Below are 100,678 nucleotides of genomic sequence, written 5' to 3' on the forward strand. Positions count from 1 at the left end.
GCTGCTCTAAAGCTGAATCTTCAAATGCTTTATAATTGAAGTGCTGCTCTTCTTGTTGATCTGACATAATTCCTATGTTTAAAGTTATTAATTTTCTTTTTGACACAGTTTATTGAACAGACCCTCCTCGTTGGTTAAATGATGCTCCTCGTTGGTTAAATGATGCTCCTCGTTGGTTAAATGATGCTCCTCGTTGGTTAAATGATGCTCCTCGTTAGTTAAATGATGCTCCTCGTTGGTTAAATGATGCTCCTCGTTGGTTAAATGATGCTCCTCGTTAGTTAAATGATGCTCCTCGTTGGTTAAATGATGCTCCTCGTTAGTTAAATGATGCTCCTCGTTGGTTAAATGATACTCCTCGTTGGGTAAATGATGCTCCTCGTCGGTTAAATGATGCTCCTCGTTTGTTAAATGATGCTCCTCGTTGGATAAATGATGCTCCTCGTTGGCTAAATGATGCTCCTCGTTGGCTAAATGATGCTCCTCGTTGGGTAAATGATGCTCCTCGTCGGTTAAATGATGCTCCTCGTTGGTTAAATGATGCTCCTCGTTGGTTTATATACTTCGCTCACGAAATGTTAAACGCGACAAGCTTTACCTAAATTTTCTAATTTTCGTTTAATTAAATCTATAGCTTTTTCATCCGTTAGGTTACCATCTGCATTAAACTTATTTTGTGCCTGTGCCACCAAAACTTCGGGTTGTAAAACAGGGTTCATATTTAAAAAAGTAAACACTGGTAAAAAGGCGGTTTGCATTCTAACTGTTCCCCACATACCCTGTGTTGCACCCATTAAGGCAACAGGTTTGTGCATCAGCGGAGAATCTTTACCACGACTAGCCCAATCTATAGCATTTTTTAAGCCGCCCGGAATTGAGTAATTATATTCAGGAGAAACAATAACAAAACATTCTGCTTTAGCCAGGGCATCCCTAAATTTAGTAACGCTTGCTGGGCGCTCACTAACTTCTGGTAAATCATTATCGGCATTGTACATCGGTAAATCCTCGAAAGATACAATCTCCATTTCCATACCCTTCGGTATTAAGCCTGCTACAGCATTTAATAACATTGCATTGTAAGAACCTTTTCTTAAGCTACCACAAAGCCCAACTATTTTTTTGTTTTCCATAACAATTAAACTTCAACAGGTTAATAAAAGTTTTATAAACAATTTAATTTCTATAGGATTATACTTTCATTATTCTAAACCAAATTCAAAATCTTACCTATAAACAAGGCCCCCTTAAAAAGTATTTAGGGTAACGAAGTAGATATTTAGCACTTTAATTTTAAGCGAACTAATAGATAATTTATAACTTTGGCTTTAACCTCGTTTTTATGATTGATACCTCATCCCCAAAAAGTTTAGTCGAGAAAACCGTTTTTCCTATCCTTTTTGCTTTAAGCTTTTCTCATTTATTAAATGATACCATCCAATCTTTAATACCTGCTATTTATCCAGTTATTAAAACCAATTACCACTTAAATTTTTCTCAAATTGGGCTTATTACCCTAACGTTTCAGCTGGCGGCATCTTTACTGCAGCCATTTGTAGGTTTGTATACCGATAAAAAACCTCAACCATATTCTTTAGCAATAGGTATGGGGTTTACGCTGGTAGGTTTGGTAACTCTATCTATGTCGCAACATTTTTATACCATGCTTATTTCTGTTTGCTTTATTGGTATAGGCTCATCTATTTTCCATCCAGAAGCATCCAGAATGGCACATGCCGCATCAGGCGGAAAACGTGGCCTTGCACAATCCGTGTTTCAGTTAGGAGGTAATGCTGGTAGCTCTTTAGGGCCACTATTGGCGGCTTGGATTATTGTACCATACGGACAGTTTAGTGTAATTTGGTTCTCTATAATTGCCCTTTTAGCCATAATGATATTAAGTTATGTAGGCAATTGGTATAAAGGATTTGTTTTGGCCAGAAGCAAAAGCAAAACTAATATTCAAACCGTAGTAAATCAATTTTCTAAAGGGAAAGTAATTTTTGCCGTAAGTATTTTGTTGCTGCTTATATTTTCTAAGTATTTTTACATGGCTAGTTTAACCAATTACTTTACTTTTTACCTGATTGATAAATTCCATATTTCAGTTCAAACCTCACAAATTTATCTTTTTGTATTTCTGTTTTCAGTTGCAGCAGGTACTTTGTTAGGTGGGCCAATAGGCGATAAAATAGGGCGTAAGTATGTAATATGGGCATCTATATTGGGTACAGCACCTTTTGCTTTATTACTGCCACATGCAAATTTATTTTGGATAGGCGTTTTAATTGTCCCTATAGGGATGATTTTAGCATCGGCATTTTCTGCAATCCTGGTTTATGCACAAGAGTTAATTCCTGGAAAGGTAGGTTTGGTAGCAGGCTTATTTTTCGGCTTCGCTTTCGGGATGGGCGGTATAGGATCTGCACTCCTCGGAAAGCTAGCCGATGCAACAAGCATAGAATATGTATTTAATATTTGTGCCTTTTTACCTTTAATAGGTTTGTTAACAGGCTTTTTGCCAAATATTGAAGCTAAAAAGAAATAATTATTTAGTCTGATTGGCATCGATCAGGATAGCAAGCTGAATGCATGGCTCTTCTGATCGGTTGCTCCAGGCATGGTTTGTGCCTCTTTGCACTACAATATCTCCCGCTTTTAAAAGGGTTTCATCATTATCCAATATCAAATAAATTTCTCCCGAAAGGATAATAATATAATCAAGCGTATCCGTTTGATGCATTAATGGATGGGGTTTTCCATTCTCTATTGCTAAAATACCCAGTTCACGATCAGATGGAATACTTACATATCTAAAATAAGTGCCATTTTTAGGTGTATTAGGGAATGGCGTATTGGGTATGGCTATGGTTTTATCTAGATTTACAGGCATGGTATCCGTCGTCCAAACATCGGAAATTACCAGCCCTGGTATATCTTCAGAAACATTGGATACTATTGCATCTTCTATAATAACGGATTGACCATTCTTAATACCAGTTACAATTCTTCTAGGGATTTTCGCTATTTTATTCATCGTATTTCGATTTTATCTTCTGTTAATTTTTTAAAACTATTAATAAGAAAATAATTTCTAACCACAGAAAGGTAATATTCAAAACAAGAAAATTAAATGGCCATAACTGCGTACAGCCTTTTAATTTATTAATGCTACTTACCAGAATTTGCCTGTTGTATAAGGTAGTAAAGTTCGGTATAAGAAGGGAAGAGGGTACTGCCTGTACTTCCGTTTATAGATTTTATTTTACCGTTAAGCTCTGGAAAGATGCTTTGATAATATTCTACCTCCGCATTGCCCATTGATTTTATTTTACCGTTAAGCTCCGGAAAGATGCTTTGATAATATTCAATTTTAACATCGCCAATGGATTTAATCTTGCCATTGGTTTCTGGAAAAATAGTTTGGTAATATTCAATAGTTGCATTGCCAATAGATTTGAGCTTTCCGTTTGTTTCTGGAAAAATAGTTTGATAATATTCAAACTTTGTATTTCCAATAGATTTTAATTTTCCATTAAGCTCAGGAAAAATACTTTGATAGTACTCTACTTTTAAATTTTCACTACCACTTTGTGCATTTACCTTAGGAATAAAAGCTATTGTGCACGCCAGCAATAAAGCCATAAAGCTTGCTTGCTTAATCCATTTTGTTTTGTTGTTTGTGGAGTAACCTCTCCAGTAAACAACCCCGAGTTTAATCGGCGTAATTAATTTAAGTTTCATTTGTGTGTGTTTGTGTGTAACCAATATTAGCTATTAAATACCTTATAAGCAAGTAATTTGCCCAATCCACAACGGCAAAATAAAAGCCCTGGCATATTATACCAAGGCTTTATTAAATGTTTACTAAAATCTTTTAAAAATGAAAGTTTAATCCAATAGATGGATTAAAAGAACTGATGCCTGAAGAAAATGCTTCCGATGTATATTTAAGTTCTGAATTTGATACTTGATATTTAGTCGTTTGTTTATTGTAAGCAACCAATGGGAAAGAAAATTCTATTGCCCATCTTTTTGCAGGGAAAAATGCAAAACCTGGAGTAATACCTACATTGTAACTATTCAATTTGGTATCAATAGTAGAAAGTTGAACATTAATAGGTGAGTAAGTATTATTGCCTTTTCCAAAACCAATAGAAGCATTAAATTGACCATAAAACTTAAATTTATCAACTATATCTACGTAATATCTCAAATATGGGCCAACATTAAACTCATGGGTTTTAATATAATCCTGACTTAAAACTGTATTTGCAGTAGTCTGAGTATAATCATAAGTAGTTTTATTATTAATGTATCCCGCAACAATACCTATAGCTAAATTTTTAGCAAAGAAATGTCCATAACGTGGAGAAATAGAGAAAGATGTTGTACGGTTATTACTTCCGTTTGTATTAGCTGGTTGAGTTGCCTTATTAGAGCTAAAGCCAATTGCACCACCAATTAAGTTCTGTCCTTTTTCTGTTTGAGCATTAGATGTTAACGCAATGGCACATAAGATGGCCATGATTATTAATTGTTTTTTCATTTTGTGTTAGTCAAGAGTTAATTAAAATATTATAATTATTGATGTGACTTTAGTGGAGTTCTTCATCTCCATCAACAGTCAGAATTAAGCCAAATAAAATAGTTTTTAGAAATGATAATTAAGGCCAATTGAAGGGCTAAAAGAATTAAAGCCAAAAGAAAACACTTCCGAACTGGCCGAAATACCCGAATTTAGTAATTGTGACTTATTGTTTTGTTTATTATAAGAAATTAAAGGGAAAGCAATTTCTATAGCCCATTTTTTAGTTGGAAAAAATGCGAACCCTGGATTAATTGTTGTATTGTATATGGTTGATTTGTTGCTTGATGAGCTTTCAGATACTCCTGTTGAGAGTGAGTTATGATTGATCGTGTTATTATTTTTACCGAAGCCGATTGATGCATTAAATTCACCAAAGAATTTAAACTTATCTACAATATCTACATAATACCTTAAGTAAGGACCAACATTAAATTGATGGTATTTAACAGTGCTTGTATAGGAATAAATATCACCACCCGATGCTCCATTACTATTAATAGTAGATTTACTAGTTAAATAACCTGCACTTAAACCTATAACCAAGTTTTTAGAGAAGAAATGTCCGTAACGGGGAGAAATTGAAAAGGATTTATAATCGCCAGATTGCACGGGTACGCCCCGATCTAATGGTGATGATTGTTTGGAAGTATTATACCCAATTGCTCCTCCAATTAAATTTTGTCCTTTTTCTGTTTGTGCGTTTGATGTAAACGCAATGGCGCATAGTATGGCCATGGTTGCTAATTGTTTTTTCATTTGTGTGTTTAATTTTGTGTTATTCAAGTATAACTAAAAAAATTAAACAATAACTATTTATTTAGTTTATTTTTACATATATATCATCGAGTATAAAAATAAAATGGCTAACCACTTTATCCGAAAATAAAGCGATTAGCCATTATTAAATTAAAATACCTTTTTTTAAGCGTCCTGATTAAGGAATACAAAGTTGTGATCAAACATATCCAGCTTGATTTTGCTCTCCTTATCAATTTTGCCAGCAAGTATTTCTTTTGATAATTCGTTTAATATTCGTTTTTGAATTACACGTTTTAATGGGCGGGCACCAAACTGCGGATCGTATCCTAATTGTGCAAGCCAATCTAAAGCTTCAGGAGAGGCTTCCATTTGGATTCCCATTTCAGCCAATGTATCTTGAACATGCTTAAATTGTAAGCTTACAATATTTCTAATCTCGCTACGATCTAACGGAGTAAACATAATCAATTCATCAATACGGTTTAAAAACTCAGGACGAATGGTTTGTTTCAGTACTTCAAAAAGTTCATTTTTAGTTTTCGCAATCACCTCATCACGGTTTTCTTCATCAAGATTTTTAAAATTATCCTGAATTAAATGCGCCCCAATATTGGATGTCATAATAATGATGGTATTTTTAAAGTTTACTGTTCTTCCCTTGTTATCAGTTAAACGGCCATCATCCAAAACCTGCAATAAAATATTAAATACATCAGGATGTGCCTTTTCAATTTCATCTAATAACACAACCGAGTAAGGCTTACGTCTAACCGCTTCAGTTAATTGTCCACCTTCATCATAGCCAACATATCCTGGAGGCGCACCAATTAAACGGGATACTGCATGGCGTTCTTGATATTCACTCATATCAATACGGGTTAAAGCATTTTCATCGTTGAATAAAAATTCTGCCAATGCTTTTGCAAGTTCGGTTTTACCTACACCTGTGGTACCTAAAAAGATAAAAGAACCTATAGGCTTACGTTTATCCTGTAAACCAGCACGAGAGCGACGAATAGCATCAGAAATTGCTTCAATTGCTTCATCCTGACCTGCTACGCGTTTATGTAATTCGGCTTCAAGGTTTAACAATTTTTCTCTTTCGCCTGCAATTAATTTAGTAACAGGAATACCTGTCCAACGGCCAACTACACCTGCAATATCATCAGCAGTTACTTCTTCTTTAAGCATTCTGCTATCGCTTTGCTTACTTTCTAAATCTGCTTTAAGTTTCTCTACTGTATCTTGAGCCTCTTTAATTTTACCATAACGGATTTCTGCAACTTTACCATAATCTCCGGCACGTTCTGCCTGTTCAGCTTCTAATTTAAAATGCTCAATTTGTTCTAATTGGTTATTTACAGCATCAACTAAATCTTTTTCACCTTGCCACTTAGCTTTAAGCTGATCTCGCTCTGCTGATAAATTTGCAATCTCTTCTGATAGTTCCTTAATCTTACGATCATCTTTTTCACGTTTAATAGCTTCACGTTCAATCTCCAAACGCATAATCTCACGGTCTAAAGCATCCACATTCTCAGGAACGCTATCCATTTCCATTCTCAATTTAGAAGCAGCTTCATCCATTAAATCAATGGCTTTATCTGGTAAAAAACGGTCAGAAATATAACGTTGACTCATTTCCACTGCGGCAATAATGGCTTCGTCCTTAATCCTCACTTTGTGGTGTGTTTCATAACGTTCTTTTAAACCACGCAAAATAGAAATGGCATCTTGTGTATCAGGTTCTTCAACCATTACCTTTTGGAAACGACGTTCAAGGGCTTTATCTTTTTCTAAATATTTTTGATATTCATCTAAAGTTGTTGCACCAATTGCCCTTAATTCGCCACGAGCTAAAGCAGGTTTTAAAATATTTGCAGCATCCATTGCACCTTCACCACCACCTGCACCAACTAAAGTATGAATTTCATCTATAAACAGAATAATGTCTCCATCGCTTTGTGTAACCTCTTTAACTACAGCTTTTAACCTTTCTTCAAACTCACCTTTATATTTTGCACCTGCAATTAAGGCACCCATATCCAAAGAATATACGGTTTTGCTTTTTAGGTTTTCGGGCACATCACCTTTAATAATCCTGAAGGCAATACCTTCTGCAATTGCCGTTTTACCCACTCCAGGTTCGCCAATTAAAATTGGGTTATTCTTGGTTCTACGGGATAAAATCTGAATTACACGTCTAATTTCTTCATCACGACCAATAACAGGATCAAGCTTTCCGCTTTCTGCATATTCATTTAGATTACGTGCATATTTGCCTAAAGCCTGATAAGTTGCTTCGGCATTTTGATCCGTTACACGATTATCGCCGCGCAACTCCATAATAGCTTTTTTAAGGTCTTTTTCGTTAACACCCTGCTCTTTTAATAGCTTAGAAGTATTGTCGTTAACAGCTAAAAGGCCTAATAATAAATGTTCTACAGAAACAAACTCATCTTTAAATTCTTTTAAAAAAGATTGAGCTTTTTGTAAAACGGTATTGGTATTTGATGACAGATAGACATTGCTTCCACTTACTTTTGGAAGTTTAGCAATCTCCTGGTCTAAATTTTGATTTAAAGTATTAAGGTTTACATTCAGTTTCTTTAATACATAAGAAACTACGTTTTCATCAACAGTAAGCAAACCTTTTAACAGATGTACCGTTTCAATAGCCTGTTGCTGGTTGCCTTGGGCTATTTCGGAAGCCTGTTGAACTGCTTCCTGGGCTTTGATTGTAAAATTGTTGAAGTTCATATGCCTTTTAAGTCAAAACAAATGCCACAGCAATTTGCTTTAACAATTCGGAAATTTCGTCAGTAACTTTTTAATTGTTATGTCTAATCGTCTGTTTTTTAATGTTTTATGCTGAATTTTTGTCTGATTTGTTGATGTAGATATAAGCGGCAATCCAAGTACCTATGGCTGCCTGAAGTAGTGATAAAAAAATTAAGGTTAATACATAAGTTATATTAAACCATTCGAAACTATGGAAGCGGAGATATACCGAGATTATATTCCATATTTCTGCAAATAAATTTATTATAATGGCAATTACAAAACCTTCAACAAACATCGATTTAATATTAAGCAAAGGCGTTGTTGTTTTAAAATACCTGTACATTATAAAAATGAACAGGGTAGAGAATACAATTAAATTAGTGCCCGAAAATATATAGGATATAATCTGTCGGTTTTCTATTTTATCTATTCCCAGAGGTTGATAAGAATATAAAGCTGATAAACCAATGGATGTAAGTGTTACTAATATTTGAACCAAACAGAATGATTTTAAAACATAATAAACTCTAAACGTTTGAATATCTTTTGCCTGATCACTTCGATATTGAAGTAAGAGAAATAAAGCAATGTAAATTGGAATGGCAAAAATTTGGTTATCACTTATGCCTGCTGAAAAAATCCCGTAAGAATTAGAATTAAAAAACAGGATTATATTAAGTAAAGTAACAATTAATATGCAGGCCCAAGCAATAACTTCTATAGTAAGTTTTTTTGACTTGAAATTTATTATAGCCAATACTAAACCCAAAATAAAAATAAGGAAAGGAATGGCAAAAAGTAGAAGGTAGATTTCCATGGTTAGCGAATTAGATTTAGTTAAAATACATTTAGTTGCCAGCTATGTTGTAATATTTTATGTATTATATTAATTACAAAAGCGATGTGTAAATGGTTTTATTTTGTTTAAGTTATTCTTTTATAGTGTTTTAGGTGACTTCTGTTGCCTTGTTAATGTTAAAATTTGTAAAACGAAGAAATTAGATTTAAACCATGGTCGTTTTAAACTGTTCTAAAGTGCATGAAGATTTTTGAAAACATGATTTATGGACTTTTAGCTATATTTAGTTTAGTTATACTTTTTGTAGTTGAGTTTTTTAATGGCGGAGCCGACAAAGGTTAGGTTTGCGCTTAATTTTTAGTCCAAGTAAAAACATAACTTCCAGAGGGCAAATTTTGCTTCAGGTTATTAACTGCTTTCCCATCTAAATAAATATTTAGGTCATTTTCTTTAGGTAGAATAATGGTTGCAGTTGAATTTGCCGGTATAGTAACGGTATAATTTATTTGTGCTCCATTTCTTTTCCATGAGGAAATAATTTCACCATAAGGACTTGTGTGTTTAGCCTCATAAAATGATAAATTCTTAATGAAGTGAGGTTCCAGAATAACATTTTTAAAGCCGGGTTTACTTTCATCGGGCTTAATACCAGCAATTCCTTTATACAACCAGGCACCAATTTCTCCAAACATAATGTGGTTCATAGAAATATCAGATTTAGCATCTATTGGCCAGTTTTCGTACAAGGTAGTAGCGCCATTTTCCATCCACCAACCCCAGCTTGGATACGTTTTTTGAGCAGCAACTTTATAGGCAATTTCTGCATATCCGTTTTCACTTAACGCATTCAAAATAGCTTTTGTACCTAAAAGACCAACATCAAGATGAAAGCCATCAGCTTCTACGCGTTTAGCTAAACTTTCGGCTACTTTAGCCTTATATTCTACAGGTACAATACCCCAAAAAAGTGGTACACTTAATTCTGTTTGCACACCTTTATTATAGATTCCAGCTTCTTTATTTAAATATTTTGTATTAAAGGCATCTTTAATCTTTTTTGCTAATGCACTATACTTTTCAAAATCCTGTTGTTTACCTAAAACCTTTGCTGCTTTTGCCAGTATTAAAGCATCTGCATAGTAATAACAAGTAGAAGTAAGTTCAACAGGTGTAGTGGATTTAACCGGAACCCAGTCGCCTAAACCCCAGTTTGTTAATCCTGTTGGATAGTTTTCATCAATATGATTAACATATTTTTTAATGTTCTCATAGCAATCAGCAAGTAGTTTTTTGTCGCCATAAAAAAGGTAAACATTCCATGGAATAATGGCAATTGTGCTTGTCCAATCAGGACCATTTCCCCATTCGTAGCCCCAGCCATCCGTAGGAATAATAGATGGTAAAACTCCGTTAGGCTGTTGTTCATCGCGATGATCTGCAAGCCATTTTTCGTAAACGGTAATGCCATCAAAGCCATATAAACCCGTTTCTATAGCAATTTGTGCGTCACCCGTCCATCCATTTTTTTCTCTTTGCGGACAATCTGTCGGGTAACCAAACAGGTTTGATAAATAGGAGTTATTGGTGGCGTAATAAATCTTATTTAAAATAGAATCTGATGAATTCATGCTTCCAACCACAGGAACATCGCTATGCATAAAATAACCAACTAAACTGGTTTTAGTTAATTCAACTGGGGCAGAACTAATAACCTCCACATACTGAAAACCTTTATAGTTAAAGTGAGGCATAAAAGTTTCTTCACCATTTCCACTAAGGGTTAAAATATCTGTTTGAAAAGGATCAAGGTTATCGGTTGGACGGTAATGGACATCAATATTCGATAAATCTACATGACCATCTGGATAAAGCCTTTCGGCATGTTTTAGCTTTAATGTGGTTCCTGCCTGCCCTTTAACTGTTATTTTGCTTACTCCAGAAATATTTCTTCCTAAATCAAAAAGGTAAGTGGTATCATTAAATTTCCGGATGCTTTTGCTTGCTATTTCTTCAATATTACGAATGGGGTGCAAGGCTTGGACTACAATATTTTTTGAAGGGGCAGAACGATACATTACTTCTTTCCACTTTGAATCATCAAAATTGACGGTATTCCAGCCTTTTTGTTCTAATCGTGCATCATAATGCTCTGCCGTATAAATGCTATTAAATACAATTGGGCTTAAGGAAGTTTTCCAATCTTTTCCTGATTTTATAGTTTCTATACTGCCATCCTCATAAGTAATTCTTATATCAAGGCAGAAAGTTGGTCTGTTGCGCCATGGAGCACGATCAAAATACCAAACTGCTGTTGATTGATGATTATACCAGCCATTGCCCAAAAGTACACCAACAGCATTTTTACCTGAATTAATAGCTTCCGTTACGTCGTAAGTAACATATAAAGTTCTTCTATCAAAACGGGTGTACATTGGATCAAGGCGGTGATTGCCGATTTTATTACCATTTATAGATAATTCATATAAACCAGCAGCAGCAATATAAGCTCTGGCAGATTTTATTTTCTTCGATAGATTAAAAACATGACGGAAATAGGGGGCGGGCTTCAACTTTATGTTCTCCGTATCGGAAATCCATGCGCCCTGCCAGTTTTCACTATTTATCATTCCTGTTTCGAAACTCGAAATTGTAATTGCATCGTTTTTCTTTTTGTCATTATTGACAATATCAAGTCTCCAAAAATATTTAGTAAAAGGTTTTAGTAATTGCCCCGAATAAAAAGCAAGATTTGCTTCTGAATTAATCCATCCTGTGTTCCATAGTTTTCCTTCGTTATTGCGTAAGGCAACAGAATCTGTACTTACTAAAATACGATAGCTTGATTGTTTTGATCCTTTTTCACGGTTGATCATTTTCCAGGTAAAGCGAGGATTTTGGCTATCTAATCCGATAGGATTTTTAAGGTATTCGGTTTTTAGTTCAGCTAAAGATGGCGTTGATTGAGCCATTGAGGGCAAAATAGGTAAGCTACAAAATAAAAAGATAGATGATTTTAAAAATTTAGATAGCATAGTGGGATTGGGTTAGGCTAACTAAGGTATTAAAATTTGTGCTTTTAAGGAAGGGCAAATAATTTTTTAGAAATAAAAAAACACTTCCCAATTTTGGCGAAGTGTTCATATAATAGTCAAATCTAAAAATCATTGCAATTATACAATTGCAATGATTTTTAGATTTGACTATCCTAAAATTTCTTTTAGCTTTTGAGTTTGATGATCGGCTAACTTTTGTAGTGGACCAGAAGCAAGCATTTTCATCATCATATTTAAATCGGCAGAAATAATGTGTTTGGCTGTAGTAGTTCCATTTCCATTATCAGCAACCGTCCATTTAAGTTCTACATCAAAAGGCGCTTTTTCAGTAGGAATTGCAGTTAGTTCCTGATTTTCGATTCTGTTTGAAATTTTAATGGCAAGTTTGGCCATGTTCTGAATAGTAAAACGGGCTTCATCTTCGGTAGATGACCAGTTATAAATATTTTCAGGCATCAGTTGCTCATGATTGTTCATGTTTGCTAAGAAAGCATAAACTTGATCAACAGGCAGATTAACCTCTGTTGCGCTCTCAATAATTGTCATTATCTATTTTATATTTAGTTCGTATTTTATAATTCAGAACTTAACGCTTCGCTTTGTCCCCATTCTGAAGGGTTTAAACGCCATTTACCCAACATTTCCATTTCACTTTTAGCAATAATGCTATGCTCTGCGGCATAATCAATTAAGGCACCATAATTTGAAAGGGTTTGATAACGACATTTTGCTGCTGCGAAATTTTCATCAGCTTGTGTAAAGCCGTAAGTAAAAATTGCTGCTAAGCCGGCTACCGAAAGACCTGCATTTCGCAAAGCTTCAACAGCTTGTAAGCTGCTTTTTCCTGTTGAAATTAAATCTTCAATAACTACTACACGTTGGCCTTCTACAACTTCACCTTCAATAAGGCTACCTGTGCCATGTTCTTTAGCTTTTGATCTTACATAGATAAAAGGTAAGCCCAATTCTTGTGCTACCAACACACCTTGAGGAATACCAGCTGTTGCTACTCCTGCAATTACATCAACTGCTCCAAATTCTTCCTGGATAAGTTGTGCAAGTTTTTGACGGATGAATGTTCTAACCTGTGGATGGGATAAGGTAATTCGGTTATCGCAATAAATTGGCGATTTCCAACCAGACGCCCAGGTAAAAGGATTATTAGGTTGTAATTTAATTGCCTTTATTTGTAATAAAAATTCCGCTACCTTTAATTCAATATCACTTTTATTATACATGGCCCAAAATTACAGAATATTTATTAACGATAACACTTTGTTTATCTCAGATGTTTTACCTGAAGTAACAGAAAAAATTCAACAACTTGAAATACAGGATTTTGATTTAGAAATATTTTACAAAAAACTGAAAAATGGTAGTAAAAAGAACTACATTTTCTTGTCTAAAAACCCACAAGAAACCTTTAGGAAACTTAAAAAGGATTGTATTGTGATTAAAGCTGCCGGTGGCCTGGTTGAAAGTGCAAACGGTAATTTTCTATTTATTTTTAGAAATAAACGATGGGATTTGCCTAAAGGTAAGTTAGAAGATGGCGAAAATATGAAAGAAACTGCCGTTCGTGAAGTAGAGGAGGAGTGCGGTATAAAGGTTTTAAAACGTGAAGAAAAACTGTGTAAAACTTACCATGTTTATCCCATCAATGGAAAAATGGCTTTGAAGAAAACCAATTGGTACAAAATGAAGGTTAAAGGCGAGCCTAAACTAATTCCACAAAAAGAAGAAGGCATTGATAAAGCCGTTTGGTTGCACGGAAAGGAAATTGCTCCGGTAATTAAAAATACTTACCCATCCATTATGGATGTTTTAAAGGCAGGTAAACTGGTGTAAAACCGTAATTTTTTTAATCAAAACCGCCATGCTGAGCCTGTTGAAATGCTTTAAATAATTCGATAGGCTCAGCATGATAATTACTTTAAGGGCTTGCCATATTATTCATTATCAAGCTTGTCTATAATTTTTTTAAGCTCTTTAACATATTTTCCATAGTAAAATTTTGCCCAAAGTTCTGTAATCAATCCAATAATTAAAATGGTTATAAAACAATTCAAAATAATATATACCATCGAAATTTTATCCAATACTTGTTGTAAAATACTGCCTTTAACCATTAATAGATAAACAGTTACAAATGAAAGTGCAATAAAACCAAGTATATAAGTTAAAGCTTTATATAATTCGATATTTAACTTCATTTCATAATAAAACCATAAAAGGTTTTTTCTGGTATCCAAGCTTAAATCGTAAGAATGTTTATAGAAAAGATAAAATTTGAAGAAATAGTATGATGTAAATCCACACATTATTGAATAAAAAACAATAAATACGGGTTTTATTTCTGGAGGAAAGCCAAATATCCTTGGTGTAAAGGCTAGGAAAAGTAGAGAAGCCAGTTGAAAGAAAAACTCGCATTTCATTTGCTTCCTTATTTTATCTATCGGTGTATGTGCTTCCTTTATATCCAGCATATCCTGAGAGATTTCCGCTGCTTCTGTTTCTGGTTTATTCCAGTCGTTTTTTAATTGATCAAAATTCATAGCCATTTTTCTTTATAATGAATTGTAATTTTTCTTTAGTCCGGTTTAATTTAACTCTTGCATTTACTTCGGTAATACCAAGGTTTTGAGCGATTTCTTTGTGAGATTGATTTTCTAAAAACAGAAAAATCAAGGCTTTTTCAATAGAATTTAATTCTTGAACGGCTTTATACAGGTAAGCAAGTTTTTCTTCTTTATCGAAGCTGTAACTTACATCGGCAACATCAATATTATCGTTAAGAGTTGTTTTATCTACTTTTCGGGTTTCCTTTTTTAAGAAAATAAGTGCCGTGTTTAATGCCACACGATACATCCATGTGGTAAATTTGCTGTTGCCTTTAAAGCTTGGATAAGCTTTCCACAACTGCATTACAATTTCCTGAAACAAATCTCTTCTGTCTTCATCATCATCCATATACATCCTCGAAACCTTATGGATAATGGCTTTATTCTCATTAATCAATTTTAAGAATATATGTTCTGTCTTTTCAGGCATAGCTGATTTGTGAGCGTTTAAATAACTTGTTTTGATTAATGAATGGGCGTAACAGTGTAACCTTTTTCTCTCAATAAATAAACAACCCCTTCAGTTCCTAATAAATGCCCTGTACCAATGGCAAACATGGTTGGTTTTTCTTTAATAATTGCCGGGATACGATCAGCCCAAAGATGATTTCGAACCGGTAATAACTGTTTGTAAGCCTCCGGATTAGTGGTATTCATGCCCATTAATAAATCATCCATAGTTTTAACATCCTCTTTTAAATAAGCCTCATGAAGTTGTTTAAGGAGCTTATTTATTTCAGTATCATTTATTTCCTTCAGGTATTTACCAAGATCCTTGGCATCGAATATTTTATCCATAAAAGAATATTGTTCTTCTACTGTTGATAAACCATTTACTGTTTTATTTGCGGCTTTAGTTAGCTTAATAATTTCAGATTCGAAGCTCACCACTTTGCAGGTAAAAGATGCCTGAAGTAGCATAGCCATTATAATCATCGGTTTTACCTTATCAAATTTTGCTAAATCTGTTTTTAATTTGGTTTTTACAAGTGAATCCAGATACTGATAATCTTCTTTGCTTATTTCGTTAGACAAACTTTTATCGGTGAACATGTATTTTTGCGATTGTAGCGCAATATCTGGTGCAGCTAAATTAATTTCTAAATAACTTTGTTCCGTATTAGCCAGTGCGTTTTTTACTTTATCAGGCATCACAAATTGATCCTGACAAATCATATGTACGGTGCCGAAAATAAAAGAAGGTTTAGTTAAACCATTGCCTTCAACTTTCCATAACAATGAATTTTCATCATTTTGGTTTTGAGCAAAAGCAGATACACTTATAAATGCACAAAAGACAGTTAATAATACAAGTAATTTATGGAATTTCGATCGTGTTAAATTTAGGGTTCTCATAATCTAATAATTTGATTTACCCCATTAGTAATAGATTTTTTAATTCGTTACAACAAAAATATTTTTTTTATTTTTTGGTAATTAAATTGCTGATAAACAGTGGTTTTTAAAGAAAAGCTAAAGCCTCTTGTGGTACAAACGGACTAACATCGCCATGGTTTCTTAAAATATCGCGAACAATGGTAGAGCTAATTGCAGAGTATTCGGGTTTGCTTAAAAGCAGAATAGTCTCTACTTCGGGCATCATAGTTTGATTGATTTGGGCAATAGCTCTTTCATATTCAAAATCGGCTGCTGAGCGGATGCCACGAACCATATATTTAGCATTAATTTTGCGGCAAAAGTCAACGGTTAAACCCTCATAAGTTTGAACTTCAATATTGCTATATCCTTTAAATACAGTGTTTAAAATTTGTTCTCTTTGCGCTGCACTTAAAAAATTCTGCTTAGAGCTATTTAAGCCTATTCCAACCACAATTTTATCAAAAAGAGGTGTTGCACGTTGTAAAATATTAACGTGTGCAATGGTTATAGGATCAAAAGAACCAGGAAATAGCGCTATCTTCATAAGTCAAATATAGATGTTTAAGCGGAAAGGATAAAGCTCTAATTAAAGTATACTATTCAGAAAATTCAAAGAAGCTAAAAGAAGAATTTCCGTATTTACGGGTTTCCGTGTAACCGGGTTGATTGTCTAATTTCATATTGCTTTGATGCTCTACAACCAGTAAGCCATTGGGCTTTAAAAGTTGTTGTTCCTTCACCAGCGTAGGTATTTGAGGAATATTTGGCAGGTTGTAAGGTGGATCGGCAAAAATTAAATCATAGCTGCCCGTGAGTTGTTTTAATAACTTAAAAACATCACCTTTTCTAACTTCAACTTGATCAAATTCATATTGCTTTGCTGTATTTTTTATCCAGTTTATACAACCGAAATTTAAATCTACAGCTAAAATTTTCTCCGCATTGCGAGAGGCAAATTCAAAGGTAAGATTACCAGTGCCACTAAATAGATCTAAAACAGTACAATTTTCAAAGTCGAACTTATTATTTAAAATATTAAATAAAGCTTCTTTGGCCATATCTGTAGTTGGCCTAACTGGTAAATTTGCAGGCGGTTGCAAACGAATACCTTTTAATTTACCCCCAATTATTCGCATAAATCTAAAGCAAGCAGGCCACTGAAATAATGCTTCGGCATATCGGCCAGTAATTCACTGTTTTTATTTCCGGCTGGAAGAAAGAAATAGAGCTGGTTAAAATATTTTAGTAAACAATTATAAAGATCATCATCTTCATTAATAATGCCCGCCAAATACACAGGTACAGCATCATTTAAGTTTAATTGTTCAATTATTAGCAATAAAAAGTAGTTAAACTCTTCAGCTGTTTCGGATTGATAATGATTTTGAAAGTTTATTTTTTTATCCTTAATGTATAAAACGTTAAATGAAGATGCAGTAAAGTCGATCAGTAAAGCCTCATCTGTTAAATGACCCGATAAAGCCAATAAAGGTTCTGATTGCGCAAAAAGGGCAGCGTCTTTTGGTAAATAATTTTCAAATTTTTCATCAAGTGAAAAAAAGGTATTAAAACCCAAATCTTTATTATGTCTGGTATAAACCTTGCCATCCAAACCCAAATATTTGGAATAAACAGCCAGGTTATCGGCATCAAACCATTCATTAGGTACAAAAATGAAGTTTGAAGTATGAACCGCAACTTTTATAGCCGCGTAGTTAAGAGATAGGTAACGATCGTTTTCAAAAGCCAGTTTTAAATCCTGTTCTATATCTGTACAAGCCTGTTTATCAAAAACTAAATTAATCTGTTCATCATTTTTATTTACCACAGCATAAGAAAAACTATCATTCGTTATCTTTAATAATAAATGGCAATTCACTGATGCATCAGCTTTAAAATTCGGATCGACTAATAAAAGACTGTTGTTACTCATTAAAACAAAAGTAAAATTTTTTAAGGATTAACCGCAATGGAATTGAGATTTTAGAATTGCAATTAAGATTTTAGATTTTCCATCTTCCAGGTTTACTCCGCTTTTTTACCTAAATCAAACCATTTGCTTTAAAATATTAGAAATATTCGGCTTAAATTCGAAACATGAGTTATAAACCTACTTATAAAGCTGCTAATACCATTGCAGCAACAATTGAGCAACATTTTATTAAGCTTCACGCCACGGCAATTGAGCAGGGCGAGATCGATTTGGCAACGCAGCCAGATAAGAAAACAATTGAAGCCATAATTGATGTTGCTTTTTGGAGTAGTTTACGAAAAGAAGAAGGTCATTCGCCGAGGATATCTATTGCCTTTATGCCTCCTTCGCAAACTTCCAAACCCTTACTTTTTGCTAAAAGGATGGCTTTAAATGCTAATACCCTAACTAAAGTAGCGCCCGGTATAGAAAGATCAGGAATACATTTAGGGGTATGGGAGGAAGATGGTGAACTTTATATTTGGGGCACAACACTAAATATTCCTAATTTTTGTTTTGTTGTAGATGTTTCCGAACCGGGACTTATTGTAATTAAACACCGCCGTATTTATGGTATTGGCAAATACACGAATGTTGCCGTTTTAAAGGGCGAACAAATTAGAATTGTGGATGATACAAGTTGTAAAAACCGTGATTGTCCACCAATTTTAAAGGCTTTGCTAGATTTAACCGTGTTGGCAAGCTGGAATGATCCGATTAATATTTTAATTCAATTTGCAGTTTCCATGCGGGGTCATGGTCGTGGTGGAGCACTCCTTATTGTGCCCAAGAACGATACCAAATGGGAAGAATCCATCATTCATCCCATCCAATATTTAATTGAGCCACCGTTTTGTGGTTTATCTAATCTGGCGAAACAAGGCGGCAATCAAAGTGAAATCTTTTCTCAAGGTGCATTAAGAAGGGAAGTAGAACATTTGGCAGGATTAACGGCTGTAGATGGTGCTACAATTATAAACCAGGAGTTTGATTTGCTTGCTTTCGGGGCAAAGATTGGGCGAGCAAAAGGGAAGCCAACAGTAGAACAAATTGCATTTTCTGAGCCAATAGTTGGTGGAGAAGATAAAATCCTTTTCCCAGGGCAGTTAGGCGGAACAAGGCATTTTTCTGTAGCGCAATTTGTTAACGATCAGCCGCAGTCCATTGGTTTAGTTGCGTCTCAGGATGGTCATTTCACAATATTTAGCTGGAGTAAACTGCAAAATATGGTTATGGCGCATCGTATAGAAACCTTACTTTTGTAAAGAATGGCGTTAAGTAATTAGAGCGTGGTTGAGTTAGTAAATTATAGAATGAATAGAGGATAGGATGATGATTACGAATGAACTAATGATGGAAATGCAGCTCAAAAATTTGAAGAACACTAATGCTTAATAAAAGTCATCTAATTGCCCAAGCCTATAATCATACACCAACAAAAGAACAATTGCTTTTTTGCGAGCGTATGTCCATATTTTTGCAGGAAGAAGACGAATACCGTTGTTTTGTGCTAAAAGGTTATGCAGGAACAGGGAAAACCACCTCTGTAGCTGCTTTAGTAAAATCATTACCAAAATTTGGTTTAAAAAGTGAGTTGCTTGCCCCAACTGGGCGTGCAGCTAAGGTAATGAGTCAATATTCAGCAAAAAAAGCACTTACCGTACACAAAAGAATTTATAGAAAAAGATCGGCAGCTTCGCCAGAAATGCTTTTTCAGATTGCCCCAAACCTTTCAGAAAATACACTTTTTATTATAGATGAGGCATCCATGATTGCCGACGAATGGAATGATGCGGGCTCATCTATTTTAAAAGATTTATTGGAGTTTGTTTATAACGGCAAAAATTGTTTTCTCCTTTTTGTGGGAGATACCGCTCAGTTACCACCAGTTGGTAGCTTGGATAGCCCCGCCTTAAACGAGCAATACCTTAAAGATAAATTTGCTTTAACCATAAGCACTGTCGAGTTAAAAGAAGTAGTGCGACAGGAGAAGAAATCGGGGATTTTAGCAAATGCAACCATGCTGAGAAAGCAGATTTCTCAAAACCCTGAAAATCCTTTACCTAAGTTTTTGACCAAAAACTACAAAGATATCTTTAATATGGGTGGCGCCCGTTTGGTAGAGGGTTTGGAATATGCATACCGCAAATACGGAATGGAAAATACCTTGGTGGTTTGTCGTTCCAATAAATCAGCTAATGTTTACAATCAACAAATTAGAGCTAGGTTATTGTACCGCGAAGAAGAATTAACAGGTGGAGACCAGATTATGGTTGTGAGAAATAATTATTTCTGGCTTCCTGATAATGACGAAACAGCCTTTATTGCCAATGGCGATATGGCAAAGGTGGTACGGGTACGTGGTGAGGAGGAGCGTTATGGGTTTCGTTTTGCAGAAGCAACTTTAGAGTTTATGGATTTTCCATCTGCAGGTGCCATAAGTTGTAAAGTAATGCTGGATACATTAAATATTGAGACTGCAAACTTACCTTACGAGCAAAATAAGCAACTCTTTGAAGGATTAAATGAAGATTATTCGCACATTGCTAATAAAAGACAGCGGATGCTTGCCATTAAGCAAGATCCATTTTATAATGCCTTGCAAATTAAATTTGCCTATGCAGTTACTTGTCATAAGGCACAAGGCGGCCAATGGGATGCTGTTTTTGCCGATCAAGGTTATTTAACGGAGGAAATGATTGATCTAGATTTTTTGCGTTGGTTATACACAGCGGTTACCAGGGCTAAAAAGGAATTATACTTGGTTAATTTTGCTCCTCAACTTTTTGCTTCGGCAGGTGAGGAAGATTATTTTTAAGCATTTCCTGTATATTTTTATCTCGAAATAGATGCTTTTTGTAATGTTATCGTTGATTTACAAACCTGTTTTTGCGTTAAACTTTTTAATGCTTACATTTAAAGTTTAACCACTTATTATGAAATTTGCTTTTAGCCTTAAGAACAAAATAAAAATCGCATTTCTACTTTTTTGTATCATGTGTTGCTCTCTTCTTATTCGTTTTTTGGAGGATAAAAGCGTTAAAAATATTAACGAATCATTTGTTTCCATGTATAATGATAGGTTGGTACCAGCAACAGATCTTTATTTTATCGCCGAAAATTTATATCAGAAAACCACAGTGCTGCAAAATATTTTAATTTTTACCGATCAAAATATCTCACCTGCAAACGGCTTATTAAAACTAAATCAGCATAACAATAAAATAGATTCAATTATCAATAAATATCAGCTTACTTTGCTCGTGAAACAGGAGCAACGTTTTCTTAATGACTTAAAAAATACATTATTCATTCAAAAGGAGTTTGAGTCTAAAATATTAAATATAGCCAGTATTGATTTGCAAAACGGACGTAAAATTTATGAGTCAACCGGGAGAGAAATATCAGCTAATACACTAAAAAAGCTATCGGCTTTAATAAAAATCCAATCCAACGTAGGAGATGAGTTGATTAACGATTCGAAAATCTTTGTTTCAGGAACTAAAATTTATTCCACCTTCCAAGTTATTTTGGCAATAGCAATTGGTGTTTTAATCGTTGGTATTGTATCCGCATCCAATGCGGTGAAAGTTCAAAACAATAAGTTTAACTTAAATTAGACATAAAAAAGCCCTGATTTTAATTAAAATCAGGGCTTTTCAATTTATTTATTCAGCATCTTCATCCGTCAAAAGTTTAATTTCATCATCAGATATAGAAATTAAACGCTCCTTATATAAAGAGCCAATGGTTTTTTTGAAAGCACTTTTGCTGATTTGAAATCTATGGTAAATCTCATCAGGAGAACTTTTATCACCCAATTCAATTATACCATTGCTTTTCTTCAACTCTTTCATAATCATGACTTTAGAGTCTAATATATGACCATATCCACTAGGCTGTAAGGTTAAATCGATTTTACCTTCGACTCTAATTTTTTTAATCCAGCCTTTTCTAACATCACCTGGTTGTACATCAACAAAAACCTCGTTAAAGTAAAGTAATCCAATGTACTTATTGTTAATTATGGCATTAAAGCCTAAATCGGTTTCTTCAGTAATTAATAGGCTAACTTCATCACCTTCTTCAAAATCAAAACCCTCTTCCTCAACAAAATCGTATAATTTTGATGATGCCAATAAGCGGTCGTTACCTTCATCAAGGAAAACGTACACTACATATTTATAGCCTTTTTGCATTGGCCTTTTTTGCTCACGTTGTGGTACATAAATATCTTTATCAATACCTAAATCCATAAAAACACCATCTTCACCATCAGAAACAACCTTCAGGAAAGCAAAATCGCCAACTGTGGCGTATGCTTTTTGTGTAGTTCCAGTTAATCTGCCATCTTTTTGTACAAAAACAAATACGTTTAAGTTGTCGCCAATTTCAGCACCTGCAGGTACATGTACATAAGGCAACAGCACTAGTTTATCACCATCAGTTAAGTTTAATCCAGCTTCAGTTTTACTTAAAATTCGTAATTCGTTGTATTTTCCTATCTCAATCATATCAAATTAGTTAGCCATTATCTTCAATGGCAATTTCAATTTGCAAAGTTAACAATCTTTAACTGGTAAAGCGGTGTTAAATAGGATTGATAATTTTTAAAATTAATCAACAAATTATAATCAGTTTACAAAAAATAGTTATTTTCGGGCTTAACCTAAGGAAAATCTAAAAAATGAGTAAACAAATTCCAACGTTCTTTCTGAGCGACGAGTATTTTATTGATGAAAAAGTCAATTTCTTAAAATTCGCTAATGAGTATAAAGTTTACAACGATCAAGGCGCACAAATTGGTATTATTAAACAACGAATTAGTGGTTGGCATAAGGCATTAACATTGTTGATAAACAAAGCAATGATGCCGTTTAAACTAGAAATTACAGATGTAAACGATCAGTTGCAGGCCACGATAAGTAGAGGCTGGACTTTCTGGATGTCGAAAATTACAGTTACTGATCCATTTGGAGTGGAAGTGGGAACGATTAAACAGAAGTTTAAATTTTTTAAACCAACATTTACAATCACTGACCCAGCTTCGGGCGCACAGATTGCACAAATTTCTGGTGATTGGAAAGCCTGGAATTTTACCATTACGAATAATAATGGAGTAGAAATGGGTAAAATTAGCAAAAAATGGGCTGGAGCCTTAAAAGAAGTTTTTACTACTGCTGATAAGTATAATGTATCAATTGATCCTAATTATGCAGAAAATAATCAAAAAGTAGCTATTGTAGCCACTGCTATTACTATTGATATGGTACTTAAAGAAGGTAAATAACTCCTTTTCAATTTAAAAAATATCAGGAAGACACGATTAAAATCAAAACGATTTATGGTGTCTTCCGATATAATACAAGAGTATTTCTTCCTAATAATCCTATTTTTCCATAATATTTAATTCGTTTCAAATAAATCAGTTAAATTTGAAGAATACAAAGTATCTTCAATAAATGGACAAAACAAAAGAAGCCAAAAAAAGCAGTATTTTTAGCTTACTAGGCTCTTACAAAGGTTTAATCTCCTTACTTATACTTTTTGCACTTTTAAGTAATGGTATAAATTTACTTCTACCTAAAATTATTGCGCATGGAATTGACGCCTATACCAATAAAACTTTTAAAGTAGAACCTATTTTATTACAGTTTTCTGGTGCTATAATTCTGGTTTTTATTTTTACTTATCTGCAAAGTATTGTACAAACTTATGCTTCAGAGCGGGTTGCAAGGGATTTAAGGACAAAACTTTCCGATCAGATTTCTCGCCAAAGCCACGCCTTTGTGATTCAGGCAAATCCATCAAAACTATTAACAAACCTAACTTCGGATGCCGATGCAATTAAAATGTTTGTGTCTCAGGCCATTGTTTCCATTGCATCATCTATCTTTTTAATCGTTGGTGCCAGCGTTTTACTATTAATGATTAACTGGCAACTGGCACTTTGTGTTATTGCCATTGTTCCTATAATTGGTGGTGCTTTTTTCTTTGTATTAAGCAAAGTGAAAGTGTTATTTAAAAAAAGTCGCGAAGTAATCGATTGGTTAAACAAGGTAATAAACGAAAGTATTTTAGGTTCTGCATTAATTCGTGTAATTAACTCGCAACAGCTAGAATATAATAAATTTTTGGATGCTAACTCTAAAGCTAGAGATTTAGGATTATCCATTTTAAGAATGTTTGCAGGCTTGATACCCATAATTATTTTTGTTTCCAACCTTGCCGGACTGACCATTTTGGTATTGGGTGGGCATTACGTAATTACCAATAGCATGAGCTTGGGTGAGTTTACCGCTTTCAGTAGTTATTTGGCTATTTTGATCTTTCCAATTTTAGTAATTGGCTTCATGAGCAACGTGATTGCGCAGTCATCCGCTTCGTATCAAAGGATAGAAAGCATATTAAATGCGGCTGAAGTAAAGCATGATGGTTCCATTATGGAAAAATTAAATGGTGATTTAGAAATGAAAAATATTTCTTTATTATTTGGCCAAAAACCAGTTTTAAAAGATGTTTCCTTTAAAGTAAAAGCTGGATCAAAAACAGCTATTATTGGACCAACGGCAGCTGGGAAAACACAATTACTGTATATACTAACGGGATTAATTGAACCAAATAGCGGAGAAGTACTTTTTGATAATCAATTGATTAAAAACTATAATCAAGAAAATTTTCATAAACAAGTTGGTTTCGTATTTCAGGATAGTATTATTTTTAATATGAGTATTCGCGAAAATATTGCTTTTAGCGATACCGTAACAGATGAATCTTTAGAAAAAGCAATTGAAACTGCCGAACTAAAAGATTTTGTTGATGCATTGCCCGAAAAGCTGAATACAATTGTTTCTGAGCGTGGCAATAGCCTTTCCGGTGGACAAAAACAGCGGATTATGCTTGCTAGAGCCCTTGCAGTAAATCCAAAAGTATTGTTGCTTGATGATTTTACGGCTCGAGTAGATAATAATACCGAAAAAAGAATTTTAGAAAATATCCAACGCAATTATCCGGGTTTAACCTTACTTTCAGTAACCCAAAAAATAGCCTCTGTAGAGCATTATGAACAAGTTGTTTTATTAATGCAAGGAGAAGTTCTTGCAAAGGGAACGCATCAGGAACTTTTAAAAACCAGTCCAGAATACGTTCAGATTTATACTTCACAACAGAGTACCAGCAATTATGAATTACAATCTTAACGAGCTTACTCCACAACAGGAAAAGCAATCTACATATAAAGCGCTTAAAAGATTACTTAAATTAATTTCAGCAGAGCGAAAAAACCTTTGGCTGGCTTTAATTGCTATTCTGGTTAATTCGGGGCTATTACTTTTAGGTCCGTTGCTTTTTGGGCATACCATTGATGCTTACATCCGTACCAAACAATACCATGGCGTACTAATATTTGGTGCCATTTTATTGGGTATGTATCTCATTGCTATGGTTACAGGTTATACACAAACCAAATTAATGGGTGGAGTTGGACAGCGCATGCTGTATACTTTGCGTAACGCCATTTTTAATAAATTACAGGAATTACCCGTTTCTTTTTTTAGTCAAAATAAAGCCGGTGATTTAATTTCGAGGGTAAATAATGATACGGATAAACTGAATCAATTTTTCTCGCAATCGTTAATGCAGTTTATCGGAAGTATTGTAACCATGATTGGCGCAGGTATTTTCTTGCTTTCTATCCATATCGATTTAGGCGCAGCAACTTTAGCCCCAGCAGTTTTAATTGTTCTATTTACAACAGTTTTATCTCCGTGGGTGAAAAAGAAGAATGCGAAAAACCTAAAAAGTGTTGGAGGAATGAGTGCTGAAATTCAGGAAAGTCTGAATAATTTTAAAGTGATTATTGCCTTCAACCGTCGCGATTATTTTAGAAAACGTTTTGACGAAGCAAATAAAGAAAACTATAAAACAGCCATCGGCGCAGGATTAGCAAATAATATTTTTGTACCTGTTTATGGTTTATTTTCTAGTGTAGCACAACTTATTGTACTTTTATATGGCATTCATTTAATCTCCATCGGCGATTTTTCAATCGGTTTATTGGTAAGTTACATCGCATATAGTACAAACTTTTATAATCCGTTAAGGCAATTGGCTGCTTTGTGGACAAGTTTCCAGGTGGCTATGGCAAGTTGGGATAGAATTTCTCAAATTTTATTGTTAGAAACTGATTTAAAACAAATTGAGAGTAATGAAACAGCTTCTTCTAATTCTTTGCTTGAGTTTAAGAATGTACATTTCTCTTATGATGAAGGCAAAGAAATTCTTCATAACATTAATCTAACTTTCGAAAAAGGTAAAACTTACGCTTTAATTGGCCCAACTGGAGGTGGTAAAACTACTACGGCATCATTAATTGCCCGTTTATACGATGCGACGAGTGGAACTGTTTTTCTGAACGGTAAAGATATAAGAACTTTTAGTGCTGAAGAGCGTACTCAAAAAATTGGTTTCATTTTACAAGAACCATTTTTATTTACTGGAACCGTTAAGGATAATATCTTATATGGAAACAGCCAGTATAAAGATGTAAGTGATGACGAACTTAAAAATATTATTGAAGAAGCTAATTTAAATGCACTTTTAGCCATCTTTGATGAAGGTTTAAATACACAAGTTACCTCAGGATCCGATAGTATCAGCCTTGGTCAAAAGCAACTTATAGCCTTCATGCGTGCCGTTTTGCGTAATCCTGATTTGTTAATTCTGGATGAAGCAACAGCAAATATTGATACTATTACAGAGCAACTATTGGGCACTATTTTGAATAAACTTTCAAAAGAAACCACTTTGGTAATTATAGCTCACCGATTAAATACAATCGAAAATGCAGATGAAATCTATTTCGTAAATGAAGGCGAAGTACAAAAGGCGGGAACGCTTCAGCATGCTTTAGATATGCTTTTAAAAGGTAAAAGAGTAAGCTAACAACGATTAAATTAAAATTGTTATTTGGATGGTGCCTTATAAATAAGCACCTTGCATAACTATTAATATTAATTTATGAAGATCCGTTTTAGTCTTTTGACGTTATTTTTTACTTCAACTTTTTCAGTTGTATATGCACAATCTAATCAAATTCCAATTTTTGTTCAGGATAGTTTAAAATTGATTTCCGCTCAGTTTAAATTTACTGAAGGTGCATCTGTTGATCGCGATGGCAATGTTTTTTTTACAGATCAGCCTAATGATAAAATTTGGAAGTATGATACCAATGGAAAACTCAGTTTGTACATGGATAAAACTGGAAGAGCTAATGGAACTTATTTCGATAAAAAAGGCAATTTGATTGTCTGTGCTGATGAAAATAACGAAATATGGTCTATAGATCCACACAAAAAAATAAAGGTTTTATTTAGTGATTACGAGGGTAAAAAGGTAAATGGTCCCAATGATATTTGGCTAGATGCAAAAGGTGGTATTTATTTTACCGATCCTTATTATCAAAGAGATTATTGGACGCGTAAATCACCTGAAATAGTAGGTGAAAAAGTTTATTATCTCCCCAAAGGAAAAAAAACTGCTATTATAGTTGCTGATGATGTGATAAAACCCAACGGAATTGTAGGTACACCTGATGGAAAATTTTTATACGTAGCAGATGCAAAAGCGGGCAAAACATACAAATATCAAATCAATTTAAATGGTACATTAAGTAATCAGCAGCTAGTTTTAAACCAGGGATCGGATGGAATGACACTTGATAACCAAGGCAATATTTATGTAACGGGAAAAGGTGTAAATATTTATAAACCCAACGGTGATAAAATTGCCCATATCGATATTCCTGATAATTGGACCGGTAATATTTGCTTTGGTGGAAAAAACAGATCGTTTCTATTCATTACTGCATCAACATCGGTATACGTTTTACCTGTTCAAGGTGTAAGAGGGGTCGAATAATTTACGTTTAAATTTAATTTTCAGTAATTTTTGAAAGTTTAGTAATATTTCTTATGTTTGATTCATAGAAAGAATTAACCGTAAGCTCATGAAAAGAATTATTACCCCAAAAATGTTAGGCTTTATAATACCTAATGTTGCCGCAATTTTTATAATCTGGCTAAATAAATACCTCAACGTAAGATCGAGTGGAGAATTGGTTTTCTCAGAATTTGTCATTATTCCGTTGTTAATGGGGATAACGAGCATTTGGTTTTGGCGGAATCTTAATTTAAAAAGTAAATCCCTGATCGGTTATTCTATTCTTAATGGAGTAATTACACTTTTACTTAGCTTTACTTTTCTGGGGGAAGGAAGCATCTGTTTAATTATTGTATCTCCGCTTATTTTCGCATTCATTATTACTGGTGTCTTTATTGGCAAAATGATGTTTAGGAGAAAGAATCAAACTTTAAATGTGAGTATACTTTCCTTATTATTTGTTGTTTTTATTGTAGATTCTCTATCGGATCATTATTATGAAAATATGGTTTCAGATGAAATAATTATAAATGCTAGTCCTGCTAAAATTTGGGGAAATGTTGTTGCTTTTGATAAAATTAAACAACCGAATGATTTCTGGCTTTTTAAAGTTGGAATGCCATCACCGATGCAAACTACTGTTACAGGTTATAAAAATGGAGCTGGCCGTAAATGTATATTTAGCAATGGATATGTTTTTGATGAAAAGATTGTGACTTTCGATGTGAACAAAAACCTAACTTTTGACATTGTAAATCAGCCCCTTGATCCTGAAATTATGGGCCATATTGATATTTTAAGAGGTCAATTTTTATTAAAAGATAATGGAAATGGAACCACCACATTAATTGGAAATAGTTGGTACAAGCTACATGTTTTCCCTACTTGGTATTATGATATTTGGGCAGAAAGTGTGACTAGGAATGTACATTTGAGGGTTATGGAACACATAAAAGTATTAAGCGAAAAATAATGTTTGGCTTTGTCGTAAACCGATTAGGTTTTCTAAAATCAATACCACTTGCTGCATTAGTGTTTGATAGCGGAATTAAGATATGGATATTATTAACCAAGCCTGAAAAATTAAATTGGATTGATGAAATTGAAACTGAAGTTTTAACATGGAAAGACATAAATGTTAAACTTCATAAGTTTGGTGGAACGCAATTTAATCTCGATAAAAAAGAGATAGGGCACGTTCATAGTAATGGCATTCTTGATATTTTGTTCAGCAAAACAGTCAAAAAGAAATTACTTGAGGAAGGTAGGGTGAAAGATCATCATATTTTTAAAAAATCTGGGTGGATAAGCTTTTATATTGAGCGTAATGAAGACGTAGCTTATGCAAATTACTTATTGAAAATGGCATATTTATATATAAGATCCACAACTATTCGGAATGAATAAGCAGACTTAATTTTATTTGTTCAGTTTATTCAAAACCCAAAAATGTGTAAAGCAATAATTAAATTTACTTTCCTATTTATATAGGGATAGACAACTAGAAAGCCCTCTCAGGATTGAAGGGCTTTTTATTTTAAATAAATTTTTTGTTTAAATGGCGGTATTTATGTGAGTTTTAATCTACTTAGAGTTTCTCTTGATACACCTAAATAAGCTGCAATCATAGATTTTGGAATTCTTTGAAATAAGGTTGGATAAAGATCAAATAGCTGTTGATATCGGGATTGTGCATCATTTGCCATAAAAGAAAGCACTCTTTTTTGCATAGCGATGTAACCAGAAAGCGTTTTCTGTCTGAAAAAATGCTCCATTTTATGAGAAGCCGCACAAAGTTTTTCCTTATTTTCAGCATTAAGCACCAGCACAGTGGTATCTTCTATACAATCAATATCATAACTTGCCTTAGTTTGGTAAAGCAAAGCCTGATAATCAGAAATCCACCAATTTTCCATAGCAAACTGTATAATGTGCATTTTCCCATCACCCTGAGTTACGTATGATTTTAATAAACCATCAATTACAAAATATTCTTGATTAACACCGTCGCCTTCCTGAATTAGGAATTGATGTTTTTTATATTTCTTTTGATGGAAATGACTTAGTATAAAATCAAATTCATCATCTGTAAGTGGAATAATCTGCTCTATATGTTGCCTAAGGGCTATTGTCATATTTAAAAAATGTTTTAAAACAGTTTGTTGTGATGTATATCACTACTAATTGGTGATATACTTCCTTGAAACGACTGCTAATTTACAAGCATCTTTGAATAAAATTTACAACAATGAAAGCTAATTTAATAATTACCGTACTTTTTAGTCTTATTGCACTTAATAGTTATGGACAAAACGGCTTAATAAACAATCAGAAAAAAATGAAAGCAAAAAGAATTTTATTTGTAGTTACTTCTGTAGATGAAGTTAAAACAACGGGAAACAAAACAGGTGTTTGGATTGAAGAGTTTGCAGCGCCATATTATTTAATAAAAGATAAGGGCGTAGAAATTACCATCGCAACCCCAAAAGGAGGAAAGGCACCAATTGACCCTAAAAGTTTATCGCCTGATTTTGCAACAGATGCGGTTAAAAAGTTTAATGGGGATAAAGAAACCATTGAAAGATTAAATAATACGGTAAAACTTGCAGACCTTAATATTAATGATTACGATGCCGTATATTATCCAGGTGGACATGGACCAATGTGGGATTTGCCTCAGAATAAAGAATCTATTCACATTATTGAAAGTTTTTATGCTGAGGGTAAACCAGTAGCGTTAGTTTGCCATGCACCTGCAGCTTTAGAAAACGTTAAGGCAGCGAATGGAGATCCACTGGTAAAAGGAAAAAAAGTTGCAGGTTTTACTAATAGCGAGGAAATTGCTGGAAAATCCGTAGCAGAGGCTCCTTACTTGTTAGAAGATATGTTAAAAGGTAAGGGTGCAGATTACGTTCGTGGTGAAGATTGGAAAGGTTTTGCAATTGTTGATGGAAATTTAATTACAGGACAAAATCCTGCTTCATCAGAACTTGTTGGAGAGAAACTTCTTCAAGCTTTAGGCCTTTAATCAAATAATACCAATTAATTTAAAGGAAGCGTAAACCAAAATATGCTTCCTTTATCTATTTGGCTATCTACGCCAATTTTTCCACCATGTCGTTGTATAATTTCAGCACTTAGGTACAGGCCAATTCCAAAGCCAGAAATATTAGTTTTTGTTTTTACACGATAATATCGATCAAAAATAAAGGGAATTTCACTAGAAGCAATGCCCATTCCATCATCTTTAATGCTTACAAAAGCTAAATTAGACTCTACCTTACAATTAATCGTTATCTCTGTATCCAGTTTTGAATACTTTGCCGCATTACTGATAAGATTAGAAATTACATGCCCAATTTTATCCCGATCTGCATCAACCGTAACCGCCTCGCTAAATTCCATCTTAATTTTATAACTTGGATAAAGTAGTTGATTATCTTCAACAGTCTCTCTCACCAGCTCATCGAGTTGAAATTTACTTTTCTCTAAAAAAATCTTTCCCGATTCTAATCTTGATACACTTAAGAAACCATTAATCATGGTATTCATTTTATGGATTTGTAAATCTGCTTTGGCCAAAGATTGCTCTGTAACGATATCGCCATTCTTTGCAGCTTTAAATTGCAACATTTGGATATAACCCTTTAAAGAGGTGAGTGGAGTTTTAAGTTCATGGCTAACCATGCCTATAAAGTCGTTTTTTCTCAAATCGTCCTTACGTTGATCGGTAATATCGAAGGTAACCCCTGTAATTCTAACAGCTTTCCCTGCACTGTTATAGTGGGGCTTACCCGATGCTCTGATCCAATGTTCACTTTCATCAGCCCATCTAATCGGATATTCTGCCTGATAAATACTGTCGTTATCCAAAGCATTTTTTATTTGCTTTTGAACGTATTCTTTATATTCAGGTAAAATAATATCCATTAATTCAGGGTAATTGAATGTTTTATTAGGCTCAATACCAAAGTTTTTCTTGCATTGATCTGAGCAAATCATTATTCCACTTGTTAAATCCAGATCATAAGAACCTAACCTGGCAGCATCTAAAGCAATTTGTAGTCCTAAAGTGGTATCTCTTAAAGCTAGTCTAACCTTTTCTTCTTCAGTAATATCTTGTAGCGTTCCACTAAATCGGGTTACTTCTTGGTTTTCGTTAAAAAGTGCCTTTCCTTTAGCTCTAACCATTCTTTCTATATTGGTTAGCGGACTAATTATGGTGTAATCTATGTCGAAATTGCCACCTGAGTTAAAAGTCATTGCATTAGAGATTGCAGAAATAACCTTTTCACGATCTTTTTCTATAATTACATCCGTAGCATTACTAAGATCGATTTTATCATCTGATTGGAGTCCAAACCAACTTTTTAATCTTTCGTTTCCTTGAAATTTATTGGTTTGAGGATCTAAATCCCAGGTACCTAAATTAGCGGCATCAATAGCAAAATTTAGCTGTAATTCACTATCAGTAATATTTTGATTAAGAGATTGTATGTGCTCAAAAGAATAAATAAGCTCTTCGTTGGTGCTTCTTAACTCCTCATTCATGGCTGCAAGTTCCTCATTCATAGCAGCAAGTTCTTCATTTGAAGCAGCTAACTCCTCATTTAATTCTTGCTCTCTTTCTTCAGCTTCTTTTATTGCAATTTGATTTTCATAACGTTTTGTTACATCTACTGCAGTATTTAAAACGCAATATGTTTCGCCGGCATCATTTTTAATCGCTCTGTATTTAAAGTCGAAATAATAAAGTTTTCTTTTACCGTTAACTTCAAGCTCGGCAGGCATATTTTCAGATTGATAAGTTTCGCCAGTGCGAAGCACATTTAAAAATATTTCCTTAAAAGGTTGATCTGCCAATTCAGGAAGAGCTTCTTCAATTGTTTTTCCGATAACACTACGGTCTTTGCCCCATAAACTTATAATAGCATCGTTTGCCGCCTGAATTGTCATCTGCTCCGAGCTGTAAATGGCAGTTGGGTTTTCAGAAAGGGCTAACACATCAAGAAGCTGTTCGCTGGTAAAACGTAGGTTATTGCTGTTCATTAGTAATTGGTATACGGCTAAAGAAAAAATTGAATTTTAATTAAATGATAAAGATAAATTTTTAACATTCAATGTAAAAATAACAAAGAAAAATATGAATGGTTTGGCTACATTATAGCGTTATTAGGAATATTTTATAAAATAATATGCGCAGATATATTCGATGATTGATTACATAAATTCCTAAAATGCAGTGATTATAAGTTAATTGATGTTAGTTTAACTATTTTAAAACAAATATTGATGGGTTCGTGTTGTGGGGTAGAATATATTAAAAGATAGATATATACACTTTTGATATTTTTTTAACCTAAAAAAAACTACATTATAGTAAGTTTAAATAATAAACTTTTATATTTAAACTATAAAATCAAAAAAAAGAATAAAATGAAAACAGGTACAGTAAAATTTTTTAATGAAACAAAAGGCTTTGGATTTATCATTGATGACAGCACAAGTGAGCAAATTTTCGTTCACGTATCAGGATTAAAAGACGGAATTAAAGAAGGAGATAAAGTAACTTTCGATACTCAAGATGGTAAAAAAGGTATAAACGCAGTTAACGTTAGACTTGCATAAACTATTAAATCATCCCAATCAACCAACCGAAAAATGCAGATAATATGAATTATCTGCATTTTTTTTGTCTTTATTTTTTTGAGATTATGGCTAAGAAAAGCATTTAAATTATTCGTACTTAAGTGCATTTATTGTATTTGAATGGTTCTTTGTGTAGCTACTAAAGAAATAAGACCAAAAAGACCAATGAATGAGATAAAATAATTACGCTGGCAAATGTTTTAACAAAATACCCATAATCTTTTCGCTATTGTAATAACTATTAATCTGCTCATCCACAAAATTAGAATCGTAAACTTCTGTAGGGTAGGTTTCATTCCAAATAGCTTCAATTGACGTTCTTCTGGGTAATTTAACTAGCTTAATTTGTGGCTGAAGCAAGTAATTTGATGTCCGAAATTTCCAATATTTGTTTTGGATAACCTTTCAACAGACTATTTATCATCGCTAAACCTACCTGTTTCATTGTACTACTTTGTTTAGGGAAAATAAAATGAATTAAAGGATATAGATTGTTGATTATTTTGTAAAAGCCCTTAATATTTTTTTGCCCTGGGGTTGGTTTCATAATACCCGGACGGAAGTTATATTCTTTTTTAAAAGGCAGTTCCATTAGAGCGTTTTCAGTTTTACCTTTAACTTTTGCCCACATTACTTTGCTTTCAGCATCCGTATGGCTTCCTGAAATAAAGCTAAATATGATTTCAGGATTTAAGTTCAGAATTTTTTGAGCAAAATGAAGGGTAATATCATAAGTAATATAGCTGTAGGTTTTTTCATTTAAGCCATTGGAGCTAATTCCAGCGCAGTAAAAACAAGCATTGTATCCAGTTAATTGTTCTGAATATTCTTCAAGGTTTAAGAAATCTGAAATAAGGCACTCTTTAAGCTTAGGATGCTTTAATAAGTGAGGTTTCCTGTTAACCATAAGTACTTCTACAACACTTGGATGCTCTAAACATTCTAAAAGAACCCCTTCGCCAACTAAACCCGTTGCACCCGTAATAATGACCTTAATTTCCATAAATTCTAAATATTGTCTAATCAAAGATGGACATAAAAATGAATAGTTTGTTTTGTTAAAAAGTTCATTTTATTTGCTGTAAAGATCACGGGCTTCAATTTTTATTTTTTTTGACCAACAAATCTAATAACAGAACCTTGGCCATTATGATAAACACCCTCATTAAGATGAATTTCTTCTTCTTTTAACTCTATGAAATCGTAACTGCTAAAATCTGCTTTGATTTCCTCAATTGAGAACAAGGCATTAATATCTTTTGGGCCGCCAACTTTTTCATTTTTTGCTAAATAATCAACATGACTTTTACTAAATGCTTCAAAAATTATAATTCCACCTTTAACTAAATATTTATCAAGCAGATTATGAATTGTAGATTTAATATCAGCAGGGAAATGGGCATAAATTAATGCGATTGCATCAAATTGTTCCTCTTGAAAACCTAAAGCTTCCAGTTCTCCAATTTTATAATCAATAGCCACATTATTTTTTTTGGCAAGTTTTAAGGCTTTTCTTTGTCCTTCAATACTAATATCGAATGCTGAAACAACCCAACCAATTTTAGCTGCAAACACGGCATTGCGACCTTCGCCCTCGGCGGCAAAAAGTATTTTTCCAGTATTTAATTTAGTTATTTGGTCCTTTAAATACTGATTTGGTTCCTCGCCATAAGCAAATTCATCACTTGCATATCTGTCATCCCATCTTTTAGTCCAGGCATCTTTCATATTAATTATTGAGTTAGGTTTTAGGATTTTAATACTCAAACTAACTAGTAGGGTACAACCAAATTTAGTGATTAGTTTTACCCAAATATGCATATTAGTGATAAGCCGTTGTAATGAATTTGTAAAACATTAGATTCTTAAAAAGAGGAAACTTCTAATTTGGAATTATCAGCTAGACATAGTTTATTCCGCTGGTACAAACTATTATTTATAAATTTTTGTACATGTCTTTTTAATAATGTTTGGTGTTTCATTTGTCCCACTTTCATGTGTCCAACATTTACAAAGCTCTTTAGCAAAATTAGTTTGGCTTTTACTTGCTTGGGCGAAAATTTAGTCAAACTATTTTGATAATTAGATGATTAGGGAAACTCTTATCTGTTAAAAAAGCTTAAGGTTTGATTGTTTTTCTAATATTTGGAAATAAAAAAGCCCTGAAAGTTTTTGCTTTCAGGGCTTTTGTGGAGCCGAAGGGAGTCGAACCCTTGTCCAGTTGTGAGATAAATTATACCTTCTACATGCTTATTTTTCAATTGATTGTCGGGAAATAAACGGGCTGAAAACCGACCTTGTTTAAATCCTTAGATACTTTATCTCACCTTACGTCGTACCTCCGTTAAGGCCAGCTTTGTTGTTTCGATGCCCCAGATTCTAACCCAACAATGCAGCAGTTAGAGGGACAAAAGCTAATTAGTTCTAAACTAAGCAGCTAAGGCGTAAGTATTTTCGCCAACTAAAATGTGAACGTTCACTTTAAGTGCTCTCCGTACAACGCACTGCATGCTAACATAACCTTCGCCACCCCGTCAAATCCAAGAACGGCCCCAGTTCAATTTGCAGTTATCAATTTGCAGCTGTCTACTCTAGACAACACATCAAACAATTAACCAAAGGCAAATGTACAAATAAAATGCCAAATAATAGCTGTAAACTAATATTTGGCATTTAAAACTTTGAACTAAAAATTGAAAATTGTAAACTATTTCGTTCTACCAGGATATTGTTGTAAAGCAACCTCTAAACAATCCATAGCCGTATTTAAATCGTCGATATTTAAAACATAAGCCATACGAACTTCATTTTTACCTGAGCCAGGTGTAGAATAAAAACCCGTAGCAGGCGCCATCATCACAGTTTGATTGTTATAATTAAATTCTTCCAAAATCCATTGGCAAAACTTGTCTGCATCATCAATAGGAAACTTTGCTACAACATAAAAAGCACCACCTGGGTTAGGACAAAAAACGCCATCAATATTATTTAAGCGGCTAACCAATGTATCACGGCGTAAAGTATATTCTGTATTTACTTTTTCAAAATAACTATCAGGAGTATCAACAGCAGCACTACCAGCAATTTGTTCAACCATACCAGGACTTAATCTTGCTTGTGCAAATTTTAATCCTGAGGCAATAACATCTGCATTTTTAGTAATTAAGCAGCCTAAACGAGCACCACAAGCACTATAACGTTTAGAAACGGTATCCATAATTACAACGTTTTCCTCTAGTCCATCTAAATGCATTGGCGAAATAAACTCGCGGCCATCATAACAAAATTCGCGGTATGCTTCATCAGAGAATAGGAATAGATCATATTTTAAGCAAAGCGATTTTAAAGCCTCTAATTCTTCCTTTGAATATAGGTATCCAGTAGGGTTATTAGGGTTACAGATGATGATTGCTTTTGTTTTTTCGGTAATTAATTTTTCAAACTCTGCAATAGGAGGCAGCGCAAAACCATTTTCAATATATGATAAAATTGGCTTTACTACTACATTACTCATGCAGGCAAAACCATTGTAGTTTGCATAAAAAGGTTCAGGAATAATAATTTCATCACCTTCATTTACACAGGTTTGCATGGCGATGGTGATGGCCTCAGAACCGCCAACGGTTACTAAAATATTTTCGGGTTTAATGTTGTAACCTAATTTATTATAATACTCTGTTAACTTGGTACGGTAGCTTAATGTTCCTTCGGATGGGGTATAGGCCCAAACATTAAAATCAATGTTTTTGATGGCGTTTAACATCCCTTCTGGAGTTTCAATATCTGGCTGACCAATATTTAAATGGAAAACCTTTTTACCATCCTGTTTAGCTTTATCGGCAAATGGCGTTAACTTTCTGATTGGCGATGCAGGCATCTGCAGGCCTTTTTGTGAAATCTTTGGCATGGCACAAAAATAAAAAAGTCCCGATGAAAATCGGGACTTTTTAAATATAATCGGTTAAAAATTATTTAGATGCAGCTGCAACAGTTTCTCCTTTGATATAAAGCACTTTAATAGGTGTTTTAGCGTTAGAAGTAATGGTAACAGTTTTAGTAAATGGCATTGGGCTACCTGCAGGGTTAAATGTAACCGAAATGGTACCAGTTTCACCTTGTTTTAAAGGTGTAGTAGTATATTTAGGAACAGTACAACCACAGCTACCTTCAGCTTTAGTAATAATTAAAGGCTCCTCACCAGTATTGGTGTATTTAAAATCAAATGAAACCGGTTTGTTTAAAACAACTTTACCGAAATCATGAGTTTCTGATTCAAATTTAAACTCAGCAGGTTTAGTTTGTGCTTTAGATGCTAAACCGAAACCCATTACAAAAGCGAATAATACTAAGATCTTTTTCATGTTATGTTTTTAGATATTTTTTAAAACTTTTTATTAAAACAAATTTAATTGTTTTACGTATAAAACAAAAACTATTCCAGTAATATTTTAATAACCAATATATAATTTTACTGTTTAGTGTAAAGGCAAACTTTTAATTTTGTTTATATTTGCCCGCAACCAATAATAGATCATGATGCAGAATGAAAAACTTATTACCAATTCTATTGATGCTTCTGAATTAAGTTTCAACGATTTTAAATCTATCGTTACAAACGATTATAAAATTGCCTTTGAGAGTCGGCAGGCCAGTGTTTTAGGTCGTAGAGAAGTATTAACAGGTAAGGCTAAGTTTGGTATTTTTGGTGATGGTAAAGAGGTGCCACAAATTGCTATGGCAAAAGCCTTTAAAAATGGAGATTGGCGCTCTGGCTATTACAGAGATCAAACCTTTGCCTTTGCTACCGGCATATCAACAATTAAAGAATTTTTTGCCCAATTATATGCCAATCCAGCTACAGATGCTGATCCTTTTTCTGGCGGCCGACAGATGAATTGCCATTTTGCAACGAAATCTGTCAATGAAGATGGAAGCTGGAATGATTTAACAAAAATAAAAAACAGCTCTTCTGATATTTCTCCAACAGGAGGACAGATGGCTCGTTTAGTTGGCCTTGCCTATGCTTCTAAATTATTTAGAAATAATAAAGAACTGGATTATTTAAAACATTTTTCTGTTGGCGGTAATGAGGTTGCATTCGGTACTATTGGTAATGCATCCACATCAGAAGGAGTATTTTTTGAAGCCATTAACGCAGCCGGAGTTTTACAGGTTCCTATGGCTATTTCCATTTGGGATGATGCTTATGGTATTTCTGTGCCAGCTAAATACCAAACTACAAAAGAAGATATTTCTGAAGTTTTAAAAGGTTTTCAGCGTGATGCCGATAATCTTGGTTATGAAATTTATAAAGTTAAAGGCTGGGATTATCCTGCTTTATGCGAGGTTTATGAAAAGGCAATAGCGGTATGTAGAGAAGAGCATGTTCCTGTTTTAATTCACGTTACGGAGCTTACTCAGCCGCAAGGACACTCTACTTCAGGCTCACACGAGCGTTATAAATCAAAAGACAGGTTAACTTGGGAAACTGAGCACGATTGTATTTTGAAAATGCGTGAGTGGATGCTTGAATCTGCAATTGTAACAGAAGAAGAGATTGCTGAAATAGAAAAAAATGCCAAAATATTAGTTCGAAATGCTCAAAAAGAAGCTTGGAATGAATTTTTAGAAAGCATTAAACCTGAACAAAAACAGGTTGTAGATTTTATTAGTGGCTTGGCAAAACATCAGCCAGAACTGGCTAAAATTGCCAGTCAGTTGGCTTCAACCGCTGATGCGCAACGAAGAGAAGTGTTTTCTGCTGCCCGTAAAGCAATCCGCTTATCTGCACAATTTAATACTCCAGAACGTGAGGCATTTTTAACCTGGTATGAAAATCAAGATGAATTAAACTACGATAGATATAATTCAAAATTACATACAAACGGAAAAGATCGTCCTGATAATATTCCTGTCGTAGCAGCCCAATATGACGATTTATCTAAAATGGTTGATGGCAGGGAAGTGCTAAACGCTTGCTTTAATGAAAATTTTGCCCGCGATCAGAGATTAGTTGCTTTTGGTGAAGATTTAGGGAATATTGGTGATGTAAACCAGGGTTTTGCAGGTTTGCAGGCTAAATATGGTGAATTACGAATCACTGATACTGGTATTCGCGAAATGACAATTATGGGGCAAGGAATTGGTTTAGCCATGCGTGGTTTAAAGCCCATTGCTGAAATTCAATACCTGGATTACTTAATTTTTGCACTCAATGTTTTAAGTGATGATTTAGCATCATTAGCTTACCGTACAAAAGGAATCCAAAAAGCACCTATGATTGTACGTACCAGAGGACACCGTTTGGAAGGTATTTGGCATTCAGGATCACCAATTTCTATGCTGTTGGGATCTTTAAGAGGATTACATTTATGCGTACCTCGCGATATGACACAAGCTGCCGGAATGTACAATACGCTATTTAGAGCGGATGAACCTGCCGTAGTTATTGAGTGTTTAAATGGCTATAGATTAAAAGAAAAATTGCCAAATAATGTCGGCGAATTTACGGTGCCACTTGGATTAGCTGAAGTTATTGAAGAAGGAACAGATATAACTGTGGTATCTTATGGCTCTACTTTAAGAGTGGTACAGGAAGCGGCAGAAGAGTTGCTTCAGATGGGTATTTCAGTAGAAATTATTGATCCACAAACTTTATTGCCGTTTGATACCAATCATGTTTGTGCAAATTCTCTACAAAAAACCAATAAACTTTTAGTTGTTGATGAAGATGTACCAGGTGGTGGATCTGCTTATATTTTACAGAAAATATTGGAGGAACAAAAAGGTTATTTTTACTTAGATGGACAGCCTAAAACACTGACTGCAAAAGCGCATCGTCCTCCATTTGGCTCAGATGGCGACTATTTTAGTAAACCATCTGTAGATGATGTTGTGGAAACCATTTATCAAATGATGCATGAAAGTAAGCCAGATAAATACCCTGCAATTTTTTAAATAAATTAATTTAATAAATTGAGCCTGATTGTAATGCAATCAGGCTTTTTAGCTTAAAACCTATTCTTACAAGCTCTAATATTTTTATTTTTCACTTTATTATTTTGTAATAAAAATGTTATCTTCAAGCCTTTAAATCATCCCTAATGCAACCTAAACTTTTCTCCTATTTCTATTGGGAAACCAATGTATTTCTCGTGTTACGCTCAATTTTTAGTATAAATGCGTAAACTTTTCTTAACGTTTGCATTTCTTTTTCTCCTTGCAGGAGATCTAATTGCCCAAACACCTCAAAAGAAATTAGATAGTCTTTTATCGGTTAATAAAAATTATCCAAAAGAAGATTCTATTAAGGTAGTAAAATTAGAAGGCGTTTACAGGCAATATATGCGTATGCAAAATATTGTTATGGCAGAGCAGGTAGCGGATGAAGCAATTGTTTTAGCCCAAAAACTAAATCTTTACAATAATATTGGGATGGCCTATTATAGAAAAGGTCGGTTTTATCATGGCTTTTCCAATTACCATAAAGCATTAGAAAATTACGAAATTGCATTAAGCAAATTTACCATTGCCAATAATTTAGATATGGTTGCGGGTACCTATTTAAATATGGGCGCCATGTACATCAGCATTCCTGATTATGCAAAATCATTGGAGGTTAATCAAAAAGCAATTACTATTTATTTAAAAATGAATAATGATGCCGATTTGGCTAGTTGTTATGCAAATATTGCTCAAATTTATAAAGACTTAAATCAGCAAAGCAAGGCTTTAGAGTATCTGCAAAAGGCATTAAAAGTTTTTATTGCCAATGGTGAAAGTAATAGGGGCGTTGCGGTGGTTTATAATAGTATTGCCGGAGCGTATTTAAATGCAAGTAATGCCGAATTATCTAAAATGGGTATTGCGCCCGATCAAAAATTTGGATTGGCATTAACAAACCTTCAAAAAGCTTTAAAAATTTCAGGATTTTTAAAGGATGATGGTGTTTCTGCAAGTATTTATTTGGGACTTGGAGAAACTTATGAAGGCATTTTACAAAATGATATGGCTTTGGCATCGTATCAAAAAGCGTTAGAATTTAGTAAAAACGATGACGATCAAAATGCAAAAGCAACAGTTTTACAATCTCTATCTAATTTTTACTATAAATCTGGTACTTATCAAAAAGCTATAGAACTTTCTAAAGAAGCGCTTAAAATTGCTACAGAAAATGAATTGCTGGATGAGCAAAAAAATGCGCTTTTAAGTTTAAGTTTAATTTACGAAAAGTTAAATTCGTTTGATCTGGCATTAAATTATTATAGAAAATATGTTGAGGTAAGTAAACAAATTTTTGATGAAGAAAAGGAAAGGGAAATTACCAGGAAGCAATTGCAGATTGATTTTGCAGTAAAAGAAAAAGATTATCAGATTAAACAAAATTTAACTTCTGCTGAATTACAAAAACAGGTTTTATTAGCCAGCCAACAGCAGCAACAGTTAATTTTAAGGAAACAGGAACTTTCCTTAAGCGATAAAGAAAAAAGCTTACAGCGACTTACGTTTTTGAAAAAACAAGCTGATTTAGAAAATGCGCAGAAACTTCAGAATTCAATTTTTCAAAAAAAACAACTCGAATCCAGGTATGCTACCTCGTTAAGGGATAGGCAAATTTCTAAACAAAAAGAGCAGATTGCATATGATAAAAAAATCAAAATATTTTTAATTATATCCGTCTTTCTATTACTATGCATCGCGTTTTTGATTTATTATAACCAGCGCAAAACATCAAAGCTTAATCAAATTATTAACAGGCAAAAGAAAGAACTGGAGCATTTAGGCAATGTTAAAGATCGTATTTTTAGTATTGTAAGTCATGATATGAGAACGCCTGTTAATGCGTTGATCTCTTTTATTCAGCTATTGGAAAATGGAAATATAAGTCCAGCGAAATTATATTCTTATGCGGAGAAGTTAAAAAGTCAGCTTACACATACCTCTGCTCTAATGGAAAACCTTTTAAATTGGGCAGGCAGCCAAATGCAAGGTTTTGTTCCAATAATTGAAACTGTAAAAGTGAAAGCACTTACTGAGGAGGTAACCAGTGCACTTTACCCACAACTTTTAAATAAGAATATTCAAATAATTAATCGTTTTTCTGAAGATTTACATGTTATTACCGATCATAATATGTTAGCCCTTATTTTAAGAAACCTGATCAGTAATGCCATAAAATACACACACAATGATGGCGAAATTATTTTAAGCGCCAATACAACGGCTGGGTTTTTTGAATTGTGTGTGGAGGACAATGGAATTGGTTTGGAACCAACTCAAATAGAAAAATTTAACAGTGTTGATTTTTTTAGATCGGAAAAAAGCAAACTAGGAACAAATAATGAAAAGGGAACAGGTTTAGGGTTATTGCTTTGCAAAAGCTTTATTGGTATTTTAAACGGAAGCATTACCGCCTTACCCGGTAAAGAAAAAGGAAGTACGTTTATGGTAAAACTCCCGAAGTAATTATTTTATAAATCTAGTTATTGTTTTTTCATTTATTTGATCTAGTAATTGCTGTCTAACGGTAACACTAACAGGAACTACAAAATTATGGTTCAAATGAATTTCATGGTTTGTAAGTGTAGAAATATGTTTTAGGTTAACAATATATTGTTTATGCACTCTTAAAAAAGAGCTTGCAGGAAATTGAATTTCTAAATTTTTTAAGTTAACCAAAGTTACATGCATGGCTTTCTCGGTATAAATTTTAGAAAAATCACCCATGCTTTCTACATAAACTACATCAGAATAATATAATTTACTGATGCCTTTAGTTTCTTTAAAAAAGAAAAAATCATCGCTATCCACCTCAAGTTTATTGTTTTGGATTTGTTCTCTATCTAAAGCACTTTTCAAGGTTATATATTCTATCGCCTTATTGGTTGCTTTTAAAATTCTTGTAAAGGTGGCTGGTTTTACAATAAAATCGAGTGCATCAAGGTTAAAGCTTTCTACTGCATACTCGGTATAGGAAGTAATAAAGATAAAAATTGGTTTATTTAATGTGCTTTTAAGTAGTTCTAATCCGGAAAGCTCAGGCATATCAATATCGGTAAAAACAATATCAATCTTCTTCGTTCTTAAAACTTGCATGGCCTCCAATGCATTTTCACATATATCTACAATATTTAAGGAAGGTATTTTTCGGAGGTGCATTTCAATTGCATCTCTTTCTATTTCATTATCATCAACAATGAGGCAATTATATTTCATTAATGGGATGGATTAAGGATTGCGTAAAGATAATTGTTTAAAAGAAAATTAAAAGATTAAATCCATAGATTTTGTAAGATAATAATTACTGAATAAATGTTGTTTTGAAACGAGTATAAAGTGTGTTGTTTAGGTTTTTAATAAATATTAGCAATCTAAACTAAGGAAATTTAGCATGGTTAAAACTACAAGATGCACAAAATTTGAATTTATTCTTCGCTCTTGTTCTTCAAAAAGCAATCGCTCATATACTTTTTATAGGGTTTAATATACAATTAAAAATAATCCTCTTTTTTAATATAAAATTTGAAGATTAGGATTTATTATAAGGCGCTCTCTACCATTTTTTTAATGGAGAAAATCCAAAACTAGGATTCAGGTTTCTTTCTCATTTCCTAAGCCAAATTGTAACTATTTATTTCCCTATATGATTAAAAATCTACATTTATCCCGATGGTGGTTTAAGCCGATTTTGCCTTTGCTCGTTTTATTTACGTGGCTCGGGGCAAGTGCTCAAACATTCAATTTTACAACAGCTGGCGCAACAGGAAGGTTGGGCCCAACACAAAGTCAAATTAATACCAGTTATACGGCTACAACACTAAATGGTAAGGTAACCTCAAACAGTGGTATTCAATCATGGACCGTTCCTGCAAATGGAAAATATACAATTACGGCAAAAGGTGCGCAGGGTGCTACAAATGGAGGAAAGGGCGCAACTTTAAGCGGAGAATTTAATTTGCTGCAAGGCCATGTAATCAATATTGTAGTTGGTCAAATTGGTACAGGAAGCGGAGGTGCAGGTGGGAGTTTTATTTTTGATGCAACAAGTTCCACTTTATTAATGGCCGCCGGTGGTGGTGGCGGTGGTGCTGATAACGTAAATACACAAGGACAGATTACAACCAGTGCTTCAGGAGGATTTGCTACAAGTGTATATAATAATAATTTTGCTGGAAAAGGTGGTATAAATGGTGGCGGTGGCGGTGCCGGATCGGCCTCAGATAACAGTACTTCAGGCGGGAATGGTGGAAATGGAGCAGATGGAGGCAATACCGTTGGTAGTAGTTCAAATGCTGGTGCTGGTGGCGCAGGCTTTTTGGGTAAAGGGGGTAACAGTGCTGGAAATGCAGTTCAGGGCGGAGAAAAATGGGCAAATGGTATGCTTGGTGGCGTTGGTCCTGGTAATGGTGGCTTTGGTGGCGGTGGTGCTTCAAATTCAGGCTCTGGCGGCGGTGGCGGTTATTCTGGCGGTGGCGGTGGCGGCTGGACAGGGAACTGGAGTGGCGCATACGGCGGTGGCGGTGGATCTTTTAATGGAGGCAGCAATCAGGTAAATTCAATAGGAACAAATCCTGGCGATGGCTCCGTAACAATTGATAAAATTACACAGCCTAATGCACTTTCTTTTGCCGGTCCGATAGATCGTGTTGATGTTCCAGTAAACTCAACGGTACAAGGTAGCTTTACAGTAGAGGCATGGCTAAAACCAGAAGACCTTTCTGATATGGTTATCTTCAGTTCAAGAATTAGCAACGGAAACACATTTGATATTCAATTTAATAGTAATGGTTTTCATGGCGATATTGGTAATGGCACTAATTGGTTAACTACTAATGCAGATGCTCCATTTACTCGTGTACCTGGAAGATGGCTACATGTTGCTTATGTTGTAACCCCAACAGGGTACACAATTTATGGAAACGGTGAGGTAATTGGAAACGGCAACTATAGCGGCGTTATACCTGTGCTTTTTAACAATGGTACAAACTTTCAAATTGGTTATAATTCATTCAATCAATTTACGAAAGGATTAATTGATGAATTAAAAATATATAATACTGCTTTAACGCAAGCCAATGTACAGGCAGATATGGTAAGTACAACGGCATCTGTTCCTGGTAATTTGATAGCTTATTACAGCTTTGATCAAGGTAATGCAGGAGGAAATAACTCAACTATAACAACCTTAAACGATGATGCTGGCGCTAATTATAATGGTACACTGGTAAACTTTACTTTAAATGGCAACAGTTCAAATTGGGTTGGAAGTTATGCCATGATTATTCCAACAGGATTAGCCGCTACACCTGTGGCAAGCAAATCTTTTACTGCAAATTGGAGCGCTCCGGCATCCGGAACGGTAAATAAATATTATTTAGATGTAGCTACAGATGCTAATTTTACCAATTTGGTAACAGGATATAATAACCTTGATGTAAGTAATGTATTGCTTTATAATGTTACAGGTTTAAACCCGAATACTAATTATTATTACCGTGTAAGAGCGTACAATACTGCATTAAATGCACAAGGAGCAAGCTCTAAAGCGGTTATGGTTACTACACTAAAAGCAAATCAAACATTAACTTTTGCTGCAACAGCATCTAAAATTTATGGCGATGTTGATTTTACAGCTGGCGCAACGAGCGACAACGCTGGTTTACCAATTACATATGTTTCAAGCGATCCAACTGTTGCCACGGTAACTTCATCAGGTACAGTTCATATAGTTAAAGCTGGTACAACTACTATAACAGCCAGTCAGGCAGGTAATGGAACGTACAATGCAGCAACAGATAAGCAGCAGGTTTTAACCATTTCGCCTAAGCCAATTACTGTAACGGCAACTGCAAAAACTAAGGTTTATGGTGATTTAGATCCTCCGTTAACGTATACATTATCTTCACCACTGGTAACAGGAGATACATTTACAGGAGCACTAGGTAGAGCAGCAGGAGAGGCTGTTGGTAGTTATGCAATTAATAAAAATACGTTGGCTTTAAGTGCAAGCTATACTTTAACTTTTACAGCAGCTAACTTAAGCATTACGCCAAAAGCTTTATTGGTAACAACAGGCGGTGTAAATAAAGTTTATGATGGTACTACAGCAGCTACAGTTGTTTTAGGTGATAACCGTTTAGCAGGTGATGTATTTAACATTGGCTATACAGCTAATTTTAACACGAAGGATGTTGGTACTGGCAAAACGGTTTCGGTAACAAATATTGTGCTTAGTGGAACCGATGCTTCAAACTATACCCCAAATTTAACATCAACTGCAACAGCAGATATTACGCCTAAAATTATTACTATCAATGCAACCGCAGGACAAACAAAGGTTTATGGTGATGCAGAACCTGTTTTAGCTTACACAACATCTGCTCCATTATTTGCTGGTGATAGTTTTACAGGTGTTTTAAATAGAACATTAGGTAATAATATAGGTAACTATACAATTAATCAAGGTTCTTTAACGGCTGGCACTAACTATGCCTTAATTTATCTTGGCAACAATTTTAGCATTACAACAAAACCAATTACAGTTATTGCAGATGCAAAAACTAAAACTTATGGTGATGTTGATCCTGAGTTAACTTATACTTTATCAACACCATTAATAACTGGCGATGCATTTACAGGTGCTTTAACCAGGGTGACTGGTGAAAATATTGGTGCCTACAGCATTAATAAAGGTACACTTGCGTTGAGTGCTAATTATAATTTAAGCTATACCGCTGCAAATTTAACTATCGGCCAAAGAGCCCTTGTAATTACTGCAACAGGTATTAATAAAGTTTATGATGGAAATACCAGTGCAACTGTTAACTTAACGGATAATAGAGTAACAGGCGATGACCTAACACTAGCCTATACAAATGCTTCTTTCACAGATAAAAACGTTGCTGCGGGTAAACCTGTAACCGTTAATGGCATTACCTTAGCTGGTACAGCTGCTGCTAACTATACTTTTAATACAAGTGCCAATACAGTTGCGGATATTAATACTAAAGCATTATTGGTAACCACTAGTGGTGTAAATAAAGTTTATGATGGTAATGCAACTGCTACAGTAGTTTTGGGCGATAACCGCTTAACTGGGGATGTATTTACTGTTGCTTATGTAGCCAACTTTAATAGTAAGGATGTTGGTATTGGCAAAACGGTTTCTGTAACAAACATTGTTCTTAATGGAACGGATGCCTTAAACTATACATCAAATTTAACATCCACTGCAACAGCAGATATTACACCTAAAATTATTACGGTTAATGTAACTGCAGGTCAAACAAAAATATATGGAGATGCTGATCCTGTGTTTACTTACACAACATCAGCACCATTAATTAGCGGCGATAGTTTTACTGGAGCATTAAGCAGGGTAGCTGGTAATAATATAGGCAACTATGTAATTAATCAAGGTTCTTTAACTGCTGGAGCCAATTATAGTATAATTTATGTTGGTAATAACTTTAGCATTACAGCAAAATCTATTGTGGTTACTGCTGATGCAAAAAGCAAAACCTATGGAGATATTGATCCAGCGCTTACTTACACTTTATCAACCCCGTTAATTAGTGGCGATGCCTTTACTGGTGCTTTAAGTAGAGTAGCTGGTGAACAGGTAGGAACGTACCAGATTAATAAAAACAGCTTAGCTTTAAGTAGCAACTATGTACTAACCTATACTGCTGCCAATTTGGTGATAAATAAAAAAGCGCTAATTGTATCTGCAGATAATAAGACCAAATTACAAGGTGCCGCTAATCCTGCACTTACAGTAAGTTATAATGGTTTTATAGCTGGAGAAAACGCTAGCAATTTAAATACACAGCCTGTACTTGCAACTACTGCCAATGTGGCTTCTCTACCTGGTACTTATCCAATAACAGTAGGTGGTGCCGTATCCAATAACTATGCTATTACATACAATAGTGGAACTTTAACAGTTCAAGCTTCTGTAATTACTGATATTACCTTAGCAGCAACGCCGCTTTATGAAAATAATGCAGCAAATGCACCAGCTGGTACATTAAGTACGGTAGCAAACGATCCGGCAGGAACATATACTTATACTTTAGTTTCGGGTGCTGGCGCTGATGATAATGCTAAGTTTAATATATCTGGCAATATTGTTAGAGCAACTGCTGCCTTAGATTTCGAAACACAATCTATTTATAGTATTCGTGTTAAAGCAACTTCTCAATTTGGTGTAAGCTTTGAACGTAGCTTAAGCATCACTTTGTTGGATGTAAATGAAATACCAACACTTAATGCAATTAATAACCAAACCATTTGCTACACTTCAACAGCGCAAACGATAGCTTTAAGTGGTATTACAGCAGGACCAGAGGTTGCTCAAACAACAACCATTTCTGTAACTAGCAATAATGCTGCATTATTTGAAAGCTTAGCTGTAGCTAAAAATGGAACAACCGGAACATTAACTTATAAAGTTAAAGCAGGTGTCGCTGGCACAGCTACTGTAACCGTTACCGTAAAAGATAATGGCGGTACGGCAAATGGTGGTGTAGATACTTTTGTTAGAACATTTACCATTACCGTTTTCGAACTTCCTGTGGTAACAATAACTAGTGATAAAGGAACGGATGTAAGTAAAGGCGAAACCATTAAGTTAACCGCTGCAGGTGGTGTATCTTATGTATGGAGAGCTGATAATAGCATTCTTGCTGGACAAAATACGGCTGTTTTAACGGTTAGACCGAGCGTAAACACTACTTATACTGTTACCGCTACCAATGCAAATGGCTGTACACAAACCAGCAGTTTTACCATTAACGTGGCTTCAGATTTTGCTAAACTTAAAATTACAAACCTACTTACACCAAACGGTGATGGTTTTAATGATAAGTGGGTAATTGAAAACATCGATTTATACCCAAGTAATGAAGTGAAGGTTTTTGATAAGGCAGGACGTGTAGTTTACACTAAAAAAGGATACGATAATAGCTGGGATGGATCTTTTAACGGTGCACCTTTAAAAGAAGATACTTATTACTATATCGTTGATTTTGGATCTGGCTTTGGAAGATTGAAAGGCTTTATCACAATTGTTAGAGAACAATAAAAGGCATACTAAAATGAAAAAAATAAATAAAATTATAGCAGTACTGTTTTTTATAATAGTATCTGGAACAATAACAAAAGCACAATTAAACCCAAATGGGGCACAATATTATGTGAACCAGTATTTAGCAAACCCTGCTTTGGCAGGCTCGGTTGAAGGGGTTAGAATTAATGGTGGTTACCGTGCACTCTGGAATAATATTCCGGGTGCACCGGTATCACAAAGTATAACTGGCGAGTATGGTTTTAATCGCGTTGGTTTAGGTCTTAATGTTTCCAACGAATCATCGGGGCTATTAAGACAAACCCGTGTGGTAGCTACTTATGCTTATCATATCAATTTAGATAGCTATGGTAACCAGCTTAGTTTTGGTGTATCGGGTGGTTTTATGAGTCAAAGATTAGATCAAACTGATTTGCAAGGAAATGCTAACGATCCTATGATTGGACTTTACAACTCTCGCAAAACTTATGTTGATGGCGATTTTGGGGTTGCATATACCAGCAAAAGCTTAACGGTACAGGCAGCGATTCCGAACCTTAAAAGTTTTTTTAAAAAGGATGTGATAAAACTTGCCGATGAATCTACTTTTTACTCTGCAATTAGTTATAAAATTAGTTTAGGCGCAGGCATAAATACAGTAGTAGCCGAGCCCAAATTTGCTTATCGTGGCGTTCGTGGTTTCGATAATATGTGGGATGCAGGCTTGCAGGTAGGTATTGCAGATCAACAAATATTTTTTACCGGTTTATACCACAGTACAGAAAGTGCTACCATGGGGTTTGGTATGGATTTTAAGAAAAAGTATTTAGTTAGTGGTTTATATACCACGCAAACTTCAGCACTATCAGGCTATACAAACGGTAGCTTCGAATTAAATTTAAGATTATCATTAGGTAAATAGAGTGCAATAAGTAAGCAAAAAGGCTGTGTTTTAATTAACACAGCCTTTTGCTATTTTTTATGCTTTTTTTCTCCCGAGTAAAGCTTTTCTCCTGCCTTAATCTCTAAAGAAAGATCGTTCTCTTCTGGCGGTACCGGACAACGATAGCCATCGCTATAAGCACAATAAGGATTATAAGCTTTATTAAAATCAACTTCAATTTTACCATCCTTAATATCTGCCGAGCTTAAATCTATATATCGTCCGCCACCATAAGTTTCCTTATTATTGGTTTCATCCGTAAAAGGTAAAAAGAGTAAATTTTTATAGAGTGGGTTAGCAGCCAGCGCAATGCTTTTATACAATGTCATTGTAACAGCGCCTCCATTTAGGTTGAAGGTAATGTGCGCAAAACGATAAAATTCTTTGCTGGTACCATCATAGGTAGGCATTTTAAAAACCTTTTCGTTCTTAAGTAAATCTACTGTTCCAGTAACTCTATATGCGCTATCTGCATCATAAAAATGAAGATCCTTTAAATCTGCCTCTTTTAATGGAGAATGACTTTCCTTAATAAAATCCTGTTTATATTTTTCACGGTGTGATGCAATTTGATCACTGTACGATTGTGCAAATGTTGTTGTACTAAACAATAAAAAAAGAGGAATAAGATATTTCATACTTCAAAATTACATCAATTAAGGTAAAACTTTGTCATTGTACTGAAACACAGGATTAATTTTAAAGCACTTAACCAACGAGGAGCATCATTTAAACCAGCTGTTTCAGATGTTAGCTTTTTCAGTGCATCTCGTACCATTGATGAAGCAGGATTTTCAAATTCTGAAGATCCTTTATAGCTTTTATCTATTTACGGGTTCAGAGAACCCTTTTTATTATTAATTCGAGATGCCCTGCGGAACATCTCGAACAGCTGGAATCATTTAGCTGACGAGGAGCATCATTTAACCGACGAGGAGCATCATTTAACTGACGAGGAGCATCATTTAGCTGACGAGGAGCATCATTTAACCGACGAGGAGCATCATTTAGCTGACGAGGAGCATCATTTACCCAACGAGGAGCATCATTTAACTGACGAGGAGCATCATTTAGCTGACGAGGAGCATCATGTAAAAATAAGCAGGAGAGTGTAAATTAGATTGTGTAAACTGTTTAGGAGAGTGTAAAAATTAAAAAGAGAAGTACTTTTTTAATGTGAGGACGAAGCCATCTTTGCCAACCATTAAAATACGATTGGCAAAGAATTTATATCTCTGATGTTAAAGGATACTGGCTTTATTTCTTAAAAACTGATCTGCTAATACTAAGGCGGTCATAGCTTCAACAATAACTACAGCTCTAGGCACCACACATGGATCATGGCGACCTTTACCTTTAATTTCTGCAGCTTCTCCGGCAGCATTTATAGTTTGTTGATTGTGCATAATTGTTGCAACAGGTTTAAAGGCAACTTTAAAAGTAATATCCATTCCATTAGATATGCCACCTAAAATGCCACCGGCATGGTTGGTAATGGTTTTAAAAGCTTTTGCTTCTGCAGCTTTTGGTTGCGGAATATCATTATGCTCTGATCCCTTTAATTCGCTTCCGGCAAAGCCTGATCCATACTCAAAACCATGAACAGCATTAATGCTTAGCATTGCTTTACCTAAATCTGCATGGAGTTTATCAAAAACAGGTTCGCCCAAACCAGCAGGACAGCCCTTAACTACGCAAGCAATTTTACCGCCAACGGTATCACCATCTTTTCTAACCGAATCTATAAATTCAATCATTTCATGTGCCGTTGCCGGATCCGCACAGCGTACAATATTATCTTCTCTAATGGCTAATAAAGCGGTTAAATCATTGCTTTCAAGGTTTGGTGCATCAATGGTTCCAACCGCTGTTACGTGGGCAAAAATTTCGATGCCCTGTTGTTTTAAAAACAATTTTGCAATGGCTCCAGCTGCAACTCTTGCTGCGGTTTCCCTTGCAGATGATCGGCCACCACCACGATGATCTCTAATGCCGTATTTTGCATCGTAAACATAATCTGCATGGCTAGGGCGGTAAACATCCACATTATGCCCATAATCTTTTGATCGCTGATCCTCATTCGGAATTAACAAAGCAATAGGTGTACCTGTACTTTTTCCTTCAAAAACACCCGACAAAATTTGTACGGTATCACTTTCTTTTCTTTGAGTGGTTATTTTAGATTGCCCTGGTTTACGCTTATCCAATTCGGATTGAATAAATTCTAAGTCAATATCTAATTGCGCCGGACAGCCATCTATAATTACGCCAATGGCAACGCCATGAGATTCGCCAAAAGTGGTAATGCGAAAGAGTTGTCCGAATGAGTTTCCTGCCATTATTTAAGAATTGAATTATAGGATGATTAAATTATTGAATATTTTGATATTAGATTTTCACTACTTAATACTTACGTCAAAGCCAGCTTTTTTCAAATCTTCCCAAAAGTAAGGGTACGATTTTTCTACCACTTGCATTTCTTCAATTTCCACTTCGTTAATTAACAAAGCTAAAGGAGCAAAGGCCATAGCCATGCGGTGATCCTCGTAGGTGGCAATGGTAATTTTATCCGGAAAATGAAGGTTATCGCAATTTAAAGTATAAACAAGATTATCCTCTTTTAAAGTTACACCAATTTTAGCCAACTCGTTTTGTAAGGCAGCAATTCTATCGGTTTCTTTAATTTTTAAGGTTTCCAAACCTGTAAAAGCCATGTTTTTACCCAAAGCCGCTGCAATTACCACAATAGTTTGTGCCAAATCGGGGCAGGTTTTTAAATCTAAAACCTCTACGCTATCCAATGATAAACCTAAATTACTGATGGAAATTCCGGTATCGGTTTTACTCGTTGCGATACCAAAAATCTTCATTATTTTCTGAATCTGACTATCGCCCTGCAAGCTTTTATCCTTTAGTGCAGGTAAGCCAATTTCTGCCTCTTCTGCCAAAGCAGCAATGCTGTACCAGTAAGATGCAGCGCTCCAATCTGGTTCTACAACTAAAGTACCAGCCTTAAAGGATTGTGGTTCAATAGTAATTAAATTTCCATTCCAGGTGTGTTCAATCCCTACAGATTTTAACATATCCAAAGTCATATCTACATATGGCTTAGATGTTAATTCACCTTCAATTTCGAGTGTTAAGCCTTGAGGTAAAATAGGGGCAATCATCAGCAAAGCTGAAATGTACTGGCTGCTTACATCGCCTTTAATTTTAACTTGAGAAGCAATTTGTTGTAGCGGTCCGTTGATATTTAAAGGTGGAAAACCTTCGTTCTCTGCATAAGAAATATCTGCACCAATTTTTTTTAAGGCTTCAGTTAATATCCCAATTGGGCGTTGCTTCATTCGCTCAGTTCCTGTTAAAAGGAAATTTCCATTTTTTGCAGAAAGATAAGCAGATAAAAAACGCATTGCTGTGCCTGCAGGACCAACATCTACTATTTCAGAATTTTGGGCAGAAACATTTAATTCGTTTTCCGTTTCAGGTGTTTCAACCTCTAATTTATTTAGAATATCATTTAAGGTAACGGTATCGGCTGCATTAGAAAGATTTTCTACTTTAACCAGCCCTTTGCTTAATGCACTAATAATTAAGGCTCTATTGCATTCGCTTTTAGAACCTGTTAAAAGGATTTCCGTATCAATATTCTTATTTCCTTTAAAAGAAACTAAGGCATTTTTAGACATTGTTATTCTGTTTTGTTCTTAAAATGCAATTGCCAGATGGTTTACATCTGACAATGCATTGTATTTAATATCGCCACTTTTGAATACTTGGCTATCGTTGTAAGATTGCTTCGTACCTCGCAATGACGTTGTGCGAGAGGGTTTCTTTTTAAGATTTAGGGTTGTTTTACCATCCATCTTAAACCTTTCAACCCTCTACCTTAATTAAGCTTTAACTTCGTTATGTTGTTCAGCAGCAATTCCTTTTTCGGCTTTGCCAGCATTCATAATTTCAGTTTGCTTGCGAATAGATTCGCCGTGAACCAATTCTAAGAATTTCTCTGTAAAATTCAAATCTAATTTTAAAGCTTTAGCAAAAGCATGTCCTTTTTTAATAATGGCATCCCAACGGTTAACTTGTAAAATGGTTACTTGGTTATCGCGTTTAAATTCACCAATTTTCTCAACAATTGCCATACGTTCACCTAGTTTTTGCAATAAAATATCATCAATTTTATCAATTCCTTTACGTAAATCGGCTAATTTATCAGCGAAAGCTTCGTTTGGTGCTTCAGGTTCACGTACTGTTAAACGATCAACTAATTCTGCCAAGGCAGCCGGTGTTACTTGTTGTTTAGCATCCGTCCATGCAACTGAAGGGTCAACATGAGATTCGATCATTAATCCTTGCATATCTAAATCCAAAGCTTTTTGCGAAATGTAAGGGATTAACTCACGGTTACCACAAATATGACTTGGATCGTTGATGATAGGTAAATCAGGGCAAAGGGTTTTTAACTGGATTGCAAGTTCCCACATTGGTTCGTTACGGAAAGAACTTTTCTCGAAAGAAGAGAAACCGCGGTGAATTGCACCAATTTTAGTAATACCTGCTTGGTTGATACGCTCAATTGCACCAATCCATAATTGTAAATCAGGATTAACCGGGTTTTTAATTAATACTGGAACATCATGTCCTTTTAAAGCATCAGCAATTTCCTGTACCGTAAATGGATTTACAGTAGAACGAGCACCAATCCATAAAATATCTACACCAGCCGCTAAAGCTTCTTCAACGTGTTTTGCATTTGCAACTTCAACAGCAGTTGGTAATCCGGTTTCTGCTTTTGCACGCTTTAACCATTCTAAACCAATACTTCCAATACCTTCAAATTCTCCTGGGCGGGTACGTGGTTTCCAAATACCTGCTCTTAATACTGATACTTTTCCGGTTGCAGCCAATAAATGAGCTGTAGTTAATAATTGCTCTTCAGTTTCTGCGCTACATGGGCCTGAGATCAATAAAGGTTCGTTGTTGGTGTTTAACCAAGTGTTTAATGGCTGAATGTTTAAATTAAGTTTCATGTTTTTATGGATTGTAATATTTTTAAATTCGATTGTTTAATTGTTGTATTGTTTTTTATTGTTTTTTATTGTTTGGTTAAAACTGTCAACTAAAAATTGCTAACTGCTTAAACTTTATCATTCTTTTGGTATTCTCCGAGGATATTGAAATTAGAGGTATATTTTAATGCTTTTCTAACGGCTTTATCATATTTCTCTGTGCTTGGCCACTCCAAATCCACATAAAAGTAGTATTCGTTTCTTTTTCCAAGTACCGGCATAGATTGTATTTTTGTTAAGCTTACTTCCTGTTCAGCAAAAATGTTTAACACCGTAGCTAGCGAACCCGCTTTATGACCAACTTGAAAACAAATTGAGGCTTTATTGATTTTCTTACCCTCATCTGTTTTATCTTTTTTAAGAATCAGAAAGCGGGTATAATTTTTTTTGTTCGATTCTACACGGCGTTCAAGGATGTTTAATCCATAAAGTTCGGCAGCTAAACTATTGGCAATAGCCATTGTATCTGTTAATTTTTCTTCCTGAATACGTTTGGCACAGGCTGCGGTATCATTACTCTCAACAATTTTAATATTCGGGTAATCGTAAAAGAAATCAATGCACTGGCGGATGGCGATAGGGTGAGAGGTAACCACTTTAATATCTTCAAACTTTACACCCGGTAAAGCCATAAGGTGCAATTGAATAGGCAGATAAACTTCGCCAACAACAGAAAAACCGTAATCCCTAATTAAAGTGTAGTTTGGTAATAAACTACCTGCAATAGAATTTTCAATAGCCATTACTACAAAATCCGCATCATTTTTTTCAAGTTTATCGCATGTTTCTTTAAAGGAATTGCACTCTAAAGTTTCAATATCCTTACCAAAGAATTTGTAAGCGGCTTCCTCATGAAAAGATGCTTTAATACCCTGAATTGCTACTCGTTTTTTCGTTTCCATTTTTGTGCTAAACAAAAAAAGTCCCGGCGTTGTGCCGGGACTTTCTTATACAATTTAATATTTGTTATATATCTTTTTGCATATTAGCCCCGGCTCTCACTAAAATAGTAAAAGTAACCAAAGCTGTAATATGTGTTTTTATTTTGCATTTTTTTCTTGTTGAGCCAAATGTACAAACAAAATTTAATTTGTCAATAGGGAAATGAAATTTTTTTAAACAAAATTTAATTTTCTTTGGCTAATTATTGTTCACGTATAAAAAACAAAGATTTTTTTTAGGCTATAAAAATTATATTTTCGCATTGAGTTGGTAATCCCACCGATTCGTTTAATCTAAAAAAATGAAAAAATTAATGCTTATCATGCTAGTTTTTAGTATAGTTTCTTGTAAATCAAATCTTTCTAAGAAGTTTGATGCAAATAACGCTGCTAAGGACTTGGAAGAAATCAAAACAAGTGGAAAAGTTTCTGCTGCAGATTACAACTTGCTATTAACTAAAATTATGAAAGGTGCAATCTTTAGTAAAGAAGTAAATCTAAATGGTTTGACCTATGAAGAAATTTTGAATAATGCAAAGGCAGAAGCTAAGCAAGCAGAAGATAAAGCGAATGCTTTTTTAAATCAAAAATTTTCTGAGGATGAAGCGGCAAGGATGAAAGCGTTGGAAGAGAATTACGCATACATTACAGAAAAAGAATGGAAAGTTGGCTGTTTTAGTTTCTTTATAGGGTATAAAAGTAAAGAAGATATTAATAAATTAAAACAAATGACTTATCGTCAGATATTTGAACAATCAGGTGCTTTTTGTAAAGAAAAGGAATATACAGAGTAATTACTTTTTAAGTACTAGATTTTTAACTAAAAAAGGGTTTGTAAATTTTACAAACCCTTTTTTATTAACCTGTAGAACTCAGCTCTTGCTGATGTTTATTCATGTTTTTAACTTTTTCATTTTCTTCAGCATCGCGTAGTTCCTGTTGCATAATTTTAGCAATTTTTGTGCTGCCATCATGGCTCCAGCCCGGCGGGTTGAAAACATATTTTACCTTATCCATAAAAGTTGGTGCTTTTTTAACATCAGCTGTTAAGGCAATAAATTCATGGAAAATAATATTAACTGGTCCTGTATCCGTTGGCTGTGTAGTTAAGCCATATTTAACTTCATCTTCAGGTAATTCTGCCTGGAAGGTACCAAACCATCTATCCCATAAAATTAAAACCATGCCCATGTTTTTGTCTAAGTAACGCACATTACTGGCGTGATGAACGCGGTGGTGTGATGGTGTAACGAAAACATATTCGTACCATTTAGGAAATTTGATTTTATATTGTGTGTGTACCAGATTGCCATAAATTTGAGTAACCAAATAAGCAAAAAGAATATCCATTGCACTAAAACCCATAAAAGCTAAAGGCAAATAAAAGAATACACGATACAATGGTTCAAAAACTGTAGAACGGAAACCTGTGGTTAAGTTAAAATGCTCTGATGAGTGGTGGGTAACGTGCATTGCCCAAAAGAAACGTACATAATGACCAACGGTATGTAAAAACCAGTACAAAAAGTCTTGAGCAAGTATTAAAACAATCCAATAAACCCAAACATTAGAAATTTGGAATAACCTGAACTGGTAGCAGTAATCAAGTAAAAAGAAGGTTGCCGTTTTCATACCTAAATTAATCACCACGGCAGCAGTCATTAGGTAAATATTAGTCCAGGTATCTCTTTTAGTGTATAATTTTTTATCGTGTTGATAGCTGAAATACATTTCAACGATGGTAAGCACAATTACAAAACCGAATAGTGCTCCAACAGAAATATCTCCACTTGAAAAACTTGTTGTCATTTTATAAGCTGTTGTAGTAATCCAAACTGCCTAAAATATCAGCGGTACTTACACGGCAGTTAAAAGTGCATTTACCAATGTTTTCTAATAGTGAGAATAAAATATTGCCATCCTCATTTTTCTTATCACTTTGCATTAACTCCAATAAGGTATCAAAAGTTTCTTTTTTGATGTTGTATTTAGGGTATAATGAAAGAATATATTGACTAATATCTGTTAATTCAGCATCGGTAAGGTTGCTGTTTTTAACAGATAGATAGGCTTCAGTAACAAAACCAATTGCAATTGCTTCACCATGGGTTAAAGGTTTTTCGTCATTTGCTAACGAATAACTTTCTACTGCATGCCCAATAGTATGACCATAGTTTAAAATTTTACGCAAGTTTTTTTCATGCGGATCAATGGTTACTACTTCATTTTTAATTTCTACTGAGCGATAAATATCTTCAGCCGAAGGCGTTAAATGATTGCTTTTTTGCAGTTTTTGGTAATAAGCTTTATCGGCAATTAAGCCATGTTTAATCATTTCAGCAAAGCCAGAAAGTAATTCACGATCTGGTAGTGTTTTCAAAAATTCCGTTTCAATATAAACAGATTGAGGAAGGGTAAAAGTACCCACCATATTTTTAACGCTATCTATATCAATTCCGGTTTTACCACCAACAGAGGCATCCACTTGCGAAAGAAGGGTAGTGGGCACATTTATAAAATCTATACCACGTTTATAAGTTGAAGCAATAAAGCCACCCATATCTGTAATAACGCCACCCCCTAGGTTAATCATCAAACTTTTACGGTCTGCTTCAAAATCCAATAAGGTTTTCCAAATTCCGATACAAAAATCGATATTTTTATTTTCTTCTCCGGCAGAGGTTTCAATTAAATCAAAGCCGCTATAATCATCAAGCAAGGCTTGAAAAACAGGCAAGCATTGTTCGCTGGTGTGTTCATCGGCAAGTACAAAAACCTTGCTGTACTTGTTTTCATTAAGTAAGGTTTTTAAAGTAGCTAAACCACTTTCAAAATAAAGGCTATGGCCTGCGCTGGTTAGTGGTTCCATTAAATTACTTCAATTTTATGTTCGGCAAATTCAACTATATCTCCCTGTTTTACTTTTAAACGCTTACGGTAATCTACAACGCCATTGTATTTTACAAGGCCATCCATAACCACCATTTGCGCATCGCCGCCGCTGCCTACTAAGCCAGTAGCTTTAAGCAATTGAATTAAGGGAATAAATTCGCCTTCTAATTTGAATTGTATCATTTTGTGCAAAAATACAATTATTTACAGTTTTTTAGTTTTAACAAGCCAATGCTTTTTATAATTTTGCATCCGTTTGACTAAATGAACACACCAAATGGATATATCCCCCAATAAACAACCAAATTTTGATAATACTGAAGTAGCCTTTAAACAAAAGTCTAACGGAGAACTTAAAAAAGCTTATTGGTTATTTAAAATCATTAGCAGTAATTTTTTAACAAAGGTTGGTCCTCCGGTTACTAATTTTTTCTTAAACATTGGCTTGCCTATTCAAGGTGCTATAAAATCAACCATATTTCAACAGTTTTGTGGTGGCGAAACTATTGCAGAATGCGATAAGGCTATAGAGCAATTGAGCAAGGGTGGCGTTGGTACTATTTTAGATTATTCTGTTGAGGGTGAGGAGGAAGAAAAAGTATTTGATGAAACTTGCGAAGAGATCATTCGTACTATTTTAAGAGCCGACGGTGATAAAAGAATTCCGATTACAGTTTTTAAAGTTACCGGAATTGGTCGTTTTGCCTTATTACAGAAATTGGATGCAAAAGAAGCTTTAAGCATAGAAGAAACCACAGAATTTGAAAAGGTTAAATTACGTTGTGAAATGATTTGCCGTGCAGCGTATGAGCGTAAAGTTCCAATTATGGTGGATGCGGAAGAAACCTGGATTCAAAATACGATTGATGAGTTGGCATTGGATATGATGCGCAAATTCAATAAAGAAGGTATTATCGTTTACAATACTTACCAAATGTATCGCCATGATAAACTGGCGGATATGAAAGCAGATCATTTAATTGCAAAGGCGGCAGGCTTTATTTTAGGTGTTAAAATGGTGCGTGGTGCTTATATGGAAAAGGAAAGAAAGAGAGCTGCAGAAATGGGTTATCCTTCGCCAATCCAAGCGGATAAAGCGGCTTCAGACCATGATTATAACGAATCATTAAGATATTGTGTAGATCATATTGAAGATATTGCAATTGTTGCAGGTACGCATAATGAAGAAAGTAGTCGTTTATTAACGTATTTGCTTGAAGAAAAGAAAGTTGAACATAATCATCCTCACGTTTACTTTGCGCAATTATTAGGAATGAGCGATAACTTAAGTTTTAACCTTGCTGATTCTAACTATAATGTAGCTAAATATGTGCCTTACGGACCTATAAAAGCGGTAATGCCTTATTTGTTTAGGCGAGCTCAGGAAAATACTTCTGTTGCTGGGCAAACAGGAAGAGAGCTTGGCTTAATTGAAAGAGAACTAAAAAGAAGAAAACTGTAATTCGGTTTATAATTAATAGTTGGCAATTTTCAGTTTTAGATGGTTATTAGAAACCAACGACTGAAAATTGCCAACTTTTTTATTTCTTAACTACAAACGATTGTTTACCTGTTAATAGATCATAAAATAAGATAAAATCGCTTACTAAGCTATAGCCCGGATACTGAAAAGTAGCGGGCTTATTTTTTTCAAAGAAAAAATGACCAACCCATGCAAATCCATACCCCAAAACTGGCATAGCTAAAAAGAAACGCCAATCGTGAAAAAGAAAACCAGTAAAAAATGCCAGGGTAACCAATCCGGTTCCAATAAAATGTAAAACTCTTGATGTTGTATTGGTATGCTCCGTTAAATAGATTGGGTAAAATTCCTTTAATGATTTAAATTTTTTCTCCTTCATTTTTTCTATTTATAAAATTCCATTCTTTTTTAAGAAATCTTCCAATTGAGCCGGTTTCTCTGTCATTAACAAAGTTTGCAAGCCTACTTTTTTAGCACCTTCAATGTGTTGCGGGCTATCATCAATAAAAAGTGTTTCTGCAGGGTTTAAGTTATTTTCTTTAATAACCTGTTCGAAAATATTGGTATTAGGTTTACGCAATTTCATGTGTTGCGAAAAATAAGCACGTTCAAAATAATCATCGTAATTATTAATTTTAAACGTTGCTTTAAGGTAATTTATGATCCAATTGTAATGAATTTCATTATTGTTACTTAAAAGGAAAGTGCGGTATTTTTCCTTAACCTTTAAAAGTAAATCGTGATTTTCTTGTATTGTACCAATTAATAAACTATTCCATGCATCATCAATCTGCTGATCGGTAAGGTTATCATTATTTGCAGCCTTTCTAATTTCAGCTCTAAATTCTGCTGGTGTAATTGAAGCGGTTTCAAGATCATCAAAGATTTTATTGTGACCTTTGTGAGCGAAGAAATTTTCTATATCACTAACGCCTAGTTTTTGAAATGCATTTTGAGCAATTCTGAAATCAATATCAAATATTACGTTTCCGTAATCGAAAATTACGTTTTTTATATTCTGCATGGGCTATCTATAAATTTGATGCAAATATCCTTAATAAATTTAAGGCTGTATAATTATTTTTCTATAATCTGTTTATATGGTTTCATGGAAAGGTAATAAATAACAAATCTCCATTCTTCCCTTAAAATTTGGGGTAGAATGGAGATTTATCTTTAAGTTTCGTTTCTTAAACCAATTATTTTAAGCCTGTATTGCTTTAATTTTTTCAACTTTTTTGCGGTATGACCAATAAAAAACAATTGGGCAAATAAATAAATTAAATACGGTATCTGTAATTAAACCGCCAATAACCACAATTGCTAAAGGTTTTGATGCTTCTGCACCAATTCCGGTAGAAACAGCTGCCGGAATTAATCCAATAACGGCCATCATTGCAGTCATCAATACTGGTCTAAATCTTCTGGTAATGGCATCTCTAATAGAATCTGCAAAAGTCCAGTTTTCATGGTGTTTAAGCTCTCCAATATTATGTTTAAAGCGAGTCATCAAAATAACACCATTTTGCACACAAATTCCAAATAGAGCAATAAAACCAATTCCTGCCGATATATTAAAGTTTACGCCTGTTGCAAGTAAGGCTAAAATACCACCAACCATAGCAAAGGGAACATTATTTAAAATAAGCAATGAATCTTTAATATTTCCTAATAGTACAAATAGGATGATGAAAATTAGTAACAAGCTTATTGGTACAGCCTGACTTAGCCTTGCGATGGCACGTTGTTGATTTTCGAAATCGCCTGCCCATTCCAGTTTATAAGCTTTAGGTAATTTTATTTTTTCATTTACTTTTTGCTGTGCTTCTGCAATAACGCTCCCCATATCTCTACCTCTTATCGAAAATTTAATGGCGCCGTAACGTTGGTGTTTATCTCGATAAATCATACTTGGACCAGTAATTTTACGAATGGAAGAGATTTCTCCCAATTGCACATTGGAGCCAGAAAGGGTAGGGATTCTTAGTTTACTGATTGAGCTTTCATCGTTTCTAAAATCTTCAGGATAGCGGATAATCAAATCGAATTTGCGTTCACCTTCATAAATTTGTGTGGCTGCTTTTCCTCCAATTGCCATTTCTATAACCGCATTTGCATCGGCAGTACTTACCCCATAAAGAGCCATTTTTTTCTGATCGAGGTTAATCTGGAGTTCTGGCTGACCGAGGTTTCTAAGGATTCCTAAATCTTCAATACCATCAACAGTTTTTAAAATCGATTCAATTTTTTCTTCCTCTTTTTCTATGAAGTGAAAATCATCACCAAACATTTTAACAACAATAGAGCCTTTAACACCTGATACGGCCTCTTCAACATTATCAGAAATGGGTTGTGAAAAGTTAAGCGTAATACCCGGAAACCCCTTCAGCTTCTCCTGCATTCGTTCTACCAGTTCCTCTTTACTCTGCTTTCTTTTCCACTCTTTTTTCGGGTAAATATCTACATGAAACTCCATATTATAAAAACCTGTTGCATCAGTTCCATCATTCGGTCGCCCGGTTTGCGACATTACTTGTTTTACTTCCTCAAAACTTAAAAAAATCTTACGGATATCATTAGAGAGTTTTTTAGTTTCATCAAGTGAAATACTCAAAGGCCCTGTTGCACGCACATAAATAGAGCCTTCATCCAAGCTTGGCAAAAATTCGGTCCCTAAAAACTTAAAACTTGATATTCCAACCAGTAGGATAACAATTGAGACTGTAAAAGCGAGTTTTTTTCTTTTAAAACAGGCATCATAAAACCTCAAGGTTTGTTTGGTAATAAATTCTAAAAAGATATTGTGTTTTTCTTTTACATCTTTCTTTAATAATACACTTGCCAAAGCAGGTACCAGTGTAAATGTTAAAATTAAAGCACCAAGTAAGGCAAAGCTTAATGTCCATGCCAATGGTGAAAACATTTTTCCTTCTACTTTTTCAAAGGTAAATATGGGAAGTAACCCAGTAATAATGATGAGTTTGGCAAACATTATACCTTTTGCATTTTCCATGCAAGCCTTTTTTATAAAGCCCAGTTTACTCATTTTATTAAAGCGATCCATACCTGCTTTTCTGGCCTGATAATCTAGCGCAACAAAAATTCCTTCAACCATTACTACGGCTCCATCTATAATAATTCCGAAATCTATTGCGCCCATAGAGAGTAAATTGGCAGGCATACCCTTTAGCTTTAGGCAAATAAACGCGAATAATAGGGAAAGTGGAATTACAATTGAAACGATTAATGTTGTACGCCAATTTGCCATAAAAAGGAATACAATGAAGGTTACAAACAAAATGCCCTCAAGCATGTTGCCCATAACTGTATGCACAGAATAATTTACCAGATCTTCGCGATCATAAAACGGATCGATTTTTACGTCTTCTGGTAGTACGTTTTTATTAATATAGGCTATTTTTTCCTTTAATCTAGCAATTACTTCACTTGGATTACCCCCTTTGCGCATCACAATAATGCCCTCAACCACATCAGGATCATAGTCGCGACCAACTTGCCCAAGTCTTGGTAATGCAGATTCAGACACATCAGCAATGGTTTTTACATAAACAGGGGTGCCATTAACATTATCAACTACTACATTTCTAATCTCATCTATATTATTTAAAACGCCAATTCCTCGTACTACATAAGCTTGTCCGCTTTGAATAATAACATCACCACCTACATTAATATTACTTTTTGATACAGCCTCAAACAATTCGGTAGCACTTACTCCGTATTGTATTGCTTTTTGCGGATCTACGGTAATTTGATAGGTTTTAACCTCCCCACCAAAACTTACTACATCAGCAATACCCGAAACGGATAACAATTCTCGTTGAACCACCCAATCTTGAAGAGTTTTAAGCTCTCTAACAGATTTTTTATCGCTTTTAAGGGTGTATCTAAAAATCTCTCCAGTTGGGCCATAAGGTGGCTGCACTTCTGGTTGAATGCCTGCTGGAAGATCGGCTTCGGTCAGGTGATTATTTACCTGCACCCTGGCTTCAGCATAGTTTACGTCATCTTCAAAAGTTACCTTAACAATAGATAAACCAAATAAAGAAGAGGAACGGATACTGGTTCGCTTTTCAGTAGGGTTCATTGCTATTTCTAGCGGTCGGGTTACAAATTTCTCCACTTCCTCGGCACTTCTTCCGGGCCATTGCGTAATAATGGTAATGTTGGTATTGGTTACATCCGGGAAGGCATCGATTGTTGTATTTTTGAAGCTTAAATAGCCTGCAAGAATCAGTATAAATGTGGCAAAAAATATAAAATATTTGTTTTTTAAGGCAAAACCGATGATATTCTTAATGAATTTATTCATTACAGCAGAATTATATAGTAAGAAATTTGGATTTAGTTTTTAAGGCTTTCAAACAGAAAAACCTGCTTCGAAGAAATAACCTGTTCGCCAGGATTTAAGCCCTTTTTTACATAAATTTTATCAGCTGTTTTACGTCCGATTTCAATTTCCCGAATGCTTACTTTTCGTTCGGGATTAAGCACTAAAACGTAGTTTTTATTCTCGTCAAAAATAACGGCACGAGAGTTTACAACAGGCAAGTTACTACCAGAAGTAGCTGCAACTTTTACGGTTGCAAGCATACCCGGTTTAAGCAAAAAGCCAGGATTTGAAATGGTTACACGGGCATTCATTACTTTACTATCCTGATCAATCATGTTATATATTTTGTCAATTTTGCCCTTAAATTCTTTATCTGGGTAGGATAACAGGGAGATGCTTACTTCATCTCCCTGATGGATGCGAGAAATGTCTGATTCATAAATATTAATCATCGCCCAAACGGTAGAAAGATCAGCAACGGTGAATAAATTTTTATCATTATCTCCTCGAAGCTGCATATTGCTGGTTACATTTTTTTGAATAATAAAGCCATTTATTGGCGATTTGATACTGTATGTTCCACTTTTACTGCCACCATTTAATTTAAGGACCAAACTGGCTCTTTTAACTTCTGCTTTTTTAATTTGATAGTCACTTTTAGCTTCTTCCAGCTCTTTAGCAGAAGATATTCCACTTTCAAAAAGTTGTTCTGCTTGTTTTAACGTGCGCTCGGCATTTCTCAATTCGGCTGATGCAGCAATGGCTTCCTTATCAAAGCCAGCCATTTCCGAGCTTGAAAGTGTTGCTAAAGTTTGCCCTTGCTTAACCTGATCGCCGAGCTTTACATTTATTTGATGCAAAGTTCCGCTAACCATTGGGAAAATATCCGATTTGTGCTCCTCATCGGCCGTAATTTTAGCAGAGAAAGTTAAATCCGTTTTGCTGTTTGCCTGTTGTACAGTATCCATTTGGAGGCGATTAAGCAAGGAATCAGTAATGACAAATTTTTCTGCCGTTGTAGCTGTTCTTTGCTTATTGCAGGCAAAGTTTAAACCAATGGTAGAAAGAAGTAAAACCGCCACTATATTTTTGTTTTGATTAGCCATATTGTTTATTTGAAGATATTTGAACCAGTTACATAATTAATTTCTTCTCGGGTGCTCATACGCTCATATTGAAGATTGTTAAGTTGAATAGTACTTTCTTTATAAGCATCGTACAAGTCAATAAATTCTATTAAGCTTACATTTCTACTCCGAAAGTTTTTGATTAGGCCACTTAACAACAAATCGAAATCTGCGCTAAACTTTGGGTCTATATCCGCATGTTGCCGCTCTACCCTAAGTGCTGTTTTATAACTATTGTAAACTTCATTTTCTAAAAGTGACTGCGATTTTTTAATGTTACTTGTAGCAGCATCAATTCCTATTTTAGCCTTTTTTATTTCTCCTTGGTTTCTATTAAAAAGTGGAAGGGGAATTTTAACACCTAAGCCTGTGTACTTATCCGGATAATTACCCTTTAAATCATAGCTGAGTGATATTTCTACATCAGGCACAGCCATAGCTTTTTGAAGTTTTAAATTGGTTTCATTGTAAAGTAAAGTGGCTTTTGCAAGTTTTAAATCGGCACGATTGGTTTGTGCAGAATCCAATAACACGGCATAGGGGATTTTTTCAATCAACGGTTCATTAATTGTTGCAGGCAACGTTAGGCTAATGCTTTGATTTGCCTGGATGCCACATAAAATTTTAAGATCCCTATAATTATCTTCCAGGTTATTTAATAACTCCGTTTTCTCGGCTTTAAGACTAATCATTAGGGATTTAATTCTGATTATATCTTTTAAAGCAACATTTCCCATAGCCAATTGCTGCTCGTAAGCTTTTAGCAACTGCTGACTAGAGTTAATTTGTTGCTCATAAACTTTTAAAGTTTGCTCGGAATAATAAGTTTTATAAAAAGTATTTCTTAACTGAAAACGCAATGTTCTGATGAGGTCGAAATATTCAAATTCTGCAAGTTTAACACCAGCCTGAGCAAGTTTTATATTTTTATTTCGTTTACCGGCAAGCTTAAATAGCTGGGCAATTTGTACGCTATATTGCCCTGTAGCGTAAGATGTTTCTAAAAACTTTTTAGTTTCATGGTTATAAAAAAGATTTTCATAACTCAACTCAGGGTTGTCAAATAATTTCGCCGTAATAATTTCTGCTTTTGCCTGGTCAATTTCATAATTAGAAGCAATAAGATCATAATTGTTGGATAGAAACAGACGTTCTGCCTGCATTAAATCTAGCTTTAAACTATCTTTTTGGGCATAACCAACCTGTGCGGCTAGTATAAATACACATGCAAAAAGTATTCGGATAATCTTCATTCGGCAAAGCTATCCGTAGCGAATTAAACCGAAATTAAACGCAGATTAAAACGGGATTAAAGTTTTGGGAAACGAATAATAAAGGAACTTCCTTCACTTTTTGAAGAGTTTATTTCTATTTTCCCCTTAAAAAGTGCAACTATTTTTGATGCCATATATAAACCCATGCCTTCTCCCTTTTGCTTATCTGAGCGACTATAAAAAGGTTTAAAAATTTCTTCTTTTTCGCTTTCGGCAATGCCAATACCATTGTCTTTAACGCTTAAAATCCATTCTGTTAAATTGCTTTCTAAAGTGCATTCAACAGGTTGATTTTCTGAGAATTTAAACGCATTAGAAATAATATTATTCAATGCTATATTAAGTAAAATGGGGTTTGCTGTAATAATTGGCTGATCTTTTTGATCGTATTTTGTATTAACGATCAAGTTAAAACCATAATTGTTCTTCCAATCTTGTTGAATGGCAAAAAGCGTTTCATTCAGCTTAACAGCTACCAGATGCGAAGTTGCAAGTTCCAAATCGGTACGGGCAAGGGTAAGCAAACCTGTAATAATGTGATCCATTTTGCCCGAATCTTCTAAAATAGATTGAAGCACTTTTTTATAGTCTTCCTTTTCTCTTTCTTTGCTTAGGGCAAGCTCTGCAGTCATTATAACCCTTGTAATTGGTGTTCTTAATTCGTGAGAAGCATTGGCAACAAAAGTTTTTTGTAAGATAAAAGCTTGTTCCAATTCTTCCATGAGCTGGTTAAAACTATGAGCCAGCAAACTTATTTCATCTTTATTATCTTCCTCTCTAACTCTAAATTCCATATTACCTGAGTTAGCCATTTTTACTTCCTTCATTAATCTTTGAAGCGGTAAAAGCATTCTGCTGGCAACCCAACGACCTGATATTAATAAAATTAATGAAATGAGTAAAAATACAACAACCATAATTTTTAGTAATTTATCTAGCCGATAATGACTGCTTTGGTCAATTGCTGAAGCTAGAATTACAAAATCACCCTGGTTATCCTTATAATAAATTCCTACAACCTGTTTCTGTCCATCCTTAAATTGAATTTTGCCTGCCTTTCTTACTTTATCAATCGTTACACTAGTCCAATATTGTGCAGAATCACCAATAAAAGTGGCCTTATTTTTTGAGTCGTATACACGTATAACTTCACCATTTAATTTTTCTAAATACTGGTGCCTTACTTTATTCAAGGCATCTCTTGAAATTTCATCAGCTTCCAGATAAAGTTTTGCCGTAACCATTGTTCTATCGGTTAAACGAGTGAAAAAATCAGCCTCTAAAAACTTTAAAAAAGTGAAATAAATGGTGCAAAGCACTGCCAGTAGCATGGTAGTACTTATTAACGTAAAATAAAGAGACAGTCTATCTTTTATTTTCATTCATCTATTTTAAAATATACCCCATGTTTATTTTGGTGTGGATCAATTTTCTATCAAAGCCCTTTTCTATTTTCTTGCGTAAAAAATTAATATACACATCAATAACATTTGTACCTGTTTCAAAGCTAATATCCCAAGCTTGTTCTGCTATAAATTGCCGAGAAAGTAAACGGTTAGGGTTGCGAAGAAAAAGCTCTAGTAAAATATATTCCTTCGCTGTTAAATCAATAGGGATACCTGCTCTTTTTACTTCCTTGTTGTAGGTATTAAGGCATAAATCTTCGAAACACAACTCGTGTTCATTTTTTAAAGTTTGGGTTTCCTGTCGCCTCAGTAAGGCCGCAACTCTTGCTAATAATTCTTTTAAATGGAATGGTTTTACCAAATAATCATCAGCACCAGTTTCAAGGCCGGTAACTTTGTCATCAATGGTGCCTAGTGCCGTTAACATCAAAATAGGTGTTTGCCGATCGCTCTTTCTTAGTTGTTTGCAAAGATCCAACCCATTTATTCCAGGCATCATAATATCTAAAATTAACAAGTTGAAAGTTTGGGAAGAAAATAATTCCAGTGCATCCATGCCGTTGTTTACAACAACAGTTTCATAGCCATTTTCTTCCAGTGCAGATTTTAAAAGAGATGCTATTTTGATGTCATCCTCTGCGATTCCTATTTTTAGCATAGTAACAAAAGTAATTATCTATTTTAGAAAAGCTACGAAATATATCTCCGCTCTAAATATTGAACAAATCACAACAACTTATAATAATCGATGGATCGAAATTGTACTTACAGATTAAACTTTCTTACAACCTGTAGTGATTATTTATTTTAAATAGTTGCTTTATAGTGTTAAAAAGTAGGTTTAAACTTAATGGGAAGATTATTTATTGAATTTAATCAGGAAAATGTAATTTTTTATAAAATGATTTCTCTACCTTACAGAATGGGAGATACAGTAAATTTTATTCTTGGAGTGGTATTTATTCTTGGTGGTTTTAGCGTTTTCTGCGTAATATTTGGCAGTAAAAAAGGGTAAAATTTTCGAAGTTTTTAAGATTTAAATGGTAATTCAGTTGGAATATTTTTCCTTTTGAATTAATTTCTAGTAAAATTGTTTTTAGCAAATAGGGTAGGATTTTTTCTTACCTGATTTCTATACCTGCACCAATATATGCACTTAAATTAACCGATTTTGGATCAGCTTCTGTAATGATGATGTTGAGTGAATTTGCTGCACAAATATAAAACGAGTCAGATGTTCCTAACTTATCAGAAGTTGAAAGCGCAATGGTGCATTTTGATGTTTCTACCATTACTCTCTTAATCAAACTATCTTCATATTCTGCACCGGTAACGCCTAAGTTTAAATCAATACTGCAAATTCCTAATAAACATAAATCAGCCCTAATGTTTCTAATGGCTTGAATGGTTTCATATCCTGTAGTAGAAAATGAAACTTTATTTAGCATACCACCAATAAAAAGAACTTCTATTTTTTCATGATCTTCCAGAACAGAAGCAACAGGAAAGCTATTTGTAACTACTGTAAGGGCAATATCTTTTGGTAAATTTGATACAACAGCAAGGGCAGAAGTGCCTGAATCTACCAGTAAAACCATTCCTGGTTTGATGTACTCCAATACCTTTTCAGCAATTATTTTTTTATGTGCAACATCAATATTCTGCCTGTCTTTAAAATGAATAGGCATAGAAGAACGCTGGATAGCACCCCCTCTAACAGCTTTAAGCAACCCCTTATCAGATAATTCTTTAATATCTCGTCGTACCGTATCCTCTGATACCTTAAGCACCTTGCTAATTTGATCAAGTAATACTTTCTTATCTTTTAATAAATGTTCGAGGATTAAATCCTGTCTTTCTGCCTTTATCATTAAACAAATATAAAAATTAATTTTTGCGATATAATGCAATATTTTGCAATAATTAATATATTTGTTGCAAATAATTGCAAAATGAAAGATAAGAAACCAACAATTGCTATAGACATGGACGGTGTTTTGGCAGATATAGAAGCCCAATTTATAGAATGGTACTATAGAGATTATGGCGTTTTAATTACCCGCGAAGAGATGCTTGGCAAGCCTGAACCTGAGGCTTTTCCTGATAAAGATGCCATTTGGAGGTTTATAAACACAGCGGGGTTTTTTCGCACTTTGCCAGTAATGCCAAATGCTGTTGAAGTAGTAAAAGAACTGATGCAACATTTTGAAGTTTATATTGTAACGGCTGCAATGGAATTTCCTCTTTCACTTTTTGAAAAATTTGAATGGTTAAAGGAGCATTTTCCTTTTATATCCTGGAGAAATATTATTATGTGTGGTGATAAAAGCGTAATTGATACCGATTATTTGATTGATGACCACTGCAAAAACCTCGATTTTTGTAAAGGTAAAGCCATTATGTTCAGTGCAGCACATAATAGCAATATCGATAGGCATGAACGGGTGAACAGCTGGAATGAGGTTAGCGCTTTATTTCGATCCGTTAGAAATTTGGCTGAAAATGAAGTTGTATAATGAATAGTTTTTGCAATTATTTGCAAAAAAATGGGTAGCCGATTTCTCCGCTACCCATTCTATAAGATCAAATATGGTTCGTTATTTTACTGGATAAAGTCCTTTAATCGCAACCAAATCATAAGTAGTAAATGGGCGATTGGTGCCATCTGAACAAGCCAACATCCACGATTTTGGATCAGGGTTTGAAGGTGTTCCTGGTATTAATATTGCACCCGGACTATCGTTTGCAGTGCCATTCATATCACTAATAATAAAACTTAAATCCTCTTCATTCTCTAAATTACGTGTAGGATATAGTTTTTTGTATTGCTTTACGGTAGCTGCACTAAAGGATGCACCACAGCTATATGCTCTGTTCATGTAATCAGTATGTCTAAAACCGATTGCATGGCCTATCTCGTGCGCAATTACTGTGGCTAACAGGTTGTTATTATTGTAATTAGCGTTATATACAACATTGCTTAATTTAATTGGCGAAGCAGGGTTACCGCCGCTAGGAAAACCAGCAGATTGACCTAGTATTGTACCTCCATTTGATGCAGTACCTAAATCGGCTCCATTAATAACAATGTCTGCGGTTTCTGTAGAAGCAGCCCCTAAAAGTCTAAAAGTTAATTTAAGCTTAAGGTCGTTATAACGTTTAATGGCTTCGGTTGTAGCATTACTAAATACAGTTTGAGAAGCACCTGCATCTACCTTAATTTTCAACTCTCTTGAAGTATTCACACTTACAATATTAGTTGTTCGGTACTGCTCTGTACTGGTTTTATTGTTTCTTAAATCGCTTACAATGGCCTGTTGATTAGCAATGTTTTTTGCATCCAAAAAAATATCACCCTCTACAAGATATCCACCATCTTTTTTGATCACATTAAAGGGCGAAAAGCCTGCTTTTGCAATGGCAGATAGTTCTGTTTTTGTTAACTCCGTTGTTTCCTCCTCGGGCAGAGTGTTTGAATTATTGTTTTTTTTGCAGCTGATGGCAACAGCGGTTCCAGCTAGGAAAATAAGCAGATAGCTTAGTTTTGATTTTAATAAGTTAGTTTTCATGGGGTAATGGTTAGTTAGAAATTTATTTTGAATTTGATCTTATTGCATAGGCGTAGTAGAGGTTAAAATTTAGATGAAAAAAATAATGACTATTAAAAAAAACGATATTTTGTTTTGTTTTTTGGTGGATTTAATAATACGATTAGTATTATTTGAAAGGCGGTTTTATCCCATTGTATTTTAAAATTAAGGTAGACAACATTTCTTTTGGGATGATTAATCAAATTTAGGGTAACTTTTTATTTACAAAGTATCAATAACGGTTTTTTACATGAAATTAATTTTGTAGTTGTTGTAGCTTGTTTTTTGTATGATTTTACATTAGTTTTTTACACGAAAATATTTGCTTAATTGTAGAAACTTATATTTAATAATATTTATGGGCTGTAATATGGCAGGTTAATCATCTTCTACTGATGAGAATTAATATCTTTATGTTTTTCTTAAATAAAAATTCGATTCTTAATTAATGGCAGATTTTCGATTAGAGGTTTTTTATACAGTTGCTAAAGAGTTAAGTTTTAGCAGGGCTGCTAATCAATTGTTTATTACCCAGCCTGCAGTAACCAAGCATATAAAGGAATTAGAAAAGCAGTATAAAAACAAGCTATTCGATAGAAACGGGAACAGAATAAAGCTTACCGAAGCGGGCAAAATTTTATATAAGTATGCAGAAAATTTATCTGCGATATATAGAAATATTGAGTTCGAAATGTTGGCTTTAGTACAACAGCAGGAGGGATTGCTGCGGCTAGGTGCAAGTTCTACAATTGCTCAATATGTAATTGTACCATTAATTGCAGATTTTAAAAATCGTTTTGAAAAAACTAAAGTGCTACTCATTAATGGTAATACCCAACAAATAGAAGAAGCCATTTTAAATAAGGATATTGATATTGCCATTGTTGAAGGGCATATAAAAAATCAGCAAATTAGTTATACCGAGTTTATTAAAGATGAGATTGTGTTGGTATGCAGTAAAACACATCCACTTGCTCAAAAAATAGAAATTAAACCAGAAGAACTTCTTAAAGAGCGATTTGTATTAAGAGAACAGGGTTCTGGTACGCTTGATGTAATTGATTATGCTTTAAAAGAAATTGGCTTAAATCTCTCAAATCTTAATGTAGATGTCCATTTAGGTAGTACAGAAGCGATAAAGTCTTATTTATCATTTTCGCCATGCTTAGCTTTTATTTCAGTGCATGCCGTAGCTAAAGAGCTGCATAATGGCGATTTAACCATTATAGATGTAAAGGGTTTAAGCATTGAGCGTTATTTCTATTTTATCTATTTACACGGCATGCAGGATGCTTTAAGCCAAACTTTTTTAAGTTTCGCCATCAATCATTATAACCTGAGGTAATGAAAGATTAATATTTGGTATTTGATTGGTTATTAAACAAACATGTCCTTTGTACAACAAAACAAAGAATATGAAAACGTTTAAATCTATCCTAACCAGTAGTTCTTTAAAGCTACCTTATGGTGCAAATAAAATTATTTTTTTAGCAGGGGCAGGCTTATGTCTTTTTCCAATTATTACGGCACCAGTTGCCTTAGTTATGGGTATATTTTATGCTCAAATTCTCAAACATCCTTTCCCGATATATAACCATAAGGCTACAAATTTTCTGTTAAAAATATCTGTTGTAGGTTTAGGCTTCGGCATGAATATTACAACTGCTTTGCATGCAGGGCGATCTGGATTTTTACTAACTGTTTGTTCAATTTTATTGGTATTAAGTGCGGGTTATTTATTAGGAAAATTGATGAAAAACGATCAAAAAACTTCGTTTCTAATCTCTGCCGGAACTGCAATTTGTGGTGGCAGTGCCATTGCAGCAATATCACCAGCAATTAATGCCGAAGAAAAACAAATTTCTGTAGCCTTAGGTATTGTGTTTGTTTTAAATGCGGTTGCTTTATTTGTTTTTCCAGTTATAGGGCATGCGTTTAATCTTACTCAAACCCAATTTGGCATGTGGTGTGCAATTGCCATACACGATACCAGCTCGGTAGTAGGGGCAGCAAATAGATATGGTGCGCAGGCTTTAGAAATTGCGACAACAGTAAAACTTGCCCGTGCTTTGTGGATTGTACCCTTAACATTTTTAGCCATTTTATTGTTTAAAGGCAATCGCTCTAAAGTACAAGTGCCTTATTTTATTGGTCTTTTTATATTGGCCCTGCTTGCAAATACTTACTTCTCATCCATCCATTTGTTGGCGCCATACGTGGTGTATTTATCAAAAATAGGCTTAACGCTAACCTTATTTTTAATCGGAAGTGGCTTATCCTTCACCATTTTAAAAAGTGTTGGTTTAAAGCCTTTATTGCAAGGATTAATTCTTTGGATTATAATTTCTATAACAGCGTTGATGGCTATACTTTGGTTGTTTTAGTTAAAAAAAAGCATCCTAAACTTGGATGCTTTTTTAAAATGAAAATCTCAATATCTTGTTAAAACTTATATTGCAAAGCGATGTAAGGTTTAGGTGGCCATGTAAACTGATATTGTAAATCTTTTTCAATATCATCCGTTCCTGATATCTTATCGCCAACCTTAAGTTTATCTAATTCTTTTATCCACGTCATTGCAATACCACCAGATACGGCCAATCTTTTAAGTCCGTTCGAATTAATACGTATACCTGCACCTGTTAAAAATGCTGGAATACCAGTATTAATACCTGCGCCGATTTGAAAAAATGGATGTAAGTCTGATTTTTCAATGAAGTAATTAAAATTAATCATTGTAACAACATTAAAGTTTCGAAGCCTATTTTCTGTAGGCGTTCCAATAAACTGCTGTCCGGTTGCATCCGTTACTGTTCCGTAAGTATTATATTTTATAAATGTAAAGGCTGTACCAACGTAAACTTCAGGTATAAAACGATTAAACTCTCTAATCCTTAAAGTCTTTTTTAACTTATCTTTTGTTGCCGCCGCAACAATTTCCTGATCGTCGGATAGTTTATATCCAGTTTCTTTTAAAGAAACATCATAGATAGAAATTTTACCATCTGCTGGTAATGCATTATTTAATTGGAAACACCAGCTTAATCCTGAAGCATTGCCACCTTTACTGGCTGTTTGTTGCGCTTTTTTAACCAGATTGAATACTGCTGTTAAATTATCAAGCCTCTTTTTCTGCTCGTTATTCGCAGCTGATAACTTATCAAGAACGCCATTGAAAACATATTTTTTTACATAAAGATCTTCATTTGGACATTCATAAGATTTAATTTCATCTTGTAGTTCATTAATTTTTTTTTCAATTGATGAATAATGATTTCCAATAACACTAATTCTTATCGCTATGTTTTTAACACTATCTATTGTTTCTTGCTCATTTATGAAATCAAGTTCTTTTAAATCTTTGAAAATGGTTATTTGACTTGTTTTTTTATCAATTTCGAGTAGTTTTTTTATCGAATTCAGCTCTAATATAATTGTTTCCGATTTTGCGCATGCACTAGCTCCCTGTCCAGAATCCAGGGTGCCCAGGTTTTTAGTTACTGTTTTAAGTTTGTCTGAATCCATTGCTGTTTCAAGAACATCGCCAATAGAGCCTAAAGCCTTTGTAGCGGCTTCTCTAACTGGATCTACTACTAATGTGCTTACTCCAGTATAGCTATAATTTAAAGGATTTACTGGGCGCATATAAAGGTTAATGCCATTGCCTTGTATTAAGTAAATTGTGGAGTCTTTAACGGGTAGAAAATTTGCTGCATTTGTTTTGTCTTCAAGGCTTTTACCTACATAAACTTTAAAGTCGTTTTGATCGTAGTAGAAGAAGATTTTTTTATCTGGTTGGATTTTAATTCCGTGTTCCAAAACATCTCCGGCGGTTTGTGCCATCGATATATTACACCAGCATACTGCCAGTATAAAAATTGAGCGTAGAGTTTTCATTTTGTAAAGTGATTTTGAGTTTGTTTATTCAAAATTACCTACTATGCCTGGCGGCAAACAATACCTCCTTAGTGGTATTATTATAGAAATTGGTGGTATTTTAGTTAATACTAAATATTGTTAACTAGTGATTTACGTTTAATTGGCTTCAAAAAAACATACACTTAAGGAGAGAACCTATAATTTGCTCTTTTGCACTATTGGGCTAAGGTTCTAAATATATAATTTGAGCTTCCTAGAGCACCCATTAGGGTTATTAATTTATAATTTGGCGTTGTGTAACCATAAATTATAGGTTATAAACCGAAACTTTTTGGTTACTAACCGCTCCGATAGGGGTCAGGATATATGTGTTGGGGTTCTATACTGTTCCGTTTAGGTTCTTTACATATAATTTGGGGTTGCTTAACGTAAAACTTGAGGTTAAGTACCCCAAATTTACGGTTAGGAACCCCTCGGTTGGGGTTTAAAATTACTCCGTTGGGGTTAACAACCGCAACGGAGCACTTCAGCACCTATCCAGACTAGTATTTTATAGGTTGGTACTGGTTTGAGCAGGTTTCGTTCTACCAAAAAACTGTTTCAAGTCGTTAAATTTAATTTCGTATGCATCGGCGCCTGTACCAGCCATAAAATTGGTATAGCCATAATCTACAAGTGCCGCCTGATAGTTATCATAATCGTGCAGTGTTTTAGCATTATGTAATCTGATCGTAATGCTCTCCAATCTGGCAATTAAACTTTCCATTAATAAACGGCTGCTGTAATCTCTGGCAAACTCAGCCCAATCTACCTGCGTAGTACCCAATTGTGGTTGGCTTTGTTGGTAATCCTGCACTTTATTTACAAGTAGTTTATTTTGCTCGTTAATGCTACCGTATTTTTGGCGTTCTTCTGCAACCAGGTTGGTTGTAATTAAGCTTAATGAATCTTCAAGCTTTGTTAAAGCATCTTTTGCGGCTGTAACTGCATCTAATGTTAAATGCGTGTTGTTTAAATTGGTAATTGGCATGTTGTTTCTTTAAATTATTTATTTGTATGATTATTTTGCTGCCTTTTACGCATGGCCGGCTTTAGCGAAACTGGAAACCCCAGTATTGGTTATCTTAACAGAACGTTTGCAACCGCTTTGCCTAATTTTTAATGATATGAAAGAATTGTAATGATTGTAAGTAATTAAAAGGGACAATGTGGTGTAAGTATTTGTAATTATTAAATACGAACAGAGATTAAAAATAAACTTACAGTTTGTAGGGTGATTCGGTATGTAAAGTAATGTTAATTTTTGTTCTTTAATTAAATATTGAAATTAAATTAATTAATAAGCGCTTGTCCTTTAGTATTAGTTGGAAATAATTGCTTGTGCTTCGCAAAGACGTAACGAAATATTATGAACCGTTTTTATAACAATACGCTTAACACCCTAACAAATCCAAAGTACTGTTTTTTGTTAAGCTTTCAATCGGCATGGTCAATTATTCGGGAAGCACGATCAAAGCCCACCCACTGCCTTAAACAGAAAAATTGCGAGCCGACAATTTTTGGTTCTTTTTGTTGTCAAAAAGAATAAAGCCCCCGCGGCTAGCGGAAAAGAAATGCATGAGAATTACATTAAAACCATATAAGACATTTAAGGCTATCGTTTTTTTGCGAATTGAAGCAATGGGAGGCATGAAGCAATACATGCTAAAATCATAATTATCCACTGTTGGGTAAGATTGCTTCGTGCCTCGCAAAGACGGTAAAGAAATATTATGAACCGTTTTTATAGCAATACCCTTAACACCCTAACAAATCCAAACCACTGTTTTTTAGTAAAGCTCTCCATCGGCATGGTCAATTATTCGGGGAGTACAATCAAAGCCCACCCACTGCCTTAAAAAGAAAAATTGCGAGCCGACAATTTTTGGTTCTTTTTGTTGTCAAAAAGAATAAAGCCCCCCGCGGCTAGCGGATAAAAGAAATGCATGAAAATTATATTAAAAGCATATAAGACATTTAAGAACATTTAAGGCTATCGTTTTTTTGTGAATTAAAGTGAGAGGGAAAGCAATACATGATAAAATCATAATTATCTACTGTTGGGTAAGATTGCTTCGTGCCTCGCAAAGACGTAAAGAAATATTATAAACCGTTGTTATAGCAATACGCTTAACACACTAACAAATCCAAACCACTGTTTTTTAGTTAAGCTTTCAATCGGCATGGTCAATTATTCGGGGAGCACGATCAAAGCCCACCCACTGCCTTAAACAGAAAAATTGCGAGCCGGCAACTTTGCTTCTTTGGTTGCCCAAAGAAGAGAAAGCCCCCGCGGCTAGCGGATAAAAGAATTGCATGAGAATTATATTAAAACCATATAAGACATTTAAGATCATTTAAGGCTATCGTTTTTTTGCGAATTGAAGTGAGGGCGTGAAGCAATACATGATAAAATCATAATAATCTATTGTTGGGTAAGATTGCTTCGTGCCTCGCAAAGACGTAAAGAAATATTATAAACCGTTGTTATAGCACGCTTAATCCACTAACAAGTCCAAACCACTGTTTTTTAGTTAAGCTCTCCATCGGCATGGTCAATTATTCGGGGAGCACGATCAAAGCCCACCCACTGCCTTAAACAGAAAAATTGCGAGCCGGCAATTTTTGGTTCTTTTTGTTGTCAAAAAGAATAAAGCCCCCGCGGCAGCGGATAAAAGAATTGCATGAGAATTATATTAAAACCATATAAGACATTTAAGATCATTTAAGGCTATCGTTTTTTGTGAACTGAAGTGAGGGCGTGAAGCAATACATCATAAAAAATTATCAATAAGGCTATTTATTATAGAGCAGTTTGCATAGAAAAATATACCACTGTAGGGGTATTGTATAACTCTCGTTTTAGATTGATTTTTGGTTAAGCTAAAGATTTAAATAGAGATAAGGCACTTGTGTTTTTATTATAAATAATTATAAACCTTAAAATAAATTAACATGTCAAATTCAATTGAAGAAAAATTAAATGTTACTGCTTGTGATCGTATGGCGGTAAATTTAGAAAATGCAGGTAATTTTATTTCCTCGGGCACGGCGGAAGCCTATTTGAAAGAATATTTCCAAACCGAACGTATTCCTGATCCTAGTGATGAAGGATTGATTTATGGGCACACATTTGGTTTAAACAAGCTTAAAACATTATTAGCCAATATTGATAAATACAATGATACGGCTGCACAAAATGAAGATATTAAAGGTATTCGTATTTATTACGCTTATTCTCAACGCAATGATGCCGACTTCCCTCTGGATCCAAAAGATGGTTGTTTTAAAGATTTATTTATACTACCAGTAAAGTGTGATGGCACCGACTTTTATGATGTTAAGGATGAAGTATCTTTAAATGATAAAAGTGCCCGGGGGGAAGAATTTATTCTTGGTGAGTCGAGACCTTGCCCAAACCAATGTGGGTTGACTTTATACGAACAAAAGAAGAAAAATTATATATAAATCTGTTAAGCAAAAATAAAGAACGTCATATTTTATCTATCTTCAAATGTTTATAAATCAGAAGATAAGAGTAAATATTGCGTATGGTAAGCTTTAAGGAAATCATTTTTTCTATATCTTCAATATCTGATGTATCTGAATCCTTACCGTTAATCTGCTGGATTTTTTTCGCTCAAAAAAAGATGCCTTATAATTTAATAGGCATCTTTTTCATAATATCTGCATCGCTTAAAATTTTTAGTTTAGTATTGGCAGAATTATACTTTAACAGTATGCCGGTATATCACGTGCTGGCTTTTGTAGAAATATCATTGGTTTATTGCTTTTACAGTTACCTTATTCTCAGGCGTATAAATTATTGGGGTATTGTGGTTTTATTGGTGTTTAATGCTATTAATACACTTTTTATACAAAATATTTATACGTTTAACTCTGTTGCGTGGACATTAAACATGCTTTTATTAATCATTATGGGTTTGCTTTATTTTCATAAACTATATCAGGATGATGAAGATTATACCCCGCTAGAACAAAGACCAGTATTTATTATTGCCGCGGGTTTGCTAATCTATGCATCAGGGTCGTTATTTACCTATTTAATGGGTACAGAAATATTATCTGGCAAGCCAGAAGGTTTTTTTAATAATGCCTGGGTATTTCAATCGGTTTCCAATATTTTAAAAAATATAATCATCAGTTATGGCTTATTACTAACCCGTTTACAATGTCGGAACTGATTTACCTCATCCTCGGAACTTCATCAATGGTGTTGATGATGATTGCCATTATTTATTTCGTATACATTTATCAACGTAAGCTTTCTGTTAAAGCCAATGCATATCGTGAGATAGAAAAATTAATGCAACAGCAAGAACTTCAATCAGTTTATTCTTTAATAGAAGCGCAAGAACGAGAACGAAAACGCATTGCAGAAGAATTACACGATAATGTTGGTGGCTTACTGGCTACGTTAAAAATATATAGTGATTTGGCTGTAGCAAAGGAAGATTTTGAGGAGATTAAAACGCTAAATAATAAAATTAATGTTTTGACAGAAAACCTTGGTGATGAAATTAGAAAGCTTTCGCATGCATTGGATTTAAGAACTTTATCTGGTTTTGGGTTAAAGGTTGCTGTAGAGCAGCTTTGCGAAGCGATTAGCGATTCGGGTAAAATAAAGGTAACAGCCATTGTAGATTTGGCGCAACCTATTGCCGAAGGCATTTCCATACAGCTTTACAGAATTATTCAGGAGTTATTTACCAATACTTTAAAGCATGCCATGGCTACAGAGGTAAGGCTGGAAATTAGTTTGATAGAAAAGGAAATTACCTTGATTTATGAAGATAATGGTAAAGGTTTTGAAATGAATAATGTTTCTAACGGAATGGGAATTAGCAATATAAACTCTCGTGTTGGTTATGTTAATGGCAAACTTACGTTCGACTCTACCAGTAATGGAACGACTTATATTTTAGAATTAGGTAATTTATGAACGAAACAACTGTTTATATAGCCGATGACCACGCGATAGTGGTTGATGGATTAATTGAGATTTTAAAGGCACAACCGGCATTAAAAATTATAGGTAAAGCAGCAGATGGTGAGGCATTGATTAATTTAATGCTGAACAGGCGTGCAGATGTGGTGATTATGGATATAAATATGCCTAAAATGAACGGCATACAGTGTACAGAATGGGTTAAAAAGAATTACCCAACAACTAAGGTGATTATTTTAACCATGTTTCCTGAAAAAACTTATGTAAACCAATTAATTAAAGCAGGGGCAGATGGTTGTTTACTTAAAAGTAGGGGAAGTAAAGATCTTTTGGATGCCATTGAAAGGGTGATGAGTAGCAAATCTTATTTTGATAATGTTAATGATTTTCTTGAGCCAAACAACCATCCTGTATACAATTTAAGCGAAAGGGAAATTGAAATTATTAAGTTAATTGTAAATGGCTTAACAAGTGCCAATATTGCTGATAAACTATTTATATCTGAGCATACTGTGAAAACTCACCGTAAAAATATTTTTAAAAAAATGGGTGTAAATAGTGTTAGTCAGCTTACAACATTTGCCATTAACAACAAACTTTTACCATAAAAAAATGCCTGTAATTACAATTAAACTACAGGCATTTTTAGGCTTAACTATTATAATTTAAGCCTGCTTATTTTGAATTTTTTGCTTTCTTTTATTCACCACTAAATAACATAGGTATAAAAGGATTAACCAGCCTGGAATTAGCTCTACAGAGATTTTTAATCCTGTTATCCACATCATTACCAATATGCCTACTAAAAATATAAGACAGATATAATTTGAAAGTGGATAAATAAAAGATGGGAATTTGGTTTTAATGCCAGCTGCTTGTTTTGCTTTTTTAAATTTTAAGTGTGTAATACTTATCATTAACCAGTTAATAATAAGAGAAGAAACCACTAAAGACATTAAAATTTCAAGTGCTTCTTTAGGAATCAGTTTGTTAATAATAATGCATATGGCAGCAAATAATCCTGATACTAAAATTGCTTTAACAGGAACATGGCTTTTGTTTAATTTAGATAAAAAAGCAGGGGCATTACCTTGTTCTGCCAAGCCATAAAGCATGCGGCTATTGCTATATACGCAACTGTTGTAAACGGATAATGCAGCTGTTAAAACAATCAAATTAAGCACATTGGCAATTATGCTGGTAAAATAAATGGTTTTGCCTGCAAGTGTAAATTGAAATCCTTTTAAGCTTTCAAAAACCATTACAAAGGGGCTACTATCTGTTGTGATGCTTTTCCATGGAGAAAGTGAAAACAAAATAACCAAGGCGCCAACATAAAAAATAAGGATTCTATAAATTACCTGGTTGGTAGCTTTAGGGATTGTTTTTTCTGGTTGTTCAGCTTCTGCAGCAGTAATTCCGATTAATTCTAAACCACCAAAAGAAAACATAATTAAGGCAATTGCGGCAAATAAACCCTGGTAATGCCCTTTTCCATCGTCATTTAATAAGCCTTTGGCAAAAAAGCCACCATCATTCCAAAGGTTGGTAACCGAGGCATGTTCTCCGCCAGAGCCGCTTAATAATAAATAAACGCCAAAAATAATCATGGCAATAATTGCAACTACTTTAATTATGGAGAACCAAAATTCGGCTTCGCCATAAACTTTTACAGAGGTTAAGTTTAAAGCATTTATGGCAACAAAAAAGAATAAACTTGATGTCCATAAAGGCACTTCGGGCCACCAGAAATGTACATAAATTCCAATTGCAGTTAATTCAGACATGCTTACCAAAATATAGAGTACCCAATAATTCCAGCCAGATGCAAAACCAGGAAAAGAACCCCAATATTTATATGCAAAATGACTAAAACTGCCCGAAACTGGTTCTTCTACAACCATTTCGCCAAGCTGGCGCATAATAAAAAATGCAATAATGCCGGCAAGTGCGTAACCTAAAATTACAGATGGACCAGCAAGTACAGCCGCAGGGCCTATACCTAAAAATAAGCCAGTACCAATGGCACCACCAAGGGCAATTAATTGGATATGCCTGTTTTGTAAACCCCTTTGAAGCTTTTGCTTTTCAGGCTTTTCGTTTTCTTCCTTCAATGTAGTATAAGTTGATCTGATTAAATTTCCAACAAAAGTGTAAACTTATATTCATTCCTGCCATTAAAAAGCAAAAAATATTCATTTAAGGTTATCATTTTGTTAAATAAAAAACCCACCATAAATTTCTTTATGATGGGTGGAGCATTAATTATTAAAAATTTTACTTGGCGTATTTATAAGCTACGGTTTTATTATCTGCAGCAATACTAGCCACTAAATAAATCGTTCCATCGGGAGCTACCTGCATATCAAATTCGTTAACTTTTTCTTTAATTACCTTTCTTTCGGTATTCCAGTTGTTGGTTTCCTTATTAAAGGTTTTTACAGAAACTGAAGATGCATTTGCATAAGCGAAATACAGCACGCCATCACCATCAACTAAAAGAACAAATTTATCCTTCTCGCCACCGCTTGATACTGGGCTACCAAGTTCTTGCCAGGTACCTGCTGATTTATTGAATTTCATTACATGGTTTAACCTACCGGATGAAGGTGCAACCTGAAAGGCGAGGTAAGCTTCGCCATTTTTATCAATAGCAATGCTTACGGTTTGAAAACCCACCATCCCATCAGGAGCTGTAAAGGATGTTTGCCCAACAGCACTCCAAACGTTATTATCGTATTTATATAGTGATGGTTTATTTACACCGGTACTTCTATCCATTATGCCCACATAAATTTTTCCATCCAAGCCTCTGATAATCTGATCGTAAAAAACAGTTATGCCACCTGGAGGGGTAATTGCATTCCATGATGAGCCATAATTGGTTACATATAAACCTCTGGCAGGAACACCAGATGCATCTGTGCCGTTTTTAGCCATCGCTATTGTTGGAACATCGGTTGAAGATAGCGCAAGTGATAAATAATCAACTTTAATAGGGGTAAAGCGACTGGTACCCACAACTGTCCATGCGGAGCCATTAAATTTTTGAACCGTTGCTTTTTGATCGCCGTTTAGGTAATCTTTATAAGCAATATATGGCACACCTTCGGTACTAAAAGCAATTCCAGGTACATCAGCTCTAAAATCAGAAACACCGGTTGCAGGGCCAACATTTGCCCAGCTTGAGCCAGAATAACCAATTACCGCTATTTTTTTATTATCGGTAGGAATTGCGACACCGTCTTCATCTTTTCCGCTGCGCTGATAAATGAAATAAGGATAATTAGTAATTGGATTTACCGCTATTTTTATGCCTACAGCAGTAGTTAATCCAGTTAAATTGGCACTCATTAAACTCCATTGCCTTCCTAAAATTGATATTGAAACTGTATAATTTAAGGGCGCTGGTAAGGATGATTCTGTAAAGGTATAAACCACTGTATTGGTAAAATCGTTAGGTGTTTTTTTACTCTCTTGAGTGGTTGTATTAACTTTTAGGATTGCGCCAGTAGAAGTTTCAAAACGGGCAACTAATGTGGTTAAATTAACAGTTTCTGGTAGGCTAACCTGCACAGCTAAACCTTTAATAATACCAATATAATCAGTTGTTAATGTAGGGTTATCCTCTTTATAAAACCCGAAAGCTTTAAGTGAAACCTTTTTATCTACGCTTACGGTATAGCTTTTTATGCTTTTATCTTCTGCCTTAACATTATACTTTATTGGGTTTGTAAAGTTTTGTTCTGATATGCCACTTTCCTGTACTTGGTTTCCTACCATAACAATTGTACGTTCATTGTTAATGGTAAAGCTTGCTTTTAAGTCGGTTACATCTATATTTATGGGTAAGGAAACCACAATTTCATTGTTAGAAATTACGCCATTATATTCTTTATCTACACCAAGATCATCCTTTACAATAAATTTAAAGGCTACAATATCTTTACTGTAAGAAAGCGGATTCTTTTTGCAAGCTCCGAATATGCCCACCATAAGGAGCAGGAATAGTGCTGTTTTAGTTTTAATATTTTTCATCGGTTGCTTAATTAATTGGTTTAGATTTTTCGGGCATTAAAACTGCTTTTATTACAGGAGTTTCTACCAGGTATTTTTTTGCGTAGGCAGAAACCATTGCTGGCGTAATTTTATTAATCATGCTTTCGTAATCATTGAAATAGCTAAAATCTTTAAAGCCGAAATAAAATTGATTTCTTAGTGATGAACTCCAAAAAAGGTTTTTATCTGCCTGTTTTTTATAGCCATCTATTTGTTGTACTTTAATGTTATTTAAATCGCTAATGAAGTAGTTAGGGTCATTGGCAACTTTATTAACCTCAATTTGTGCTTGTTTAATTAAAAAATCTGCTGATTCTGGCGCACAGCCGAAAGTAATTCTTGAACGAATTAGTGGAGCAGGAATGCTTGTTGATGAAATAGAAACACCAACGCCATAAACACCAGAATTTTCTTCGCGAAGGTTTAAACGTAGTTTTACTTTTAATACTTCCTGTAAAAGTGTTTGTACTAAAATTTCAGGGTAATCGTAGTTCACCTTATTGCTTTGGTAAAATAAGTTTACGGTACTTTTTGGAGCTGCACCTGCATAAACCAAAACATCTTTGGCTGTATCTGTCGCAATAGGGCCTTTGTATTCAAACTTATTGTTGTAATCGCCTGTTGGTAATCCGCCAAGATATTGCTCTACCAATGGTTTAATGCTATCGGGATTAAAGCCACCCACAATTACAAACTGAAAATCTTTTGCAGAACCGAATCGACTTTTAAAAATAGGGATGATTTCATTAAAATTAACTTCCTTGTTTATGCGTTCAGGCGAAACATCTGAAGTATAATCGTCATCACCTTTTAATAACTCGGCCAAAGCTTTATTGTAAGCATAACTAGGTGATTGTTTATTGTTTTCTAAAGTTTCTATACTTTTTCTTTTGCTTTGCTCAAAAGTTACCGGATCTGCATTGGGGAAATTCCATTTTAAATAAAGCAATTGAAACATGGTTTTAGCATCTTTCCAATCGGCACTGCCTACAACACCTTCTCGGGTAGTAGATAATACTAAAGTTGCAGATGCTGAATTGCCTGCCAGGTATTGGGTTAGTGCCCGGCGACTAAATTCTCCGGCACCGCTTAATCCTGTTACTGGTTTAACAAATTGTGCTGTTACAAACTGAGTAGAATCTAAAGCATAAATTCCTCCACGTCTGAAACCTGAAAGGGAGATATAATTTTTTTTCTCTGTAGTTGGTTTAAGGTAAACAGTTGTTCCGTTTGATAATGTCCATTTGGTTACACCAACGGCTGCAATATTTTCTTCTTTAACTACTTTTCCAGCTGTGGGTTCTTTTGCTAATAATTTAGCAGGCACGGTAAGGCTATCCGTCCACGGGGCAATTTTTGCTGAAACAGCCTTTGCAAACATAGCTTTTAGGCTAGCTACTGAGGGTAAATTTTTAGCATCTTTTTCTGGTGCGGTTAATAGTACAACGGTATTGCCCGGTTTATTTACCGATTTAAAGAAATTTAGGAGAGATGTAGAGTCGATTTCTGTGGCATATTTTAAGGCTAATTTATTGCGTTCTGCTCTTGATAACATGGTACTTCCGTTGTAAAAAAGATCATGAATATCATTTGTATAAGCTTCGGGCTGTGTTTTATCTTCAGCTGAGGCTGCACGCTTGATGATTGAAATATATTCTGCCTTAAATTTATTTACTTCATCGCTGGTAAAGCCATAACGGGCAATGCGTTGCGCTTCTTTTAAATATTGGGCTATACCTTCGTTAATTTGATCGTGAAATAATGAAACACTTCCTGCTACAATACCATTTTTTAATACAATATTGCTTACAGAAATTCCACCATCATTATATGTATTTTGAAGTTGTGCAATTCTGCTGAAGCGGTTTTTGGCAAGTGCATTAAAAAATGATTTGGTTAATTGTGTTTTGTAATCTTGTTCTGTTTTAATGGCACCAAAAGATTTAATTTTATTGAACATGCTCAAATCAATGGATCGGGCTTCTTTATCTGTAATGATGGAGAAAAGGGTATCGCGATGCGCTGGTAACTCATAATAAACCCGTGGAGCCTTGCTTTTACTTTGGTATTGAGTAAACTCTGCCTTAATGTATTGTTCTACTTTTTTAGGGTCAATATCCGTTACTACAGCAATAGACATTAAATCTGGACGGTACCATTTTTCATAAAAATCGACAATACGCTGGCGTTTAAAGGTTTTTAAAATATCTACTTTGCCAATTGGTAAACGTTCTGCATATCTCGATTTGTTAAATAAAACAGGTAAATACTGTTCTCTTAATCTATTTTCTGCACCTTGCTTACTTCTCCATTCTTCGATAACTACACCGCGTTCTTTGTCAATTTCATGGCTATCAAAAGTTACTCCAAAAGCCCAATCACCCATTATATCAATAGATTTTTCAAGGTTTTTTTCGTCTTTGGTATTGATACTGATCTTATAAACGGTTTCATCAAAACTGGTATGAGCATTTAAGTCAGCACCAAATTTTACACCCTTAGATTCAAGAAACTCAATTACATCATTTTTAGAATAATGTTTGGTTCCATTGAATGCCATGTGCTCAATAAAATGCGCCAACCCAAGTTGATCGGGATCTTCCTGAAGTGAGCCTGCGTTTACAAATAGCCTTAAAACAGAATTTCCTTTTGCCTTGTCGCTTTTATAAATGTAGTAGGTAAAGCCATTTTTAAGCTTTCCTGTAAGTAGGTTAGGATCTTGTATTAATTGTTGGGCAAATGTATTAATGGCTGTTAATGATGCGCAAAGGGCTAATAACAGTGTAAATTTTATATTCTTCTTCATCTATTCTTTATTTTTTAGTAATCACCAGTTTTTTCTGTAATTGATCTGGACCTGGAAGCCCCAATGTGTAATTTTTGCTATTACTGATTAATGAAATGGTGATGGTATTATCTTTTGTAGCATCTAACGCCGCTTCTTTCCAGGCAATTTTTATGGGGCGTTCAAATATTCCTTGTGGAAAGGTTAGGGTGGTTCCCTTGGTTATTAATTCAAAATCCCGCCCTTCTTTTAAGCCGTCGCCAATAGTTACCTGGTATTGTACATTTATGGGGTCAAACTGTAATTCGGCACTTAAATAAACATTGTAGTTTACCGTATCCTTACGGTTGGAAAGTACTTCAACTGCACTTTTATTATCAACCATAATGTGAAAAAATGGATTATTATAAGGTGTAGTTTCTTTTTTGCAGGCAGTTATCATGATTGCAAAGCCTAAGCCCAGCGCCATTAAACCAATTATTTTATTTTTCATCTTCTTAATTCTAATATCCCGGGTTTTGAATCATTGCTTTATTTGCCTCAACCTCTTTAGATGGAATTGGCAGTACAAACTTGTTGTTTGGGTAATTTAGACTACAGGTTGTAGCATTGCAATCTGTACCGCGTTGAAGGTTTTCTTTTCGCCTTGCGAGATCAAAAAAGCGGTGACCTTCAAAGCAAAGTTCACGGTTTCTTTCGTTTGCAATTTGCTTGTATAAATCATCATTAGAAACGTAATTTATGGTGATGGTTCTACTTGGATGCGCACGTTGAGAAATAATACGAATATCTTCTGCTGCTTGTGCATATTGTTGCAAATTCCACTTGGCTTCGGCACGGTTTAAATAAATTTCTGATAAGCGAATTACCTGAACAAGCTGCGGTGTAAGCGTAGTTACACTGCCATCGCCATACTTTCTGGTAAGGGGTTTGCCTGCGTTATCGCCAGCAGTGGGCGTATAAAACATGGTGGTTAATCTAATATCATCACTATCAAAAAGAGTTCTAACTTTTACCGAAGAAGAATATTGAGCAGAAGTTGCATCAGAATAGATTGAAAACATGCTCGATGCTGAAACATTGAAGCCATTATTTGTTAATTGAAAAATCCCTTCGGTTTTTGAGCCAACATTATTGCTAAAATACGTGTTGAAGAAGGCTTTATAACTGTTTCCATCCACAAGTTTGTAAGCCGCATCGTTAATTACACGGTCTGAGTAGCTAATGCATTGTGCCCAATCGCCTTTGTATAAATATACTCTTGATAATAAAGCTAATGCAGCCTGATAAGTTATGCCCGTTTGCGTATTGTGGTTTGCATATTGCTGCAAAAATGGAATGGCATCCGTTAAATCTTGGATAATTTGGGTATATGTTTCCTTTACTGTTTTTCTGGCGATAAGTTCTCCTGGCGCAGGTGTTTTAGTTAGCACAGGAATGCCTAAATGTGAAGCATCTCCTGTAAAATTATAGGGTTGCGCATAAACTCTGGTTAAATCAAAATGACCAATTGCTCTTATAACCAAAGCTTGACCATAAATAGAATCCAGCGTTTTAGTTTGTTCTGGAAACTTTGTTTTAAGCGTAGGTATTGCTACTAAAATATTATTGGCGCTATTAATGGTTTCGTAAATGTTTAACCAAATTGTACCAACAGCAAAAGCATCATCAGTTGATGTACTTTGAAAATTGTATTGCTGTAGCATGGCAGATGCTCTGCTACCACTAATTAAATTATCGGAGGCGGCATCACCATACATTCCGAAATTATTTTTGTAATAGGTGAGCATTAAATTATAAGAACCCAGCGTGGCCATTTTTGCGCCATCTACGGTTTCAAAAAGGGTTTCTTTACCGATTTTCCCAATGGGTTGCTTTTCGAGGAATTTTTTGCAGGAAACTAATGTGCTGCAAAGTATAACCAGTAATGCTATTGTATAGATAATTTTTTTCATCTCAATTATAAATTATAAGCCAACATTTAAACCAAATGAAAGAACAAGTGGTCGTGGATAAGGATTAAATGAGTTTTTGTAATCGTTACGGTCTGAAGAACTGCTATAAGGTGTCCAAAAACCTACGTTATCTGCTTGGAAATAAACACTTGCACGTTGTAAATTAATTTTCTTAACCAAAGTATTTGAGAAGGCATAATTTACGCTCACGTTTTGTAAACGTAAACTGGTTTTTTTATGCAAAAAGCGTGTAGAGTTTCGTGCGTTGTTTTCATTTGCATTTAAAACTGATTTGGGAATATTGGCTAAATCTCCCGGTTCTCTCCAACGATCTAATAGATTGGCAGATTGATTGTTGTCAAATAAATTACGGCCATCCGATTCAGAATCTCTTTGCAAATCACTAAAAGCATAACCCCCAACATTATAAATCATAAGGGCAGAAAGAGAGAAGTTTTTATATTGGATGGTATTAGTCATTCCGCCAAAAACATCGGGTGTAGATGAACCAACGGCAACACGGTTATTTAAATCAAATTCTCTGGTAATATTACCTTTAGCATCATACCAAAGCGGATTACCATCACGAGGATCAACACCTGCCCACCTAACCAGGTAAAATGTATTGGCATCTTCTCCAACTCGTCTGATAACTTTATCTAAAATTTTATCGTTGCCATTGTACAATTTTAAAATCTTGTTTCTGTTGTGTGCGATGTTAAATTTAGTTCTCCACTCAAAATTCTTTCTAATAATATTTTGCGTGTTTAAGGTTAACTCAATTCCACTGTTTTTAACTGAACCAATATTTTGTAAAATCCTGGTAAAGCCTGTAGTACGGGTAACATCAACAGCATCCAGCATGCCTTTTGTAATGTTTTGATAAAACTCTACTTCCATGGATATTCTTTTAAATAAACCAAGGCTAAGTCCTCCATTTACAATGTAAGTAGTTTCCCAAGATAGGAGAGGGTTTTCTCCAGAACTCATTACAGCACCTTGCAAACCATTATATTGGTCGCTTGTTAAAAAATCATAAATCCCTTTTGATTTGTAGGCACCAATTCGGGAGTTTCCATTTGTACCATAACTTAATTTAAGCTTGGCGAAATCAATCTGCTTAATGTTCCAAAATTTCTCGTTGCTGATTGTCCATGAACCACCGATTGAATTAAATGTTGCCCATTTTACGTCAGATCCAAAATCAGAACTTGCATCTCTTCTAAAACTTCCTAATAAGCTGTATTTGCTCGATAAAGTATATCTAAGCTGTCCATAATAAGAAATACCAGTTTTTTCATCACCTGAGTAAGTATATTTAATTACTTTGGCAAGGTTTACATCTCTAATGTCATCAGAAACAAATCCTGAACCATTGCTACCGTAAGTATCCCGATCTTCACTTTTAGCTTCCGCACCTAGCAACGCTGAAAACTCATGCTTACCAATTGTTTTATCATAATTAAGACGTTGTTGAGAGTTCCAGTTAAAATTTTTAGTATTCCCTTTCAACGCGTAACCAACACCTCTATCGCTATAAGCAAACATAGAACTGTAAATGTTTTCTTTAATTTTAGTGTAGTCAATACCGTTGGTAGTGGTAAAAGTAAGTGATGGTAAAATCTTAATCTGACCACCAATATTCCCTTCAATAGCAGTTGCTTTTTGTCTGTTGTCATTATATTCAGCATCAGCCAGTTTATTATAAAACTTTAAAACATAACTTCCATCAGGGTTAAACGGACTATCTATCGGCCTGTTAATGTAATAGCTATTACCAGGATTAAAAATATTGTTAATGTTATATGAAGCACCTAAGCGGAAAAACATATTGATCGATTTATTAATTTTTTGATCTATATTAATTCTGCTCGAAAACCTTTGCGTTTGGTTTTTAATCATGATTGGTTTTTCATTATAATATGCTCCTGATATATAATAACGGGTTTTTTCTGTTCCACCAGAAAAAGAAACATCATGTTGGGTGGTTACTCCGGTTCTAAAAAATACATCATACCAATCGGTACTCGTATTTCCAAAATCAGGCATTTTACTTTGGTCTAATGAGGTATTATTGCGATAAGATTCCGTAAACAACTCTCTGTATTCGGCGCCATTTAAAACATGAAATTTGTTATTGGTAATTAGGTTAATTCCTGTTCTGAAACTATAATTAATAGAATTTTGATTGGCAGCACCTTTTTTTGTGGTAATTAAAATTACACCATTTGAGCCATCAGCACCATAAATAGAAGTTGCCGTAGCATCTTTTAAAACCACAACAGATTCTATATCATTTGGGTTTAAATAGGTTAGCGGACTAATACTGGTATTTGTACCCAAAATTTGGTTGGTTTCGTTACCTGTTTTAATGGGGATACCATCCAAAACCCAAAGTGGCTCGTTTGATGCACCAAAAGAAGCTTCTCCACGAATTCTGGTTTGATATCTTGGTCTTGCACTGCTGGCAGTTCCATCTTGTACTTCGTTTTGTAAACCAACAACAAGCCCTTCTACAAGCTGGTCGATTCTATTGCTAGGTTTACGTTCCAAATCTTTGCTTGTTACCACAGCGGCACTTCCAATTTGGTTTTCCTTTTTTTCAGAAGTACCGTAAGCAGTTACAATTACTTCTTGCAAATCACTCGCCGTTTGCAGCAATACAACATTAATAATTTTATTGCCGTTTACAGGTACCTCTTTGGTTCCATAACCAAGCATAGAAAATACAAGGGTAGCATTAGCAGGTGCCTGAATGGTAAACGAGCCATTATTATCTGTAGAAGCCACCTTGTTGGAGCCTTTAACCATAACAATTACCCCGGGCATGGTTAAATCTGGTTGGCCAGGAGCTTCCTTTGATTTAACAGTTCCCTTTATGGTAATATCATCTTGTTGGTGCTTTCCATTAGGTTTTAATTCGCTGATAATTACTGTTTTATCAATAATGCGATAGTTTAAAGCCTTGCCATTGGTAAGCTGTTGCAATGCTAGAGTTAAATCTGCATTTTTAAGCTCTAAACTTACCAGACCTGATTTTTTTAGTACATCGGCATCGTATAAAAAGAAAAAGCCACTTTGCTTTTTTATGTCTAAACATACACGCTCCATATCTGCATTGCGAACAGATAAGGTTACTTTTTGGGCGTATCCAGTGGCTCTAACCGCCAGTGTGCCGGCAATTAATAAAAAAAGAGTTAACCTCATAACTAATAGCGTGTTTCTATTAAATGACCTGTATATTCCCGTGCACTTGCCGGGAAGGAAATGTTTCATATTTTTGTACGTGTTGGTTTTTAATTGGTTGAATTCGAAATCATCAAAACAGAACAGCACATTATTACTTCCGGGAACATTGCAGTGTTTCCGGATTTCTTTTTTAGTGTATTCTGAAAGTTTAGGGGAAGTATCGGTTTATTACATAGTTGATTGGTTTAGGGTGTGTATTTTATTGTTGAAAATTAACGGTTACAGTTCTTTCAGATAAGGTGAAATTAACGCCACTTACAGCATTAAGCATTTCAAGCACTTGGTTTAGGGTTGCTTGCCTACGTATGTTTCCACTATATTTTTTGTTGCCTATATTGCCTTTGTATTCAATTTTTACATCATACCATCTGGCAACCTGATCTAGAATACTGGTTAAATCATCATTGTTGAAATAAAATATGCCTTCTTTCCATGCAATGGATTTGTAAGTATCTACTTTAGTAACTTCAAACTTATTGTTGCTGATATCAGCTTCTTCACCAGGTTTTAAAACGGTTTGATGGTTTCCTTCGCGAATTTTAACGGCACCCTCAAGCAACGTAGTTTTACTCGCTTTATCATAAGAACTAATGTTGAAATGTGTTCCTAAAACCTCAACCTCTGTTTGGTTAAACGCCACCACAAATGGAAGCGCTTTGTTGTGGGCTACTTCAAAATAAGCCTCGCCATTTAATTCAACCCTACGTTCGTTTTTATTAAAGCTAACAGGAAATGTAAGGGTAGAGGCCGCATTTAACCATACTTTTGTACCATCAGGAAGGACCATTTGATACTCTCCAGCTTTTGGTGTTCTTAATTGGTTAAATCCTTTTTGGTGCGTTCCATTTTTGAACGCCAACACACCCGATTTGGCGTCGATGTTTGATCCATCTTTACCATTAATTTGCATAGATGCATTGCTCAGGTTTATGAGTGAGCCATCGCTCATGCTTAAAGTTGCTTTTGAGCTTCCAGGCAAAATATCATAAACTTTTCCAAGCTGGGCAATATTTTGCTGGTTATTTTGTGATGTGTAGAGGTAAGTTCCTATACCGATAGAAAGTAATAAAACTGCTGCTGCGCTATAGCGTACCAGTTTGTGCCATTGAAATGATTTAGATGGAGTGGTAATTTTAGCGTTAATGGCCTCCCAGCCGGCTTTTACATCTACTGCATTAAAGTAATCAATTTCCTTTTGTACAGTTGCGGTATCCCGAAAAGATTCTACTAGTGATTCATTTTCTGGATTAGCGGCACGCCATTTTTCAAAATTTTCTTTTTCCGGACCTTGCAGTTCGTTCTTTAAAAACTTTATTATAAGTGAAGCTGTATCTGGAGAGGGCTGATGCTTTTTCATAGTCTATTATAATAAACCTGAAAAAGAAAAAGGGGTGAAAGGAAATGAAAATATTTTTCTGATTAACGGATATTTATTAGAAAAACTGAAATAAGAGCAAAAAAGTCAGGATTTAAACGCACTTTTAATAACTGTAAACCGCGTTTTTTTTGAGTTTTAACGGTATTAATGCTTATACCCAGTTTATCTGCAATTTGTTGGTTTTTGAGTCCTTCTAAATATCCCATTTTAAAAATTCGCTGACAATTTTCTGGTAACGTCGAAATTATCAAAGCCAATTCAGCAATTACCTCTGTTCTAATCATTGCATTTAAAGCAATTGCTTCCTCAGCTGGTTCTTCTTCCTGTTTGTTTAAAAAAACGGTTTCTAATTTTTGTCTGCGCAGTTTGTTTAAGCAGGCATTTCTAACAGATGAATATAAAAATCCCATTATTGGTACACTTTGGGCATCTATTTCATCCTTCCTGTTCCAATACATTACAAAGGTTTCTTGCACAATATCCTTTGCAGCCTCATCATCTTTAACAAATTGCATTGCAAAATGGCACAGCTTCGCATAGCTATTGCTAAACAATTCTTCAAAAGATTGAGTTATTGGTGTAGTATTCGGCAAAAAGTTGATAATAAGGATTTACGTATTTCAAAAATAGTATTTATCTCCATGGAATACAAGTTTTTAGGATATTGTATTATAACGATTACAATATTGCTTGAATAATTTATGTGCTATGATTTATTAGAGGTGATTTACATTTTGAAATACTACAGTTTAATTTGTTTTGAAATAAATCAAAACAAATAGAATATTTTCAATAATAAATATTTTATCTACTTATCCTCAGGTTTCTTATTATTTGATCGCTTTTTAAAGTTTGAAAAATATTTGCTTGTATTTTGGTTTTGTCTAAATCAACAGTTATCTTGGCTGAATCATCCCCAAATTAAATAGTAAAATTACTTTAAGACACAGATGAATCTCTTAACGCTCAATCAAGGGAAATTTAAAAATTTAAGTTTTCAAAAAATTCTCCAGGTTTTATTAAAGCCATTTTCATTTTTTTTATCGCTAATTGGGATCCACCATTTGATGCCAACTTTTTAGCGGCGCAATCAACTAAGTATACTGTTTCTATTTAATTGATTAAGGTTTGCATTAAACTAAAAATTCAGCAAAATAATTTAAGTTATTAATTAATATTTTGAAAGTCAATGCATTAAAAAAAACGGTTTCAATAAATAAATTCTACCATTTTCTAATAAAAATAAGCTATTCTTAAAATTTTTTAAAAATGATCTCATCTAAAACGCCCTTACTATTTATTGTATTTTTATTAAATATAATATACCCATGCCCAGGTTGCTCCTGAAAAACTCCCTAACCCCAATCCAATTATTCCTGCTTCACCAAACGCGGCTTCGTTAGGTGCGTATGGAGAAAGTCAGGTAAGCATGTATACTGGGCAAGCTGATATTACGATTCCTTTATATACTATTCAAACTAAAAGTTTAAGTATACCCATATCCTTGAGCTATAATTCATCTGGTGTAAAGGTAGAAGGTGTGGCCCCCTGGGTTGGGTTGCAATGGAGCCTTAATGCAGGCGGTGTTATAACTCGTCAATTAGTAGGAATGCCTGATGAATCGGCTATAGGTTATAGCACTAGCTCTGCTCGGCAGGAAATAGCCTCATTTATGGCTGGAGGAATGTCTGAAGGAGTATCAGTTGATTATTTGAATCGAGTAATGGATGGAAGGACAGATGCAGAACCTGATATTTTCTTTTTTAATTACCCTAATGGTGCGGGGAAGTTTTTTTATGGATATGATGGCACCATACAAGAAGCGCCAGTTAAAAAGAATAAAATTGAATGGGTAACTGTGAATGGAAAATATGGATGGAAAATATCTGATAATTCTGGGCATGATTATTACTTTTTAGATCGGGAAGAAACAGCTTATACATCTACTACAAAGGCAGGTGCACAAACTAGTATTGGCACAACGCCAAAATCAAATCAAACTTTTGCCAGCAGTTGGTATTTGTCTCAGATTGTAGATAAAAACACCTCAGAAACGATTTATTTTGATTACGAGGGTTTTTGGTATACACAGCGTTCTATTGGCAGCCGCAGTAAATATATTGCGTTTGATCAAGGCTGTAATGTACCCTCTTCCGGAGAAAGTTATACTGTAACCACGGTTAGTGCCTTGCGTATTAAGAAAATCCGCTTTTCTGGAGGTTATATTGATTTCATTGCAGGTGCAGCCAGAGAAGATCTGCCAGGCGACAAAGTACTTGATCAGATGCTTGTTAAAAATTTAAAGGATGAAGTGATTAAATCTTACAATTTTAGCTATCGCTATACAAATTCTTTCAATTCTCCTTATGGTGTTGAATATGGTAAACGTTTGTTTTTAGATAAAGTTGGCGTTGGTAACGGAGCGTTAGGCAGTTATACATTTACTTATAATCCCATTGACCTTCCGCATCGACTTTCTTACGATCAAGATCATTGGGGATACTTTAATAATTCATCTAATAACGATCTTTTTACACCGGCTGATTATTATTATAATGTAGCTAGTAATACTTATGTAAGTATTCCTGGAGCCAATAAGCAAATTGATGAGACTTATGCCCAAGCTGCTGTGCTTCAGAAAATCAGCTATCCAACTGGCGGAAGTACGTCTTTTACTTATGAAAATAATACTGCGTATTCATTACCTGCCGATTTTGATTTAAAATACACGGATAAGGTGTTTTTTTTAAATGGACAATCTTATACGGACACCTACTTTGAGAAAGCATTTGTAATCAGTGAAGACTTTTTAGGTAGCGGCGGTATTTTCGCAAAACTTAGCGGTAGTTTTGGTTGTACTGGTACTGGGTTTAGTTGTCCAGATATTAGATTATATTACCCTAATGGAACGAGTATTCAAATCAATCAGGCAAGTTACGGGAAAACATATTTCCTTAAAAAAGGAAATTATAGAGTAACAGCAGATTACAGTTTCATTCCAAATCCTCAGACCAAAATTCAAAACTTTAGCTTTGTATTAACCTGGCCCGAATCTTTTAGAGAAAATCCATTAACCGCTCATAATGTTAAAGTTGGTGGGTTGAGAATTAAACAGATAGATAATTTTGAGCCTAATAGCAGTCAAACTTTTACCAAGCGATATAGCTATACGAAATTTAATGCTTCGAATGAATCTAGCGGAACTATTCTTAGTGTGCCTTACTATAAATATAATGTTCTTAATTATAATGGAATAAGTGCATATTGTCAGTGGCTTTGTGTTACCGCAGTATCCAATACAGGGCTGGGTACAACCAATGGTAATCCGGTGGGTTATGCTCAAATTACCGAATACATTGATAAATATGGAGTATTAGGTAAAAATGAGTATGTATATGCCCCGCCAGTTTTTACCCAGCCAAGTAATCAGCTACCTTTTGCTCCGGCCGATAACCGAGATTTTTTTAATGGAATGCTACAGAATGAAAGAACTTATGGCTTTAAAGACAATGCATATGTTTTAAAAAAGGAAGTGAGGAATAAATACGCATTGTACAATCCATCTGGCAGTAGCTATGGTTTTGGGCTCAAAACAACATTAAAAAACTTTAGATCGATATCATTATTAGATGATTTTAGTCATGATGTATATAATGTCAGTACAGGTTGGATGCATCTTGATACCACCGAAACTAAAATGTATGACGGAGGAATGATTTTAACGACCCAGGTTTCTTATACCCAAAACGCGGCTAATTTATTAAATAGTAAAACAGAACAAATTAGTAGTAGAGGTCTGATTAATACAGAATTAATTAAATATCCTGTTGATTATACGGATGGAAGTTATGGCGCTGATCTATTAAAAAACAAGATGGTAAATGATGCAGTTTTAGAAAAATCAGTTTTTGTTAATAATCAGCTTGTATCCAAAGAGGCAAATGGTTATGATAATTTTGGAACATTGGTTATGCCATCAAAAATCAGTAAATTATCCACGACTGATCAGGTTATGGAGGAAAGGTTATCTTTCATAAACTATGATAATGTTGGGAATCTTCTTAGTTTAAATAATGTTAAAGGCACCAAAACTACATATTTATATAGTTACAATACCCAATACCCAATTGCCGAGATTAAGAATGCAGATTATGCTACGGTGGAGAATGTTTTGGGAGGTGCAACTGTAGTTAATAATTTCAGCAACTCTAACCCTACAGATGCGGAAGTTAAGGCTTTTTTAGCTCCTTTAAGAACAGGCTTGCCCGATGCCCAAATCACAACTTATACTTATAAACCATTGGTTGGAATGACGAGTAGTACCGATACAAAAGGCCTTACTACTTATTATGAGTATGATGAATTTCAGCGGTTAAAAAATGTTAAAGACCAAAACGGTAATATCATTAAAAACAATGCCTACCATTATAAAAACTAGCGCCTCATGAAAAGATATTTAAATTATAGTTCCGTTCTCCTTTTACTGCTCAGTGGTTTTGGCTTAAAGGCACAAGACCATAAAACAGTAAGTACTTATAATGGTGAGGCAGAGATTACCGCCCCCTTAAGTGTAACCTTAACCGACGGTTTCCATGCTACAGGTAACGTTCGGATTTATACGACAGGTAAAAGCCTGCAGAACTGTTTTCCTTTGGTCTCCTTACCGAGCAGCAACCAAAACTATGTTTTAACCCGAATATTTAAACAGCGTGGCGTAACCGAAGCCACGTTGGGTAACGCAAGACTGGTATGCGATGAAAATCAAACCATCCAATACTTTGATGGCTTGGGCCGGCCGCTACAAACTGTTACGGTGCAAGGCAGCCCTACAGGAAAAGATCTGGTGCAGCCTGTGGTTTACGATGCCTTTGGACGTGAACAATTTAAATACCTGCCCTATGCCGCCAGTACAGGAAGCAACGGCAGCTACCGGGCTGATGCACTAACCGGGCAATCTTCTTTTTACCTCAGCCAGCCTGCCACAAGCGGCATCCCGATTATCTCTACGCCTTTTAGCCAAACAGTATTTGAGGCCAGCCCCTTAAACCGGGTATTGGAACAAGGCGCCCCAGGATTAGCCTGGCAACCTGCACCAAACAGTTTAGCGGGGCATACGGTAAAAATGGATTATGGAACAAATGCATTGAACGAAGTTAAACTCTGGACGATAAACGCGGCCGATAACGGGGCAAGTGCAGGATTTTACCTGCCGGGCAAACTATATAAAACGATTTCCAAAGATGAGAACTGGAAACCAGCAGATGATAAGATGGGCACGGTTGAAGAGTTTAAAGATTTTGAAGGGCATGTGGTATTAAAAAGGACTTGGGAAACCAACAGCAAAAGCCTTTCTACCTATTACGTTTACGATGATTATGGAAATTTAAGATATGTATTGCCTCCCGCAGTAAATGAAAACGGGCAAAGCCCGGTTACCTCTTTCACTGAAAGCGATACCAACTTTAACAACTTTATTTATGGCTATCATTATGACGGGCGTAAACGTTTAGTTGAAAAGAAGATTCCGGGTAAGGGATGGGAATATATGGTTTATAACCCCTTGGATCAGGTGGTATTCAGTCAGGATGCCGTACAAGCAGCTAAATCACCAAAAGAATGGTTGTTTACCAAGTATGATGCTTTGGGCCGTGTAATATTAAGTGGTTTATA

The 100,678-nt window shown here is 34.7% G+C and carries 82 protein-coding genes and 1 other RNA gene; 30 read left to right on the forward strand and 53 right to left on the reverse strand.

All coding sequences use genetic code 11. The annotated features are described in order from the left end of the window. The first annotated feature begins 404 nt into the window (after window positions 1–404). Window positions 405–602 (forward strand): hypothetical protein, encoded by a 198-nt coding sequence (locus tag EHC72_RS17890; protein WP_131539083.1) that lies wholly within the window; start codon window positions 405–407, stop codon window positions 600–602. Here the strand turns inward: EHC72_RS17890 and EHC72_RS17895 are convergent. Continuing rightward, window positions 579–1,133 carry an NADPH-dependent FMN reductase gene (locus EHC72_RS17895; RefSeq protein ID WP_131539084.1) on the reverse strand — a complete coding sequence of 185 codons (555 nt, stop codon included), beginning with the start codon at window positions 1,131–1,133 and terminating at the stop codon, window positions 579–581. The two genes, EHC72_RS17890 and EHC72_RS17895, sit on opposite strands and share 24 nt — an antisense overlap. Window positions 1,134–1,342: 209 nt before the next feature. Between EHC72_RS17895 and EHC72_RS17900 the strand changes: the two genes are divergently transcribed. Next, the gene (locus EHC72_RS17900) at window positions 1,343–2,548 is read left to right on the forward strand and encodes an MFS transporter (protein ID WP_131539085.1); all 1,206 of its coding nucleotides are present in this window, start codon (window positions 1,343–1,345) and stop codon (window positions 2,546–2,548) included. Here the strand turns inward: EHC72_RS17900 and EHC72_RS17905 are convergent, their stop codons facing one another. From EHC72_RS17905 to pyrE, 9 genes are all read right to left on the reverse strand, one after another. Then, entirely contained in the window at window positions 2,549–3,037 is a 489-nt protein-coding gene (locus EHC72_RS17905) for a cupin domain-containing protein (protein ID WP_131539086.1), read from the reverse strand. 134 nt (window positions 3,038–3,171) lie between these two features. Next, window positions 3,172–3,744, reverse strand: coding sequence for a hypothetical protein (locus tag EHC72_RS17910; protein ID WP_131539087.1), 573 nt, complete (start codon window positions 3,742–3,744; stop codon window positions 3,172–3,174). A gap of 133 nt (window positions 3,745–3,877) precedes the next feature. Beyond that, a complete protein-coding gene (locus EHC72_RS17915) occupies window positions 3,878–4,549 on the reverse strand; it encodes a porin family protein (protein ID WP_131539088.1) in 672 nt (223 codons plus the stop codon). Between the two features lie 105 nt (window positions 4,550–4,654). Further along, window positions 4,655–5,347 carry an outer membrane beta-barrel protein gene (locus tag EHC72_RS17920; protein WP_131539089.1) on the reverse strand — a complete coding sequence of 231 codons (693 nt, stop codon included), beginning with the start codon at window positions 5,345–5,347 and terminating at the stop codon, window positions 4,655–4,657. 165 nt (window positions 5,348–5,512) lie between these two features. Further along, on the reverse strand, window positions 5,513–8,110 hold the full coding sequence (clpB, locus tag EHC72_RS17925) for an ATP-dependent chaperone ClpB (protein WP_131539090.1): 2,598 nt from the start codon (window positions 8,108–8,110) through the stop codon (window positions 5,513–5,515). Window positions 8,111–8,216: 106 nt separating this feature from the next. Beyond that, complete coding sequence (locus tag EHC72_RS17930; RefSeq protein ID WP_131539091.1) at window positions 8,217–8,951, reverse strand: hypothetical protein; 735 nt, start codon at window positions 8,949–8,951, stop codon at window positions 8,217–8,219. Window positions 8,952–9,283: 332 nt separating this feature from the next. Further along, a complete protein-coding gene (locus EHC72_RS17935; protein WP_131539092.1) occupies window positions 9,284–11,965 on the reverse strand; it encodes an alpha-L-rhamnosidase in 2,682 nt (893 codons plus the stop codon). Between the two features lie 168 nt (window positions 11,966–12,133). Continuing rightward, window positions 12,134–12,532, reverse strand: coding sequence for an SRPBCC family protein (locus EHC72_RS17940; RefSeq protein ID WP_131539093.1), 399 nt, complete (start codon window positions 12,530–12,532; stop codon window positions 12,134–12,136). 26 nt (window positions 12,533–12,558) lie between these two features. After that, entirely contained in the window at window positions 12,559–13,224 is a 666-nt protein-coding gene (gene pyrE, locus EHC72_RS17945) for an orotate phosphoribosyltransferase (protein ID WP_131539094.1), read from the reverse strand. On the opposite strand from pyrE, the gene EHC72_RS17950 reads away from it, so the two are divergent. Beyond that, window positions 13,223–13,834, forward strand: coding sequence for an NUDIX hydrolase (locus EHC72_RS17950; protein ID WP_131539095.1), 612 nt, complete (start codon window positions 13,223–13,225; stop codon window positions 13,832–13,834). The genes pyrE and EHC72_RS17950 overlap by 2 nt on opposite strands. A 101-nt stretch (window positions 13,835–13,935) precedes the next feature. On the opposite strand, the gene EHC72_RS17955 is transcribed toward EHC72_RS17950, so the two are convergent. The 6 genes from EHC72_RS17955 to EHC72_RS17980 all read right to left on the reverse strand — a co-directional run bounded on the left by EHC72_RS17955 (window position 13,936) and on the right by EHC72_RS17980 (window position 17,920). Continuing rightward, window positions 13,936–14,541, reverse strand: a complete 606-nt coding sequence (locus tag EHC72_RS17955; RefSeq protein WP_131539096.1) for a hypothetical protein — start codon at window positions 14,539–14,541, stop codon at window positions 13,936–13,938. Continuing rightward, complete coding sequence (locus tag EHC72_RS17960; RefSeq protein WP_131539097.1) at window positions 14,531–15,037, reverse strand: RNA polymerase sigma factor; 507 nt, start codon at window positions 15,035–15,037, stop codon at window positions 14,531–14,533. Before EHC72_RS17960 ends, EHC72_RS17955 begins: the two co-directional genes overlap by 11 nt. 35 nt (window positions 15,038–15,072) lie before the next feature. After that, window positions 15,073–15,963: a TraB/GumN family protein gene (locus tag EHC72_RS17965; RefSeq protein WP_131539098.1), complete on the reverse strand. Its 891-nt coding sequence runs from the start codon at window positions 15,961–15,963 to the stop codon at window positions 15,073–15,075. 106 nt (window positions 15,964–16,069) lie between these two features. Continuing rightward, on the reverse strand, window positions 16,070–16,531 hold the full coding sequence (gene coaD / locus EHC72_RS17970; protein ID WP_131539099.1) for a pantetheine-phosphate adenylyltransferase: 462 nt from the start codon (window positions 16,529–16,531) through the stop codon (window positions 16,070–16,072). Between the two features lie 52 nt (window positions 16,532–16,583). Continuing rightward, window positions 16,584–17,123 (reverse strand): 16S rRNA (guanine(966)-N(2))-methyltransferase RsmD, encoded by a 540-nt coding sequence (gene rsmD, locus EHC72_RS17975; RefSeq protein WP_131539100.1) that lies wholly within the window; start codon window positions 17,121–17,123, stop codon window positions 16,584–16,586. Beyond that, window positions 17,114–17,920, reverse strand: a complete 807-nt coding sequence (locus tag EHC72_RS17980) for a DUF3822 family protein (protein ID WP_131539101.1) — start codon at window positions 17,918–17,920, stop codon at window positions 17,114–17,116. The genes rsmD and EHC72_RS17980 overlap by 10 nt, the downstream gene beginning before the upstream one ends. A 164-nt stretch (window positions 17,921–18,084) precedes the next feature. On the opposite strand from EHC72_RS17980, the gene EHC72_RS17985 reads away from it, so the two are divergent. The 3 genes from EHC72_RS17985 to EHC72_RS17995 all read left to right on the forward strand — a co-directional run bounded on the left by EHC72_RS17985 (window position 18,085) and on the right by EHC72_RS17995 (window position 21,579). Beyond that, on the forward strand, window positions 18,085–19,224 hold the full coding sequence (locus EHC72_RS17985) for a putative sensor domain DACNV-containing protein (RefSeq protein ID WP_131539102.1): 1,140 nt from the start codon (window positions 18,085–18,087) through the stop codon (window positions 19,222–19,224). 122 nt (window positions 19,225–19,346) lie between these two features. After that, window positions 19,347–20,777, forward strand: coding sequence for an ATP-dependent DNA helicase (locus tag EHC72_RS17990; RefSeq protein WP_131539103.1), 1,431 nt, complete (start codon window positions 19,347–19,349; stop codon window positions 20,775–20,777). Between the two features lie 118 nt (window positions 20,778–20,895). Continuing rightward, entirely contained in the window at window positions 20,896–21,579 is a 684-nt protein-coding gene (locus EHC72_RS17995; RefSeq protein ID WP_131539104.1) for an MCP four helix bundle domain-containing protein, read from the forward strand. A 48-nt stretch (window positions 21,580–21,627) separates the two neighbouring features. Here EHC72_RS17995 and EHC72_RS18000 read toward each other — a convergent pair whose 3' ends face one another. Next, complete coding sequence (locus EHC72_RS18000; protein WP_131539105.1) at window positions 21,628–22,473, reverse strand: CvfB family protein; 846 nt, start codon at window positions 22,471–22,473, stop codon at window positions 21,628–21,630. Between the two features lie 173 nt (window positions 22,474–22,646). Between EHC72_RS18000 and EHC72_RS18005 the strand changes: the two genes are divergently transcribed. The 6 genes from EHC72_RS18005 (at window position 22,647) to EHC72_RS18030 (ending at window position 29,305) form a co-directional block, all read left to right on the forward strand. Next, on the forward strand, window positions 22,647–23,249 hold the full coding sequence (locus EHC72_RS18005; RefSeq protein ID WP_131539106.1) for an LURP-one-related/scramblase family protein: 603 nt from the start codon (window positions 22,647–22,649) through the stop codon (window positions 23,247–23,249). 172 nt (window positions 23,250–23,421) lie between these two features. After that, window positions 23,422–25,158, forward strand: coding sequence for an ABC transporter ATP-binding protein (locus tag EHC72_RS18010; protein WP_131539107.1), 1,737 nt, complete (start codon window positions 23,422–23,424; stop codon window positions 25,156–25,158). Further along, window positions 25,142–26,902, forward strand: a complete 1,761-nt coding sequence (locus EHC72_RS18015) for an ABC transporter ATP-binding protein (protein ID WP_131539108.1) — start codon at window positions 25,142–25,144, stop codon at window positions 26,900–26,902. Before EHC72_RS18010 ends, EHC72_RS18015 begins: the two co-directional genes overlap by 17 nt. 75 nt (window positions 26,903–26,977) lie before the next feature. Next, entirely contained in the window at window positions 26,978–27,877 is a 900-nt protein-coding gene (locus EHC72_RS18020; protein ID WP_131539109.1) for an SMP-30/gluconolactonase/LRE family protein, read from the forward strand. A gap of 88 nt (window positions 27,878–27,965) precedes the next feature. Then, window positions 27,966–28,871 carry an SRPBCC family protein gene (locus EHC72_RS18025; RefSeq protein ID WP_131539110.1) on the forward strand — a complete coding sequence of 302 codons (906 nt, stop codon included), beginning with the start codon at window positions 27,966–27,968 and terminating at the stop codon, window positions 28,869–28,871. Next, window positions 28,871–29,305 carry a luciferase domain-containing protein gene (locus tag EHC72_RS18030; RefSeq protein WP_246029459.1) on the forward strand — a complete coding sequence of 145 codons (435 nt, stop codon included), beginning with the start codon at window positions 28,871–28,873 and terminating at the stop codon, window positions 29,303–29,305. Before EHC72_RS18025 ends, EHC72_RS18030 begins: the two co-directional genes overlap by 1 nt. Before the next feature lie 161 nt (window positions 29,306–29,466). On the opposite strand, the gene EHC72_RS18035 is transcribed toward EHC72_RS18030, so the two are convergent. Next, window positions 29,467–30,033 carry a Crp/Fnr family transcriptional regulator gene (locus EHC72_RS18035; protein WP_131539112.1) on the reverse strand — a complete coding sequence of 189 codons (567 nt, stop codon included), beginning with the start codon at window positions 30,031–30,033 and terminating at the stop codon, window positions 29,467–29,469. Window positions 30,034–30,146: 113 nt separating this feature from the next. On the opposite strand from EHC72_RS18035, the gene EHC72_RS18040 reads away from it, so the two are divergent. Continuing rightward, a complete protein-coding gene (locus tag EHC72_RS18040) occupies window positions 30,147–30,926 on the forward strand; it encodes a type 1 glutamine amidotransferase domain-containing protein (protein ID WP_131539113.1) in 780 nt (259 codons plus the stop codon). 14 nt (window positions 30,927–30,940) lie between these two features. Here the strand turns inward: EHC72_RS18040 and EHC72_RS18045 are convergent, their stop codons facing one another. Then, window positions 30,941–32,947, reverse strand: a complete 2,007-nt coding sequence (locus tag EHC72_RS18045; RefSeq protein ID WP_131539114.1) for an ATP-binding protein — start codon at window positions 32,945–32,947, stop codon at window positions 30,941–30,943. Between the two features lie 387 nt (window positions 32,948–33,334). Here EHC72_RS18045 and EHC72_RS18050 point away from each other — a divergent pair, with 387 nt between their 5' ends. Next, entirely contained in the window at window positions 33,335–33,526 is a 192-nt protein-coding gene (locus EHC72_RS18050; protein WP_131539115.1) for a cold-shock protein, read from the forward strand. Window positions 33,527–33,730: 204 nt separating this feature from the next. Here the strand turns inward: EHC72_RS18050 and EHC72_RS22730 are convergent, their stop codons facing one another. From EHC72_RS22730 to EHC72_RS18075, 6 genes are all read right to left on the reverse strand, one after another. Further along, complete coding sequence (locus EHC72_RS22730; protein WP_165585863.1) at window positions 33,731–33,907, reverse strand: hypothetical protein; 177 nt, start codon at window positions 33,905–33,907, stop codon at window positions 33,731–33,733. After that, window positions 33,888–34,550 (reverse strand): NAD-dependent epimerase/dehydratase family protein, encoded by a 663-nt coding sequence (locus tag EHC72_RS18055; RefSeq protein ID WP_131539116.1) that lies wholly within the window; start codon window positions 34,548–34,550, stop codon window positions 33,888–33,890. Before EHC72_RS18055 ends, EHC72_RS22730 begins: the two co-directional genes overlap by 20 nt. Window positions 34,551–34,651: 101 nt before the next feature. Continuing rightward, window positions 34,652–35,275 carry a class I SAM-dependent methyltransferase gene (locus tag EHC72_RS18060; RefSeq protein WP_131539117.1) on the reverse strand — a complete coding sequence of 208 codons (624 nt, stop codon included), beginning with the start codon at window positions 35,273–35,275 and terminating at the stop codon, window positions 34,652–34,654. Between the two features lie 459 nt (window positions 35,276–35,734). After that, window positions 35,735–36,101: a transfer-messenger RNA gene (gene ssrA, locus EHC72_RS18065) on the reverse strand. 153 nt (window positions 36,102–36,254) lie between these two features. Further along, window positions 36,255–37,454 carry a pyridoxal phosphate-dependent aminotransferase gene (locus EHC72_RS18070; protein ID WP_131539118.1) on the reverse strand — a complete coding sequence of 400 codons (1,200 nt, stop codon included), beginning with the start codon at window positions 37,452–37,454 and terminating at the stop codon, window positions 36,255–36,257. Between the two features lie 61 nt (window positions 37,455–37,515). Further along, window positions 37,516–37,908 carry a DUF1573 domain-containing protein gene (locus EHC72_RS18075; protein ID WP_131539119.1) on the reverse strand — a complete coding sequence of 131 codons (393 nt, stop codon included), beginning with the start codon at window positions 37,906–37,908 and terminating at the stop codon, window positions 37,516–37,518. Window positions 37,909–38,080: 172 nt separating this feature from the next. Here EHC72_RS18075 and EHC72_RS18080 point away from each other — a divergent pair, with 172 nt between their 5' ends. Then, window positions 38,081–40,504, forward strand: a complete 2,424-nt coding sequence (locus EHC72_RS18080; protein ID WP_131539120.1) for an alpha-ketoacid dehydrogenase subunit alpha/beta — start codon at window positions 38,081–38,083, stop codon at window positions 40,502–40,504. A gap of 222 nt (window positions 40,505–40,726) precedes the next feature. Continuing rightward, window positions 40,727–43,012, forward strand: a complete 2,286-nt coding sequence (locus EHC72_RS18085) for a tetratricopeptide repeat-containing sensor histidine kinase (protein ID WP_131539121.1) — start codon at window positions 40,727–40,729, stop codon at window positions 43,010–43,012. Here EHC72_RS18085 and EHC72_RS18090 read toward each other — a convergent pair whose 3' ends face one another. Further along, a complete protein-coding gene (locus EHC72_RS18090; RefSeq protein WP_131539122.1) occupies window positions 43,013–43,762 on the reverse strand; it encodes a LytR/AlgR family response regulator transcription factor in 750 nt (249 codons plus the stop codon). It lies immediately after the preceding gene. Between the two features lie 427 nt (window positions 43,763–44,189). On the opposite strand from EHC72_RS18090, the gene EHC72_RS22735 reads away from it, so the two are divergent. Further along, window positions 44,190–49,631, forward strand: a complete 5,442-nt coding sequence (locus EHC72_RS22735) for an MBG domain-containing protein (protein WP_165585864.1) — start codon at window positions 44,190–44,192, stop codon at window positions 49,629–49,631. Between the two features lie 13 nt (window positions 49,632–49,644). After that, a complete protein-coding gene (locus EHC72_RS18115; protein WP_131539123.1) occupies window positions 49,645–50,535 on the forward strand; it encodes a PorP/SprF family type IX secretion system membrane protein in 891 nt (296 codons plus the stop codon). 50 nt (window positions 50,536–50,585) lie between these two features. On the opposite strand, the gene EHC72_RS18120 is transcribed toward EHC72_RS18115, so the two are convergent. From EHC72_RS18120 to EHC72_RS18140, 5 genes are all read right to left on the reverse strand, one after another. Beyond that, window positions 50,586–51,194, reverse strand: a complete 609-nt coding sequence (locus EHC72_RS18120; protein WP_131539124.1) for a DUF1684 domain-containing protein — start codon at window positions 51,192–51,194, stop codon at window positions 50,586–50,588. 603 nt (window positions 51,195–51,797) lie between these two features. Then, window positions 51,798–52,895 carry a chorismate synthase gene (gene aroC, locus EHC72_RS18125; RefSeq protein WP_131539125.1) on the reverse strand — a complete coding sequence of 366 codons (1,098 nt, stop codon included), beginning with the start codon at window positions 52,893–52,895 and terminating at the stop codon, window positions 51,798–51,800. A 60-nt stretch (window positions 52,896–52,955) separates the two neighbouring features. Next, entirely contained in the window at window positions 52,956–54,245 is a 1,290-nt protein-coding gene (gene aroA / locus EHC72_RS18130) for a 3-phosphoshikimate 1-carboxyvinyltransferase (protein ID WP_131539126.1), read from the reverse strand. 204 nt (window positions 54,246–54,449) lie between these two features. After that, window positions 54,450–55,589, reverse strand: coding sequence for a chorismate mutase (locus EHC72_RS18135; protein WP_131539127.1), 1,140 nt, complete (start codon window positions 55,587–55,589; stop codon window positions 54,450–54,452). 107 nt (window positions 55,590–55,696) lie between these two features. Next, on the reverse strand, window positions 55,697–56,530 hold the full coding sequence (locus tag EHC72_RS18140; RefSeq protein WP_131539128.1) for a prephenate dehydratase: 834 nt from the start codon (window positions 56,528–56,530) through the stop codon (window positions 55,697–55,699). 341 nt (window positions 56,531–56,871) lie between these two features. Here EHC72_RS18140 and EHC72_RS18145 point away from each other — a divergent pair, with 341 nt between their 5' ends. Then, the gene (locus EHC72_RS18145; protein WP_131539129.1) at window positions 56,872–57,363 is read left to right on the forward strand and encodes a hypothetical protein; all 492 of its coding nucleotides are present in this window, start codon (window positions 56,872–56,874) and stop codon (window positions 57,361–57,363) included. A 64-nt stretch (window positions 57,364–57,427) separates the two neighbouring features. Here the strand turns inward: EHC72_RS18145 and EHC72_RS18150 are convergent, their stop codons facing one another. From EHC72_RS18150 to EHC72_RS18160, 3 genes are read right to left on the reverse strand one after another with little or no spacing between them, the layout of a single operon-like run. Further along, window positions 57,428–58,378, reverse strand: a complete 951-nt coding sequence (locus EHC72_RS18150) for a sterol desaturase family protein (protein ID WP_131539130.1) — start codon at window positions 58,376–58,378, stop codon at window positions 57,428–57,430. Window position 58,379: 1 nt separating this feature from the next. Next, on the reverse strand, window positions 58,380–59,438 hold the full coding sequence (aroB, locus tag EHC72_RS18155; protein WP_131539131.1) for a 3-dehydroquinate synthase: 1,059 nt from the start codon (window positions 59,436–59,438) through the stop codon (window positions 58,380–58,382). Continuing rightward, a complete protein-coding gene (locus EHC72_RS18160) occupies window positions 59,438–59,644 on the reverse strand; it encodes an RNA-binding S4 domain-containing protein (protein WP_131539132.1) in 207 nt (68 codons plus the stop codon). Before EHC72_RS18160 ends, aroB begins: the two co-directional genes overlap by 1 nt. Before the next feature lie 94 nt (window positions 59,645–59,738). On the opposite strand from EHC72_RS18160, the gene EHC72_RS18165 reads away from it, so the two are divergent. Next, the gene (locus EHC72_RS18165) at window positions 59,739–60,923 is read left to right on the forward strand and encodes a proline dehydrogenase family protein (RefSeq protein WP_131539133.1); all 1,185 of its coding nucleotides are present in this window, start codon (window positions 59,739–59,741) and stop codon (window positions 60,921–60,923) included. A gap of 79 nt (window positions 60,924–61,002) precedes the next feature. Here the strand turns inward: EHC72_RS18165 and EHC72_RS18170 are convergent, their stop codons facing one another. The 7 genes from EHC72_RS18170 to EHC72_RS18200 all read right to left on the reverse strand — a co-directional run bounded on the left by EHC72_RS18170 (window position 61,003) and on the right by EHC72_RS18200 (window position 69,763). Next, window positions 61,003–61,323 (reverse strand): DUF962 domain-containing protein, encoded by a 321-nt coding sequence (locus EHC72_RS18170; protein WP_131539134.1) that lies wholly within the window; start codon window positions 61,321–61,323, stop codon window positions 61,003–61,005. Between the two features lie 9 nt (window positions 61,324–61,332). Beyond that, on the reverse strand, window positions 61,333–61,968 hold the full coding sequence (locus EHC72_RS18175) for an HAD family hydrolase (RefSeq protein ID WP_131539135.1): 636 nt from the start codon (window positions 61,966–61,968) through the stop codon (window positions 61,333–61,335). 180 nt (window positions 61,969–62,148) lie between these two features. Continuing rightward, window positions 62,149–65,277, reverse strand: a complete 3,129-nt coding sequence (locus EHC72_RS18180; protein WP_131539136.1) for an efflux RND transporter permease subunit — start codon at window positions 65,275–65,277, stop codon at window positions 62,149–62,151. A 32-nt stretch (window positions 65,278–65,309) separates the two neighbouring features. After that, window positions 65,310–66,404 (reverse strand): efflux RND transporter periplasmic adaptor subunit, encoded by a 1,095-nt coding sequence (locus EHC72_RS18185; RefSeq protein WP_131539137.1) that lies wholly within the window; start codon window positions 66,402–66,404, stop codon window positions 65,310–65,312. A gap of 5 nt (window positions 66,405–66,409) precedes the next feature. Beyond that, window positions 66,410–67,678, reverse strand: a complete 1,269-nt coding sequence (locus EHC72_RS18190; RefSeq protein ID WP_131539138.1) for a TolC family protein — start codon at window positions 67,676–67,678, stop codon at window positions 66,410–66,412. Between the two features lie 56 nt (window positions 67,679–67,734). Then, window positions 67,735–69,081, reverse strand: a complete 1,347-nt coding sequence (locus EHC72_RS18195; protein ID WP_131539139.1) for a sensor histidine kinase — start codon at window positions 69,079–69,081, stop codon at window positions 67,735–67,737. Between the two features lie 4 nt (window positions 69,082–69,085). Beyond that, complete coding sequence (locus EHC72_RS18200; protein ID WP_131539140.1) at window positions 69,086–69,763, reverse strand: response regulator transcription factor; 678 nt, start codon at window positions 69,761–69,763, stop codon at window positions 69,086–69,088. A 192-nt stretch (window positions 69,764–69,955) separates the two neighbouring features. On the opposite strand from EHC72_RS18200, the gene EHC72_RS22740 reads away from it, so the two are divergent. Continuing rightward, complete coding sequence (locus EHC72_RS22740; protein WP_165585865.1) at window positions 69,956–70,120, forward strand: hypothetical protein; 165 nt, start codon at window positions 69,956–69,958, stop codon at window positions 70,118–70,120. A 106-nt stretch (window positions 70,121–70,226) separates the two neighbouring features. Here EHC72_RS22740 and EHC72_RS18205 read toward each other — a convergent pair whose 3' ends face one another. After that, window positions 70,227–70,976 carry a DeoR/GlpR family DNA-binding transcription regulator gene (locus EHC72_RS18205; protein ID WP_131539141.1) on the reverse strand — a complete coding sequence of 250 codons (750 nt, stop codon included), beginning with the start codon at window positions 70,974–70,976 and terminating at the stop codon, window positions 70,227–70,229. Window positions 70,977–71,057: 81 nt separating this feature from the next. Here EHC72_RS18205 and EHC72_RS18210 point away from each other — a divergent pair, with 81 nt between their 5' ends. Beyond that, entirely contained in the window at window positions 71,058–71,621 is a 564-nt protein-coding gene (locus EHC72_RS18210) for a 5' nucleotidase, NT5C type (RefSeq protein WP_131539142.1), read from the forward strand. Between the two features lie 81 nt (window positions 71,622–71,702). Here the strand turns inward: EHC72_RS18210 and EHC72_RS22745 are convergent, their stop codons facing one another. Next, the gene (locus tag EHC72_RS22745; protein WP_165585866.1) at window positions 71,703–72,674 is read right to left on the reverse strand and encodes a M57 family metalloprotease; all 972 of its coding nucleotides are present in this window, start codon (window positions 72,672–72,674) and stop codon (window positions 71,703–71,705) included. Window positions 72,675–73,143: 469 nt separating this feature from the next. On the opposite strand from EHC72_RS22745, the gene EHC72_RS18220 reads away from it, so the two are divergent. Both EHC72_RS18220 and EHC72_RS18225 read left to right on the forward strand, forming a co-directional pair. Then, entirely contained in the window at window positions 73,144–74,040 is an 897-nt protein-coding gene (locus EHC72_RS18220) for a LysR family transcriptional regulator (RefSeq protein ID WP_131539143.1), read from the forward strand. A gap of 70 nt (window positions 74,041–74,110) precedes the next feature. Further along, entirely contained in the window at window positions 74,111–75,079 is a 969-nt protein-coding gene (locus EHC72_RS18225; RefSeq protein WP_131539144.1) for a YeiH family protein, read from the forward strand. A gap of 58 nt (window positions 75,080–75,137) precedes the next feature. Here EHC72_RS18225 and EHC72_RS18230 read toward each other — a convergent pair whose 3' ends face one another. Continuing rightward, on the reverse strand, window positions 75,138–76,592 hold the full coding sequence (locus EHC72_RS18230; RefSeq protein WP_131539145.1) for a hypothetical protein: 1,455 nt from the start codon (window positions 76,590–76,592) through the stop codon (window positions 75,138–75,140). Between the two features lie 532 nt (window positions 76,593–77,124). Further along, window positions 77,125–77,604, reverse strand: a complete 480-nt coding sequence (locus tag EHC72_RS18235) for a hypothetical protein (protein WP_131539146.1) — start codon at window positions 77,602–77,604, stop codon at window positions 77,125–77,127. Window positions 77,605–79,568: 1,964 nt separating this feature from the next. On the opposite strand from EHC72_RS18235, the gene EHC72_RS18240 reads away from it, so the two are divergent. The 4 genes from EHC72_RS18240 (at window position 79,569) to EHC72_RS18255 (ending at window position 82,190) form a co-directional block, all read left to right on the forward strand. After that, window positions 79,569–80,081, forward strand: coding sequence for a hypothetical protein (locus EHC72_RS18240; RefSeq protein ID WP_131539147.1), 513 nt, complete (start codon window positions 79,569–79,571; stop codon window positions 80,079–80,081). A gap of 272 nt (window positions 80,082–80,353) precedes the next feature. Continuing rightward, window positions 80,354–80,818, forward strand: a complete 465-nt coding sequence (locus EHC72_RS18245) for a hypothetical protein (protein WP_165585867.1) — start codon at window positions 80,354–80,356, stop codon at window positions 80,816–80,818. After that, the gene (locus EHC72_RS18250; RefSeq protein ID WP_131539149.1) at window positions 80,806–81,576 is read left to right on the forward strand and encodes a sensor histidine kinase; all 771 of its coding nucleotides are present in this window, start codon (window positions 80,806–80,808) and stop codon (window positions 81,574–81,576) included. The genes EHC72_RS18245 and EHC72_RS18250 overlap by 13 nt, the downstream gene beginning before the upstream one ends. Continuing rightward, window positions 81,573–82,190, forward strand: a complete 618-nt coding sequence (locus EHC72_RS18255; protein WP_131539150.1) for a response regulator transcription factor — start codon at window positions 81,573–81,575, stop codon at window positions 82,188–82,190. Before EHC72_RS18250 ends, EHC72_RS18255 begins: the two co-directional genes overlap by 4 nt. A 57-nt stretch (window positions 82,191–82,247) precedes the next feature. On the opposite strand, the gene EHC72_RS18260 is transcribed toward EHC72_RS18255, so the two are convergent. The 8 genes from EHC72_RS18260 to EHC72_RS18295 all read right to left on the reverse strand — a co-directional run bounded on the left by EHC72_RS18260 (window position 82,248) and on the right by EHC72_RS18295 (window position 95,601). Then, window positions 82,248–83,696 (reverse strand): amino acid permease, encoded by a 1,449-nt coding sequence (locus EHC72_RS18260; protein WP_131539151.1) that lies wholly within the window; start codon window positions 83,694–83,696, stop codon window positions 82,248–82,250. 163 nt (window positions 83,697–83,859) lie between these two features. After that, the gene (locus EHC72_RS18265; RefSeq protein ID WP_131539152.1) at window positions 83,860–85,620 is read right to left on the reverse strand and encodes a Kelch repeat-containing protein; all 1,761 of its coding nucleotides are present in this window, start codon (window positions 85,618–85,620) and stop codon (window positions 83,860–83,862) included. 7 nt (window positions 85,621–85,627) lie between these two features. Beyond that, window positions 85,628–88,447, reverse strand: coding sequence for a M16 family metallopeptidase (locus tag EHC72_RS18270; protein WP_131539153.1), 2,820 nt, complete (start codon window positions 88,445–88,447; stop codon window positions 85,628–85,630). Window positions 88,448–88,454: 7 nt separating this feature from the next. Next, entirely contained in the window at window positions 88,455–88,919 is a 465-nt protein-coding gene (locus tag EHC72_RS18275) for a hypothetical protein (protein ID WP_131539154.1), read from the reverse strand. A gap of 10 nt (window positions 88,920–88,929) precedes the next feature. After that, a complete protein-coding gene (locus EHC72_RS18280; protein WP_131539155.1) occupies window positions 88,930–90,381 on the reverse strand; it encodes a RagB/SusD family nutrient uptake outer membrane protein in 1,452 nt (483 codons plus the stop codon). A 12-nt stretch (window positions 90,382–90,393) separates the two neighbouring features. Continuing rightward, the gene (locus tag EHC72_RS18285) at window positions 90,394–93,588 is read right to left on the reverse strand and encodes a SusC/RagA family TonB-linked outer membrane protein (RefSeq protein ID WP_165585868.1); all 3,195 of its coding nucleotides are present in this window, start codon (window positions 93,586–93,588) and stop codon (window positions 90,394–90,396) included. Between the two features lie 241 nt (window positions 93,589–93,829). Continuing rightward, a complete protein-coding gene (locus EHC72_RS18290) occupies window positions 93,830–94,987 on the reverse strand; it encodes a FecR family protein (RefSeq protein WP_131539157.1) in 1,158 nt (385 codons plus the stop codon). A gap of 62 nt (window positions 94,988–95,049) precedes the next feature. Next, the gene (locus EHC72_RS18295) at window positions 95,050–95,601 is read right to left on the reverse strand and encodes an RNA polymerase sigma-70 factor (RefSeq protein ID WP_165585869.1); all 552 of its coding nucleotides are present in this window, start codon (window positions 95,599–95,601) and stop codon (window positions 95,050–95,052) included. An 836-nt stretch (window positions 95,602–96,437) separates the two neighbouring features. On the opposite strand from EHC72_RS18295, the gene EHC72_RS18300 reads away from it, so the two are divergent. Both EHC72_RS18300 and EHC72_RS18305 read left to right on the forward strand, forming a co-directional pair. Beyond that, a complete protein-coding gene (locus tag EHC72_RS18300) occupies window positions 96,438–99,446 on the forward strand; it encodes a hypothetical protein (protein ID WP_131539159.1) in 3,009 nt (1,002 codons plus the stop codon). A 6-nt stretch (window positions 99,447–99,452) separates the two neighbouring features. Beyond that, window positions 99,453–100,678: DUF6443 domain-containing protein (locus tag EHC72_RS18305; protein ID WP_246029460.1), on the forward strand; the 1,226-nt coding region annotated here is incomplete at its 3' end.

The sequence above is a fragment of the Pedobacter nototheniae genome, from assembly GCF_004335085.1.
In the GTDB taxonomy this organism is placed as follows: Bacteria; Bacteroidota; Bacteroidia; order Sphingobacteriales; family Sphingobacteriaceae; genus Pedobacter; species Pedobacter nototheniae.

Excerpts from the sequence above, each read along its gene's own strand:
- EHC72_RS17895 (WP_131539084.1), bottom strand. The coding sequence starts at position 1,133 with ATGGAAAACAAAAAAATAGTTGGGCTTTGTGGTAGCTTAAGAAAAGGT.
- EHC72_RS17900 (WP_131539085.1), top strand. The coding sequence starts at position 1,343 with ATGATTGATACCTCATCCCCAAAAAGTTTAGTCGAGAAAACCGTTTTT.
- EHC72_RS17905 (WP_131539086.1), bottom strand. The coding sequence starts at position 3,037 with ATGAATAAAATAGCGAAAATCCCTAGAAGAATTGTAACTGGTATTAAG.
- EHC72_RS17910 (WP_131539087.1), bottom strand. The coding sequence starts at position 3,744 with ATGAAACTTAAATTAATTACGCCGATTAAACTCGGGGTTGTTTACTGG.
- EHC72_RS17915 (WP_131539088.1), bottom strand. The coding sequence starts at position 4,549 with ATGAAAAAACAATTAATAATCATGGCCATCTTATGTGCCATTGCGTTA.
- EHC72_RS17920 (WP_131539089.1), bottom strand. The coding sequence starts at position 5,347 with ATGAAAAAACAATTAGCAACCATGGCCATACTATGCGCCATTGCGTTT.
- clpB (WP_131539090.1), bottom strand. The coding sequence starts at position 8,110 with ATGAACTTCAACAATTTTACAATCAAAGCCCAGGAAGCAGTTCAACAG.
- EHC72_RS17930 (WP_131539091.1), bottom strand. The coding sequence starts at position 8,951 with ATGGAAATCTACCTTCTACTTTTTGCCATTCCTTTCCTTATTTTTATT.
- EHC72_RS17935 (WP_131539092.1), bottom strand. The coding sequence starts at position 11,965 with ATGCTATCTAAATTTTTAAAATCATCTATCTTTTTATTTTGTAGCTTA.
- EHC72_RS17940 (WP_131539093.1), bottom strand. The coding sequence starts at position 12,532 with ATGACAATTATTGAGAGCGCAACAGAGGTTAATCTGCCTGTTGATCAA.
- EHC72_RS17950 (WP_131539095.1), top strand. The coding sequence starts at position 13,223 with ATGGCCCAAAATTACAGAATATTTATTAACGATAACACTTTGTTTATC.
- pyrE (WP_131539094.1), bottom strand. The coding sequence starts at position 13,224 with ATGTATAATAAAAGTGATATTGAATTAAAGGTAGCGGAATTTTTATTA.
- EHC72_RS17955 (WP_131539096.1), bottom strand. The coding sequence starts at position 14,541 with ATGAATTTTGATCAATTAAAAAACGACTGGAATAAACCAGAAACAGAA.
- EHC72_RS17960 (WP_131539097.1), bottom strand. The coding sequence starts at position 15,037 with ATGCCTGAAAAGACAGAACATATATTCTTAAAATTGATTAATGAGAAT.
- EHC72_RS17965 (WP_131539098.1), bottom strand. The coding sequence starts at position 15,963 with ATGAGAACCCTAAATTTAACACGATCGAAATTCCATAAATTACTTGTA.
- coaD (WP_131539099.1), bottom strand. The coding sequence starts at position 16,531 with ATGAAGATAGCGCTATTTCCTGGTTCTTTTGATCCTATAACCATTGCA.
- rsmD (WP_131539100.1), bottom strand. The coding sequence starts at position 17,123 with ATGCGAATAATTGGGGGTAAATTAAAAGGTATTCGTTTGCAACCGCCT.
- EHC72_RS17980 (WP_131539101.1), bottom strand. The coding sequence starts at position 17,920 with ATGAGTAACAACAGTCTTTTATTAGTCGATCCGAATTTTAAAGCTGAT.
- EHC72_RS17985 (WP_131539102.1), top strand. The coding sequence starts at position 18,085 with ATGAGTTATAAACCTACTTATAAAGCTGCTAATACCATTGCAGCAACA.
- EHC72_RS17990 (WP_131539103.1), top strand. The coding sequence starts at position 19,347 with ATGCTTAATAAAAGTCATCTAATTGCCCAAGCCTATAATCATACACCA.
- EHC72_RS17995 (WP_131539104.1), top strand. The coding sequence starts at position 20,896 with ATGAAATTTGCTTTTAGCCTTAAGAACAAAATAAAAATCGCATTTCTA.
- EHC72_RS18000 (WP_131539105.1), bottom strand. The coding sequence starts at position 22,473 with ATGATTGAGATAGGAAAATACAACGAATTACGAATTTTAAGTAAAACT.
- EHC72_RS18005 (WP_131539106.1), top strand. The coding sequence starts at position 22,647 with ATGAGTAAACAAATTCCAACGTTCTTTCTGAGCGACGAGTATTTTATT.
- EHC72_RS18010 (WP_131539107.1), top strand. The coding sequence starts at position 23,422 with ATGGACAAAACAAAAGAAGCCAAAAAAAGCAGTATTTTTAGCTTACTA.
- EHC72_RS18015 (WP_131539108.1), top strand. The coding sequence starts at position 25,142 with ATGAATTACAATCTTAACGAGCTTACTCCACAACAGGAAAAGCAATCT.
- EHC72_RS18020 (WP_131539109.1), top strand. The coding sequence starts at position 26,978 with ATGAAGATCCGTTTTAGTCTTTTGACGTTATTTTTTACTTCAACTTTT.
- EHC72_RS18025 (WP_131539110.1), top strand. The coding sequence starts at position 27,966 with ATGAAAAGAATTATTACCCCAAAAATGTTAGGCTTTATAATACCTAAT.
- EHC72_RS18030 (WP_246029459.1), top strand. The coding sequence starts at position 28,871 with ATGTTTGGCTTTGTCGTAAACCGATTAGGTTTTCTAAAATCAATACCA.
- EHC72_RS18035 (WP_131539112.1), bottom strand. The coding sequence starts at position 30,033 with ATGACAATAGCCCTTAGGCAACATATAGAGCAGATTATTCCACTTACA.
- EHC72_RS18040 (WP_131539113.1), top strand. The coding sequence starts at position 30,147 with ATGAAAGCTAATTTAATAATTACCGTACTTTTTAGTCTTATTGCACTT.
- EHC72_RS18045 (WP_131539114.1), bottom strand. The coding sequence starts at position 32,947 with ATGAACAGCAATAACCTACGTTTTACCAGCGAACAGCTTCTTGATGTG.
- EHC72_RS18050 (WP_131539115.1), top strand. The coding sequence starts at position 33,335 with ATGAAAACAGGTACAGTAAAATTTTTTAATGAAACAAAAGGCTTTGGA.
- EHC72_RS18055 (WP_131539116.1), bottom strand. The coding sequence starts at position 34,550 with ATGGAAATTAAGGTCATTATTACGGGTGCAACGGGTTTAGTTGGCGAA.
- EHC72_RS18060 (WP_131539117.1), bottom strand. The coding sequence starts at position 35,275 with ATGAAAGATGCCTGGACTAAAAGATGGGATGACAGATATGCAAGTGAT.
- EHC72_RS18070 (WP_131539118.1), bottom strand. The coding sequence starts at position 37,454 with ATGCCAAAGATTTCACAAAAAGGCCTGCAGATGCCTGCATCGCCAATC.
- EHC72_RS18075 (WP_131539119.1), bottom strand. The coding sequence starts at position 37,908 with ATGAAAAAGATCTTAGTATTATTCGCTTTTGTAATGGGTTTCGGTTTA.
- EHC72_RS18080 (WP_131539120.1), top strand. The coding sequence starts at position 38,081 with ATGATGCAGAATGAAAAACTTATTACCAATTCTATTGATGCTTCTGAA.
- EHC72_RS18085 (WP_131539121.1), top strand. The coding sequence starts at position 40,727 with ATGCGTAAACTTTTCTTAACGTTTGCATTTCTTTTTCTCCTTGCAGGA.
- EHC72_RS18090 (WP_131539122.1), bottom strand. The coding sequence starts at position 43,762 with ATGAAATATAATTGCCTCATTGTTGATGATAATGAAATAGAAAGAGAT.
- EHC72_RS22735 (WP_165585864.1), top strand. The coding sequence starts at position 44,190 with ATGATTAAAAATCTACATTTATCCCGATGGTGGTTTAAGCCGATTTTG.
- EHC72_RS18115 (WP_131539123.1), top strand. The coding sequence starts at position 49,645 with ATGAAAAAAATAAATAAAATTATAGCAGTACTGTTTTTTATAATAGTA.
- EHC72_RS18120 (WP_131539124.1), bottom strand. The coding sequence starts at position 51,194 with ATGAAATATCTTATTCCTCTTTTTTTATTGTTTAGTACAACAACATTT.
- aroC (WP_131539125.1), bottom strand. The coding sequence starts at position 52,895 with ATGGCAGGAAACTCATTCGGACAACTCTTTCGCATTACCACTTTTGGC.
- aroA (WP_131539126.1), bottom strand. The coding sequence starts at position 54,245 with ATGTCTAAAAATGCCTTAGTTTCTTTTAAAGGAAATAAGAATATTGAT.
- EHC72_RS18135 (WP_131539127.1), bottom strand. The coding sequence starts at position 55,589 with ATGAAACTTAATTTAAACATTCAGCCATTAAACACTTGGTTAAACACC.
- EHC72_RS18140 (WP_131539128.1), bottom strand. The coding sequence starts at position 56,530 with ATGGAAACGAAAAAACGAGTAGCAATTCAGGGTATTAAAGCATCTTTT.
- EHC72_RS18145 (WP_131539129.1), top strand. The coding sequence starts at position 56,872 with ATGAAAAAATTAATGCTTATCATGCTAGTTTTTAGTATAGTTTCTTGT.
- EHC72_RS18150 (WP_131539130.1), bottom strand. The coding sequence starts at position 58,378 with ATGACAACAAGTTTTTCAAGTGGAGATATTTCTGTTGGAGCACTATTC.
- aroB (WP_131539131.1), bottom strand. The coding sequence starts at position 59,438 with ATGGAACCACTAACCAGCGCAGGCCATAGCCTTTATTTTGAAAGTGGT.
- EHC72_RS18160 (WP_131539132.1), bottom strand. The coding sequence starts at position 59,644 with ATGATACAATTCAAATTAGAAGGCGAATTTATTCCCTTAATTCAATTG.
- EHC72_RS18165 (WP_131539133.1), top strand. The coding sequence starts at position 59,739 with ATGGATATATCCCCCAATAAACAACCAAATTTTGATAATACTGAAGTA.
- EHC72_RS18170 (WP_131539134.1), bottom strand. The coding sequence starts at position 61,323 with ATGAAGGAGAAAAAATTTAAATCATTAAAGGAATTTTACCCAATCTAT.
- EHC72_RS18175 (WP_131539135.1), bottom strand. The coding sequence starts at position 61,968 with ATGCAGAATATAAAAAACGTAATTTTCGATTACGGAAACGTAATATTT.
- EHC72_RS18180 (WP_131539136.1), bottom strand. The coding sequence starts at position 65,277 with ATGAATAAATTCATTAAGAATATCATCGGTTTTGCCTTAAAAAACAAA.
- EHC72_RS18185 (WP_131539137.1), bottom strand. The coding sequence starts at position 66,404 with ATGGCTAATCAAAACAAAAATATAGTGGCGGTTTTACTTCTTTCTACC.
- EHC72_RS18190 (WP_131539138.1), bottom strand. The coding sequence starts at position 67,678 with ATGAAGATTATCCGAATACTTTTTGCATGTGTATTTATACTAGCCGCA.
- EHC72_RS18195 (WP_131539139.1), bottom strand. The coding sequence starts at position 69,081 with ATGAAAATAAAAGATAGACTGTCTCTTTATTTTACGTTAATAAGTACT.
- EHC72_RS18200 (WP_131539140.1), bottom strand. The coding sequence starts at position 69,763 with ATGCTAAAAATAGGAATCGCAGAGGATGACATCAAAATAGCATCTCTT.
- EHC72_RS22740 (WP_165585865.1), top strand. The coding sequence starts at position 69,956 with ATGGGAAGATTATTTATTGAATTTAATCAGGAAAATGTAATTTTTTAT.
- EHC72_RS18205 (WP_131539141.1), bottom strand. The coding sequence starts at position 70,976 with ATGATAAAGGCAGAAAGACAGGATTTAATCCTCGAACATTTATTAAAA.
- EHC72_RS18210 (WP_131539142.1), top strand. The coding sequence starts at position 71,058 with ATGAAAGATAAGAAACCAACAATTGCTATAGACATGGACGGTGTTTTG.
- EHC72_RS22745 (WP_165585866.1), bottom strand. The coding sequence starts at position 72,674 with ATGAAAACTAACTTATTAAAATCAAAACTAAGCTATCTGCTTATTTTC.
- EHC72_RS18220 (WP_131539143.1), top strand. The coding sequence starts at position 73,144 with ATGGCAGATTTTCGATTAGAGGTTTTTTATACAGTTGCTAAAGAGTTA.
- EHC72_RS18225 (WP_131539144.1), top strand. The coding sequence starts at position 74,111 with ATGAAAACGTTTAAATCTATCCTAACCAGTAGTTCTTTAAAGCTACCT.
- EHC72_RS18230 (WP_131539145.1), bottom strand. The coding sequence starts at position 76,592 with ATGAAAACTCTACGCTCAATTTTTATACTGGCAGTATGCTGGTGTAAT.
- EHC72_RS18235 (WP_131539146.1), bottom strand. The coding sequence starts at position 77,604 with ATGCCAATTACCAATTTAAACAACACGCATTTAACATTAGATGCAGTT.
- EHC72_RS18240 (WP_131539147.1), top strand. The coding sequence starts at position 79,569 with ATGTCAAATTCAATTGAAGAAAAATTAAATGTTACTGCTTGTGATCGT.
- EHC72_RS18245 (WP_165585867.1), top strand. The coding sequence starts at position 80,354 with ATGCCGGTATATCACGTGCTGGCTTTTGTAGAAATATCATTGGTTTAT.
- EHC72_RS18250 (WP_131539149.1), top strand. The coding sequence starts at position 80,806 with ATGTCGGAACTGATTTACCTCATCCTCGGAACTTCATCAATGGTGTTG.
- EHC72_RS18255 (WP_131539150.1), top strand. The coding sequence starts at position 81,573 with ATGAACGAAACAACTGTTTATATAGCCGATGACCACGCGATAGTGGTT.
- EHC72_RS18265 (WP_131539152.1), bottom strand. The coding sequence starts at position 85,620 with ATGAAAAATATTAAAACTAAAACAGCACTATTCCTGCTCCTTATGGTG.
- EHC72_RS18270 (WP_131539153.1), bottom strand. The coding sequence starts at position 88,447 with ATGAAGAAGAATATAAAATTTACACTGTTATTAGCCCTTTGCGCATCA.
- EHC72_RS18275 (WP_131539154.1), bottom strand. The coding sequence starts at position 88,919 with ATGAAAAATAAAATAATTGGTTTAATGGCGCTGGGCTTAGGCTTTGCA.
- EHC72_RS18280 (WP_131539155.1), bottom strand. The coding sequence starts at position 90,381 with ATGAAAAAAATTATCTATACAATAGCATTACTGGTTATACTTTGCAGC.
- EHC72_RS18285 (WP_165585868.1), bottom strand. The coding sequence starts at position 93,588 with ATGAGGTTAACTCTTTTTTTATTAATTGCCGGCACACTGGCGGTTAGA.
- EHC72_RS18290 (WP_131539157.1), bottom strand. The coding sequence starts at position 94,987 with ATGAAAAAGCATCAGCCCTCTCCAGATACAGCTTCACTTATAATAAAG.
- EHC72_RS18300 (WP_131539159.1), top strand. The coding sequence starts at position 96,438 with ATGTATACTGGGCAAGCTGATATTACGATTCCTTTATATACTATTCAA.